We start from the raw sequence: 114,327 nt of genomic DNA on the forward strand, positions 1-114,327 counted from the left end.
CGAGCTCGCCTGGCTACTCGCTGCCCATCTGAGGCTCTTAACTCGCCGCTTGGCCAGACCTTGAAGACGTCTACGCTTTTTGAGTCAGGCTCTCAGGATGAGGAATGAGTGTGCGGCAGCACATTTCAACCCAGATGGATGCAGCTGAGCCTCATCCTGAGGAGGCCGCGAAGCGGTCGTCTCGAAGGACGAGGCGCTCGCTCAGGCGCCGCCGAGACGTCATGCGATAACGCGTCCGTCCTTACGTGGAGCGGGAGGAGCTCTCTCCGCGAAGACGCAGCCAGTTGCGGCTCCGCAGTCCCGCGACGCTTTGCCCTGTGCGCTTCCGGAACATTTGGTTCCCTCGCGCGTCATGCTGATGCGACGCGATGCGCGCTTGGCGCCGGAGGAGGGCCAAGGTGGACAGGTCAGTGGTCATGTCGAGATCACGCAAGGGGCCGCGACTGGGGCTGGCGTTGACCGGCGCAACCCTCGTGATTTTGGCGGTGCTGTTGCCAAGTCGCGCCGAGGCGCAGTTCGGCTTGCGCGGCGGCCCGCTCGGTGTCGCGCGCTTTGCCGTCGGACACGTGATCGGCATGTCGCGCTTGCGCCATGCCCGCATGGCGGTGCGGGGCGGCCGATACCGCTCCGCAGCGTTGCGGTCGCAAGATCCTCGCGGTGTTGAACGAGGCCAGCCGGCCAATCCTTACATGCTGCGTGCGGCGATGACGGCGCAAGGCGCGCTGTCGGGCTGGCGTGACGGCCGCCGTCCGCAGGGATGGTGGCGCCACCCCGACGGCAGCTATGGCTGGGTCGGCCCGGTGTTCTGGCCGTTCGCGCATGACGACCTCACCAGCGCTATCATCCTCGGCGATACGACCAGCCTCTCGCTCTATGGCTATGGCGATATCTATGCCGCGATCTTCGCGCCCTATGCGGCCACCGAGCTTGCCGCCTACACCGCGCCGCAAAGCAGGCGCGGACGCAGAGTCCCGACCGCGGAGACTGTCTGCGACGCCAGCGACACGGGCGGCCTGCCGGTCGATCGCATCGCCGCTATCGTGCAATCGAATGAATTGCAGCGCACAGCGCTCGACGAGCTCGCGACCGCCTGGCTCTCCGCGCGCGACACCATCCGCGCCGCCTGTCCAACGCAGGTCCCCGCGACGGCCACGGAGCGGCTCGGCCTGATGCGCGAGCGCATCGAAGCCATGATCAAGGCCACGGACGCCGTCGCACCTGCGCTGGCAAAATTCGTCGATCTCCTCGACGACGACCAGAAGGCCAAGCTCGATGGCCTGGCCAAGGACCGGCGTGCCGCGCTCGCGGCGATCCAGCAAAAGAATCCCCAGGCGGCATCGGCCTGCCAGGCGGACAGCGATCCCCGCTATGACGAGAAGCTGCAGCGCCAATACGAGCAGCTCATTCAGCAGCAATGGCCCGCGGCCGAGATCGCCTCCACCCTCAAGCTCGACGACACCGCCCGCGCCCGCCTCGACGTGCTTCAGGACACCACGCTGCGCACGATGGAGACGCTCAGCGCCTGTCCGTCACAGGCAGCACCGACACCACAGGCACGCCTCACCGCCGTGAAGGCGCGGCTGGAGACGATGCTGCAGGCGGTGAACGGCGTCACTGACGCGCTCGACGATTTCGAGGCGGACCTGAGCGACGAGCAGAAGGCGGGGTTCGAGGCGATCGGGCCGAAGCGCGGGGTGTGATCACCCGCAAGCCCAGTCGAACTTCATGTCCTTGAAGTCGAGCTGTGCGTTGCCGCCGCCGAAATTGTAGCCGCCGAAATATTCCTCGAACTCGATGTAGAACGGGCTCATCTCCGGCACCGCCTGGCATGGCCGCATGGTGCCGCCGAGATGATTGTGGGCGTGGTCCTTGCTCCAATCGTGCAGGCGGAAATTGTCGCGGCTCTGCACGCCGCCGACGTAATAGTAATAGGGCTGATAGCCGCTCGGCGGATTTTGGCGTGTGTGCTCGTCCTGCGGGCCCTTGCCGGCGTTGGGATCGCTCGCACGCGGCATCAAGCCGATCGCGAGGTTCTCCGCCAGATCGGCCCGCGGAGGGCTGGCGAACATCTTCTTCGCGTAAGGCGCGGCGCTCTCGAAGAAAGCGCTGGCGCCGCCGACATCGAGCCAGCGCGGCCGCTCAGCCGTCGCAAGCGGAAGCGGCGCGGGCGGCGTCGCGAACGCGCCCTCGTACTCGCGCTTGGTCAGCAGCAGCGCGGCATATTCATAGTCGAGAATGTCGGTCATGCGCGAAAGCCGCGGATGCGAGGGCCGCGCCTGCACCGCCTCGCGAATCTCGGGATCGTCAGGCGCCCCGCCGTCATTGTGATCGGGCGCGGTCGCGAAGAACGACACCGCGACGATGTCCTCGCCATGCACGCGATAATCCTCCGGCAGTTCTAGCGTGAAGCCGTGCATCAGCGGAAAACCGGTGACGGGATCGAGCGGCCATTGCTCGCTGCTGATGCCCGGCGGCAGGCCGTAAACCCAGCCATGATCGCGTTCACGATAGGCCGGACGATCCAGCATCTGCAAATCATACGCACGCGAAGGCAAGGCGAGCACCACAGGTCGACTCCATTCGAAAGCCTCGACGCGGAGGCGATCGTTAGTCGCGGGGAGGAGGGATGTGGTTCGTGGGGATGATGCCATCCTGCCGGTGTTTTGCCCGACGAGTCAAACCGCTTCGAGCCAATTCCGTGCCCGCGTAAGTCATTGATCTCGCACGCCCCGGCTACTGTGCATGGGGTTGTTTTCGCAGTTTTTTGTTTTGGCTAGCCGCGCCGCCTTGCCGCGGCGGCATCCACCACGTTCTCCACCTCCTCGCGCCACGACAGGATCTCCATCGCGAGCACGGGGTGGTTGAAGCCCTTGAGCACGAGATCGTCGAGGGCGCGGGCTTCGACCCAGGGCTCGACCATGCCGTAGACGCGGCGGCTGACGACGACCTGGCCGGCCTTGGCTTCGTCGCAGAGGCGGGAGGAGAGATTGGTGACGCTGCCGATCGCGGCATATTCGAGCCGCTGCTCGAAGCCGATCTGGCCGAGCGTGGCGTAGCCCATGGCGACGCCGACGCCGAAGCCGAGCGAGTGGCCGCGGTTCTTCCATTTCTCGGTCAATTGGCCAATCACATCGCGCATCTCGACCGCCATCTTCACCGCGCGCTTGGTATGGTCGGTGAACTGAATGGGCGCGTTGAACAGGATCATCACGCCGTCGCCGGCAAAGCGGTCGAGCGTGCCTTCATAGCGGTGGATCAGCTCGCCGAGCGCGGCGTGATATTCGCGCAGCACGTTCATCGCCTCTTCCGGCTCGGTCGCCTCCGTGAACGAGGTGAAGCCGCGCAAATCGCAGAACACGACGGTGACCTCGCGGCGGTGGCTGTCGAGCAGCGCGTCGTGGCCGTCGGACGAGGCGATCAGCTGCGCGACTTGCGGCGCGAGGAAACGTTCGAGCCGCTTGATGCGGCCGATCTCGCCGAGTTGTTTCTCGACACGCTCTTCCAGCGAGCGGTTCCAGTTGCGCAGCTGCTCGGTCTGCTCCTGGAGCTTGGCGGCCTGCTCCTGCACGGTTTCGTGCGCAGCCGCGAGCTCGCGACCCTTGTGATCGACCTCGGTGAACAGCCGCGCATTGCGCATCGCCAGCACGGCCTGGTTGGCGAAGGTCCGCATCAGGCCGATGATGCTGGGGGCGAACTCGCCGCTGGCGCGGCGCAAGACCACCAGCGAGCCGAGCGTACCCTGCTGGTCCACCAGCGGCACCACCAGCACCGAATGGAAGCCGGCCTCGATCGCGACGTCGCGCAGCGGCTGCTCGGAGGCCTGGTCGAGATCGGCAATCGCGATCGGCTCGCCGCTCCCGGCCGCATCGCTCAAAATATCCTGGCCTTCGTCGATGGTGACATGGGCGCCGTCGGCGGATTTGTCGATGCCGTTGGCCTCGACCAGATTGAAGCGGCGCGTCTGCGCGTCATAGCCGTAGATCAGCACCGCGTCGGCATGGGTGATCTCGATCGCGCGCGCGGCGATCGTCGGCAGCACAGCGTTGAGATCGAGCGAGGCAGCGACCGCGCGGCCGACTTCTTCCAGCACCTTGAGCTCGTTGATCGACTGCGCGAGATCGCGGGTGCGCTCCTCGACCTTGGTTTCCAGGTCCGAATAGGTTTCCTGAATCTGGCCGGCCATGCGATTGAACTGGCCGGCGAGATCTTCCAGCTCGTCCGAGGTGTGCACCTCGATGCGATGGCTGAAATCGCCCTCGCCGAGCTTGTGCGCGCCGTCGCGCAGCGCCGTGATCGGGATGATCATGCGGCGGGCGAGCAGCGTGCCGGCGAGGATCGCGACCAGCAGGCCCATGCCGATCAGCAGCGCGATGCGCACCAGTTGGTCGCGGATCGGCATCAGGGCCTGCGTGGTCGGCTGCTCGAACATCACGCTCCAGCCGAGCTTCGGCACGGTGCTCGCCGCGCTCATCACCGCATGGCCGTTGAAGTCGGTGCCCGAATTGTCGGGCGCGTGGCCCGGCGCGACCGCGGCCGCAACCTGCGGCAGCTTCGACAGGTCCTTGCCGACTTCGGGCCCCTTCGAGGACGTCGCCAGCACGCGGCCGCGCGGATCGACCACATAGGCGAAGGCCGCCTTGCCGACCTGGGCGTCGGAGAGGTACTCGGCGAGAAAGCTGAGGTCGAGCTCGGCCACGGTGACGCCGGCATTGAAACCGGAATGCGCCACCGAGATCGACATGAACGGCGTCCGGTCGGAGAACCAGGCCGGCGCGTAGCTGACGCCGCGGGCGACGGTGTCGGTGAAGCGCATGTCGCGGGAAAGGTCGGCATTGCTGCCGGTCGTGGTCGACTGGCGCGAGACGCGAAGCACCTCGCGGCCGTCGCCGTTGAGCTGGAACAGCTGGTTGACGACCGAGACCTGGTGCAGAAGCTGGGCGTAGTCGGCGCGGCGCTTCTCGAGCGTGTCCTGGCTCGCCCGCGTCACCCAGCTGATCTGGCGCTCGAGCTCGGAGATCGACTGCTCGATCCGTCGCGCGGCAGCCTGCGCCTTGTCCTCGAGACCGTCGGTCAGCTGTGTCTTGGTGGCGCGGTAGGAGATCCAGCTCTCCATCGCGCCGTTGACGGCGAGCACGAACACGACCAGGCCGACGAGAGAGACGACGTATTTGGCGAACAGACCCTCGCGCAGAAACCGTGTCTTGTCGTTCGCTCCTGCCATCCCGATCCTCCCGCGCCGCCATCGGCGCCGGCGCTACGGGCCGCACGGACCCTGCGAGCCTTCTAGCACAATTTGGTCCAATGGACTGTGAAGGGACTGGTCAAGAACCGGCCGGGCAGCCGGCGTGGTTACCCGTCTTGGTTACCTGACTTGGACGTTGGGGCAGGCGGAAGCATGGTGAATTGTCGCGGTCTCATCCGTTTGGGGGAAGCCGCCCCCGGGCAAGCCGATGTAAGGGGATGGCTTGGCAAGGGAGGGCTTGGAGTCCAGCGCTTTGGTCCTGCAATCATCGATTAAAGAGCTGCCGCAGCACGTCATTCATCGGCTGGCTGTCCTGCTGCGCCGCCGGCGGGTCCTCCAGGCCGGAGGGCGCCGGCGAGGCTTGCGGCATCAGGGTGGATGGCGCGGCAGGCAGGCTGCGGCTGCGGCCGGTGGCAGTGCCGGTGCCGGCGGCGGTCCCAGTGCTGTTTCCCGCACCACCGGAAAGTCCCTGCTGGATCAGATTGCCGAGCGCCTCGCCCAGAGGGCCGCCGAGCAAATTGTTCTGTCCCGGCTGCTGGGTTTGCGGATTGGCATTGCCGGCCGCATTGCCGCCAGCAGGCGCGGTAGCTCCCCCGAGGCCAAGGCTGCCCAATATATTGCCGAGCCCGGCCCCATCAGCGCCGAACAGTCCCTTGCCCATCTCGCGCAGCTTGGCATAGGCGGCGTCCGGATTGTCCAGCATGCCGGCCATGTCGGGATAGATCCGCGGCTGCGACCAGGTGCCCTGGATCATCACGGGGATGCCGAAGCCGACCGGCTCGGCGGCGCGGCCCTGGCCTTCGGTCGTCATCACCAGCTTCGGCTCGACGCGAAAGCCCATCATCTTGGTGTCGAGTGCGATCGTGCCGGCGCCGGTCACGCGGACCAGCGGTCCGGTCAGGTTGAGATCGGTCGTCACCGCCTGGCCCTTGTCGATACGGAACGACGCCGAGAGCTGCGACAAATCCGTGCTCTGCTCCCGGCTGTTGTCCTGGTTTGCCTGCCAGCCGGACAACGTGCCCGAGGTCAGCGAGCGGATCATCTGCGCGACGTTGATGCCGCGAATGGCGCCGTCCTGGAAATTGACGAAGGCCGTGCCCTGCATGTTCGCCATCAGCGCGCGCTGGCTGGTGCCGGCGCTGCGCAGCGCGAGCTTGGCCTGCAGCTTGCCGTCGATCCGGTCGAATTCGGCAAGGCCCTGCAGCAGCGGCAGCGCACGCACGCCGGCGAGGTCGGAATGCATGGCAAAGCTCGGCGCGCCGCTGGTCGCATCCAGGATCAATTCGCCCGAGACCTGGCCGCCATAGGCGCCGAGATTGGCGCTGCCCGCCTTCAGCACGCCGCCGGCGAGTTTTGCATCGACCGCCAGCGGCGCGAGGCGCGCATCGCCGATCACCGCCTCATGCGCGGAGATCCTGATTTGCGCATCGACATAGTTCAGCCCGGACACGTCGATCGGCGCATCGCTCCAGGGCTGCCCGGACGCGCCTTCCGGCGATTTCGCCAGCGGAATCGCGAGCCGCTGGAAGTCGAGATCGACCTTGACCAGAGGCTTGCTCGCGATATCGACCGAGGCCCAGCCGTTGAACGCGCCATCGCCGAGCGTGCCATTCAGGCCATTGATCATCACGACATCGCCGCTCAGCCGCATCTCGGCATGACCCGCGAGCCGGGACTTCAGCACGTCCGGCATGTCGATGGCGAAATCCACCGGAATGGTCGGCCGGTCGGCCGGCGGCGCCGGCGTGGTGGCCTTGATGTCGAACTTGGTCGGATGCTCGCCGACCCGTGCGGTGCCGGTGATGTTGATCTTGCGGTCGCGGCCGACGGTTGCATCGGCATTGATGGCGCTGATGCGACTCTCGACGCGATCCCGCGCGCGCGCGAATGCGACCTCGCCATCGCTGATCTTAACGCGGTCGATGGCGGCGCCGTCGGTATCGAGCGCGACCGGCTTCGAGGTGCCGCCGGCATTCGGCAGGCGCTCACGCAGCAGCGGCTGGTAGAGCACGGGATGGGTGACGACGAGCTCGCTGATCTTCGGACGGCCCGACCAGACGCTCGAGAGCGACATGTCGGCCTGCACGCTGTCGATGGTCAGGCGCGTGATGCCGCTGCGGTCCTTGGGGTCCTGCAGCGTGAGGTCGTTCAGCGTCACGTTCAGCGTCGGCCACAGGCTGATTCTGGTCGTGCCGTCGATCGACAGACGGTAGCCGCTCGCGCTCTCGACCCGCGAGGCAATCGTCGAGGTCAGGAAGCCCGAGGGGATCCCGACCACCAGCAGGAGTGCGATCACGATGACGACGGCGGCCACCGCCGCGCCGGCGAATTTCACGGCTCTCATGTCGACTTTCCTGCGACGGACGATCGGCGTCGAATCCGGCAGATGACCGTCATTTGCACTCGTCCTTTGCGCCTGAGTTTATCCCCGGACGGGAAGCGGCTCCAAGCGCGTAAAAATAGTCTGGGGGTGCTGCAAAGTTATGTGACTTATGGCACACTTCCCCGGCGCGGTTTTACGCGATCCTGATGTTGATGGTTCCAAGCGATTTGCCAACGAAATTCACAAGGACATTGAAATGAGCAAGCAGGCCGAATTTGCGGTCATCCTCAAGATGAATGCGATGTTCGCCGATCTCGGCGCAGACGAGCTCCAGCGGCTGGCAAATCTCTGCCACACCCAGCATCTGGGGAATGGCGAGGTGCTATTCCAGAAGGGCGACGCGGGCGATGCGCTGTTCGGCGTGCGCCGAGGCCAGGTCCGTATCGAGACCGGCGCCTCCGACGGCAGCCGCCTGACGCTGAACTTCATGGGGCCCGGCGACCTGTTCGGCGAGGTTGCGGTGCTGGACGGCCAGAGCCGCACTGCGGACGCGACCGCGGGCGAAGCCAGCGAGCTGTTCGTGCTGCGGCGCGAAGACTTTCTCGCCTTCCTCGAACGCGAGCCGAAGGTCGGGATCAAGATCATCGCGCTGCTGTGCCAGCGCATCCGCTGGCAGAGCGAGCGCATGGAAGAGTCCATGCTCCAGCCGCTGCCGGTTCGCCTCGCGCGGCGCCTCTGCGCGCTCGCCGCCGATTTCGGCTCGGAGGTGCACATCTCGCAGGAGCAACTCGGCGTCTTCGTCGGCGCCGCCCGCGAGAGCGTCAACCGCCAGCTTCAGGCCTGGCGCAAGGAAGCGATCCTCGATCTCCAGCGCGGCCGCATCCTGCTGCGGAACATGACCAAGCTGACGGCGATCGCGCGGAACGAGTAAATCGAGCAACTCACTTCGCTTGGAAGGTACGAGGCAGATCGGCGGCTGTGTCCTCTGCGAGGGAGGCGGCATATCGCAACGCCTCATCAATATCTTCGCGTTCCAGATACGGGTAGTCATCGAGGATGGATTCGCGCGTTTCGCCGACTGCCAGCAGGCCGAGCAATCGTGCGACTGGAAACCGCAGCCCGCGAATGCAGGCTTTGCCAGTGCAGAGGGCTGGATCCATCGTGATACGCGCAAAAACCATGTCGTAAGCTAACGCGCGCGACCGACTTGTGCCAGCCCGCTTCTGCCCAGCCTTTTCAGGAGCTACTCCGCCGCAGGGTGCACGATGCTCTTCGGCGCTGGTGCGGCTCCCGCCGGCGCCGCTCCGTGATGACCGGCGTCCTCCGCATCTTCGCTGTGCACGACCAGCCGCTTGCCGAAGCGCCAGATCAGGGCACCGAGATCGTCCATCACCATGAACATCGCGGGCACGAATACCAGCGAGAGGATGGTCGAGAAGATCAGGCCGCCGATCACCGCAAGCGCCATCGGCGAGCGGAACTCGCCGCCCGCGCCGACCGCGAGCGCGCTCGGCATCATGCCGGCGGCCATCGCGATCGTGGTCATCACGATCGGGCGTGCGCGTTTCATGCCCGCGTCGATCATGGCTTCTTCGCGCGGTGTGCCGGCGTGAATGGACTCGATGGCGAATTCCACCAGCATGATCGCATTCTTGGTGACGATGCCCATCAGCATCAGGATGCCGATCCACACCGGTGTCGTGAGCTGCTTGCCGGTGATCAGCAGGGCCGCGATCGCGCCGCCGATCGAGAGCGGCAACGAGAACAGAATGGTGATCGGCTGCAGGAACGTGCCGAACAGCAGCACCAGCACGGCGTAGACCATCATCAGGCCCGCCGTGATCGCGGTGGCAAAGCCTTCGGACAGTTCGTTCAGGCTTTCGGCATCGCCCGAGGGGGAGACCTTCACGCCCTTCGGCCGGCTCTTCATGACCGGCAGGTCGTAGATCTTCTTGGTGGCGTCGCCGAGCGCCGCGGAGCCGACGAGATCGGCCGCGACGGTCGCCTGTCGCTCGCGATCGTAACGGTTGATGCTGGTCGGGCCCTGGTCGAGCTTGACGTCGGCGATGACGGAGAGCGGCACGCCGCCCTTCTCGCCGTGCTCGCCGAGCGGCACGCGCAACTGTTCGAGCGTCTTCAGATTGCCGCGCGCGGCATCCTCGAGCTGCACGCGGATCGGCACCAGACGATCGCCGACGTCGAACTTGGCGAGCGCGGGGCCGACGTCGCCGATAGTGGCGACGCGGATGGTCTGCGACAGGCTTTCGGTCGACACGCCGAGCCGTGCGGCGAGATCGGCGCGCGGTTCGACGCGCAGCTCGGGCCGCTCCAGCGTGGTTTCCGAGATCACGTTGGAGATGGTCGGAATCCGCTTCATCTGCGTCGCGAGTTCGCTGGCGACGTTGTTGACGATGTTGGCGTCCGCGCCGGTCACGACCAGCGAGATGGCGCGCAGGCCGTTCTCGTCGAGGAACCAGAAGCGGATGTCCGGAATGTTCTCCAGCTCCTGGCTGATCGAGAATTCGAGCTCGCGCTGGGTGATGTCGCGGCTGTCCTTGGGCGTGTAGTTGATGATCAAGGCGGCGCGCCGGACTTCCTGGGTCCCCGGTGGAACGCGGCCTCCGTCGACGAAGATGCTCTTCACCTCGGGTCGCTTGCGCAGGCGCGCCACGATGTCCTCGGTGACTTTTTCGGTGTAGGCGAGCTGGGTGCCCGGCGGCAGCTCGAGGGCAACCAGCGAGCGCGAGCTGTCCTGCGCCGGCAGGAAACCCTGCGGCAGCAGCGTGATGCTCCAGATCGAGGCGGCGAAGACGCCGAAGCCGGCCAGCACCGTGATGAAATAGTGCTTCACCGACCAGGCCACGAGCCTGTGATAGGACCGCAGCACGCGGCCGGGCGGCGGCTCTTGGTGATTGCCATGTTTGAGGAAGTAGGCGGCGAGCACCGGCGTGACGAAGCGCGCCGCGAGCAGCGAGAAGAACACCTGTACCGAGACGGTGATGCCGAACTGCTTGAAGAACTGTCCGGCGATGCCTGACATGAAGCTCGCGGGTGCGAAGATCGCGATGATCGTCAGCGAGATCGCGATCACCGCGAGGCCGATCTCGTCGGCGGCTTCCAAGGCGGCACGATAGGGCGATTTGCCCATGTTCATGTGCCTGACGATGTTCTCGATCTCGACGATGGCGTCGTCGACCAGAATACCTGTCGACAGCGTGATGGCGAGGAAGCTGACGAGGTTGAGCGAGAAGCCGAGCAGGTCCATCGCCCAGAACGCCGGGAAGATCGACAACGGCAGCGAGATCGCGGCGATGATGGTGGCGCGCAGGTCGCGCAGGAACAACAGCACGATGACGACGGCGAGGATGGCGCCTTCGAACAAGGTCGAGATCGCCGCGTGGTAATTGCCGTTGGTATATTCGACCGAGGTATCGATCACCTTCAGGTCGACGTCGGGATAGGTGGCCTTGAGCGTGTCGATGCGCTTCTGCACGGCCTCGGCGACCTTCACGTCGCTGGCACCCTTGGAGCGCTTGATGCCGAGCGCGACGATCGGCTCGCCGTTGAAGCGGGCGAAGGTGCGGCGGTCTGCGATGGTGTCGGTCACGGTGCCGAGATCGTCGAGCCGGACCTCGCCGCCGCCGAACAGCGGAATCATGGTGCCGGCGAGGTCGCTCAGCGTCTTGGCGCCGGCGAGGGTGCGGATCGCCTGGTCGTTCTTGCCGATCTCGGCGCGGCCGCCGGCGACGTCGACATTGGTGCCGCGCAGGCTCTGGCTGACGTTGACGGCCGTCAGCCCCATCGACTGCAGGCGGTCGGGATCGAGCGAGACCAGGATCTCGCGCTCGACACCGCCGATGCGCTCGACCTGGGCGACGCCGCGCACGCCCTGCAGCGCGCGCTTGACCACGTCGTCGACGAAATAGGAGAGCTGCTCCGGCGTCTTGCCGGGCGAGATCGCGGCGTAGGTGACGATCGGCAGGCCGATGACGTCGACGCGCTGGATCAGCGGCTCGGTGACGTTCTGCGGCAGGTTGGAGCGCACGCGCGTCACGGCGTCCTTGACGTCGTTGAGCGCGCGGTCGGTGTTGGTTTCCAGGGCGAACTGGATGGTCGTCACCGACAGGCCGTCGGTGATCTGCGAGGTGATGTGCCTGACGCCTTCGACACCGGAGACGGCGTCTTCAACCGTCTTGGTGACCTGGGATTCGAGCTCGGCGGGTGCCGCGCCGAACTGCGATACCGCAACCGAGATCACGGGAATGTCGGCCGAGGGTAGCCGCGTCACCGCGAGCTTGGTGAAGGACACCCAGCCGAGGATCAGGAGGATGATGGAAAAAACGACCGACGGCAGCGGATTGCGGATCGACCATGCCGAGATATTGAGAGCCATCAGCGTACCCGCGTGCGATCGAGTTCATCGGCGAACATGGTCTTGATCTGGTCGCCGTCATGCAGCGAAGAGCCGGCGTCGGCCACGACGATTTCGCCGACGTTGAGGCCTTCCAGAATTTCCGTCGCGCTGTCCGACGACAGCCCGACCCGTACCTTGCGCGTCTCGACAATGTTGCCCTTGACGACCTGCACGGTGAGATGGTCGATCGCGGTCTTGGGAACCGCGACGCCGCAGCTTCGCTTGGCGTCGATCGAGGCGCGGGCGAACACGCCGACTTTCAGCGAGGGATTGTTGGTGACGCTGATGCGCACGCGGCCGAGTTGGGTGGCGCGATCGATTTCGGGCGCGACCAGCCTGACCCGCCCGATCAGATCGGGCGCGTCGTCGCGGCTGATGCGCACGGTCGCGCCGGAGCTGAGCTTGGCCATGTGCACCGCCGGGACCTGCGCGTCCAGCTCGATCTCGTTGTTGACGGCGATACGGAACATCGGGCCGGCCTGCGGCGAGGCCGGCGCGCCGACGATGGTGCGGACCTCGGTGACGAGACCCGGCGCAGAGGCCTTCAGTGAAACCGGTCCTTGCGGGCCGGGCCGCTGCGGCTGGCCCGGGATCTGGGGCGGGGCGGTCAGGCGCGCCAGCTCCTGATTGTCCGTGACGAGGGTGCCCTCGGTGACGAAGAGGTCGGTAACCCTGGATCCCTCCTGGTCGGCGACCACCACGGCTTCGCGGCGCGGCACGAAGAAGCCGGTCACCCGGACCAGGTCCGAGAAGCAGGCATTGGTCGACTTGGTCACGATGACCAGCGCCTCGCTCGGCGTTTCCTTGGGCTCGGCGCGATGCCGGTGCTCGAACAGATAATAGCCGACGCCGAGCGCGACGACGAAGACCACCGTTCCGGCCGGCTTGAGATATTGGGAGAGGTTCATCGCCGGATCGTCCTGGCCTGGCTCACGGCCATCCGCGCGCGGCCCATGGAGAGCGTTTCCCTGAAATAAAGCAACGTCCCGCAAGCCTGCGGGACGCGCGCTGGAAGCGAGACTTTACACCACATCACGACTTGTCACTTCAAAGGATTACGTCGTGCTCACTTCGATGCGGTGGTCTTGTTTTCCATGTTGACGACCTGCACGCGACGATTGACCTCCGCCATCGGCTGGGCCGGGTCCTTCAGCTTGCTCTTGCCGTAGCCCACGGTGACGAGGTCGGTCGCGGAGATGCTGTATTTGTCGACCAGGTAGCGCTTGATCGAATCCGCGCGGCGCTCCGACAGATCCTGGTTGTAGCTCTCGCCGCCGGCGGCGTCGGTGTGGCCGGCGACCACGAAGGTCGAGCCCTTCAGTTCGGGGCTGGTCAGCGCGCGGCCGAGCGCCTGGACCGAGGCAAGCGATTTGGCGCTGATATTGGCCGAGTTGTAGTCGAACGTGATTTCCAGATCGATGTTCGGCTTGTCCTTGGCCGCCGACGCGATTTCTTCACGCTCGGTCGACGACAGCGAGCGTGTCGAGCGGCCGCGCACGGACTGGATCAGCTTGGTCTCCGTCGCACTCGGTGCGGGTTCGGCTTGCGGAGCGATCGAGAGGCCGCGGGTCAGCGGCTTCTTCGGCGGCGGCGCCAGCGCGCGGACGATCTCGTCCTCGGTGACGTTCTTGCTGTTGCCGTCGTCGCCCGCGAATGCCAGCGGGATCGTCAGCGACAGTGCGGCGCCGACGGTGATGATGGACAGGATTGCGGTAAGTCCCTTTGCAGCCAATCTCATAGCCAGTCCCTCCTGCGCAGCCAGCTGGCGCGGTTCCAAAATCCCCGCAATTAGCCCCCCGAAAAGGCAGCCTGCGGCATCCGTTCAATTAGTCTTCGCCGGGCCGTCGTGGGTTCGAGGCACATCGGCCTCGATCCAAAAAAATATCAACGCACTCCGTAGCTTGCGAATTCCTGAACAATGTTCGGATCCATCGCCTTGGCATTGGCGATGTCGAGCGCACCTTCCTGGGCCGAGCCGTTGCGCTGCTTGGCGATCCCGCGTCCGAACAGCGAGGAGGTCAGGCGCGGATTGATCCTCAGGGCGGCCTCGAAATCGGCGATGGCGTTCTTGACCGCCCCCGATTTCAGATTGACGAGCCCCCGGCTGTCCAGCGCGTCGACGAAGTTCGGCCGCAGCCGCAGGGCCTCGTTGCAATCCTTCAGCGCGCCCTGGAGGTCGCCGACCACGGTGCGGGTCCAGCAGCGGTTGTTCAGCGCCTCGACGTCCTTCGGGTTGATCCGGAGCGTCTCGTCAAAATCCTTGATGGCCAAGCTGTATGCGCCCTTGCTGGCATAGACCTGGCCGCGCCGGTAAAGCGCGTTCACGTCGTCCGGATTGGCCGCGATCTTGGCGGTCAGCCCCTTGATGGTGGGGTCCTCGGCCAGGGCGGCCGCACTCGGCCCGCTCTCCATGCTCGGAGCGGTGACGGGATCGGCCGGCAACACAGGCGGTGGCGGCGGCGGTGCCGGCGGCAAGGCAGCCTCGACCTGCGGCTTCGGTGACGGTGCGGGCGCAGCCACTGTGTCGGCCGGTTTCGGCAGCACAGGTGGCGGTGGCGCGGGCGGAGCCGGCGGCGGGTTGTTGGCGACCACCGGCGGCGGAGCGGGAGGCGGGGGTGGCGGCGTCGTTGTCGGGCGCGACCCGCCGGCCCCCGGAATGAACGAGAAATCCTCGGCCAGCGACGAGGAGATCCACGGCACCTGCTCGCCCCGCGAGGCGCGGGTGACGCCCATCTTGGTGCGGTTCAGCGTCTCCTCGGCCATCAGGTCGGGGACGCGGATTTCCTTGAGGAGTTCCTGAACGAACAGGCTGTGCTCGCCGCCGACGTCCGAAACCACCGAGGCCAGCGCCGCCGAATACATCACCAGCGTGCCGTTCGGCGCGATGACGGGGGTGAGGCCGGCCGAGAAGCTGCGGAACCGGCGCTCGAACGGGTTGCGCCGGGAGGCATCGACCAGTGCGATCTTGACACCGGCGCCGCGGGTGTTGAGCTCGCCGAGCACGGTTTCGAGGCTGATGCCGTCGCGGCGAACGTCGGATTCGGTCCAGATCTGCGCGTCGATCGGCAGCAGGTAACTCTGCCTCGCGGACTGGATGCCGAAGCCGCTGAAGAACACCAGGGCCACCGACCCCGGCTTGATCTTGCCGTAGAGCTTGTCGAAGGCGCGGCGCATGCCGTCGCCGGTCAGGTTCTCACCGGTCTCGACGGAAAAGCCGTCGCGCTTGAGCTCGTCGGCGACGTCGCGCGCGTCGTTGAGCGGTTCCTTCAGGGGAGCGTCGGCATCCGGATATTTGGCATTGCCGATGACCAGCGCAAAGCGATCGCCGGCCGCAAGTGACGGAGCGGTCGGGATGAGCGACACGAGCAAGGACAGAACGAAAAACAAGCGAATTTTCATAATTAGCGCGATCCAGCCAAAAAGGCGCCGTTTCCAGCTTGCGCCGCGGCGACCTTAACTTACGCAATGTGCATTATCAAACCGGGGAAGGAGGGCGTCAACCGCTTGCAGATTCGGCGCTATCGCGACAATTGACCGCGACGCATGGGCATGTTGCGGGGGGAATAAACGGGCGGTCACGATTGCACGCGGTGCATTCTGGTTGTCATTGCGGCTGCATGTTAGGGCAGCCATGGCGGCTAGAATGTGATTGGTCTCACATTGCGGATGGGCCTCCTTCGCAACCTCCGGTGTTTGACCTTTGCGGCGGACGATGGCTTGGTGCGATTGATCGCCCTGAAGGTGCATCCACAAAAAGAGCAAGATCAAAACCATGGGAAACGCCTACGAAATCTACGCCCTGCGCTATGCGACGATGTCGCCGCGCACGCCCAATATGAACTTCCTCGCGCCCGACCCGCATGACAGCGCGGCGCAGGACCTCGACTATTTCGTCTGGCTGATCCGCGGCAACGGCCGCGACATCCTGGTCGATACCGGCTTCAATGCCGAGGAAGCGTCCGCGCGGGCCCGCAAGCTGACGCTCAATCCGGTCGACGCACTGGAGCGCTTTGGTGTCGCGGCAGCGAGCATTCGCGACATCATCGTGACGCATCTGCATTACGACCATGCCGGCAATCTCGACCGCTTCCCGAACGCGCGCTTCCATATCCAGGAGCGCGAGATGGCCTACGCGACGGGGCGCTGTATGTGCAACGGACTGCTGCGACATCCGTTCTCGGTCGAGCACGTCACCCAGATGGTCCGCCATGTCTATGGCGAGCGCGTCAATTTCTATTCCGGCGACGGCGAGGTCGCGCCCGGCGTCACCGTGCACCGCGTCGGCGGCCATTCGGACGGCTTGCAGGTGGTGAGGGTCGAGACCGCGCGCGGGCCCGTGGTGCTGGCGTCCGATGCCGCGCATTATTACGCCAATCTGCAGCGCCGGAGCCCATTCCCGATCGTCTACAATGTCGGCGACATGGCGGTTGGCTGGGAGACGATCGAGCGTCTCGCCGGCCATCCCGACCGGTTCATTCCCGGCCATGATCCGATCGTGACGGAGATCTATCCGCGCGCCGGCGGCGAGGGCGATGTCTGGGCGCTGCATTTGCCGCCGTCGCGATCGTTTGCGAAGTGATCCTCATGGTGAGGAGGCGCGAAGCGCCGTCTCGAACCATGCAGGCCCGGCTGCTACAACTCGGCCTTCATCCTTCGAGACGCGCGTTCCGCGCTCCTCGGGATGAGGGCCTGGCACCACGCGGGGAGCGGTCAATACGCCTGCTTGGCGTCCGCCTCTTCGCTGGTCTGGATCAAATTGAGGCTCTGCTCGATCTTGCCGAGCAGCGTCGATAGCTGTTTGCGCTCCTGCGAGGAGAGGCAGGCGAGGATCTCGTCTTCCCGCCGCAGCAATTGCGGAAACAGCTCCTCGTAGAGCGTGCGGCCTTTCCTTGTCAGTCGCAGGCGGAATTCGCGGCGATCGGCTTCGTTCTCGACGCGCTCGATCAAATCCTGGTGCAGCAACGTGGTCACCGCGCGGCTGATGGTGGATTTGTGCGTGCGGGTGCATTGCGCGACGTACTGCGCGCTGCAGGCATCGTTGCGGAAGCCGAGCGTCGCGATCACGCGCCAGGCCGGGATGTCGAGGCCGTGACGTTCCTGATATTCGACCGAGAGCGCGGCGCTGACCTCCGCCGCGAGACGGTTGAGGCGGAACGGCACGAACCTGAACAGGTCGAGCCGTGTTTTTGGCCGCGCTGAAGCCTCATCGGCCTCGCGGGTCTTCAGCGCGATGTCGCTGGATGTCCTCGCCAAGGAGAGCGCTCCGAATTCCAGTTGACGGCCGGCCGGCTCCGGTCCAAAATAGTTGCACGTGAGACTATCTACCAGATCAGTCCTCTTCTGACCAGAGCCGAGGTTAGCGCATGGCGCAGGCCAATACGCATCAGGCCAAAACCCAGTTCGGCTATCGCCGCCACCCCGATCAGGATCGCCCCGGCCAGAGCGCGGCCGAGCATCCCGTGGTGGTCGTCGGCGCGGGCCCGGTCGGGCTTTCGCTAGCGATCGACCTTGCCCAGCGCGGCCAGCGCGTCGTTCTTCTGGATGACGCCGACCGCATCGGAGAGGGCTCCCGCGCGATCTGCTTCTCGAAACGCTCGCTGGAATATTGGGACCGGCTCGGCGTCGGCGACCGCATGGTCGACAAAGGCGTGGTCTGGAGCGTCGGCCGCATCTTCCACGGCGAGCAGCAGCTCTACCAGTTCAATCTGCTGCCGGACGACGGTCACAAGCGGCCGGCCTTCATCAATCTCCAGCAATATTATGCCGAAGCCTATCTGGTCGACCGCATCAGCGATCTGCCCGAGATCAATTTGCGCTGGCGCAACAAGGTGACGGCGCTTGAGAGCCGCAACGATTCCGTTGCGTTGACGATCGAGACGCCGGAGGGCGCCTATCGCCTGCACGCGCAATATGTCGTCGCCTGCGACGGCGCGCGCTCTTCGCTGCGGCAGATGGTGGGCGCCGATTTCGCGGGACAGGTGTTCGAGGACCAGTTCCTGATCGCCGACGTCAAGATGACCGCGGAATTCCCGACCGAGCGCTGGTTCTGGTTCGACCCGCCGTTTCATGCGGGGCGTTCGGCGTTGTTGCACCGACAGCCTGACGATGTCTGGCGCATCGACCTCCAGCTCAATCGCTATGCCGATCCAATCGTCGAGAAGAAGCCCGAGAACGTGCGGCCGCGGATTGCGCGCATGCTCGGCCACGACAAGTTCGAGTTCGAGTGGATCTCGCTCTACAAGTTCCAGTGCCGGCGGATGGACCGCTTCGTCCATGGCCGCGTGATATTTGCAGGCGATTCCGCGCACCAGGTCTCGCCGTTCGGCGCGCGCGGTGCCAATTCGGGACTCGAGGACGCCGAAAACCTCTCCTGGAAGCTCGACCGCGTCCTGCGCGGCGCCTCACCCGCGAGCCTGCTCGAGAGCTATCATGTCGAGCGCAGCGGGGCGGCCGACGAGAACATCCGCGAATCCACCCGCTCGACCGATTTCATGGCACCGAACTCGCATCAGGAAGCGCGGCTGCGCAAGGCGGTGCTGTCGCTCGCCAAGGAAACGGAGTTCGGCAAGCGCATGGTCAATGGCGGGCGGCTCTCGGTGCCATGCAGCTATGACTCGCCGCTGTCATCGCCCGATGCGGATGCGTGGCGCGGTGGCCCGCTCCCGGGTTGCTCGATGCTCGATGCTCCCGTTACGACGCGCGCGGGCGAGCAAGCCTATTTGACCGATGCGTTCCGCAAGGGTGGAACAGACTTCACGTTGCTGTCGTTCAGCAATGGCGCGGCGATCGATGCGCCCGAAGGCGTGAAGGATATCCGAATCGGCAGTGAGGGCGGGCTCGCAGATCCGGCGGGGCTCACCGCAAAGCGCTATGATGCGGAGCCAGGCTCAGCCTACCTACTCAGGCCGGACGGCTACGTTGCGGCGCGCTTCCGCCACCCGACGCGCGCTGGCGTCGCGGCAGCGCTGTCGCAGGCGCAAGGCTTGAATTGAATTGAGGATTCGCATGTCGCTCTCGACCAGCTCCAATTTCGCGCGGCCCGACGACGCCTTTCGCGCCATCGTGGAGGCGCATCGTGGCTTCACCGACGAGCAGAGCGCGGACTTCGACGCGGCGCTGGTGCTGATCCTTGCCAACCATATCGGCGATATCGACGTGCTGCGGGAGGCGATCCTGCTCGCGAAGCGCCGCATGATCGACGGCCAGCAGCAGCAGCAGCAACAACAATAACCCAGTGACTTGAAGGACAAACTGATGGCGAAGAACTTCGCATCCACCGGCGATCTCGCCGAGAAGAAGATCACCTTCTCCGAGATCGGCCCCGATCTCTACGCCTTCACCGCGGAGGGCGATCCGAACACCGCGATCATCGTCGGCGACGACGGCTGCCTGGTGTTCGACGCGCAGTCGACGCCGGCGATGGCCAACAAGGTGATCGAGCGCGTCCGTACCGTCACCGACAAGCCGATCAAATATGTCGTGCTGTCGCATTATCACGCCGTGCGGGTGCTCGGTGCCTCCGCCTACAAGGCGCAGGGCATCGTCGCCTCGCAGGAGACCCATCGCCTGATCGAGGAGCGTGGCCAGCAGGATTGGGATTCCGAGTATGGCCGCTTCCCGCGCCTGTTTCAGGACGCATCGAGCATTCCCGGCCTGACCTGGCCGACGCTGACCTTCGAAGGCGAGATGTCGATCTATCTCGGCAAGCGCGAGGTGCGCCTGATGCAGCTTGGCGCCGGCCACACCTCCGGCGACATCGTCGCCTGGGTGCCCGATGCAGAGGTGATGTTCTCCGGCGACCTGATTGAATACCACTCGGCCTGCTATTGCGGCGACGCGCATTTGCGCGAATGGCCGCTGACGCTGAACGAGATCCGCAACTTCAATCCCAAGGCGATCGCGCCGGGCCGCGGCGATGCGTTGAAGGGCGTCGCCACGGTGCGCGAAGCCATCGCGATGACGCGCGACTTCGTCACCTCGCTCTACGGCGCCGCCGAAATCTCTGTCGCCAAGGGACGCACGCTGAAGGAATCGATGGCCGCGACGCGCGAGGTCATGGATCCGAAATTCCAAAGCTTCGCCATCTACGAGCACTGTCTGCCGTTCAACGTGTCGCGCGCCTATGACGAGGCGTCGGGGATCGACGACCCCGTCATCTGGACCGACAAGCGCGACCAGGAGATGTGGGCCGCCCTGCAAGGAGGAGGATCATCATGAACATCAATACCTCGCCCGATCAGATCATTCGCAGTACGGCCCAGGTCACGCCGGGCTACATGTCCGGCTTCGGCAACAGTTTTGAGACCGAGGCGCTGCCGGGCGCGCTGCCGATCGGGCGCAACTCGCCGCAGCGCTGTGCCTACGGCCTCTATGCCGAGCAGCTCTCCGGCTCTCCCTTCACCGCGCCGCGCGGCAGCAACGAGCGCTCCTGGCTCTATCGCATTCGACCGTCGGTGAAACATTCGGGCCGGTTCGAGAAGGCCGACGGCGGCCTGTGGCGTTCGGCACCGTGCCATGAAAACGATCTGCCGATCGCGCAACTGCGCTGGGATCCGGCGCCGATCCCGAAGGAGGACATGACTTTCCTTCAGGGCGTGCAGACCATGACCACCGCCGGCGACGTCAACACCCAGGCCGGCATGGCGGCCCACGTCTATCTCATCACCAGGTCAATGGTGGACCAGCACTTCTACAATGCCGACGGCGAGCTGATGTTCGTGCTGCAGCAGGGCAATCTTCGCATCGTCACCGAGTTCGGTCGCATCGACGCCGAGCCCGGCGAGATCGTGGTGATCCCACGCGGCGTCAAGTTCCGGGTGGAGATTCCGAGCGGACCGGCGCGCGGCTATCTCTGCGAAAATTACGGCGGCGCCTTCACGCTGCCGGAGCGGGGGCCGATCGGCGCCAATTGCCTTGCCAATGCCCGCGACTTCCTGACGCCGGTCGCCTACTACGAGGACAAGGACTCGCCGACCGAGTTGTTCGTGAAATGGGGTGGCGCTCTGTTCAAGACCACGCTGCCGCATTCGCCGATCGACGTCGTCGCCTGGCACGGCAATTATGCGCCGTACAAATATGATCTGCGCAGCTTCTCGCCGGTCGGCGCGATCGGCTTCGATCATCCCGATCCCTCGATCTTCACCGTGCTGACCTCGCCGTCGGAGACCGCGGGCACGGCGAATATCGACTTCGTGATCTTCCCCGAGCGCTGGATGGTCGCCGACAACACCTTTCGCCCGCCGTGGTATCACATGAACATCATGAGCGAGTTCATGGGCCTGATCTACGGCGTCTACGACGCCAAGCCGCAAGGTTTCGTGCCGGGCGGCATGAGCCTGCACAATTGCATGCTGCCGCACGGCCCCGATCGCGATGCCTTCGAGCACGCCAGCAACGGCGAGCTGAAGCCGGTCAAGCTGACCGGCACCATGGCCTTCATGTTCGAGACCCGCTACGCGCAGCGCGTCACCGCGCACGCCGCGAATTCCGCGACATTGCAGGACGACTACGCGGATTGCTGGAATGGCCTCGAGAAGCGGTTCGATCCGAGCAAGCCGTAGCGTTCTTGCCCTCTCCCCTTGCGGGAGAGGGTGGCTCGCCGCGTAGCGGCGAGACGGGTGAGGGGTCTGTCTCCGCGACTGAACCTCTCTCATTTCGACTCGCGGATAGAACCCCTCATCCGGCGCTTCGCGCCACCTTCTCCCGCAAGGGGAGAAGGAAGAAAGGACCGGGCCGACAGTGACGACACACCCCAACGACCCCAGCCTCCGCTCCTTCATCGACGTCGATCCGGCCTCCGACTTCCCGATCCAGAACCTGCCTTACGGCGTGTTCTCGACCGCGAACAATCCGACGCCGCGCGTCGGAGTTGCGATCGGCAACTATGTGCTCGATCTCTGGGAGCTCGAGCAGGATTCGCGGCTCGATGTCGGGCCGCTCGGCGTGTTCTCGACGCCGTCGCTCAATGCTTTCATGGCGCTGGGGCCAAAGGTCTGGGCGAAGACGCGGGCGCGGATCAGCGAGCTGTTGCGCGCCGATCATCCCGAGCTGCGCGACAATGAACAGCTGCGCAAGCAGGCTCTGGTGCCGATACGCGACCGAAAATTACATCTGCCGTTCGCGGTCTCCGGCTACACCGATTTCTATTCGTCGAAAGAACACGCCACCAATGTCGGCGTGATGTTCCGTGGCAAGGACAATGCGCTGCAGCCGAACTGGCTGCACATGCCGATCGGCTATAACGGCCGCGCCTCCACCGTCGTCGTGTCCGGCACCAAGGTGAAGCGTCCGCGCGGGCAGCTGAAGCCGCCGAATGTGGAGGCGCCGAGCTTCGCGCCGTGCAAGCGGCTCGATTTCGAGCTGGAGATGGGTGTCGTGATCGGGCAGCCTTCGCCGATGGGCGGCATGCTCACTGAGCAACAGGCCGAGGAGATGATCTTCGGCTTCGTGCTGCTCAACGATTGGAGCGCGCGCGATATCCAGCAATGGGAATATGTGCCGCTTGGCCCGTTCCTCGCCAAGGCGTTCGCGACCTCGATCAGCCCATGGATAGTGACGCGCGAGGCGCTGGAGCCGTTTCGCCTGAACGGGCCGGAGCAGGAGCCGGTGCCGCTCGATTATCTCAAGCAGGGCAAGCCGCAAAACTACGATCTCGAACTCGACGTCTCCTTGCGCGCCGCCGGCGCCAACGCGCCTGCCGGCATCAGCCGCACCAATTTCAAGTACATGTACTGGTCGTCGGTGCAGCAACTGATGCACCACGCCTCCTCCGGCTGCGCCATGAATGTCGGAGATCTCTTGGGGAGCGGTACGATCTCCGGCCCGGAGAAGAACCAGCGCGGCAGTCTGCTGGAGATCAGCTGGAACGGCACCGAGCCGGTCGAATTGCCCGGCGGCATCAAGCGGTCATTCCTGGAAGACGGCGACAGCCTCGTCATGCGCGGCTGGTGTCAGGGCGACGGTTATCGCGTCGGCTTCGGCGAGGTTGAAGGGACGATTCTGGCGGCGGAGTAATGGCAGGGGAGTGATGGGACACTCTATCCACATCCTCCGTCATTGCGAGCGAAGCGAAGCAATCCAGGGTCTTTCCGCAGCGGCAGTCTGGATTGCTTCGTCGCAAGGGCTCCTCGCAATGACGTGGTGAGAGCCTACCGCTTCTCCGGCGCGACGTCGCGTATCCGCGCGCAATGCGCCGCGACGTCCTCCAGGCTGTACTTCAGATGCACCCGCTTGTCCGACGGCGTCTGGTTGCTCGTGCACACGCCCGGTCGCCATTGCTGCGTTGGCCTGATCGGGCGCGGCGCAAAACCGCCGCCGCAGTTCGGGCAGACGTTGGAGAGTTTCGTCTCCACGCAGTCCGCACAGAAGGTGCATTCATAGGAGCAGATCCGCGCGTCCGTCGCGTTCGGCGGCAGGTCGCGGTCGCAATATTCGCAGTTCGGTCGAAGCTGGAGGGCCATGGCTCAGTCTCCGCAGATTGCCGGGATCATCGCAGATCGCGCGCGGAGCGCGAATGCCGGATTTCCCTCGATTTCAGCCGGGTTTGATTTCTTTCAGCGGCAGACGCGTGCTTTCCTTCAGCCTGTCGAGCACGATCGATGAGCGCACATGGGCGATACTCTGGTGCGGCATCAGCACGTCGTTGACGAGAGTGGAGAGACCCTTCAGGTCGCGCAGGACGGCTTTCAACACATAGTCGGCGTCGCCGGTCAGCGAATAGGCCTCCTGGATCTCGTCGATTCGATTGACCAGCGTTCGGAAGCGTTTCGAGTTGTCCGGTGAGTGGGTCGCCAGCGTCACCTGGATAAAGGCGATCACGCCGAAGCCAAGGGCCTCGCTGGAGAGATCGGCGTGGTAGCCCGCGATCACCTTCTCCTCCTCCAGCCGCATCCGCCGGCGCGAGCATTGCGAGGCCGAGAGCCCTGCGATGTCGGCCAGTTCCTGGTTGGTGAGGCGGCCGTCGTCCTGGAGCGCGCCCAGGATCTTGAGGTCGAAGGCATCCACCAAAGTCATGCGGAATTGTCCCATTCTATGCACAGATCGTGCGCAGAATAGCCAAATGACGTCCCATTTGCACGCTCATTGCATGCGCCATGAAGGATAGTTCATGGCAGTAATTTGGGAGAGCACCATGGGTCCGTTTCCGCACGATGCACCGCCGGCCACGATCAGCGCCGACAATCCGATGGGCACCGACGGGTTCGAGTTCGTCGAATATGCGCATCCCGATCCGGAACAGCTGCACGCCCTGTTCAAGCTAATGGGCTATGCGCCCGTCGCGCGCCACAGAACGAAGAAGATCACGGTCTATCGCCAGGGTGACATCAACTATCTCGTCAACGAGGAGCCCGGCACCCACGGTCACGATTTCGTCGCCGCGCACGGGCCCTGCGCGCCGTCGATGGCGTTTCGCGTCGTCGATGCGAAGGCGGCCTATGACCGCGCGATATCGCTCGGTGCCGAACCTGCCGATGTGTCATCCGCGCAGAAGACGCTCGACGTCCCCGCGATCAAGGGCATCGGCGGCAGCCTGCTCTATTTCGTCGATCGCTATGGCGCCAAAGGTTCGCCCTATGACAGCGAGTTCGAATGGCTGGGTGCGCGCGATCCCCGTCCCGCCGGCGCCGGCCTGTTCTATCTCGATCACCTCACCCATAACGTCCATCGCGGCCGCATGGACGTGTGGACCGGCTTCTACGAGAAGCTCTTCAACTTCCGCCAGATCCGCTTCTTCGACATCGAGGGCCGCGCCTCGGGCCTGTTCTCGCGGGCGCTGACGAGCCCCGACGGCAAGATCCGGATTCCGATCAACGAGGACGCCGGCGATTCCGGCCAGATCGAGGAATATCTCAATATCTATCGCGGCGAAGGCATCCAGCACATCGCCTGCGGCTGCCGTGACATCCACCGCACCATCGAAGGCCTGCGCGAAGCCGGCCTGCCTTTCATGCCGGCGCCGCCCAAGACCTATTTCGAGCGGATCGACGCGCGCCTGCCCAAGCATGGTGAGGACGTCGCGCGGCTTCAGGCCAACGGCATCCTGATCGACGGCGAAGGCGTGGTCGACGGCGGCCAGACCAAGGTGCTGCTGCAGATCTTCTCGGCCAACGCGATCGGCCCGATCTTCTTCGAGTTCATCCAGCGCAAGGGCGACGACGGTTTTGGCGAAGGCAATTTCAAGGCCCTATTCGAATCGATCGAGGAGGACCAGATCCGGCGCGGGGTGCTGAAGGTGGATGCGGCGTAAGCACGCGCTTTACGTACACTGCCCCATCAAAACAGGCGTCGTCCCGGCGAAGGCCGGGCCCCATACTGCGTGATTTATCGATCTGATCGGTGAGGGTACCGAACTCCGAGCCTTCGCCAAACCACTCCCTGTGGTTATGGGTCCCGGCCTTCGCCGGGACGACAGCGGAGGTTGTTGTAACGGTGAGGGTCTAACGCCCCGCCCACGCCTTCGTCACCGAGCCGATCTCCGCGCCCTCCGGCTCGCGCACCGCTGACGGCGTCCGCGAAAAGCGCGGCGCCGGCGCCGGCTGCTTCACGCCGTGGCGTTCGACGAAGACGTTGCGGGCGACCATGTGCGGATGCTCGGTCGCTTCCGACATGGTCAGCACCGGCGCAAAGCAGATGTCGGTGCCTTCCATGATCTTGCACCAGTCCTCGCGCGTCTTGCTCTTGAACACTGTCTTGAGTTTTTCCTTCAGCGCGGGCCAGGCCTTGCGGTCCATCTGCGCATCGAAATCGGCGTCGGTCAGGCCGGCGTGCTCGCGCAGCAGCGCGTAGAACTGCGGCTCGATCGAGCCGATCGAGACGAAATGGCCGCAGGCGCATTCGTAGACGCCGTAGAAATGCGCGCCGCCGTCGAGGAAGTTCTCATTGCGGCCTTCGGTCCAGCGGCCGAGCGTGGTCATGTCGAAGAAAAAAGACATCAGCGATGCCGCGCCGTCGCACATCGCGGCATCGACGACCTGCCCCTTGCCTGACCGCGAGGCTTCCAGCAGCGCCGCAAGCACGCCGACGACGAGGTAGAGCGCGCCGCCGCCGAAATCGCCGACCAAATTGAGCGGCGGCACCGGCGCTTCCTTGGTGCCGATTGCGGCGAGCGCGCCGGTGATGGAGATGTAGTTGATGTCATGGCCGGCGGCATTGGCGAGCGGGCCTTGCTGGCCCCAGCCGGTCATGCGGCCGTAGACCAGCTTCGGATTGCGTGCGAGCACCACGTCAGGCCCGAGACCGAGCCGCTCCATCACACCGGGACGGAAACCCTCGACCAGCGCATCGGCATTCGCGAGCAGGTCGAGCACTTCCGCGATCGCCGCCTTGTCCTTGAGGTCAAGCTCGATCACCTTGCGGCCGCGGCCCGCGACCGACTTCATGTTCTTCCTGGCGCCGATCCGATCGAGCGTGACGACATCGGCACCCATGTCAGCCAGCATCATGCAGGCAAAAGGGCCTGGTCCGATGCCGGCGAATTCGACGATGCGGAAGCCTGCGAGCGGGCCGGAGGTGCGAACGGAGGAGGTGGGGGCTGATTTGTCGAGCAATTGTTGTTTCCTCGGGTCGCGGGCGGATGCCGATTGTTCGGCAATCGCCTCGGACATTCCTCTGTGGGCGAGTTAATTGGCTGATTAACTTTTCTCGCCTTCACGCCAGCGAGGCAAGCGCTTTTCATCCGCACGGCCAAATAAAAACGGCGCGCACCGAAGTGCGCGCCGCGGAAGATTTGTGTTGAGGCGCTAAGGCGCGATGATCAGCGTGCGGCAGCCACCGCGCGCTGCGCCATCACCTTGATCAGGTTGGCGCGGTACTCCGCCGTGCCGTGGATGTCGGCCAGCAGATTGCTCGCCGAAATGCTCACGCTGTCGATCGCCGAAGGTGACCAATTCGCCTTCAGCGCCGTTTCGATGGCCGGGACCCGCATCACGCCGCTTTGCGAGGCGCCGGTGGCGGCAACCCGAACCTCGCCCGACTTCGTCTGTGCGACGAACACGCCGGTCAGCGCGAAGCGAGACGCCGGGTGGCGCATCTTTTCGTAGCCAGCCTTCGCCGGAACCGGGAACGACACGGCGGTGATGAGCTCGCCGTCTTCCAGCGCCGTCGTGAACAGGCCCTGGAAGAAGTCATCCGCCGTGATCGAGCGCTTGTTGGTCTTCACGGTGGCGCCGAGCGCGAGCAGCGCGGCGGGAAAATCCGCCGCGGGATCGTTGTTGGCGATCGAGCCGCCGATCGTGCCGCGATAGCGCACGGCGGGGTCGCCGAGCACCGAGGTGAGATAGGCGATTGCGGGGGTCGCCTTCTTCACATCGGCATTCTGCATGATGTCGAAATAGGTCGTGCCGGCCTTGATGGTCAGCACGTCGCCCGAGAGCTCGACGCCCTGCAGCTCCTTGATCTTGCCGAGGTCGATGACGTCGGTCGGGCTGGCGAGGCGCTGCTTCATCACCGGCAGCAGCGTCTGGCCGCCGGCGAGAAACTTTGCTTCGCTGCTCTTGGAGAACAGGGCGACGGCTTCGTCGACCGAGGACGCGCGATGATAAACGGTCTGGTACATCTTCGTTCCTCTCCTTAAGCCGCGTGGATCGTGCGCCACACCCGGTCAGGGGTTGCGGGCATTTCCAGATTGTTCTTGCCGATCGCGTCCGTGATCGCATTGATCACGGCCGCAGAGGCGCCGATGGCGCCGGCCTCACCGCAACCCTTGATGCCGAGCGGATTGCCCGGGCACAGCGTCGTAGTGTGGGAGAGGTTGAACGAGGGCAAATCGTCGGCGCGCGGCATGGCGTAGTCCATGAACGAGGCCGTGACCGGCTGGCCGCTGGCGTCGTAGATGGCGTGCTCGAGCAGCGCCTGCCCGATGCCCTGGGCGAGGCCGCCATGGACCTGGCCCTCGACGATCATCGGGTTGATCAGCCGGCCGAAATCGTCGGCCGCGACGAAGTTGACGAAGGAGGTCTTGCCCGTGCCGGCATCGACCTCGAGCTCGCAGATGTATGTGCCGGCCGGGAAGGTGAAGTTGGTCGGGTCGTAGAAGGCGCTCTCCTTCAGGCCCGGCTCCATCCCGTCAGGCAGATTGTGCGCGGTGTAGGCCGCGAGCGCGACCATCGGGAAGGCGATCGCCTTGTCGGTCCCGGCCACCTTGAACTCGCCGTTCTCGATGACGATGTCGCCTTCCGAGGCTTCCAGCGCATGCGCGGCGATCTTCTTGGCCTTGGATTCCATCTTCTCCATCGCCTTCAGAATCGCGGTGAGGCCGACGGCCGCGGAGCGCGAGCCGTAGGTGCCCATGCCGAACTGCACCTTGTCGGTGTCGCCATGGACGATCGAGACCTGGCTGATGGGAACGCCGAGGCGCTCCGCAACGAGCTGGCAGAACGTGGTCTCGTGACCCTGACCGTGGCTGTGCGATCCCGTCAGGACTTCGATGGTGCCGACCGGGTTGACGCGGACCTCGGCGGACTCCCACAGGCCGACGCCGGCGCCCAGGCTGCCGACGGCCTTCGACGGCGCGATGCCGCAGGCCTCGATGTAGCAGGACACGCCGATGCCACGCAGCTTGCCGTCGGCCTTCGCCTTGGCCTTGCGCCCGGCAAAGCCCGCATAGTCGATTGCCTTCATCGCGGCATCGAGCGAGGCGTTAAAGTCGCCGGTGTCATAAGCCATGATCACGGGCGTCTGGTGCGGGAACGTGGTGATGAAGTTGGTCCGGCGTAGCGCGGCCGGATCGACCTTCAACTGCCGCGCCGCCGTCTCCATCAGACGTTCGATCAGATAGCTCGCCTCGGGGCGGCCGGCGCCGCGATAGGCATCGACCGGCGTGGTGTTGGTGTAGACCCCGACCACCTCGGCGTGGATCGCCGGGATGTTGTACTGGCCCGACAGCAGCGTCGCATACAGATAGGTCGGCACCGACGACGAGAACAGCGACATGTAGGCGCCGAAATTGGCGTAGGTCTTCACCTTCAACCCGGTGATCTTGTTGTTGGCGTCGAACGCCATCTCGGCATGGGTGACGTGGTCGCGGCCATGCGCATCGGTGAGGAAGGCTTCGGTGCGGTCGCCGGTCCATTTCACGGGACGGCCGACTTTCTTCGAGGCCCACAGCGCCACCATCTCTTCGGGATAGATGAAGATCTTGGAGCCGAAGCCGCCGCCGACATCGGGCGCGATCACGCGCAGCTTGTGCTCGGGTGCGATGTTGTAGAACGCCGACAGCACGAGGCGGGCGACGTGCGGGTTCTGCGACGTCGTGTAGAGCGTGAAATGCTCTTCCGCCGAATCGTAATCGGCAATTGCCGCACGCGGCTCCATTGCGTTCGGCGCGAGGCGGTTGTTGGTAACGTCGAGCTTCACCACGTTGGCGGCCTTGGCGAAGGCGGCATCGGTGGCGCCCTCGTCGCCGATCACCCAGTCATAAACCTGGTTGCCGGGAGCTTCGGGATGCAGCTGCGGCGCGCCGGACTTGATTGCGGCGTGGACGTCGGCGACCGCGGGCAGCTCTTCGTAGTTCACGACCACGGCTTCGGCCGCGTCGCGTGCGAGATTTTTGGTCTCGGCGATCACGACTGCGACGGCCTGACCGACGAAGCGCACCGTCTCCGGCGCCATCGCCGGCCATGCGCCCATCTTCATCGGGCTGCCGTCCTTGGAGGTGATGGCCCAGCCGCAGATGAGATTGCCGACCTTGTCGTCGACGATCTCCTGTCCCGTCAGCACCGCGACCACGCCCGGCATCTTCAGCGCGGCGGAGGAATCGATTCCCTTCACCTTGGCATGCGCGTGCGGGCTGCGGATGAAATGGGCATGGGTCATGCCCTGCAATTTGATGTCGTCGACGTAGCGGCCCTTGCCGGTAATGAAACGCTTGTCTTCCTTGCGCACGACACTCGCGCCGATGCCTTCAACACCCATGTCTGGTCCTCCCGACCGGAATTTGTCTTGACCGCGCTTTCCCTCGAAAGCGGCGGCGATGGTTCTTATTTCGAGGCGCGCCGATTACTCGGCTGCCTGCGAGACCTTCATGCGGCCTGCCGCATCCAGCACGGCTTTGACGATGTTGTGGTAGCCGGTGCAGCGGCAGATGTTGCCTTCGAGCTCGTGGCGGACGGTGGCCTCGTCGAGCTGGCCACCATAGCGGTGCACGATGTCGATCGCCGACATGATCATGCCCGGCGTGCAATAGCCGCACTGGAGGCCGTGATTGTCGCGGAAGGCCGCCTGCATCGGGTGCAGTTCGTCGCCCTTGGCGATGCCTTCGATCGTGGTGATGCTGGCGCCGTCGGCCTGTCCCGCCAGCATGGTGCAGGATTTGACCGCCTTGCCATCCACATGGACGACGCAGGCGCCGCATTGGCTGGTGTCGCAGCCGACATGGGTTCCGGTGAGGTTGAGGTGGTCCCGCAGCAGCTGAACCAGCAGCGTGCGGTCCTCGACGTCGACAGCAACGGCCTTGCCGTTCACCGTCAGTTTGACTGTAGACACGGTTGAAGTCCTCCCGGGATCGATTTTGATTGTTTCTAATTAGAGACAGCGACCCGGAACTTTGCAACTAGCATTTTGGTCGCCCGCGTCATGGAAAAGTCATTGATCCAGAATGGCCAACATTGACTGGGGAGGCCGAGTCGACCGGATCGGGCGCGGCGCCCGGGGCGCAGGTGGGATGCCAGCCCCTATATCACGATGCGGTCCAACGGGGCCGATAGAGCCGGAAACTCTGCGGCTGCGCCGAATTTACCGCCCCTTATCGATTCTGCCTTAGTTTTGCCCAGCCAGGTCAGGGGGCGGGACGCCACCGGATCTCGGCTGAATGAACATGGGGGTGGGAATGTCCGGGCGTATCGCGGCGTCGTCGAAGCGCACAATAATGCCGACCCTCAGGTTCCGCGCCAAGATCATTCTGGGCTTTGCCGCGGTGCTGGTGATCTCCGCCGGCAGTATGGCTTTCTCCTATTTTGGCTTCGAGCGGGTCTCTTCCGGGGTGGGATCCTACCGCAGCAGCGTCACCGAGGCCGATCTCGCCCGCAACATCGACCGGGAGCTGCTCGCCTATCGCTCGGCCGTCAAATATTTCGTCGTCACCGGCAAGGAGGATGACGCCAAGGCGGCACTGGACGCGGAGACCGGCCTGAAGAGCGCCATCGACCAGGCGGTCAAGAGCGCCAAGAAGCCGGCGCGGCAGGAAAGTCTGGGCAAGCTCGCCAAGGAGTTTTCCAACTTCTCCGCGACCTTCGCAAAAGTCCTCCAGGCCAAGCGTGACAGCGCACTGCTGGTGCAGAACCAGCTCACGCGCAACGCCAACCTCCTGAAATACAAGCTCGACGACATCGGCAACAACGCCTCCGATTCCGAGGCGCAGGCGATCGAGTTCGGGACCAAGCAAGTCAATGCTCAATTCCAGACCGCGAACGCGGCGGCGACCAATTTCGTGCTGACATCCGATCAGGCGATTGCGACCAGCGCGCTGGCGCGGCTGAAATTCGTCGAGAACTCACTCAACGCGGTCTATTCCATGGACGACAAGATCGTCGCCGGCCTGAAGGATGCCAAGGGGTTGCTCGGTGCCTATCGGGAATCGCTGGAGAAGCTGATCGCCAACGTCAAGATGATCGACGATCTCGTCACCGAGATGAGCGGCTCGGCCGGCGCGATCCTTCAGGGCGCCACTGCCATGAAGGCGGACCTCGTTGCCGAACAGCAGCGGCTGGAGTCCGAATCGGAAGCGACCATCGGGAAGACCGAGCAACTGGTGCTGATGCTGGCCATCGGCGGCACGATGCTCGGCGCGGTCCTCGCCTTCCTGCTCGGCACCGGCATTTCGCGTCCGATGATCGCGATGTGCAAGGCGATGCGCGAGCTTGCCGCGGGCAATTTCGACGTCGTGCTCCCGGGCCTGGGGCGCAAGGACGAGATCGGCGAGATGGCCGGCGCGGTCGAGGAATTCAAGGTGCAGGCCGTGGCCAAGGCCGAGCGCGACGCCGCCGCCAACGAGGCCCAGAACAAGGAAGCGAGCGCTGCTCGCCGCTCCGAGCTGATCCGCTTCGCCGACGATTTCGAGAGCGCGGTCGGCGCCATCGTCTCCAACGTCTCGGCTTCCGCCGTGCAGCTGGAATCGGCGGCCTCGACGCTGACCCGTACCGCCGAAACCACGCAGAGCCTGTCGAGCCAGGTCGCCGACGTCTCCGAGCAGGCCTCCAGCAACATGCAGTCGGTGGCGACCGCGACCGAAGAGCTTTCAGCCTCGGTCGAGGAGATCGGGCGCCAGGTCCGCGATTCCAGCCGCATTGCCGAAGCTGCCGTGGTGCAGGCAAAGGAGACCGATAACCGCATCGGCAAGCTCTCGCATGCCGCCCAGCAGATCGGCGAAGTCGTCAAGCTCATCACGGCGATCGCCGAGCAGACCAATCTTCTCGCTCTGAATGCGACCATCGAGGCGGCGCGCGCCGGTGAAGCCGGTCGCGGCTTTGCAGTGGTCGCCAGCGAAGTGAAGTCGCTGGCAAGCCAGACCGCGAAGGCCACCGACGAAATTTCCTCGCACATCACGGGCATGCAAGGCGCGACGGCCGAATCGGTTGCGGCGATCAAGGAGATCGGCGCGACCATCGGCCAGATCTCGTCGATCTCGACGTCGATTGCGAGCGCGGTTGAGCAGCAAGGCGCTGCGACGCAGGAAATCGCGCGTAGCGTCCAGACCGTCGCACAGGGCACCCAGACCGCCGCCACCGATATCGGTCAGGTCAACCGCGGCGCCGCCGAAACCGGCTCGGCCTCGGAAGAGGTACTGCACTCGGCCAAGACGCTGTCGTCCGAAAGCACCCGCCTGCGCGCCGAGCTCGACCGCTTCATGGGGAATATCCGGGCGGCGTAGGGGCATTCCCGCCAATGTCGTCCTGGCGAAAGCCAGGACCCATTACCCCAAGCAGGGGTTATCGGGCGAACTGCTAACTTCGAGTCATCGCCAAATTGCTCCCCGGGGCAATAAGGTCCTGGATCGGCGCTGCGCTTGTCCAGGACGACGGACAACCCTGTGTCACCTAACCGCCGGTTGCGGCGTCGCAAATTTACCGCCGCTTATCCTTTGCGCTTTACCGTGCTCACGCGTCAGGAAGCGGGCTGCTTCCGGGCTGCGCCTGGTTTTCCGCGAATGGAATGGGGTGGGGGAATGCCCGTCAAGTCGAAGCCGACCACATCGAAGCTGCTCACCTTGCGTTTTCGCGCAAAAATCATCCTCGGCTTTGTGGCGGTGCTCGCCATCCTCGCCGTCAGCATGGCTTTTGCGTATTTCGGCTTCGAGCGCATCCAGGCCGCCGTTGCCTCCTACCGCTCCAGCGTCGCCGAAGCGGACCTTGCGCGGACGGTCGATCGCGAGCTGATCGCTTACCAGGGGCTGGCGCGGGCCTACACGCTGACCGGCGCGGCGGATGATGAGACCGCAGCCAAAGCAGCCGAAGAGAATCTGAGGGCCGCGATCGCCAAGTCGGCGGCGGCCACCACGGGCGCAGCGCGCCGCGAGCAGGTCGGCAGGCTCGAGGCCGACTTCAAGAGCTTTACCAAGGTGTTCGGCGAGATCATCACGTTGACGCGCGAGAACGGCAAGATCGCGACCGATGAGCTCAACAGCGTCGGCAACAAGATCCGCTTCAAGTTCGACGATCTTGCCGATACCGCGGCATTGGCGGGCCTGAACTCGGTTCAGAGCACGGCCAAGGACATCACATCGCAATACCTTGCGGTCTCCACTTCGGTCAGCGCCTTCGTCGCCAAACCGGAGCCGAAGACCGCGGACGGCGTGACCGCCCGCATCAAATTCCTGGAGACCTTGCTGGTCTCGATCTATGCCAACGACCAGAAGATCACCGATCGCGTCACCGAGATCAGCAATCTCCTCAAGCAGTATCGCAGCTCCTTTTCAAAGCTGACCGAGAACGTGAAGGTCATCGTCAAGCTGAACGGCGAGATGACCAAGACGGCCGCGTCCATTCTCAAGCTCTCGGGTGAGCTGCGATCGGAGCTGACGGCGGATCAGCAGCGCATCGAGGTCAACGCCAATGCCACCATCGGCGACACCGAGCGGCTGATGCTGATGATGGCGCTGGGTGGCCTTGCCGTCGGCGCTGCGCTCGCCCTGATGCTGGGCAACGGCATTTCGCGTCCGATGATCGCGATGTGCAAGGCGATGCGCGAGCTTGCCTCGGGCAATTTCGACGTCGTGCTGCCGGGCCTGGGCCGCAAGGACGAGATCGGCGAGATGGCCGGCGCGGTCGAGGAATTCAAGGTGCAGGCCGTGGCCAAGGCCGAGCGCGACGCCGCCGCCAACGAGGCCCAGAACAGGGAGCAGGCCGCAAGCCGTCGTTCCGAGCTGATTCGTTTCGCCGACGATTTCGAGAGCGCGGTCGGTGCCATCGTCTCCAACGTCTCGGCTTCCGCCGTGCAGCTGGAATCGGCGGCCTCGACGCTGACCCGTACCGCCGAGACCACGCAGAGCCTGTCGAGCCAGGTCGCCGACGTCTCCGAGCAGGCCTCCAGCAACATGCAGTCGGTCGCGACCGCCACGGAAGAGCTCTCGGCCTCGGTCGAGGAGATCGGCCGCCAGGTGCGCGATTCCAGCCGCATTGCCGAAGCTGCCGTGGTGCAGGCAAAGGAGACCGATAACCGCATCGGCAAGCTCTCGCATGCCGCCCAGCAGATCGGCGAAGTCGTCAAGCTCATCACGGCGATCGCCGAGCAGACCAATCTTCTCGCTCTGAATGCGACCATCGAGGCGGCGCGCGCCGGTGAAGCCGGTCGCGGCTTTGCAGTGGTCGCCAGCGAAGTGAAGTCGCTGGCAAGCCAGACCGCGAAGGCCACCGACGAAATTTCCTCGCACATCACGGGCATGCAAGGCGCGACGGCCGAATCGGTTGCGGCGATCAAGGAGATCGGCGCGACCATCGGCCAGATCTCGTCGATCTCGACGTCGATTGCGAGCGCGGTTGAGCAGCAAGGCGCTGCGACGCAGGAAATCGCGCGTAGCGTCCAGACCGTCGCACAGGGCACCCAGACCGCCGCCACCGATATCGGTCAGGTCAACCGCGGCGCCGCCGAAACCGGCTCGGCCTCGGAAGAGGTACTGCACTCGGCCAAGACGCTGTCGTCCGAAAGCACCCGCCTGCGCGCCGAGCTCGACCGCTTCATGGGGAATATCCGGGCGGCGTAGGGGCATTCCCGCCAATGTCGTCCTGGCGAAAGCCAGGACCCGTTACCCCAAGCAGGGGTTACTGCTAACTCCGAGCCATCGCCAATTTGCTCCCTGGGGTAATGGGTCCTGGATCGGCGCTCCGCTCGTCCAGGACGACCTGGCGCTCACTCCCTGCCGAATGCCCGCTTCAGCTCCACCTTTGCCCGCTCCAGCCGCGTGCGCTGCGTCTGCGGCAGCGTCTTGCCGGCGCGGTTGATGTAGAAGGTCAGCATCGACAGCGCCGAGCGGTAGGCGCCGGTCTTGCGGCGCGCGCTGCGCTCGGCCGAGTGCTTCAGCGACGTCGCGATCTTCTTCGCGCTGGTCAGCTTGAACACACCTTGTTTCAGATCGAGCGCGTCGCTCTCCTTCGTCACGCGCTGTGACCAGCGCTTCGGTGCGGCGCGTTTGGTGCTCTTGCGCGCCGCTGTTTTGCGAGAATGTGTCGTCTTTCTGGCATGAGCCATGCGTCAACTCCTTGCGGCTCCACCGAAAACCGGCGGCGCGAACGGTCGTTCCACGGGGAACCTGCCTTCGCCGCAGACGTTGTCGCAGGTGGCAGGCGGAATGCCGCACCCCTTGATCGGATCGCCCCCGTCCACGCCATGTGAACCGGGGCCATGTCCATTGGTCAGATACAACAACGCGATGGAATTGCAGCGAAGCCCAGCGCCGAACGATGGACCTGTGGTCTCCACGGCGACCGCGGCCGATCGCATCATCGAAACCAGCATTCCCGCGCGGCTTGACGCGCTGCCGTGGAGCGGTTTTCACACCCGCGTCGTGCTCGCGCTCGGCATCACCTGGATTCTGGATGGCCTCGAGGTGACGCTGGCCGGCGCGCTATCCGGCGCGCTGAAGCAGAGTCCCACCCTGCATTTCTCCAATCTCGATCTCGGCGTTGCCAATTCCGCCTATCTCGCGGGCGCGGTGCTCGGCGCGCTCGGCTTCGGCTGGCTTACCGACCGCATCGGCCGCAAGAAGCTGTTCTTCATCACGCTCGCGCTCTATCTCTCGGCGACGGCCGCGACCGCTCTGTCATGGAATGTCGCGAGCTACGCGCTGTTTCGCTTCCTCACCGGCGCCGGCATCGGCGGCGAATATACCGCGATCAATTCGACCATCCAGGAACTGGTGCCGGCGCGCTATCGCGGCTGGACCGATCTCGTCATCAACGGCAGCTTCTGGATCGGTGCCGCGATGGGCGCCGTGGCGGCCATCGTGCTGCTCGATCCCGCGGTGATCGGCCCCGATCTCGGTTGGCGCCTCGCTTATCTCATCGGTGCGGCCATCGGCCTCGTCGTGCTCTTGATGCGGATGTGGATTCCGGAGAGTCCGCGCTGGCTGATGATCCACGGTCGTCCCGATCAGGCCCACGCCATCGTCGACGAGATCGAGCGCTCGGTGCTCGGACACGACCAGGATACGAGCGACGGGCGCTTCGCCAAGATCCGTCTGAAAATGCGGAGTCACACGCCGATCCGCGAGGTCGTGCATACGCTGTTCTCGGTCTATCGCCAGCGGGCGATGGTCGGCCTCGTGCTGATGATCGCGCAGGCTTTCTTCTACAACGCCATCTTCTTCACCTTTGCGCTGGTGCTGACCGATTTTTACGGGATCAGCGCCGATCATGTCGGCTGGTATCTGCTCCCCTTCGCCGCCGGCAATTTCCTCGGGCCGCTGCTGCTCGGCCGCCTGTTCGATACGCTCGGCCGCCGTACCATGATCATGTTCACTTATGGCGCGTCGGGCCTGTTGCTGGCCCTGTCGGGCTATCTGTTCTCGATTGGCGCCTTGAGCGCGCAGGGGCAGACCATCGCCTGGATGGTGATCTTCTTCTTTGCCTCGCCCGCCGCGAGCGCCGCCTATCTCACCGTCAGCGAGACGTTTCCCTTGGAAGTCCGCGCGCTGGCGATCGCCGTGTTCTATGCGGTCGGCACCGGCATCGGCGGCGTGATCGGGCCCGCGTTGTTCGGGGCGCTGATCGACACGGGATCACGCACCAGCGTGTTCGCGGGCTATTTGCTGGGGGCATTCCTGATGATCGCGGCCGCGATCGTGGCGTGGCGCTATGCCGTCTCGGCGGAACGCAGATCGCTCGAAGAAATCGCGCGGCCGCTTGCTTCCATGGAGTAGACTATGAAATCGGAACTGGCTGAATTGGATCAAAAGCGCGCCATGGTCGACGATGAAGCGCCCGATGCGGTGCCGGTGCCTCACGCACTCGTGCCGCATCTCAATGAAACAGCGATCCTGCTCGACATCGACGGGACGCTGCTCGACCTGATGCCGACGCCGCGCGAGGTGTGGGTGCCGCCAGGCCTGTCGGAAACGTTGATCCGGCTGACGCAGCGCACCTCGGGCGCGCTGGCAATGGTCAGCGGCCGTTCGCTCAATGATATCGACCTGATCTTCGCGCCCGATGTCTTTCGCGCCGTCGCCGGCCACGGCGCGGAAATGCGGCTTTCCATTGACAATGAAGCCGATGCCGTCGGTGCGCCGCCGCTGGACAAGGAGTTGAAGCGGCGGCTCGCGGCGGTGGCCAAGCTCAGTCCCGGCATTCTGCTCGAAGACAAGGGCTATTCGCTGGCGCTGCACTACCGCCTTGCGCCGCATGCGGAGAAGGCGATTTATGAAGCCGTTTCGCTGATCCGCGCCGACCTGCCCAATGCGCCGATCGAAGTGCTGCCCGGCAAGTTCGTTTGCGAGATCAAGCATTCCGGTTTCACCAAGGCGACCGGCGTACGCGAATTGATGAAGCACGAGCCTTTCAAGGGACGCCGTCCGATCTTCATCGGCGACGACGTCACCGACGAGACCGTGTTCGCGATCATGCCCGACATGAACGGGCTCGCCTTCTCGGTCGGCCGCCGCGCCATGGGTGTCAACGGGCACTTCGATGCGCCGAACGATGTGCGCGCGTTCCTTGCGCGGCTGCTCGACGACTCAAGGTTGGAATAAGGCGCCGACATCCCGGAGCCACATATCGCGCGCGTAATTCCCCAGCGCGCTCGTTGCATGCTGGGGCGCGCCACGGCTTCGAAACTGTTTTGTGTAGCGAAATCGTCAGGTTCCCTGGAGGTAAACCGGTTCCAACGCGCACGCCCGATTTTGGTTTCAATTGGTGCAAAGGATGATCAGGAACCATATTGATGAACGGCAGTTAAATGGGGTGGAATGAAACAGGAGGGGACGACCTGTGAACTTAGTCGTCGTTTCGAATCGCGTCGCGCGCGGCAAGCCCAACGAGCCCATGACGGGAGGTCTCGCGGCGGCCTTGTTACCTGTCGTGGAACATTCGGGCGCGATCTGGGTGGGTTCCTCGGGCCGGGTGCGTGACGGTCAGCAAAAGGAGCCGTTCGCAGAGATCGAGGCGCTGGGTTCGGGCGCGATCGCGACCTTGGATCTGCCGGCGGCGCATTATGGCGGCTATTACGAAGGGTTTGCCAATTCGGCGCTGTGGCCGGCGCTGCACTCGCGCAGCGATCTGATCCGCGTCTCGCGTGACGACTATGTCAGCTATCGCGAGGTCAACGCCTTCATGGCGCGCGCCTTGATGCGCTTCCGGAAAGCTCAAACCGCGTTCTGGGTGCAGGATTATCATTTCCTCGCGCTTGGCGCGGAGCTGCGGGACCTCGGCGTCGACGATCCGATCGGCTTCTTCCTTCATACGCCGTGGCCGGTCGCCGCGGTGATGCAGGGCGTGCCCAATCATCGCGAGCTGATCACGGCGATGCTGGCCTACGATCTGCTCGGCTTCCAGACCAATGACGATTGCCAGAATTTTCTCGGCTATGTCGCGGGCGAACTCGGCCTCGCCGTCGAAGACGGCGTTGTGATCTCGCAGCATGGCCGAACGCGCTGCGAGGTCTTCCCGATCGGCATCGATGCCGAGAAGTTCGCGCAATACGCAGCGAAATCGGCGTCGCATCCGGACGTGTCGCGGCTGCGCCGCAGCCTCAACGGTGAGCGGCTCGCAATCGGCGTCGACCGGCTCGACTATTCCAAGGGTCTCGTCAACCGCATCAGCGCGTTCGATCGGCTCTGGACCGAGCAGCCGCAGTTTGCGCGCAGCATTTCGCTGTTGCAGATCGCAAATCCTTCGCGCGGCGCCATCGAAGCCTATGGCAACCTGCAGAACGAGGTCGCGCGGCTCGTGTCCGACGTCAACGGCCGCCACGGCGAGGCCGACTGGACACCGATCCGCTATCTCAACAAGGGCTTTAGCCAGGCCGTGCTCGCGGGCCTCTACCGCACCGCGCAGATCGGCGTGGTGACGCCGCTGCACGACGGCATGAATCTGGTCGCCAAGGAATACGTCGCCGCGCAAAACCCGGCCGATCCCGGCGTGCTGGTGCTGTCGAAATTCGCGGGCGCGGCCAACGAGCTCGACACCGCGCTGCTGGTCAATCCGCACGACATCGACGGTATGGCGCGCGCGATCGCGGTCGCGGCCGCGATGCCGCTCACCGAGCGCAAGATGCGCTGGGATGCGATGATGAAGAAGCTGCGCGGCCACACCATCCAGCAATGGTCGGCGGATTTCGTCGCTGAACTGGAGAAGTGCCGGACCGAGAAGGCCGCGGTGGCTCCGCTCGCTAACCAGCCACCGCAAGCGCTGCGCTGGCTGAAGTCGGCGATATCAGGCGTGCGGTTGATCTAGTCTCCTTCTCCCCGTTCTTTACGGGCAGGGAGGACCGAAGACGAGAGCCTCAATAGCAATACGACACGCCTTCCAGAATCGCGCACTGCCGCTTGTTCGGCGCGTTCGGATCGTCGAGCGGCACCATGCCCTTGCCCTGGCCGACGAACACGCCGGGCCCGACATGGATCGAGCTCTTGTTGCCGATGATGACGCTTTGATGCGGCGTCGCGCTCGAGCGGGTGCCGTCCGGCCAGAGGATGGCATCGCCCGAAAGCATCCCGCGCCGCCCGTCGTCACAGCTGACGTCGACCCCTTGCCGGGTGCAGACCTGTGCGGCGGCCGGTCCAGCGAAGGCGGCGGCAAGGGCCGAAATCAGGCTCAGCGCAGCGACGGTGTGGCGGATGGTCATGGGGCCCCTGGTCTTGTTTGGCGGTCTTGAGTGAATCGTCGCACCAAACCCGCCGCCGGTTCAGCCGGAGGGCGGTTCCGAGCGTTAGCGTGGCGCCTGATATTGTCTATAAAATACAATATCTTACGGAAAAATAACCCGATTTCCCCGCGATCCCTTGCAAAATCATCGGCGCCCCTTCAAGAGAGTGCGCTCCGGAGAGATGGCCGAGTGGCTTAAGGCGCACGCTTGGAAAGCGTGTGTGCGGGAAACCGTACCGTGGGTTCGAATCCCACTCTCTCCGCCAGTAGCCCCGCCCGGCCAACCCCCGTCTCTCGCGCCCGCCAGCACCAGGCGGTCGGACTGTTTTGCAATCGCTGCCGCGAGCGGCCGCTCGGCTTCCTCGATGTGGTCGCCGCGCTTGAATCACCAGCCGCAGTGACGGGGTCTAATAAAAAGCCGCGATGGCCGCAGCGATTCCCGCCGGCAAATTTGTCTCGCTCTTCAGCGTGTCCAGGAAGACGGGATCGCCCGCCACCGTGAGGCCATCCAGCTTGATCGGATGCAGCGGCTCGGCTGCTGCTGCGACCGCCGCCAGATCCGGACCGGTCCGGACACCGTCATATGCGAGCCGCGGACGCAATTGGACATTGTTGCCGAACTGCTCGTCGAGCGCGAGCCGCCATCCGGTCCGCGACACCCTTCCATCGGCGATCGCCGCGCTCATGGCGACGCTATGCTGCTGCAGGGTGCCGAGATTGCCGAGCGCAGCGCTGAGCCGGGTGGTCGCCTCCGCCAGCGTGACCGCCTCGATGCCCGGATCCTGGTCGGGCGAGGTGAAGTCGATCAGCCGCGCGCCGCTGCCGATCTTGAGGGCCTCGCCGCTTCCGCCCGCTTGCAGCATGGCCTTTTTCGTCCCATAGCGCGGTCGTCCACCGATCGTGACCAGGACGATATCCTGCTCGCGCGATTTGATCAGATGGCCGTAGGGATCGCCGGAGACGCCCTTCACCACCAGCAGGTCGGCGAACTTGCCCTTGGCGATCGTCCCCAACTTCGCATCCCACTTCAGGATCGTCGTCGGATTGCGCGTCGCCATCGAGACGATGTCGTAGTCGCTGAAGCCAAGGCTGAAATGCGCGGACACGACCTTCGCCGCCTTCAGCTCGCCCAGCAGGTTCTTGCTGCCGGACGGCGACCAATCCGAGCCCAGCGCGATCGTCAGTCCGGCCGTTCGCGCGGCGGCGACGTCGGTCGTCTTCCCATAGAGCAGCAGATTGCTCAGCGGTGACCAGACGATCTTGGCCTGATTTTCGGCCATCGTCCCAAAATCGGTCGCATCGAGGGCCGTGCAGTGAATGCCGGCCAGCGACGGCTCGATCGCCCAGTCTCCCGCGGCATTGCGCAAGGCGAGGAAGTGGCTATGCGCCTTGGTATCGATACCTTCGCTGAGGTGCAGCAGGAAGCACGACGAGGATTTCAGCTCGTTGTCGAACTTCGCCCAATCCTCGGCGTCGATGTCGGGAATCTTCGAGTGGGCCCGCGGAAGATCGGGAGGGCTGCCGATCTCGGCGGCGCGCAACGCGCCCTTGTAATATTTGTGGATCGTGCCGCTCCAGTTCGACAGCGTGATCCCCTGGCTCGTCGTCGTTCCCGCGACCAGGCACTTGGCTTCGACATAGCGAACCAGCGCCGGCAGCAGCGAGCCGTCGTCGGCGAGAGCAATGGCACTCATCGGGCCGGTCACCGACGTCTTGTACGATTTGGCGTTCTGCCATTGGTCGCGATTGTCGAAGTGCTTCGGCACGCGCCAGAGCGGCAGGATGTTGTAGCTGAGGTGATTATGCAGCTCGATCAGGCCGGGATAGATGGTGCCGCCGGTCGCGACAGGCTCGACCGCGTCGAAGCCCGCAGGAGCCGGCTGTCCCTTGGGGACGATCGCCGCGATGCGATTGTCCTCGATGAAGATCGTCCCGCTCTTGATGACGTCGCCCTCGGCGGCCATCGTCACGATCCGTCCGGTCAGTGCCCATCGCTTCGGGTTTGGGGCCGGGCTCACGGGATCACCCCATCCGGCACGGTGATCGCGATCGTGCGTCGCTTGGCTGCGGCGTCAGCGCCCTGGCGCGTGGCCCATGGCGTATCGCCGCGCATCCAGGCCGGCAGGCCCGCCGGAAAATCCTTTGCGATGATGTCGACGAGCTCGGAGGGCTTGAAGGCGTCGCCATAAGGCGCGAGCGTCGTCGCTGCGTCGGGATGCTTGACGTCAGGCGCGAGAGCCGCGAGCGCGGCATTCCACTTGGTCAGCATGATCTTGGTATTCGCAGCCTGCGTAGCGGAATCGTGGGCGGAGCTCTCGGGCCAGGTCGGGTGAGTGATGTGCTGGTAGGCGAGGGTCTTGGAGGCCGCCCCATCGGGCGTCTTGAGCCAGGCCTTCCAGGCCTCGTCGGCGAGGCCTCCGAGCGAGACGACGGCCTCGATGTTGCCGGGCCCGAGCACGGCCTTCAACCATCTGTTGCGATAGTCGACGATGCCGGGTTCGTTCTTGTGCTTGGAGCCGCCGCTCTGTCCGTAGACGCTGTACAGGAAGGTGTTCACCATCACGTAGCTCCGCGTGATGCCGAGCTTCGCCAGGAAACCTTGCGTCCGACGGCCTGCGGTGCCGACGAGAATCCTGCGCACGATCGTCTCGTGTTGGGCGGGGTCCTGGCCGATGACGAGCACGCGTGCCGAGCCGTCGAGACGGCCGCGGTGAAAGATCGGGCCCCATTCGACGCGGAAGTCGCGTGGATCGTAGGCCTCGGCGCCGGGATAGTCGGCACACAGATCGCGAAACGGTTGCTGGTCGTAGCCGCTGTCGAATTCCACGAGCATGGCAAATGCTCCAATTTGTCGCTGTCCAAATAGCTGCGTCGAAAATCCGGTCGCGATGCGGCAATCTTGACGGTAGTTTGTTCCGTCATTCAACCAGTACATGGGTCATGGGAGAAGACCTAAAGGTTCATGAGCGTCTCTCGCGCGCCTTCGACCGCGACAACGCGTCGCGACGGCGCGCCATGCAGAAACGCGCCTGTACACGGTCGCGTGACCTCCATAACTTCCGCGACGCAATTTGAGGAGATGCGACGTGGCGAAGAAGACGGCGACCAAGAAGAAAAGTAGTGCGAAGAAAGCAGCGAAATCCTCCAGCAAGAAAAGCGCCGTTCGCAAGGGCAAGGTTGCGAAGGCTGCAACGAAGCCGGTCAAGCAGGCCACCCCGCGCAAATCGTCCGCACCGCGTCGCCCCAAAGGCCCGGCCTGGCAATGGTCGGCGGTCGAAACCGCAGCCGCGATCCGCTCCGGCGCCATCTCCGCGGTCGAGACCGTCGAGGCGCATCTGGAGCGGATGCGTGCCGTCAATCCGAGGCTGAACGCCGTCGTCGTCGATCTCTCCGAGGAGGCGCTGGCTGCGGCGCATGCGGCCGACAAGCGGCGCGCCAAAGGTGGTGAACTCGGCCTTCTGCATGGCGTGCCGATCACGATCAAGGAGAATGTCGACTACGAAGGCCGTCCGAATTTCAATGGCGTTCCCGCCAACAAGGACCTCATCGCGCCGTCGGATTCGCCCGTGGTGCGCAACCTGAAGAAGGCCGGTGCGATCGTCATCGGCCTCACCAACACGCCGGAATTCTCCTTCCGCGGCTTCACCGACAATCCCTTGCACGGACTGACGCTCAATCCCTGGGATCCTGATATCACCTGCGGTGGCTCCTCGGGCGGTGCGGGTTCGGCGGTCGCCGCCGGCATCGGCACCATCGCGCACGGCAACGACATCGGCGGCTCGCTGCGCTGGCCGGCGCATTGCAACGGCGTTGCGACCATCAAGCCGACGCAGGGGCGTATTCCGGCGTTCAACGCAAGCGCAACCGCCGAACGGCCGATGCTGGCGCATCTGATGTCGGCGCAGGGGCCGCTCGCCCGCCACGTCGCCGACGTCAGGCTCGCGCTGGAGGTGATGAGCCAGCGCGATCCGCGCGATCCCTGGTGGGTGCCGGCGCCGCTGGTGGGTGCGAAGCCGAAGGGGCCGATCAAGGTCGCGCTCGCCAGGATTCCTGAAGACATGGACGTCGATCCGCACGTCGCGGCGGCGTTGCGCCAGGCCGCCGATCATCTGGAGCGTTCGGGCTATCGGGTCAGCGAGGTCGACGTGCCCGACATCGACGGCGTCTGGCAGACCTGGTGCGACATCATCACCAACGAGACCGTGGTGTTGCAGGAAGCCGGCATGCTGAAGGTGACGTCCGAAGACTTCCACAAGGCGTGGGGCGGCATGAAAGCCAAGGCCAACGTGCTCGACCTCAAGGCCTGGATGCAGGCGACCGCCGCGCGCAATGGCCACATCCGCGCCTGGCAGTTGTTCTTCGAAGAGTATCCGGTCGTGCTGGCGCCGACCACGGTAAAGCCGACGCCGGGCCCGCGCGAGGACACTGTCAGTCCGGAGCGCGTGCGCGAGATCTTCTGGGGCGAGATCCGCTTCATCTCCGCGATCAACGTGCTGGGCCTGCCCGGCGCCGTGGTGCCGGTGGCAGTGCACGACGGCAAGCCGATCGGCGTGCAGCTCATCGCCGGCCGCTATCGCGAGGACCTCGCGCTCGACGCGGCGGCCGCGATCGAGAAGCGGGCCGGCGTGCTCGCCCATCGGCTGTGGGAACAGATGGGCTGACAGGGAGCGACGGATGTTTCCCTCCAGACGAGCGCGGCCTGCATGGTTCGAGACGCCCGCTTGCGCGGGCTCCTCACCATGAGGGTCTGAAATCGCGCAGCAAGGCAGGACCTCATCCTGAGGGCCCGCCGCAGGCGGGCGTCTCGAAGGATGGCCGCAAGCTTTCGCCAAGTATTGTTTCATTAATCCAATTTGATTCGAATTTTAGCCAATTCCCCAACAACCGTTAGGGTTACTTCCTCGATCTCTAGACGAATTATTGTCCGCTTTACCACCCGCCTCTAACAGAGGGACGGCGGACAACGCACCAGCCTCATACAGGCCAATAAGTGCGGCCCGCTCCACGCGGAGGTGGCACGATGCGCAACGAGACGATCGCTATTCACGCCGGCTACGAGCCCGAAGCCACCACGCACGCGGTTGCCGTGCCGATCTACCAGACCGCGGCCTACGCCTTCGACAGCGCGGATCACGGCGCGGCGCTCTTCAATCTCGAGACCGAAGGCTATCGCTACAGCCGCATCGCCAATCCGACCAGCGCGGTGCTGGAGAAACGTATCGCCGAGCTCGAGGGCGGCGTCGGCGCGCTTGCGGTCGCCACCGGGCAGGCCGCGCTGCATTTCGCCTTCGTCAATGTCGCCGATCACGGCGGCAACATCGTTTCCGTGCCGCAGCTCTACGGCACCACGCATACGCTGCTCTCGCACATCCTGCCGCGGCAGGGCATCACCGGCCGCTTCGCCGAGAGCGACAAGCCCGAGGCGATCGAAAAGCTGATCGACGAGGACACCCGCGCCGTGTTCGCCGAAACCATCGGCAATCCCGCCGGCAATGTCTGCGACATCGAAGCGCTGGCGAAGATCGCCCACGCCCACGGCGTGCCGCTGATCGTCGACAATACCGTTGCAACGCCCATCCTGCTCAAGCCGTTCGATTACGGCGCCGACATCGCCGTGCATTCGCTCACCAAGTTCCTGGGCGGCCACGGCACCACGCTCGGCGGCGCCATCGTCGACTCCGGAAATTTCCCCTGGGCCAAGCACGCCGACCGCTTCCCGGGCTACAACAAGCCGGATGCGTCCTATCACGGCCTCGTTTATGCCGAGCGCTTCGGCAAGACAGCCTATATCGAGCGCGCGCGCAGCATCTATCAGCGCACCATGGGTTCGGTGCTGTCGCCGTTCAACGCCTTCCTGCTGCTCCAGGGCATCGAGACAGTGGCGCTGCGCATGGAGCGGCACTGTGAGAATGCCCGCAAGGTCGCCGAATTCCTGCGCAAGGATCCGCGAGTCGCCTGGGTCAACTACACCGGTTTCCCGGACAGCCCTTATTACCCGCTGGTGCAGAAATATCTCGACGGCAATGCCTCGTCGTTGTTCACCTTCGGCATCAAGGGCGGCATGGAAGCCGGCAAGTCCTTCTACGATGCGTTGAAGCTGATCACGCGCCTCGTCAATATCGGCGATGCCAAGTCGCTGGCCTGCCATCCTGCCTCGACCACGCACCGGCAGATGTCGGCGGAGCAGCAGCGGGTCGCCGGCGTTTTGCCGGAAACGATCCGCTTGTCGATCGGCATCGAACATTGCCAGGACATTATTGAGGACCTCGACCAGGCACTGGAAAAGGCCTGCCCGTCCGCGCGCCTCCAGGCCGCGGAGTAGGCGGCCGCGCCGATGACGATCCTGATCGACAGGGATCAAGGCATATCGAGCCCGGCGCTGGTACCGGGAGCGGGCGATCTGGCGCGCGAGCACAGCGGCACCGAGCTCACGATTGGCCTGATCAACAACATGCCGGATCCGGCGCTGAAGGCGACCGAGCGGCAGTTCATGAAGCTGCTGCAAGCCGCTGCAGGTCCGCGCCGCATCCGCTTTCATTGCTTCTCGCTGCCCTCGGTGAAGCGCTCGCCGGAAGCGAGGTGGCATGTCGAGAGCGAATATTCTGAACTCATCGAGCTCAGGCGGCACAAGTTCGACGGCTTGATCGTGACCGGCGCCGAGCCGGTTGCGCCCGAGCTCGACCAGGAACCGTATTGGCGCGACCTCACCGAGCTGATCGACTGGGCCAAGGTTAACACGCGCTCGACAATCTGGTCGTGCCTCGCTGCGCATGCCGCGGTGCTGCATCTCGACCGCATCGAACGGCGGCCGCTCGCGGCCAAATGTCACGGCATTTTCGACTGCGAGGCCGTGACCGGCGATCCATTGACGCGGGCCGCGCCTGCGCCCCTCAAGGTCTCGCATTCGCGTCTCAACGAGATCGCCGAGAGTGACCTTGCGCAGGCCGGCTACCAGGTGTTGACGCGTTCGGCAAAGGCCGGCGTCGACATCTTCGTCCGGCAGTATGCCAGCCGCTTCGTGTTCTTCCAGGGCCACCCGGAATACGACGCGCTGTCGCTTCAGCGTGAATATCTGCGCGACATCGGCCGGTATCTCGCGCGCGAGCGCGACAATTATCCGCACTTGCCCGTGAGCTATTTTGACGCTTCGACGGAAGAGAAGCTGGTCCGCTTCGAGAAACAGGCAAGGCACCAGCGCCACCCCGCGCTCGGCAACGAACTGCCCGCGCTGAATTTGCGTGCCGATATCGCCGCCGGCAGCGCCGCAGCGGCATTGTTCCGGAACTGGCTGCAGTATCTCGGCGCGGGGACCGACGCGTCGGTGCTTGCACGTTAGGTCGGGACGACGGGGTCGACGTTAGGACTAACGAAGTGTGAAGCTTGCCTCGAGCCGGGCACGAATGCTTCAGTGAGGGGCGGGGCAGACAGGGAATGCGAGTCGTGTGGTCGGCACTCCAGGGACGCGTGAGCAATCGGCTGGCCCGGCATTTCCGCGCCGCGCCGCACCGGCTGCCCGCGCATGCACCCATGGTGAGCTTCACCTTCGACGATGCCCCCGATAGCGCCGCAGGCGAGGGCGCCGGGCTTCTGGAGCAGCATGGCGGCCGCGGTACGTTCTATCTCGCCGGCAGCCTGGTCGATCGTCCCTCGGACCACTGGCACGGCCTGTCAAACGACGCCATCGTGCGGCTTCACCGGGCCGGACACGAGATTGCCTGCCATACTTTCTCGCATCTGAGTGCGGTCAATCTCGACGAGGCCGCCATGGCCCGCGAGATCGAGCGAAACCGCAGCCATTTTCGCGGCATCGATTCCTCGATCACACTGGAAAATTTCGCTTACCCCTATGGCATCGCGTCGATGTGGCGCAAGCCGCAGCTCGCCAAGACCTTCCGCTCGGCGCGCGGCATCCTTCCCGGCGTCAATCGCGACGTCATCGACCTCCAGTTCCTGCGCGCCTCGCCCCTGGTCGATTGCGAGATCAATACGACGGGTGTCGATCGCTATTTCGACGAGGCGGTCGAGAGCGGCGGATGGCTGATCTTCTATGGCCATGACGTCGCCAACGCACCGAGCCCGTATGGCTGTACGCCGTACCTGATGCGTCATGCGCTGCAGGCAGCCGGAAAGCGCGACATGCCGATCGTGACGGTCGCGGAAGCGCTGCGAAGGATTGGGGCGTAGCCTTCTTACCTCGCCCTGCTTGCGGGGAGAGGTCGAATTCGATCGGAGATCGAATTCGGGTGAGGGGGTACAGGTTCATCGGCAATCTCACGTGTGGAGAGAAGCCCCTCACCCCAACCCTCCCAGCGCGAGCGAAGCTCGTCGCGGCCCCCGTAAGAACGGGGAGAGGGAGCGGAAGCAGCGGTGCAAGCCCCCCAAACGGCCTTGCCACGCCTCCGCGGTCATGCGACTGGCCTTGTGACGAATCTCACGGCTTCACCCCGACATGCCCATGTCCTCTCCTTCCACCGCTCCGCTGCCTGCGCCCCAAGATGGCCGCGATGCGCTGTCGGTGCTGCGTTCGGTGTTCGGCCTGCCCGGGTTCCGCGGCGCGCAGGGCGACATCATTCGACACGTCACAGACGGCGGCAATTGCCTGGTGTTGATGCCGACCGGCGGCGGCAAGTCGCTGTGCTATCAATTGCCGGCACTGCTGCGCGAAGGCTGCGGTGTCGTGGTGTCGCCCTTGATTGCGCTGATGCGCGATCAGGTCGCCGCCATGCTCGAAGCCGGGGTCAACGCCGCCGCGCTGAACTCGTCGTTGACCTCGCAGGAAGCCTCCGACATCGAGCGGCGCCTGATCGCGGGTGATCTCGACCTGCTCTATGTCGCGCCCGAACGGCTGGTGACGCCGCGCTGCCTGGCGCTGCTGGCGCGGGCGAAGGTGGCGCTGTTCGCGATCGACGAGGCGCATTGCGTCTCGCAATGGGGCCATGATTTCCGCCCCGAGTATGTCGGCCTGTCGATCATCGCCGAGCGCTTTCCCGACGTGCCGCGCATCGCGCTGACCGCGACCGCCGACGAATTGACCCGCAAGGAAATCGTCGAGCGGCTTCAGCTCGCAGACAGCCCGCACTTCGTCTCCAGCTTCGATCGTCCCAACATCCGTTACGAGATCGTCGACAAGCGCAACGCGGTGTCGCAGCTCAAGGATTTCATCCGGGAGCGTCACGCGGGAGATGCGGGCGTCGTCTATTGCCTGTCCCGCAAACGGGTCGAGGAGGTCGCCGCCGCGCTCGACGACGCCGGCATTGCGGCATTGCCCTATCACGCCGGGCTCGACAGTAGCGTGCGCTCACGCAACCAGGACCGCTTCCTCAACGAGGACGGCATCGTCATCGTCGCTACCATTGCCTTCGGCATGGGCATCGACAAGCCGGACGTGCGCTTCGTCGCGCATCTCGATCTGCCCAAGAGCATCGAGGCCTATTACCAGGAGACGGGACGCGCCGGCCGTGACGGCAAGCCGTCGGCGGCCTGGATGGCCTACGGTCTCTCGGACATCGTGCAGCAACGCCGCATGATCGACGAGTCGAGCGGCTCCGACGAATTCAAGCGGGTCTCGATCGGCAAGCTCGATGCGCTCGTTGGCCTGGCCGAAACGCCGCACTGCCGGCGCCGGCGGCTGCTCGCCTATTTCGGCGAGATCGTGATGGGCGAGGGCTGCGGCAATTGCGACAATTGCCTGACGCCGCCGAAAATGCGTGACGGCAAGGTGCTGGCGCAAAAGCTTCTGTCCTGCGTCTATCGCACCGGGCAGCGTTTCGGCGCGATGCACCTCATCGACGTGCTGATCGGGCGCCTCACCGAGAAGGTGACGCAGTTCGGCCACGACAAGCTCACGGTGTTCGGCATCGGACGCGAGCTCAACGAGAAGCAGTGGCGCACGGTGCTGCGGCAGCTCGTGGCGATGGGGCACTTGATAAGTGACAGCGAAGCCTTCGGCGCGCTGAAGCTGACGGATTCGTCGCGCGGCGTGCTGCGGGGCGAAACCGAGGTGTGGCTGCGCGAGGAAGCGCCCGGCACCCGGATCCGTTCGAGCCGCACCAAGTCCCGCCGCGGCGATCTGGCGCCGGCGGCCGACGCGCCGCAGGGCGATGTCGATCCTGAATTGCGCACGCGGCTACGAGCGTGGCGCTCGGACATTGCCCGCGAACGTGGGGTGCCGGCCTACGTCGTGCTGCACGACGCCACCATCGACGGCATCGTTCGCGCATGGCCGACCACGCTGGACGAGCTGCGCAACGTGCCCGGCATCGGCGACAAGAAGCTTGAGCATTACGGCGACGAGCTGCTGCAGATTGTCAGGACACGTTAGCCGCGCCACACCTCCTCCGTCATCCCGGACAAGCGGAGCGCCGATCCGGGATCCGTAGCCACCGGGCGTAGGAAAAGGCACGCTGACTGCCTCAGCGTGCTTCAACAATTGGCAGTCGGGGTAATGGGTCCTGGCTTTCGCCAGGACGACACTCGTGGGGAGGTGCGCGCCGCCTCACATCACCGACGCGCTAGCCGTTCCTGAACGCATACCCATAGCCGTTCAGCGCCGGCGCGCCGCCGAGATGGGCGTAGAGGATCTTCGCGCCTTTCTCGAAATAGCCCTTCTGCGTGAGGTCGATCAGGCCCTGCATCGACTTCCCCTCGTAGACGGGATCGGTGATCATGGCTTCGAGACGCGCGGTGAGGCGGATCGCCTCCTTGGTTTCTTCCGACGGCACGCCATAGGCGGGATAAGCATAATCCTCGATCAGCACGACGTCGTCGGCGACGAGATCCTGGCCCAGCTCGACGAGCTTGGCCGTGTTCTGCGCGATCGAGAGCACCTGCGCCTTGGTCTGCGCCGGGGTGAAGGACGCGTCGATGCCAATCACCTTTCGCGCGCGGCCATCGGCGGCGAAGCCGACCAGCATGCCGGCATGGGTCGAGCCGGTGACGGTGCAGACCACGATGTAGTCGAACTTGAAGCCGAGCTCGGCTTCCTGCTTGCGCACTTCCTCGGCGAAGCCGACATAGCCGAGGCCGCCGAATTTATGCACGGAGGCGCCGGCGGGAATCGCGTAGGGCTTGCCGCCCGCCGCCTTGACCTCCTCGATCGCCTCCTCCCAGCTCTTGCGGATGCCGATGTCGAAGCCGTCGTCGACCAGGCGCACGTCGGCGCCCATGATGCGCGACAGCATGATGTTGCCGACGCGGTCATAGACGGCGTCCTCGTGCGGCACCCAGGCCTCCTGCACCAGGCGGCACTTCATGCCGATCTTGGCTGCGACCGCCGCGATCATGCGGGTGTGGTTGGACTGCACGCCGCCGATCGAGACCAGCGTGTCGGCGTTCGAGGCGATCGCGTCGGGGATGATATATTCGAGCTTGCGCAGCTTGTTGCCGCCATAGGCGAGCCCGGAATTGCAGTCCTCGCGCTTGGCGTAGACCTCGACATTGCCGCCGAGATGCTTTGACAGCCGCTCCAGCTTCTCGATGGGCGTCGGACCAAAGGTCAGCGGATAGCGCGCGAATTTTTCGAGCATCGTCAGGTCATCCCGATTGGCGTTAATGTCTACAAAAACGCTAGCATCGCCCCGCAAAAAGGTGCTTTCAAATATTGCACCTATGTTGCCTGTGATCTTGCGATAATGGCGCCAATACGTATCATTCCTTTCGGAATAGATGCCAGATACGGAAGCTTCTTCCATGTCCGCTCGTCTCGATCGTATCGACCTTAAGATGTTGAGATTGCTGCAAAATAACGGCCGCCTCAGCAACGCGGAGCTGGCCGAAACCGTCGCCATCAGTCCCGCCACCTGTCATCGCCGCACCCAGCGCCTGTTCGAGCACGGCTTCATCGCCGCCGTCCGCGCCATGGTCGCGCCGAAGAAGGTGGCCAAGGGCACGCTGGTGATGGTCGGCGTCGTGCTCGACCGCTCGACGCCGGAGAGCTTTGCGATCTTCGAGCAGGCGATCACCAGGCTGAAGTTCGTGCTCGATTGTCACCTCGTCGCCGGCGACTTCGACTATTTCCTCAAGATCCGCGTCGGCGACATGGAGGACTTCAACCGTATCCACGGCGAGCAGCTGATCGCGCTGCCCGGCGTGCGCCAGACCCGCACCTTCTTCGTGATGAAGGAAGTCGTCGACAACGCGCCGCTGGAGTTTTGAGCGGAAGCTATTGATGCGCGATCCGCACCATGAGAGATTCAGGTGATGCAGACATTCCCCTTCCGCCACCTCAATCCGGCCGGACCGGCCTATCGGCGCGGCTGGGGCGACGAAGCCGTGGCCGCGATCGAGGCCGACCAGTGCCGCACGGCCGACACGCATCTGATCCGGCTGATCGTGCCGGCGCTCGCGGGCATCGACATCTATCTGAAAGATGAGTCGACACATCCGACCGGCAGCCTGAAGCACCGGCTCGCGCGCTCGCTCTTCCTTTACGCGCTCTGCAACGGCCACATCCGCGAAGGCACTCCCGTCGTCGAAGCCTCGTCGGGATCGACCGCAGTGTCGGAAGCCTATTTCGCACAGATGATCGGCGTGCCCTTCTATGCCGTGATGCCGCGCACGACCTCGGGGGAGAAGATCGCCGCGATCGAACATTATGGCGGCAATTGCCATCTGATCGACGACGGCCGTGCGCTCTACGCGGAGGCGGCCGCGCTCGCCACTCTCCTGAACGGCCATTATATGGACCAGTTCACCTTCGCCGAGCGCGCCACCGACTGGCGCGGCAACAACAACATCGCCGAATCGATCTTCACGCAGTTGCAGGGCGAGCCCCGACCGTTGCCGGACTGGATCGTGATGGGCGCCGGCACCGGCGGCACCTCGGCCACCATCGGACGCTATTTGCGTTATCGCCAATATCCGACGCGGCTGTGCGTTGCCGATGTCGAGCATTCCGCTTTCTTCGACTGCTTCAGCTCGCAGGACCGCTCCCATGTTTGCGATCGCCCCTCGCTGATCGAAGGTGTCGGCCGGCCGCGCTGCGAACCCTCGTTCGTGCCGGGTGTGGTCGACCGCATGATGAAGATCCCGGATGCGGCGACGATTGCGGCGATGAACGTGCTGTCGCGCCGGCTGCGCCGTGCGGTCGGAGGCTCGACGGGCACCAATTTTCTGGCGCTGTGCCGGCTCGCCTCGGACATGCGACAGGCAAACCAGACGGGGTCATTGGTGACGCTGATTTGCGATTCCGGCGAACGCTATCGGCAGACCTATTATGAGCCCGAATGGCTGAGAGCGCGCGGTCTCGATCCAGCGCCGTTCGAGGCGGCCTTGTCGTCGTTCCTCGATACAGCGCAGCCACTGGCGCTTGAGTTCGAAGACGTGACCAATCCGCAGAACTTGCGAAATCCCGAGACCCTATAGCTGGCGTCTCCCTGCCACTTGCAAAATTGCACGGCCGTCACGGCAACTTCACTTGCCTTGCGCCGTTACGCGGGCGAGTTTCGCGGCTTCTCAACGAGGAGACCTGCCGTGCGCCTTCCCATTCTCGATCCGAAAGACCTGAGTGCCGAACAGAAGCCGCTCTATGACGACATGCAAGCCGGCATCAAGGATCACTTCAAGGGCTTTGTGAACATGCGCGACGATGGCGCGCTGCTCGGGCCGTGGAATCCATGGATCCGCGAGCCGCGTTTCGGCAAACCGGTGTGGGAGCTGGTCAAGGCGATCGCGTCGAACCCGCTGCTGCCGGCGCCGGTGCGTGAGGTCGCGATCCTCGTCACCGGCTCGCATTTCCGCTCCGGTTACGAGCTCTACGCACATGTGCTGGTCGCCGAGCAGCGCGGCCTCTCCGACGAGAAGCTCGCGACCATCGTCGCCGGACAGCGGCCGGTCGATCTCACCAAGCAGGAAGCCATCGCCTACGACGTGGCGTCCGCATTGGTCAGCGGCGGCGTGCTGCCGGAACTGACTTATCGGGCCGCCGTCAAGGAATTCGGCGAGCACGGTGCGGCCGAACTGTCCTATCTCGTCGGCGTCTACTGCATGGTGTCGGTCACGCTGAACACGTTCGACGTGCCGGTGCCGGAATAGTTATACGGAGCGATCACTCCGCCGCCTTGTTCATGGGCGGCGGGGGCGACCAGGCCACGCAGCGGTTGCGGCCTGCGGCCTTCGCCTGGTAGAGCGCGTGATCGGCCGCACTCATCAAGGCGTCGATGCCGGACATGCTGACGCTTGCTTCCGCAATGCCGATGCTCACGGTGACGCCGAACTGAACCTGATTGGCGACGATGCGCGAGCTCATGACGCGCTTGCGGATCCTCTCGGCGACGATCCTTGCGCGCGACAGGCTGGTCTCGGGCAGCAGAATGGCGAACTCCTCGCCACCGAAGCGGCCGACGACGTCCGATTTGCGCTTGCCATCGAGGCATGCGGCCGCCACGGCCTTGATCGCCTCGTCTCCGACCGCGTGACCATAGCGGTCGTTGACCGACTTGAAATGGTCGATGTCGAGCATCAGGACCGAGACGGAGCGGTAGTAGCGCTGGAAGCGGCTCCATTCCGCGTCGAGCGAGCCCAGCAAATGGCGGCGGTTGTAGAGCCCCGTGAGCGGGTCGGTGGTGGCCAGACGCTCCAGCATGTTGGCCTTGTTGGTGAGATCGGTAATGTCGACATAGGTCAGCATGCGGCCGCCGTTCGACATCGTGGTGCAGTGGGCCCTGATCCGCCGCCCGTCAGGTGTCTGGAGATCGCGCACATGATCGCCCGCCTTGACCTCGGCGACGCGCTTGACGGGAAATTTCGCCAGTTCGTTCGCCGGCAGATCGGGCGCGCTCGCGCGATGCACCCGGCTCACCAACGATGCATAGGTCGGGCGGGCGGCGGCTTCCTGTTCGCTCACCTCCCAGAACCGCCGCATGCGCCGGTTCATGAAGCTGGCGTTGAGATCGCGGTCGAGCAGCAGCACGCCGTCCTCGACATTCTCGAGGGCGTCGCGCAGCAACTTCAGTTCGTCGGAATAGCGCACGATGTCGGTGACCGGCGTATAGGTCAGCATCCGCCCGCCGTCGGGCAGCGGCGTGCATTGCATCCGAACGACGTCGCCGCCGGTACGGCGCAGGTCGCGCGGAGACGCATCACCTTCCTTTATTTGGCTGACGCGCTCGGCGACATAGGCCTCCAGCTCGGCCGGCGGAATCTCGTAGGCGAGCGTATCGCGGCCATGATGCATCAGCGTCGCAAATGACGGATTGCTGTTGGCGACTTCCTCCGGCAGGAGCCACATCTGCCGGAACGCCCGATTTATCAATTGCGCGCGGAGATTGGCATCCAGCAGCACGATGCCCAGCGGGACGAAATCGAGAGCCGCGCGAAGCGCCAGCATCTGTCCGCGTATCAGCGAATCGGTCCGCCGCTCCTGCTCGTCGGCGGCCTTCGGGTCGACATGATCTTCCGCTCCGAGCGCAACTCCTATCTGACGGTCCGACCGCCAGAGCACACGGCAGGAGAGGATCTCCTGGCCTGCGAGCCGGAGCCGGAACCGATCGGGCACGCCGATGCTGCTCTGCATCTCCAGCGTCGCGCCGTCTTCGGACATCCGCCGCACGACGCAATCGATCGTCGATTGACCGAAGTTGAAAAAGATCTGGCCGGCGAGGAACGTTCGTTCCGATACCAAGCGGGGCATTCCTAACCTCCCAAGCGACATCGCCCCAGTTTGCCCTAAGCTTACTTGCCGAATGGTAAGGTGGTGCGCGATTATGCGAGAGGGCTAATAATTGGTTCACGCATCCGGCCGTGGTCTACCTGATGGCGGAACTGCCTGCTGGATCGAATGTGATCGCCCGCGCGGTCATGCGGTATCCGCAATCGGTGGACGGTGCGAATGCACGCAGGTACCTTTGCCATGACCGCACCGACACAACCGACACAATCCCCCGCCAGAGTGCAGGCCGGACAATGGAGAACGACAGTCATGGACACGTCACGCCGCATCCTGCTCGCCGGACTGGCGGGACTCGCCGTTGCGCCGACCGCCGCTGGAGCCGCGCCCTTGGCCGCGGCCGATGACGTAACGGTCGCCGAAGAGCGCTTTGCGCGCATGATCGCGGCTGCGCATGCGCCCGACGTCACCTGTGCGCGACAGGCCGAGCGTTATGCGGACGCGCATTGGCCAAACTACGTCGCGGCAGCGCGTTCCGTCATCGAGGCGAGAGCGTGAGGCATTCTCTTTCCTCTCCCGTTGCGAGAGACAGCAAGACGGCGTGCTTCACGTCCCCACCGCCCGCCTGACCTGCTCACCGATCTGCGACAGCACGAGCTGCGCCTGCGGCAGGATTGCGCCCATGGCGTGGAAATTGTGAACCATGCCGTCGTGGCAGACGTGCTCGACGGCGACGCCCGCGGCGAGCAGCTTGCGCGCGTAGGCATTGCCCTCGTCTCGCATCGGGTCGAACTCGGCGGTGTGGATGATGGCGGTCGGCAGGCCCGCAAGCCGTGTCGCGCGCAAGGGCGAGATGCGGGGATCGGCGGGATCCAAGGCCTCGGGCAGATAGTCGGCGAGATCGGCTTCGATCGTGACCCGGTCGATCAGGTGGCCCTCGGCGAACGCCTCGCGCGAAGGTGAGGCCTCCTCGAAATCCAGCACCGGGCAGATCAGGCATTGCGCGAGGATGGAAAGGCCTGCGCTCTGCGCCGCCTCCTGGCACACGATCGCAGCGAGCGTTGCACCGGCCGAATCGCCCCCGAGCACCAGACGCCCGGCATCGATGCCGAGCGATGCGGCCTCGCGCGCCACCCATTCGGTGGCAGCAATCGCATCGTCCACGGCGGCGGGGAATTTGTGCTCGGGCGCCAGCCGGTAATCGACCGAGACGAGACGGCATCCGGTCGCATGTGCCAGCGCCGCCGCGATGCGGTCATGCGTGGCAATGCTGCCGGCAACGAGCCCGCCGCCGTGAAAGAACACGAAGCCGGGCGCGCGATCAGCGGCGCTTGCCGGTGAATAGAGGCGATAGGGCAGCGCGCCGCCGGGACCAGGCAGCATGCCGTCGGACGTCGTCACGTCAGGCGCATCGGCGCGCGCAAACTGCATCAGCTTTGCCAATGATTGCCGCCGTGCCTCCACGCTGGGCCGGCTCCGTGCCTGCGGCGCAGCCGCAGCCATCATGGTCAACAAACGCTTTGCGAGCGGATCGAGCGGCATGGTGCTTCCTCCCTTCCGGGAGGGTAACTCACCATTTTCCCGCAGGGAATCATTTAGAAATTGCGCCCAATAGTGGCGCTATAATGCGGCACCACGCCAAGGGAGAGGCCGGTCATGGCCGAGATCAAAAAGCCCATCGAATATTCGCCGAGCTGGACCTTCTTCGAGGGCAAATGGCATGACGGCAATGTGCCGATCATGGGCCCGCGCACGCATGCGGCCTGGCTCGGCTCGGTCGTGTTCGACGGCGCGCGGGCGTTCGAAGGCGTCGCGCCCGATCTCGACCGCCACGTCGCCCGCGCCAATCAATCCGCGATCAACTTCGGCCTGAAGCCGGCGGTGGATAACGGCACCTGGATGACACTCGCCAAGGAGGGCATCGCACGCTTTGCGCCGAAGGCCGAGCTCTACGTCCGTCCGATGTACTGGGCGCGGAACGGCTCTGGCGGCGGCGTGCTGTTCGATCCCGAGACCACCGATTGGTGCCTGTGCATCTACGAGGCGCCGATGCCAAAGCCGGTCGGCAACGCGATCACGCTGTCGCCGTTCCGCAGGCCCACCGCCGAATGCGCTCCGGTCGAGGCCAAGGCCGCCTGTCTCTATCCGAACAATTCGCGCGCGCTTGCCGAAGCCGCCTCGCGCGGCTTCCAGAACGCGCTGATGCTCGACATGCTCGGCAACGTCGCGGAGTTCGGCAATTCCAACGTGTTCATGGCCAAGGACGGCGTGGTCTACACACCGGTGCCGAACGGCACCTTCCTCAACGGCATCACCCGCCAACGCGTCATCAGCCTGCTTCGCAGCGACGGTGTCACGGTGATCGAGAAGACGCTGCGCTATGCCGACTTCCTCGCCGCCGACGAGATCTTTTCGACGGGCAATTTTGCGAAGGTCGCGCCTGTGATTCGTATTGACCAGCGCGAGCTCAAGCCCGGGCCGCTCTACACGCGCGCGCGCAAGCTCTATTGGGACTTTGCCCATGCGGTGAAGCTGGCGGCGTAGTTTCCCACCGTCGTCCCGGCCTAGTGCGCTATTGCGCACGGGGGCCGGGACCCATAACCACAGGGAGTAGTTTGGCGAAGACTAGTCGTTCAGTACTCCCACCGCCCGCTATCGATGCACCTCGCGGTATGGGTCCCGGCCTTCGCCGGGACGACTGCGGAGTTGTGGCAGCAAGGCGCGTTAGCGCCCGGCAGGGCCTACTCTTCCTTCTTCGACATCCGCTCGAGGCGTTCCTGCATGTCCTTCATCTGCTGGCGCAGATCGTCGATATTGCTGTCCTTCGGTGCTTCGGCGGTCGCCTCGGGCGCCGGCTCGGTGGAGCCCGCGGGGCGTGCCGCGCCGGGCGCGAAAGGCTTGAACATCGAGAAGGTCTGCTGGAACAGCTCCATGTTGCGGCGGACCTGTTCCTCCAGCGGCGCAAACGGGGTTCCGGACAGCGAGGTGGCGATCTGCTTGCGGAACTTCTCCTGCTCCTGAGTGAGCGACGCGATGGCCTGCTCCAGATATTTCGGCACCACCATCTGCATGCTGTCGCCGTAGAAGCGGATCAGCTGGCGCAGGAAGGTGGTCGGGAGCAGGTTCTGCCCGGCCTTGTTCTCCTGCTCGAAGATGATCTGGGCAAGCACGGAGCGAGTGATGTCGTCGCCGGTCTTGGCATCGTAGACCAGGAAATCTTCGCCGTCCTTGACCATGGCGGCGAGGTCTTCCAGCGTCACGTAAGTGCTCGTTCCGGTGTTATAGAGCCGGCGGTTCGCGTATTTCTTGATGGTGGTGGGTTGGTCTGATTTCGCCATGGGCTCTCACTTGCAAGACGCGGAGAACGGGAACCTGACGGGCTATGCCGCAGGGCGGGAAGAGTACGCAACGCAACAAAATAAGCATTTTCAAAGGGGTCACGCTACCGTTTTGTGCGCCACGGTTAATCGGGCAGCAAAAACGTGCTTGCGAAAGCGCCAAGAACGCTATTTTGAATGCGCTGCGGGATGAATTCGGCCGCCGGCCGATTGACATGCCTCAACGACGTTAACAGGATGCCGTCCGAGACTGGCGAGCCGTTTCCCCAGCCCCGTCTGCCCCCATACAACCCAGGAGATGCCCATGTCAGACGATGTCGTCATCGTCAGCGCCGCCCGCACCCCGGTCGGAAGCTTCAACGGAGCGTTCGCAACCCTTCCCGCCCATGATCTCGGGGCCATCGCCATCAAGGCCGCGCTGGAGCGCGGCGGCATCGAGCCCGGCCGGGTCTCCGAAGTCATCATGGGCCAGATTCTGACCGCCGCCCAAGGCCAGAACCCGGCCCGTCAGGCCTCGATCAATGCTGGCATTCCGGTCGAGAGCCCGGCTTGGGGCGTCAACCAGCTCTGCGGTTCGGGTCTGCGCACGGTTGCGCTCGGCTATCAGGCGCTGCTCAACGGCGATTCCGAGATCGTTGTCGCCGGCGGCCAGGAATCCATGAGTATGGCTCCGCACGCCCAGTATCTGCGCGGCGGCGTCAAGATGGGTGCAGTCGAATTCATCGACACCATGATCAAGGACGGATTGTGGGATGCCTTCAACGGCTATCACATGGGCAACACCGCCGAGAACGTCGCCCGGCAGTGGCAGATCACCCGCGCCCAGCAGGACGAGTTCGCGGTCGCCTCGCAGCAGAAGGCCGAAGCCGCGCAGAAGGCCGGTAGATTCAACGACGAAATCGTTCCCGTCACCATCAAGGGACGCAAGGGCGATGTCGTCGTCAGCGCCGACGAATATCCGCGCCATGGTGCAACGGTCGACGCGATGGCGAAGCTCCGTCCCGCCTTCGAGAAGGACGGCACGGTCACCGCCGGCTCTGCGTCCGGCATCAATGACGGCGCTGCCGTCGTGGTGCTGATGACCGCCAAGCAGGCCGCCAAGGAAGGCAAGAAGCCGCTCGCGCGCATCGTGTCCTGGGCGCAGGCGGGCGTCGATCCGAAGATCATGGGCTCGGGCCCGATCCCGGCCTCGCGCGCCGCGCTGAAGAAGGCCGGCTGGAACGTCGGCGATCTCGATCTGATCGAGGCCAACGAAGCCTTCGCGGCACAGGCTTGTGCCGTCAACAAGGATCTCGGCTGGGACACCTCCAAGGTCAACGTCAACGGCGGCGCGATCGCGATCGGCCATCCGGTCGGTGCCTCCGGCGCGCGCGTGCTGGTGACACTGTTGCACGAAATGCAGAAGCGCGATTCGAAGAAGGGCCTCGCCACGTTGTGCATCGGCGGCGGCATGGGCATCGCGATGTGTGTGGCGCGCGACTGAGAGAATTGACGCGTCATTTGCGCGTGCGCTGCACACGTGACTGAGTGCGTTGCACGCGATTAAAAAGGCGGCGGTTGCAAATCAAATATTCTTCGCAACCGTACTAGCCTCGACTAAAGAGAAACGCCCGGCTCGACGCCGGGCGTTTTGTTCTTGATGTCCGTCAAACGTGCCCCATAATCCGCGCTTAAAAACGATCACTCAGAAACGTCCGAAGAGTCCAAGGGAAGGAAATACGATATGGCACGTGTTGCATTGGTGACGGGTGGTACGCGGGGCATCGGAGCTGCGATCAGCAAGGCGCTGAAGGCGGCCGGCTACAAGGTTGCGGCGAGCTATGCCGGCAACGACACGGCGGCGGAGAAGTTCAAGGCCGAGACCGGCATCGCCGTCTACAAATGGGATGTCAGCAGTTTCGATGCCTGCGCCGAGGGCGTGAAGAAGGTCGAGGTCGAGGTCGGCCCGATCGACGTGCTCGTCAACAATGCCGGCATCACCAAGGACGGCGCCTTCCACAAGATGAGCCTCGAGCAATGGAACGCCGTCATCAATACCAATCTCGGCTCGCTGTTCAACATGTCGCGCCAGGTCATCGAGGGCATGCGTGGACGCAAGTTCGGCCGCATCATCAACATCTCCTCGATCAACGGGCAGAAGGGCCAGTTCGGTCAGGTGAACTATTCGGCGGCGAAGGCGGGCGAGATAGGCTTCACCAAGGCGCTGGCGCTGGAGAATGCCAAGGCCGGTGTGACCGTGAATGCGATCTGCCCCGGCTACATCAACACCGAGATGGTGCAGGCGGTGCCGAAGGACGTCCTGGAAAAGGCCATCCTGCCGCTGATCCCGATCGGCCGTCTCGGTGAGCCCGAGGAAATCGCGCGCGCGGTCGCGTTCCTTGCCGCCGATGAGGCCGGCGCCATCACTGGCTCGACGCTGACCGTCAACGGCGGCCAATACATGGTGTGATGCGCAGGCATCACGTTCGATCATATCGGTAACTTCGTCATGCCCGGGCTTGTCCCGGGCATCCACGGCCTTACAACATCCGTCGCCACGAAAGAACGTGGATGGCAGGGACAAGCCCGGCCATGACGAGAGTATGTGGCCGATGACTCCCCGCACCGCGACGCTGATTGGGTTGACCGCGATCCTGATGTGGTCGCTGCTGTCAGTGATGACGGTGGCGACCGGAAAGATCCCGGCGTTCCAATTGGCCGCGATGACGTTCGCAATCGGCGGTCTCGTCGGCCTGCTCACCTGGATCGGCCGCGGCGAGGCGGCCAAGAGCCTACGTCAGCCGCTGGTCGTTTGGGCCGTCGGTGTCGGCGGGCTGTTCGGCTATCACGCGCTGTATTTCCTCGCGCTGCGCTTTGCGCCGCCGGCTGAAGCCGGCTTGCTCAACTATCTCTGGCCGCTATTGATCGTGCTGTTCTCGTCGTTCCTGCCGGGCGAGCGGCTTGCCGTGCATCACATCGTCGGCGCCGTGCTTGGCCTCGTCGGCACCGTGCTGCTGTTTGCCGGCAACACCTCCGGTTTCGCGCAGGGGCAATTGCCGGGATTGGTCGCGGCCTTCATCGCCGCCTTCGTGTGGGCGACCTATTCGGTGTTGTCGCGGCGATTGAAGGCGGTGCCGACCGATGCCGTCGCGGGATTCTGCCTCGCCACCGCGGTGCTTGCCGCGCTGATGCATGGCCTGCTCGAAACCACGGTATGGCCGGACACGACGCTGCAATGGCTCTCCGTGATCGCGCTCGGCATCGGTCCGGTCGGTGCTGCATTTTACGCCTGGGACATCGGCATGAAGCGCGGCGACATCCGCGTGCTCGGCGCCGCGTCCTACGCGACGCCGCTGCTCTCGACCGGCTTCCTCATCGCCGCCGGGTTCGCCAATGCCAGCGCCAACATCGCGATCGCCGCGACCCTGATCGCGGGTGGCGGCCTGATCGCCGCAAAGGACATGGTGCTGCGGAAGCGGTAGCGTCATTGCCGGCGCAAGCCGAAGCGACGGTGCCCTACGGCTCCCACCCTTTCGGCGCCAGCTCGAACTTGGCGAACTCGAAGGCGGGCGCCACGGTGCAGCCGACCAGCGTCCACTCGCCGGTGGTCTCCGCCGTCTGCCACGCATCGGCCGGCACGATCGCCTGTGGCCGCTCGCCGTTCAACAGGTCCGTACCGAGCCGCACTTCGTGTTGGGAGCAGCCGTCATGGGCGATGCGCAGGGTCAGCGGGCTGCCGGCGTAATAGTGCCAGCTCTCGACAGCGTCGATGCGATGCCAGTGCGAGCGCTCGCCGCGCGCCAGCAGGAAATAGATCAGGGTCGAGCGCGCGCGGCCGTTGGCGTCCGCGGTCTGATCGCGAAACGTCTCGCGATAATGCCCGCCCTCGGGATGTGGGCGGAGTTCGAGGCGGGCGATGATCTCGGCTGCGGTCGGCATCGATTCCCGTCAGGATTTGTTCTTCAAGACTTGTTCTTCAAGATTTGTTCTTGCGCTCGCGCAGCTCGCCGAACACCACGGTGGCATCCGCGCCCTTCATGTGCAGCCTGGCTGCGATCGAAGGTTCATCAGCGCGCAGGAACACGTTTGTCCGCTTCTCGTCACCAAGCAGCGAGGGAATGGTCGGCTTGTTCTCGGCCCGCAGCCTCGCCACCTCCGCCGCGCGCGCCTGCAGCGCCGCATTGTCGGGATCGACGGTCAGCGCGAACTTGACGTTGGACGCCGTGTATTCATGGCCGCAATAGAGCTTGAAGTCGTCGGGCAGGGCACGCAGCTTCAAAAGCGAATCCCACATCATCGGATAGGTGCCCTCGAACACGCGGCCGCAGCCGATCGAGAACAGCGTGTCGGCGGCGAACAGCGCTTTCTCGGTATCGAACACGTAGGAGATGTGGTCGAGCGTGTGGCCGGGCGTCTCCAATACGCGCCCCAGCAAGCTGCCGACCTTGACGATTTCGGCATTGGCGACGCGCAGGTCGACGTTTGCGATGTTCGTCGTCTTGTCATGCGGCGCGACGACGCGGCAATTGTATTTCTGCTTGAGCTCGGCGACCCCGCCGACATGATCGCCATGATGATGGGTGATCAGGATGTCGGTGAGCTGCCAGCCCTCGCGATCGAGGGCCTTCAGGATGGGGCCGGCCTCCGGCGCATCAATCGACGCCGTCGCCTTGGTTTCCACATCGTGGATCAGATACCCGAAATTGTCGTTTAAACAGGTGAAAGTACGAATTTCGGCGGCCATGTCATCTCCATCGCGCTCAGCTCCGTCAGACAAATATGGCGTTAACGTTGCGCAGGCAATGCAATATTCCGCGCGCGGGCGCCACCTCGTGCATGTTACATTGCGGTCATGACCATCGATGTCGTCGACCTCCGCGAGTTCTATTCTCGTCGCCTCGGGATTGTGGCGCGGCAAATGATCAATCGTGGCATTCGGGAGCGCTGGCCGCGCGTCGACGGCCAGCGCGTGCTCGGCCTCGGCTATCCCACGCCCTATCTGGGGTTGTTCCGCGAGGACGCGGAGCGCTGCATCGCCTTCATGCCGTCGGCCCAGGGCGTCCTGAAATGGCCGACGGGACGGCCGGCGCTCGCCTCGCTGGTGGATGAATTCTCGCTGCCGCTTCCCGACGCCGCGGTGGATCGTATCCTGCTGGTCCACGCACTGGAAATGTCGGACGATCCGGCCGCGCTGCTGCGCGAGGCGTGGCGCGTGCTGTCGCCGTCCGGTCGCGTGATTGCGGTCATCCCGAACCGGCGCGGGGTCTGGACCCGCACCGACAGCACGCCGTTCGGTCACGGCCGGCCCTATTCGCGCTCGCAGATCACCGACCTGTTGCGCCAGACCTGGTTTACCCCGACCGCCTGGGGCGAAGCGCTGTTCATGCCGCCCTATGCCGGCGGCTGGGTGCTGAAATCCGCGCAGATGTGGGAGCGCGCCGGCGCGGCGCTGTCGCTGCCCTTCGCCGGCGTGCACATCGTCGAGGCGACCAAGCAGGTCTACCGCGCGATCCCCGCCAAGCGCGAGCGGGCGCGGCTGATTCCCTCATTGGCGAAGCCGGTGCTGGTGCCGTCCTCGACGACGGCGACGCGCGGCTAAAAACAAATCGTCCCGGACATGCCGGGACGATTCAGGTCAGGGTATCTGGCGCAAGATAACGTGTGAATGCGGCTTACTCGCCGGGGGCCACTTCGTCGCTCGAGGCGGCCGGAGCGGCTTCGCGCTCGGGGCGCGGGCCATTCGGCCGGCGGCGTCGCCGCGGAAAGCGCTCGCCACCACCACCACCCTCGAAGCCGGCTTGGCCGGGCGCGCCACCGTTCACCTGCGGCTGCGGACCGGTGATGAAGGAGGGCAGACGATCGACGCTGACGGCGTCGGCGACGACGGGCTGGGGCTGGTTCAGCGGGAGAGGTTGCGGCTGCGGCTGATATTGCGGCTGCGGACGATGATCGCGTTCGCGATGCTCGCGCGGCTGCTGGTTGTCGCGCTGATAAGCCTGGTTGTCGCGCGGCTGATGATCACGCGGCTGATGATCGCGCGGGCCGTCGCGGTCGCGCGTGAAGGGCGGCGGTGGCGGCTGTGGGACAAACCCCGGCTCCTGGCCGAAATTCGAGAAATTCTCGCCGTCGTCCTCGCCGTCGTCGCCGCTGCTGTTGCTGTTGGGCTCGTCGCCGCGTGGCTGCTGGTTCTGCCGGAACTGTTCCTGAGCCGTCGCGATCAGGCGAAAATAATGCTCGGCATGCTGGTAGTAGTTCTCGGCCGCAACGGGGTCTCCGGACGAGCGAGCGTCGCGTGCGAGCTGGAGATATTTTTCAGCAATATGCGAAGCCGTGCCGCGGATCTTGATGTCGGGTCCGTTGGACTCGTAGACCCGGGTCATCGGGTTCTGGCCGCGCCGGTTATTATTGTTGTTATTGTTATTATTATTATTGTTGCGGTTGCGCATCCGCTGCTTGTTCTGACCGTTTCTCATGTCCTGCCTTTAATTCCAGCCCTAAAGGTTGCACGCATTACTGATTGCCGAGAGTGACCTGATGACAGCGGTTCACATCGCTTGCGCGCAACCGCACGCAAGAGCGGATTGATCCCTGCCGATGTTCGTCGACCGTCGCGTTCAACAAAGACGCGTTCCCCACGCCAGCATCTATCGCCAGCGAACCCATTCATATCGCCTGCCGAAACAAGCCCTGCTTTGTTGCGTAAGTCTTCAAGCGCAATATCAGGCTTTCGTTCACGTTGCGGTCGGTAAGCAGCGCAGCTCAAATGGCCATCGCGCTCAACAGGACCTGCGGCTTGGAACCATTATCAGTAAGCTCTCGCCCGAGAGCCCGGCTTTCGCCCGTAGGTCTACGGGGCCGGCACCGATGTGTTGATCGGAAGGTAGTCGTTCCCAAGGGATATTCCAAGAGGTTTTTTGCAGCCCAATCCGGCTTTTATGGGGGCATTTTCCGGGCCGAAACCGCCCGCGGGATACCCGCCAGATCGGCCTTGGGCGGCCTGTCCACCATCAACGCGGCAGCCGCCATCAAGGTTTCAATATTCCGGGCCTGGCCCTGTCCGGCCTCGACGATCAGTGCCCCGCCGGGGGCGAGACGTTCAGCCGCCTGCGGGATCAGGGCACGATAGGCGTCGTAACCGTCATTGCCGCCGTCGAGCGCGAGATGCGGATCGTGCTCGCGCACCTCGATGCTCAGTTTCGGAATTTCGGCCGACGGGATGTAGGGCGGGTTCGACACGACGAGGTCGAACGGGCCGCGGAGCGCCGCTGCGTAGGAACAGGCGACGAAGCTGGCGCGGTCGGCGAGGCCGAGAGCCGCGGCGTTGTCTCTAGCGGTCTTGAGCGCGGTCAGACTGAGATCGGTGCCGACGCCGAAGGCGCCGGGAATGTCGTGCAGCAGCGCGAGCAGGATGGCGCCGGATCCTGTGCCGATATCGGCGATGCGGAGCTGATGGGAGGCTTGCCGTTCGCGAAAGATTTCGAGCGCGAGTTCGACCACCGTCTCGGTATCGGGACGCGGCACCAGCGTTGCTTCCGACAGACGAAACGGCAGGCCCCAGAATTCACGTGAGCCGAGAATGCGGGCGACCGGCTCGCCGGCGATGCGGCGCCCGGCATATTGCGCGAGCCGCGACGTCTCGGCTTCCGCGAGCAGACGGGCGGCCTGCGCGACGAGGCCTGTGAGATCAAGACCGAGTGCCGCGCCGAGCAGGATACGCGCGTCGAGCTCCGCTTCTTCGAGCTGCGCCGATCTCAGTTGCGCGGCCAGCGCGCGCCGCGCGCTCTCAACGGATAGTCCGGTGAAGGGATTGCTCACGCGCCGGTCACGCCGCCGCGCCCTGAGCGGCGAGCTGCGCGGCCTGGTGCTCGGTCGTCAGTGCGTCGGTCAGTTCGCCCAGCGCTTCGCCCGCGATCACCTGCGGCAGCTTGTAGAGCGTCAAATTGATGCGGTGATCGGTGACGCGTCCCTGCGGAAAATTATAGGTGCGGATGCGCTCGCTGCGGTCGCCGGAGCCGACCTTCTCCTTGCGCTCGGCCGAGCGCGCCGCGTCGAGGCGTTGCTGCTCGGCGTCGTAGATGCGCGAGCGCAGGATGTTCATGGCGGAAGCGCGATTCTTGTGCTGCGAGCGGCTGTCCTGCATCATCACCACGATGCCGGTCGGGATGTGGGTGATGCGGATCGCCGATTCGGTCTTGTTGACGTGCTGGCCGCCGGCGCCTCCGGCGCGCATGGTCTCGATGCGCAAATCGTCGTTCCTGATCTCGACGTCGACCTCCTCGACCTCGGGCATCACGGCGACGGTGGCGGCGGATGTGTGGATGCGCCCCTGCGTCTCGGTGTCCGGCACGCGCTGCACCCGGTGCACGCCGGACTCGAATTTCAGCTTCGAGAACGCGCCGCGGCCCTGCACCTCCGCGATGATTTCCTTGTAGCCGCCGACGCTGCCTTCGCTCGCCGAGATCACCTCGACCTTCCAGCCCTGCAGGGCCGCGAAGCGTTCGTACATCCGGAACAAATCGCCGGCGAACAGCGAAGCCTCGTCGCCGCCGGTGCCGGCGCGGATTTCCAGCACCACGTTGCGGTCGTCCATGGCGTCCTTCGGCAGCAGCGCGACGCGGATTTTCTGGACCAGCTCTTCGATCTTCGGCGTCAGCTCGCTGCGCTCGGCTTCCGCCATGCTGCGCATCTCGGCATCGGTCGCGGGGTCGGCGATCAGCGCCTCGGTGTCGGCGAGCTCCTTGACGGCCGCACGATAGGTCTTGACCGCTTCGATCAACGGCGTGAGCTCGGCGAGCTCACGCGTGATCTGCACATAGCGTTCGGAGGCGAGTTGCCCCAGCGATTCCGCCTCGAGAGAGGCATGATGTGCAAGGAGCACGTCCAGTTTGGCTTCGGGGAGTGACGACATCGGTTCAGTCTCAAAATGCGGGAAAGGGCGGGGCGGCGGGAAGGGGCGACAGGCCCGCTACAACGCCAGGCCTTCGGCCTCGGCAAATTCCGTCAGCTTCTGCCGGATCGAGACGCTGCCAGCGGGCGCGTCCAGCAACGGGCCAAGCATCGCTTCGGCCTTCTTGGCGTCGAGATCGATCACCATCGCCTTGACCGGGCCGAGCGCGGTGGCCGAAAGCGACAGCGAGCGATAGCCCATCGCAATCAGGGCCAGCGCGCCGATCGGTTTCGACGCCATCTCGCCGCAGAGCGACAGCGATTTGTTCGCGGCCTGCGTCTTGCGCGCGATGTCGCGCAGCGCGCGCAGGATCGGCGCCGACATGGTGTCGAAGCGCTCGGAGACTTTTGCGTTGCCGCGGTCGACCGCGAACAGGAACTGGAACAGATCGTTGGAGCCGACCGAGATGAAATCGACCTTCTTCAGGAGCTCGTCGAGCTGATAAAGTAGCGCCGGCACCTCGACCATGGTGCCGATGTCGATTCTTTCAGGCAGCGTGTGGCCGTGCTGGCGCAGATAGGTCAGCTCGCGTTCGACCAGCGCCTTCGCCGAATCGAATTCGGCGACCTCCGAGATCATCGGGAACATGATGCGCAGCGCGCGGCCGCCGCCGGCGCGCAGCAATGCACGGATCTGGCCGCGCAGCAGGCCGGGACGGTCGAGCCCGAGCCGGATCGCGCGCCATCCGAGCGCGGGATTCTCCTCGATCACCGCTTCCATATAAGGCAGCGCCTTATCGCCGCCGATGTCGAGGGTGCGGAAGGTGACGGGCTTCGTGCCGGCGGCATCCAGTACGGTGCGATACAGCGCGAGCTGGTCGCTGGTGCGCGGCAGGCTCTGGCCGACCATGAATTGCAGCTCGGTGCGGAATAGGCCGATGCCGGCGCTGCCGGTGTCTTCGATGTGCGGCAGGTCGATCGCCAACCCTGCATTGATCATCAGCTCGACCTTCTGCCCGTCTTTGGTGACGCAGGGCCGGTCGCGCAGCGCCAGATACTGTGCCTGGCGGCGGGCGCGGAAGCGCACGCGCTCGGCGAAGGCCGCTTCGACCTCTTGCGACGGGCGCACATAGATCATGCCGGAGGTGCCGTCGACGATGACGGCGTCGCCGGGGTCGGCGATGCCAGGTGCGTTCGGCACTTCGCCGACCGCGGGAATGCCGAGCGCGCGCGCCACGATCGAGACGTGGGAATTGGCGGTGCCTTCCTCCAATATGATGCCGCGCAGGCGCTTGCGGTCGTAGTCGAGCAGCGCCGCCGGGCCCATCGCGCGCGCGATGACGATGGCATTGTCGGGCAATTGTTCGCGTGAAGGTGCGTGATCCTGGCCGACCAGCTGCCGCATCAGGCGATAGCCGAGATCCTCGAGATCATGCAGCCGGTCGCGCAAATAGGGATCGGTCGAGCGCAGCATGCGCGCGCGGGTGTCGGATTGCACGCGCTCGACGGCGGCTTCCGCCGTGAGACCGGTGGCGACCGCCTCGTGCAGCTTGTGCGACCAGCCCTGGTCGTTGGCGAACATGCGGTAGGCTTCCAGCACCTCGCGGTGTTCGCCGCCTTCGGCGACGTCGCCGCGCTCCAGCATGCGGTCGAGATCGGCGCGCAGCTTGGCGAGCGCGGTGTCGAGCCGCTTGATCTCCTTCGGCAGGTCCTCGGCAATGTAGTCCTTGATGACGACGCGCGGCTCGTGCAGCACGACATGGCCGAGCGCGATGCCTTCCGACAGGATGGCGCCGACCTTCTGCGCCGAATGACGTGCCGCGGGCTCATGGCCCGGCTGGGCCAGCGCGGACAGCTCGCCGGAGGCGATCAGCTCCGCCAGCACCATCGCGGTGGTCTGAAGCGCCTCGAGCTCCTCCTCGACATAGTTGCGCTTGGCGCGGTTCTGCACCACCAGCACGCCGAGCGTGTTGCCGGCGCGCAGGACCGGCACGCCAAGGAAGGAGTGGTAGATTTCTTCGCCGGTCTCGGGGCGGAACGAGAACGCCGGGTGGCTCTGTGCGTCGTTCAAATTGAGTGGGGTCGCCTCGCTGGCGACAAGGCCAACCAAGCCCTCATGGGCGGTCAGCACGGTGTGGTGCACCGCCTCGCGGTTGAGGCCTTCGGTGGCATAGAGCTCGAGCGTGTTGTCGACGCGCAGCACATAGACCGAGCACACCTCGGCCACCATGTTGGCGGCGATCAGCACCACGATCTTGTCCAGCCGCTCCTGGGCCGAGACCTGCTCCGCCATGGTTTCGCGGAGCCGTCTCAATAAGACGCGGGGACCTCCCGACGCGCTCCGCATGAACCGTCAATCTCCTACGTCTGCCGGGGCCGAAAGGACCCGCGGCGGCTCGCCCAGAAATCCAGAAAAACAACAAATTTGCTCGTCCGGCGCCGGCCCCGGCGGTTGCCTGGGCCGAATCAGCACCGCCTCAACTGGGGCACAGTTTCCGGCAGCCCACCCTGTTCGCCGTATAGCGAATTGGGGCTTGTTTTGCCAAGCAAAACGCCTGCCAAACGCGAAAGTGTGGGCACCTTCGCGTTTGCTGCGACCGCTAAGAGAAAATTAGCCTAAGCCTGATCGAGACCGTAGAGCGTATGCAGCGTGCGCACCGCAAGCTCGGTATAGGCGGTGTCGATCAGAACCGAGAATTTGATCTCGGAGGTTGTAATGGCCCGGATGTTGATGTTCCGTCCTGCCAGGGCCGAGAACGCCTGGGCGGCAACGCCGGCATGGCTGCGCATGCCGCTGCCGATCACCGAGATCTTGGCGACGTCGGTCGCGGTGTCGAGCCGGGCATAATTGATCTGGCTCTTGGCCGCTGTGATCGTCTCCTTGGCCCTCGTGTAGTCGGCGGCCGGGACCGTGAAGGTGAGGTCGGTGGTCTTGCCGTCCTCGGAGACGTTCTGCACGATCATGTCGACGTTGATGTTGGCATCCGCGAGCGGGCCGAAGATCGACGCCGCAACGCCCGGCTTGTCCTCGATCTGGCGTACCGAGATCTGGGCCTCGTCCTTCGAAAAGGCGATGCCGGTGACGACGTGGCTTTCCATGATCTCCTCCTCGCTGCAGATCAGCGTGCCGGGCGGCTGGTTGGCATGCGGGTCGATATCCTCGGGCTTGTCGAAGCTCGAGCGGACGAAAATCGGCATGTTGTGGACCATGCCGAGTTCCACGGAGCGGACCTGGAGCACCTTGGCGCCCTGGGAGGCCAGCTCCAGCATGTCTTCGAACGCGATCTTGTCGAGCCGGCGCGCCTTCGGCACGATTCGCGGATCGGTGGTGTAGACACCGTCGACGTCGGTGTAGATGTCGCAGCGGTCCGCCTTGACGGCAGCGGCGATCGCCACGGCTGAAGTGTCGGAGCCGCCGCGGCCGAGCGTGGTGATGCGATTGGTCTCGGGGTTGATGCCCTGGAAGCCGGCGATCACGGCGACTTCCTTGCGCTCCCTGAAGCGCTTGATGATCTCGCTGCCGTCGATGTCCTCGATCCGGGCCGAGGCATGGGCGTCGCTGGTCGTGATCGGGATCTGCCAGCCCTGCCAGGAGCGGGCCTGGATGCCCATGCCCTGAAGCACGATGGCAAGCAGGCCGGACGTGACTTGTTCGCCCGAGGCGACCACGGCGTCGTATTCGCGCGCGTCGTGCATCGGCGAGGCCTCGGTGCACCAGGCCACCAGCTCGTTGGTTTTACCGGACATCGCCGAGACGACCACGGCCACTTCATGGCCGGCGTCGACCTCACGCTTCACATGGCGTGCGACGTTGCGGATACGTTCGATGTTGGCGACGGATGTGCCGCCGAATTTCATCACGAGGCGGCTCATGACGACGCGTGCATTCCCTTATAAGGATAAGTATGGTGACCCGCGCTGGACGGGTGCCTGCGATACCGACCGCGCGTATACAGAGCGGCGGGGCCGGGGGCAAGCGGGTTCCTGCGCGGGCCAATCCGAGCAATGGGTTATCGAGGTCATGGCGCGTTACATCGACGAGATCCTGCAACCGGGCGAGCGGGTGCTGTATTCGACCAATGCCCACTGGATATTCTATGTTCCGGCGATCCTGGCCTGGATCGTGGCGCTGGCCCTGTTTGTTCTGTCCCGGCAAACCATCGTCGAGGGGCTCGTCCTGCTCTGTCTCGTCGCCTCTGGCCTGGTGGCTCTGGCGGCGCTGTACTGGACCGTGAAGGGCTGGTTCCATCGCTTTACCACCGAGACCGACGTCACCAATTTGCGGATCGTGCACAAGACCGGCTTCATCAAGCGCCGCACCTTCGAGATGGCGCTGGACAAGGTCGAGAGCGTCGATGTGAATCAGACCATTCTTGGACGTATTCTCAACTATGGCGACGTGACCATCAATGGCGTGGGGGAAGGTCGCGAAACCATCCGGACCATCGCCTCGCCGCTCGCCTTCCGCAGTTCGATCACCACGCGGTAGGACCGCGCGTAACCATGAGCATGCAGCAAAATACTTCCGCTACCGCAAGCCCGCAGCCGGGCTCGACCGTCGACGCCGCCGAGATCGCAAAGTTCTCGAAACTCTCGGCCGAATGGTGGGACCCCAACGGCAAGATGGCGCCGCTGCACCGGATCAACCCGCTGCGGCTCGGCTACATCCGCGATGCCGCCTGCCGCAAGTTCGAGCGCAACGTGCGCAGCCTCAACTGCCTCGGAGGTATGCGCGTGCTCGACATCGGCTGCGGCGCCGGCTTGCTCTGCGAGCCGCTGTCGCGCCTGGGTGCGCAGGTCATCGGCGTCGATCCGTCGGTCAGTAATATCGCGGCCGCGAAGCTGCATGCCGACAAGGCGCATCTCGCGATCGACTATCGCTGCACCACGGTTGAGGAGATCGACCCGCGCGAGCGCTTCGACATCGTGCTGGCGATGGAGGTGGTCGAGCACGTCGTCGACGTCGGCGTTTTCCTGAAGCGCTGCGCTGCGATGCTGAAGCCGAATGGCCTGATGGTGGTCTCGACGCTGAACAGGAACTGGAAGAGCTTCGCGCTCGCCATCGTCGGCGCCGAATACGTCCTGCGCTGGCTGCCGCGCGGCACCCACGAGTGGAACAAGTTCGTCACCCCTGACGAGCTGACGAAATACCTGCTCGACAACCGCCTGGTCATCACCGAGCAGACCGGCGTCGTCTACAGCCCCTTCGCCGACAAATGGACCCTCTCGTCAGACATGGACGTGAACTACATGGTGGTGGCGGAAGGCATGGTGTGAGGCCGCGCGAGAGTGAAGTGCGAGCTCGCGCCCCTCGGACGGTGTCGTCCCTGCGAACGCAGGGACCCATAACCACAGGCCGTAGTCCTTAGCCAAGACAGGCGTTCCGAGCATGTATTACGTCTACATCCTCGCCAGCGGCCATCACGGAACACTCTATATCGGGATCACCAACTCGCTCCAGAGGCGATTGGAAGAGCACCGGAGCGGCAAGGGCTCGAAATTCGTCAAGCGCTATGGGGTGCACCGGCTCGTCTACACCGAGGCCTTTGAGCGAGCAGAAGACGCGATCGCCCGTGAAAAGCAGCTGAAGCGCTGGAAGCGCGACTGGAAGATCGAGTTGATCGAGCGCGAAAACCTGGAATGGCGAGATCTGAGCGATCTCCTGATTTGAAGGGAAAAACGGGGCAGGCCCCACTGTCGTCCCCGCGAACGCGGCGACCCATACAGCGGAATCTATCGGAGGCGGGTGGGGTTAGATGCGCGGGTTGTTACCTTTCGCAAAACTGCTTCCTGGGGTTATGGGTCCCTGCGTTCGCAGGGACGACAGTGTGTGTGTTGCGAGAGCATCGCACCCATGACGTCCATGTGGTTGACCAACAAGCCTGTTCCCGTCACCCTCGCAAGCTTCCCCTTCCCAACTCACACATCCCCCATGTTCACCATCGCCAGTCTCTGGATTCCCTTCACCGTCATTGCCGCGCTCGGCCAGGTCGCGCGCAATGCGATGCAGCGGTCGCTGACGAAGCCGCTGGGGACCTGGGGCGCAACCAATATCCGCTTCCTGTTCGGCTTCCCATTCTCACTGCTGTTTCTCGCGGTGGTGCTGGTCGCCACCGGCGATCATCTCGGCATGCCTCCGACTGTATTCTGGCCGTGGCTGCTGCTGGGCGCGCTCAGCCAGATCGTCGCGACCGGCCTGATGCTGCTCGCCATGAACGACCGCTCCTTCGTGGTGACCACGGCCTATCTGAAAACCGAGGCAATCCAGACCGCCATCTTCGGCTTCGTCTTTCTTGGCGATCATCTGACATGGCTCAAGGTGCTGGCGATCGTGATCGCGACAATCGGCGTCGTCATTACCGCGCTGCGGCCCGGCGGCGAGAAGAGCTTTGCCGAATTGAAACCGACGATCACCGGTCTCGTCGCGGCGGCAGCGTTCGCGTTGTCAGCGGTCGGCTTCCGCGGCGCCATCATCAACGTGCCTGATGTCTCGTTCGTGACGGCGGCATCGTTCACGCTGGTGCTCGGCCTGTTCGTGCAGACGCTGATCCTGACGATCTATCTGCTCTGGCGCGCGCCGAAGGTGCTTCAGGCTATCCTGGGGCTTTGGAAGCCATCGCTGCTCGCCGGCTTCATGGGCGCCTTCGCCTCGCAGTTCTGGTTCCTGGCGTTCGCGCTGACGGCCGCCGCCAATGTCCGCACGCTCGCTCTGATCGAGGTGCTGTTCGCGCAAGGCGTGGCCTACTACTCGTTCAAGCAGCCGATCGCGCCGCGCGAGATTATTGGCATCGCGCTGATCGTGATCGGCGTGGCGGTGCTGGTGGGAGTCTAATTCCGATCTTCCGGCAGCGTCGGCAGCGGAGACACCTCGATGCCTTCGTCGATCAGCGACTTGGCCTCGTCGGGCGAGGCCTCGCCGTAGATCGGACGGTGCTCCTTGTCGCCGTAATGCATCGCGCGGGCTTCGGTGGCGAATCGCTCACCGACATTGTCGGCGTTCTTCACGATGTGATCGCGCAGCTCTTTGAGCTTGGCACGCAGCTCGCGCTCCTGCGCCATTAACAGCGAGGTCGGTGCGGATTGCGCAGCCTCGGGCGAGGTCGTCGTGGCGGTGGGCTCAGGCGGCGTCGCACGTCCGCGGCCCTTCTTGCCGACAATGCGCGGCGCCATGATCGCCTTCTCGACCTTGGCCGAGCCGCAGATCGGACAGGTCACGAGCTTGCGCTTTACCTGTGAATCGTACGCCGCCGAGCTCTGGAACCAACTCTCGAAGTCGTGGCTCCGGTCGCAGCGGAGCGCGTAGCGGATCATGCCGATCCCCGCACCAGGTGCAGATGGTCCGGCCCCGCCTTGGGGTCGGCGACGCCGAAGCGGCGGCCGTGCTGGAGCGAGGGGATCGCGCGGCGCGCGGTCTCGACCTTGGCCGGATCGATTTTTGCCATGATGATGCCGGGCTCGACATCGCCCTCGGCGAGGATCTCGCCCCAGGGATCGATGATCAGCGAATGACCATAGGTCTCGCGCTTGTTCTCGTGCAGGCCTGCCTGCGCCGCGGCGAAGATGAAGCACCCGGTCTCGATCGCGCGCGCACGCAACAGCACGTGCCAATGCGCTTCGCCGGTCTTGCGGGTGAAGGCCGAGGGTACCGTGATGAAGTACGCGCCGCTTTCGGCCAGCGCGCGGTAGAGCGCGGGGAAGCGCACGTCGTAGCAGATCGTCAGGCCGACGCGGCCCCAGGGCAGGTCGGAGATCACGGCCGTCTCGCCCGGCTGGTAATTGGCGGATTCGCGATAGCTCTCGCCGTCAGGCAGCTCGATGTCGAACATGTGGATCTTGTCGTAGCTCGCGAGCACATTGCCTTCGGGCCCGATCAGGAAGGAGCGGTTGACCGCCTTCTCGTCCGAGAAGCGCAGCGCCAGCGAGCCTACATGGATGTGGATCTTCAGTTCCGCCGCGAGCGCTCGGTACGCCCTCAGCGAGTTGTCGTCGTCCTGGCTCTGGAGGTGCTCGAACAGCGCCTTGCGGTTGAGCTGCATCATGTTGCTGACTTCGGGCGTCTGCACGTAGTCGGCGCCATTGGCCGCGGCCTGGCGGATCAGCCTGGTGGCCTGCTCGAGGCTCGGCTCGGGCATCAGGCCGGTGCGCATCTGCACCATCGCCGCCGTGAAGGTCCTGTTGTCGCTCATGACTCCGCCTTGACGCTCTCGAGCATGCCGTCGAGCTTGCCTTCGCGATCGAGCGCGTAGAGTTCGTCGCAGCCCCCGACATGGGATCCGCCGATCCAGATCTGCGGGAAGGTCGAGCCCTCGCCGGCGCGATCGTACATCTCCTGGCGCCAGGACGGGTTCTTGGCGATGTCGAACTCCGTGAACGTCGCCTTCTTGCGGGTCAGCAGCGACCTGGCGGCGGAACAATAGCCGCAGCCCGGCCTCGTGTAGATCTCGACAGCAGCGGTCATCTTGTCTGGCGCTCTCATGTCATGAATTCATTGAATTATATGGGACTTCACCGGCTCTCGACAACCCGGGCAAACACCAGCACGTCCACTTGCGCCGCCTTGGCCCGGAGCAGGGCCCGCGCACAGGCATCCAGCGTCGCCCCCGACGTCAGGACGTCGTCGATGAGGACAATGCGCCGACCTTGGACGTCCGCCTGACGGTCGGGGGATACCTGGAATGCGCCCTGCACATTGGTGGCGCGCTGGGCCCGCGACAGGCCGATCTGCTGCTCGGTCGCGCGTACCCGGCGCAGCACCTCAGCCTTCACTTTCACCCCGCTCTGCCGCTCGATGATCCGCGCCAGCGCCCCGGACTGGTTGTAGCGGCGGCGCCAAGCCCTACGCCAATGCAGGGGAACGGGCACCAGCATGTCGGCCTCGGTGAGCAGTTCGCCCCCCGCGCGCGCCATCCAGCGGCCCATGGCGGGTGCCAAATCCGTGCGGTCCTGGTATTTCAGCGCATGCACCAGGGTGCGCGCGACGTCGTCATAACGCACCGCGGCGCGCGCCCGCTGGTAGGCCGGCGGGCTCGCGATCGCCTCCATCGACAGCATGTCGGGACCGGGATCGTACACAAAGGGAATGCCGAGCCGCGGGCAGTAGGGTCGTTCGATGAACGACAGCCGCGCCCAGCACGCCGCGCACACGCCCTCGCCGTCGACCGGCTCGCGGCAGGACACGCACAGCGTCGGCAGCGCGACATCGAGCGCAAGCCGCGCCGCACGTGACAGCACGTGGCGGCCAGCCGTCCATGCGGCACGCAGGGGGGCGGCGATGGAGCTGGAGGAGGCGGCGTCGGATGCCATCGGACGAGGCTAGCGTTCCGCGCTTGTCGGCTCAAGCAGGACTCTCGTGCCCCGGCTCTGCGGAGCGTCACGGCGTGCCGCACCGCGTCCGGGACACGAGAGAGGAGATTGCAATAACCAGCGCGATCGGCGTAACCAGCGGCATGGCTCAAGACCCGCAAACCCCGCCCGCTTTGTTCGACCGTGCTTTGCTGCACGCGCGACAGCGCCGCGCGCAGGCGCAAGGTGCCGTGAGCTTTCTGCTCGATCGAGTCGCCGAGGACATGTCCGACCGGCTGGCTGCGGTGATGCGGGAGTTTCACACAGCGGCCGATCTCTGGACGCCCGGTGAGGGTCTCGCGGTGCTGCGCGCGCGACTGCCCTCGATCGCGCGCATTGAGCTCGATGCGTCGGGCGCGGAGAAGCTGCCCTTTGCACCCGAAAGCCTCGATCTTGTGGTCTCGGCGCTGGCGCTGCAATTCGTCAACGATCTGCCGGGGGTGCTTGCGCAAATCCGTCGCGCGCTGAAGCCGGACGGCCTGCTGCTGGCGGCGATGATCGGCGGCGACAGCCTGACCGAGCTGCGTCAGGCTTTTGCCGCCGCCGAGGCCGAATGCGAGGGCGGCGTGTCGCCGCGCGTCGCACCGTTTGCCGATCTGCGCGACGTTGGTGCGCTGTTGCAGCGAGCAGGATTTGCGCTGCCGGTCACCGATGTCGACCGCGTCGTAGTGCGCTACGCCAACGCGTTCGCGCTGATGCAGGATATCAGGCGCATGGGCGCTGCCAATGTGCTGATCGAGCGGCGACGCACGCCGAGCCGGCGATCGACGCTGCTGCGGATGGCTGAAGTCTACGCGGAACGCTTTGCCGATGCCGACGGCCGCATCCGTGCGACATTCGACATCATCTGGCTCTCAGGCTGGGCCCCGCATGCGAGCCAGCAGCAACCGCTCAAGCCGGGCTCGGCGAAAGCGAGCCTGGCGGAGGCGGTGAAGAAGGCGGGGAAAGAGTGACGTCCCGGACGCGCTGCAGCGCCCTTGCGCTGCTGCACAGAGCCGGGACCCAGCTCTGTAGCCTTGGGCCCCGGCTCTGCCGCGCACCGCAAGAGCGCTGCGCTGCGTCCGGGGCACGCCTAACTCACATCAGCAGATCGATCAGATGCGGGATCAGCGGAATGTCCGCGGGCGGCATGGGATAGTCGCGCAGCTTGTTGGCGCGCACCCAGGCCAGGGTCTGGCCTTCGCGCGGCGTGACCTGTCCCTCCCAGCGCCGGCAGATGTAGAGCGGCATCAGGAGGTGAAAGGTTTCGTAGCCGTAGCTCGCGAATGTCAGCGGCGCCAGGCAGGGCTCGGCGACGGTGATGCCGAGCTCCTCGTGGAGCTCGCGGATCAGGCTCTGTTCAGGCCGCTCGTCGGGCTCACACTTGCCGCCGGGAAATTCCCAGAGGCCGGCCAGCGTCTTGCCCTCGGGGCGCTGCGCGATCAGGACGCGGTTGTCGGCGTCGACCAGCGCGCAGGCCACCACGAGCGTCAATTTGAGATCAGTCATGCCTGGAATGTCGCTCGCTGAAGGTCATTCGCAACGGTTCGTTAACCCTGTTAAGGCCCGTGTTTCCGAGGTCTCCATAAGTCATATTTAATCGGCGGTTCCTAGAGTGGAAGCGCTGAAACCATTCCGGGCCAGATCCATGCGCGCTGAGTGTCGTCCCATCTTCCGCCGGTTCCTCCACGACCGGCGCGGCAATGTCGCGGTGATCTTCGCAATCTGCTGCGTCCCCCTGATCACGTTCATCGGCAGCGCGATCGACTACTCCCGCGCGACGCAGGTCCGGGCGAAGCTTCAGGGCGCGGCTGACGCGGCCAGCGTTGGTGCGCTCGCCAAGGCATCGCCGGGGTTTGTCGCTGCGGGCTCGATGACCACGGACGGCACGATCACGGTCGGCGTCAACGACGCTCAGAAAATCTTCGATGCCAATCGCGCCAACCTGACCGGTTATACGCTCAACAGCGTTACCCCGACCGTCGTCAAGACCGGCTCGACCATCAACTCGACCGTCTCGTTCACCGCCACCATCAACACCATGTTTCTCGGCCTGATCGGCAAGACCACACTGACCATGAGCGGCACGTCGGCGTCGACGGCCAACATGCCGCTCTATGTCGACTTCTATCTCCTGCTCGACAATTCGCCGTCGATGGGTGTCGCCGCGACACCGGCTGACATCACGAATTTGCAGGGAAAGACGGGCGGATGTGCATTCGCCTGTCACGACACCACCAAGGCCGCCGGCACAAGTAACTACGACATCGCCAAGGCAAACGGCATCACGACCCGAATTGACGTGGTGCGCCAGGCGAGCGCGAACTTGATGGACACAGCCCAGAGCACGCAGACCTATTCGAACCAGTTCAGGATGGCGATCTACGATTTCGGCGCTTCGTCAGCGACGATCGGATTGAGAAATCTGTTCGCGCTCTCGTCGAGCCTGAGCTCCGCCAAGACTGCGGCGGGAAACATCGACCTGATGGCGGTTGCCGGTCAGAATGACGTGTATACTATCGACAAAGATACTCCCTTCACCACTATTTTTCCCGCGATCAATAGCGCAATCGCCTCGCCGGGAGCCGGCACATCCGCGTCACCGCTGAAATATCTATTTTTCGTATCCGATGGGGTCGCTGACGAAGCCAACTCGGGCTTGACGATGTGCAGCGTCTCGTCTTCTTCGTATCCTCTCGCGTCATCGAACCGCTGTCAGTCGCCGATCAATCCGGCGCTCTGCACGACCCTCAAGAACCGTGGGATCAAGATCGCGGTGCTGTACACGACATACCAACCGCCTATTGACGGCTGGTACAACACATGGATATCGCCCTTTAACCCCGGGCCGTGGGGGCCGTCACCGAACAGCAAGATTGCGCAGAACATGGAGAGCTGCGCTTCGCCGGGATTCTATTTCGAGGTTAGCCCCACCCAGGGCATTTCGGAAGCGATGAACGCGCTGTTCAAGAAGGCACTCGCGGATGCGCGGATCTCGGGGTGAGTTGGATCAAAGCTCTCTCACCGTCACCCTGAGGCGGCCGCTTCTTCAGCGGCCCTCGAAGGGCGACGGTCCGGCAGGATGACGGTAGGCAGCCGTAGACTCTACGACCTGTAATCCCCGTTGATCGCGACATACTCCTTGGTGAGGTCGCAGGTCAGCACGCGGTCGCGGCCCTTGCCGAGGCCGAGCGAGACCTTGATCGCGATCTCCGGCGCCTTCATCGCTTCCGACACCTGCGCCTCGTCATAGGACGGATCGCGCGCGCCGTTCTTGGCGACGCGGATGCCGTTGAAGGAGATCGAGAGCTTGTCGCGGTCGGCCGGCTCTCCAGCCTTGCCGACCGCCATCACCACGCGGCCCCAATTGGCGTCTTCGCCGGCGATTGCGGTCTTCACCAGCGGCGAGTTCGCGATCGACATCGCGATCTTGCGCGCCGAAGCCTTGGTCTTGGCGCCCTCGACGGTGATCTCGACCAGCTTGCGCGCGCCTTCGCCGTCGCGGGCCACCTGCTCGGAAAGATTGGCGAGCACCTGATTGAAGGCCTTGACGAAGGCTTTCAGGCGCGGGTCGCTGGCGCGGCTGATCTTCGGCGCGCCGTGTTCTGCAGCAGCGCCGGTGGCGAAGGCCAGCAGCGTATCCGAGGTCGAGGTGTCGCCGTCGATCGTGACCGCGTTGAACGTGTCCTCGACGCCGCTCTTGAGCAGCGCCTGCAGCGCGGCAGGCGCGATCGGTGCGTCCGTGAAGATGAAGGACAGCATCGTCGCCATGTCTGGGGCGATCATGCCGGCACCCTTGGCCATGCCGTTGATCGTGACCTTGGCCTTGCCGAGCTTCACGGTCGCGGTCGCGACCTTCGGGAAGGTGTCGGTGGTCATGATCGCCTTGGCGGCCGCCAGATAATCGCCGGCCTCGGCGGTTTCCGCGAGCCGACCGAGCACGCCGTCGAACTTGGTCGCGTCCAGCGGCTCGCCGATCACGCCGGTCGAGGCCAGGAAGATTTCGCCCGCGGTGCAGCCGACGGCTTTGGCCGCAATCCTGGCGGTCAGCGCGGTGGAGCTGCGACCGGTCTTGCCGGTAAAGGCATTGGCGTTGCCGGAATTGACCACCAGCGCGCGCGCCTTGCCGCCCTTCAGCTTGGCGCGGCACCATTCCACCGGCGCGGAGGGGCATTTCGACTTGGTGAAGACGCCTGCGACCGCGGTGCCCTTGTCCATCACCGCCAGCAGCACGTCGGTGCGGTTCTTGTAGCGGATGCCGGCCTCGGCCGTCGCGAGACGGATTCCCGCAATGGTGGGCATGTCGGGAACGTTCTTCGGGGCGAGGGGAGAGACGGAGGAGGACATCGCGGGCGCCTTGATGGGGTCTGGATATGCAGATGGCCGGGCGATGCCCGGCCATTGCGACGTTAGATAGCCTCGGCGTCACCGAAGTGACAGCGAATTCTTACTTCTTCGCGGGCGGCGCCATCTTGCTGTCGGAAGGCTTGGCCGCATCAGCCGGCTTGGCGTCCTTAGCCGCATCCGCCGGCTGGTCCAGCCGCTCGACCTTGGCTTCGGCGCGCAGCTTGGCGACGTAGTCGGCCTGGGCCTTGCGGGTGACATATTGCTCGATCTGCGCCTTGACCTGCTCGAAATCAGGCGCCTTGCGGCTGCGCTTTTCCTCGACCTTGATGACGTGCCAGCCGAACTGCGACTTCACGGGATCGGAGATCTTGCCCGGCTCGAGCGCGAAGGCGACCGCCGAGAATTCCGGCACCATCTGCTCCTTGGTGAAGAAGCCCAGGTCGCCGCCGTCGGCCGAGCCCGGATCCTTGGACTTCTTCTTGGCGAGCTCGGCGAAATCGGCGCCCTTGTCGAGCTCGGCCTTCACCGCCTTGGCCTCGTCCTCGGTCTCGACCAGGATGTGGCGGGCGTGCACTTCCTGCTCGCCGGTAATCTGCTTGGAGGCCTCCTCGTAGACCTTTTTCATGGCATCCGGGGTGGTGGCGGCCTTGCCCTCGCCGGCGAGCAGGCTGTCCATCAGCAGGCGGTTGCGGGCGAACGCGAGGCGCTTCTTGAACTCCTCGCCGTCGGCTAGCTTCTTGTCCTCGGCGGCCTTGCCGACGATCTTCATGTCGATCAGGAAGGACAGGACGTTCTCGTCCTTGGTCGCCGGGTCCATCTGGGCGAGGCTCGGCCCGAGTTCCTCTTCGGCCATGGCGACGTCGCTCTTCTTGATTTCCGCGCCATTGACCTTCGCCAGCACCGGATCGTCGGCAGCCCGGCCGGGACCCGCGATCAGCGCCAGCGCAAGGCAGCCCACGAGGGCGGTGGCGAGGCCGAAGCGCAGGCCGGTTTTGGTTACCGGGAACGAGGTGGTCATGGAAAATCCTTTTGTTGAAGCAGGGGGCTGCTCGAGCGGGGCGGACACTCGCCCAATTCAGGGGGCCTTGGCAACGCGAAAAGTCTGTCAAAATGATGAATTAGCCGCAATGCACCCGCCGTTGACAAGGCCCTGACCGGGCCATATCTCTGCCCGGTCGCGTCCATGCGATGGCGTTTATTTTGCTGCGTTTTTGGCCGTTGAACCCAGACTTGCCCAACTCCCACCCATATGGCGGATGGACCCTCCGCAGTCCGGGCTCCGGCGCCCAGCAGGCGTCACGGTGAGTTGATAGGCAGGCGGGTCACAACCTCTTGGCTGCAACGCGAACGCGGTTGAATCGCGAACACAGGAACTAAGCATGATCGGCGCGCTCGCCCGCAAGTTTTTCGGCTCCGCCAACGACCGGCGGGTGAAGGGATATCAGTCCCGCGTCAACGCGATCAACGCGCTGGAGCCCGAGGTCTCGAAACTCTCCGACGAGGCCCTCAAGGCCCGCACCGCCGAGTTCAGGCAGCAGCTCGCCGAGGGCAAGACCCTGGACGAGCTGCTGGTCCCCGCTTTCGCCACGGTCCGTGAAGCCGCCAAGCGCACGCTCGGCCAGCGCCATTTCGATGTCCAGCTGATCGGCGGCATGGTGCTGCACGAGGGCGACATCGCCGAGATGAAGACCGGCGAAGGCAAGACCCTGGTCGCAACGCTCGCGGTCTACCTCAACGCGCTCGCCGGCAAGGGCGTCCACGTCGTCACCGTCAACGACTACCTCGCCCGCCGCGACTCCGGCTGGATGGGCCAGATTTACGGCTTCCTCGGCCTGACCACCGGCGTGATCGTGCACGGCCTCGACGATTCCGAGCGCAAGACGGCCTATGCCTGCGACATCACCTACGGCACCAACAACGAATACGGCTTCGACTATCTGCGCGACAACATGAAGTACCGGCTCGAGGACATGGTCCAGCGGCCGCACTTCTACGCGATCGTCGACGAAGTCGACTCCATCCTGATCGACGAAGCGCGCACGCCGCTGATCATCTCCGGCCCGCTCGACGATCGCTCCGACTTCTACAACACCATCGACGGCTTCCTGCCCAAGCTCGACAAGTCCGACTACGACGTCGACGAGAAGCAGCGCACGGTGACGCTGACCGAAGCCGGCATGGAGAAGATCGAGACGCTGCTGCGCGATGCCGGCCAGCTCAAGGGCGAGTCGCTCTACGACGTCGAGAACGTCTCTGTCGTGCACCACATCAACCAGGCGCTGCGCGCCCACACGCTGTTCACGCGCGACAAGGACTACATCGTCCGCGACGACGAGGTCATCATCATCGATGAGTTCACCGGTCGCATGATGCAGGGCCGCCGCTATTCCGAAGGCCTGCATCAGGCGCTGGAAGCCAAGGAGCACGTGCAGGTCCAGCCCGAGAACCAGACGCTGGCCTCGATCACCTTCCAGAACTATTTCCGGATGTACGAAAAGCTCGCCGGCATGACCGGCACGGCGCTGACCGAAGCCGACGAATTGTTCGACATCTACAAGCTCGAGGTCGTGGAAATCCCGACCAATCTGCCGGTCGCCCGTCTCGACGAGGACGACGAGGTCTATCGCACCCAGAACGAGAAATACGCCGCGATCCTGGCCGAGATCGAGCGCGCCAATGCGCGGCTGCAGCCCGTGCTGGTCGGCACCGCCTCGATCGAAAAATCGGAAGTGATCGCCGAATATCTCAAGAAGCACGGCTATCGGCAGATCGATTTCGGCAACGAAAATTCGATGCAGAAGCTGTACGCCGCGGCTCGCGCCGGCAAGCCGGCAAAGCTGTTCGCTGTGCTGAACGCACGCTTCCACGAGCAGGAAGCCTACATCGTCGCGGAAGCCGGCGTCCCCGGCGCGATCACGATCGCGACCAACATGGCCGGCCGCGGCACCGACATCAAGCTCGGCGGCTCGCTGGAAATGCGCATCCAGCAGGAGGCGGCTTCGATCGAGGACGAGGCCGAGAAGGCCTTGAAGATCGAGCAGATCAAGGCCGACATCGAGCACTTCCGCGACATCGTGCTGAAAGCCGAGGAAGAGGTCGAGATCGAGCCGGCGAAGGGTTCGAAGCCCGCCAAGACCGTGAAGAAGCCCGGCGGCCTCTACATCATGGGCTCCGAACGCCACGAATCCCGCCGCATCGACAACCAGCTCCGCGGCCGATCCGGCCGTCAGGGCGACCCCGGCCGCTCGAAATTCTTCCTGTCGCTGGAAGACGATTTGATGCGCATCTTCGGCTCGGATCGCCTCGACAGCATGCTGCAGCGTCTCGGCCTGCAGGAGGGCGAGGCCATCATCCATCCCTGGATCAACAAGGCCCTCGAAAAGGCACAGCAGAAGGTCGAGGCGCGCAACTTCGACATCCGCAAGAACCTGCTCAAGTTCGATAACGTCCAGAACGACCAGCGCAAGGTGATCTTCGACCAGCGCATCGACCTGATGAAGGACGACAGCGTCGCCGAGACCGTCGCCGACATGCGCCACGCCTTCATCGACGACCTCGTCGCCAAGCACGTGCCCGAGCATGCCTATGCCGAGCAGTGGGACGTCACGGGCCTGAAGGAAGAGCTGAAGCGCGTGCTCGATCTCGACTTGCCGATCGAGGATTGGGCCAAGGAAGAGGGCATCGCCGACGAGGAGTTGCTCACGCGCATCGAGAGCCGAGCCGACGAGCACATGGCGGCCAAGGTCGGGCAATGGGGTCCCGACGTGATGCGTTACGTCGAGAAGACCATTTTGCTGCAGACGCTCGACCATCTCTGGCGCGAGCACCTGATCATGCTCGACCATCTGCGCCAGGTCATCGGCCTGCGCGGCTACGGCCAGCGCGATCCGTTGCAGGAGTACAAGACCGAAGCGTTCAACCTCTTCCAGGAGATGAGCGCGCATCTGCGCGAGGCCGTCACGGCGCAGCTGATGCGGGTCGAGATCGTGCCGCCGGAGCAGGAAGCCCCGGTGCTGCCGCCGATGGAAGCGCACAAGTTCGACCCGAATACCGGCGAGGACGAAATGGCGCTCGCCAACGTCACGCTCGGCGCGCAGGCCACCGACGCGGCGTTGCGCGATCCCAAGAACCCGGCAAGCTGGGGCAAGATCGGCCGCAACGAGGATTGTCCGTGCGGCTCGGGCAAGAAGTACAAGCACTGCCACGGGCGGTATGCCTAGCGATGAGGTGTGAGGTGCGACGTCGGTGCCTCACCCTCAGCTGTCGTCGCCCGGTTTAGCCGGGCGACCCAGCACGCCGCGGCTTCTCGGTTCAATCACATCGGTCTCTGGAATACTGGATCGCCCGATTAAATCGGGCGATGACGGCTGAGTATGGGGTGCGCGTATCCCACCACATCGTCGTCCCGGCGAAGGCCGGGACCCATAACCACAGGATTGAGTTTGGCGACGACTGATCGTTGCGCGTCTTCGCACGGTACGACGTCCGCGCGCCTTCGATAGAGTCCGCGGTATGGGTCCCGGCCTTCGCCGGGACGACCGTGTTGAGACAGCTTAGCTAAACGCACCACTCAATTCGAGCTGTCGATCAAGCTTTCCAGCAGCCGCTTCAATTCGCTCGTCGACTTGTCGCCGTAGCTCTCCAGGATGTGCTCTTCCTGGTCGACCGCGAGCGAGTTGAGCTTCTTGCTCAGCACCTTGCCGCGATCGGAGATGAACATCAGGACCTTGCGGCGATCGTTCGGGTCCTGCACGCGGTAGACCAGCGTGTCCGAGACCATGCGGTCGATCATCTTGGTCAGCGTCGGATGGTTGAGCAGCACGGCATCCGCCAGCTCGCCCATCGAATGGCCGTTGCCATCCGACAGCACTTTCAGGATCCGCCACTGCTCGACGGGCACGCCTTCCTTGCTCAGGCGAAGTTCCAGCTGCCGGTTGATCTCCCGGTTGGCTTGCGCGAGCAGATAGGCGAGGTGTTCGGTGATCGGGGTGTTCGGTTTTGCCACGGCTAAGACTTCGTCTTGACCCAAATGAGTGAATGTCTTGCAATCGATGCTGCATCTATATGCACTTCAATTCTTGAATATTCAATATTTTCAAAATAGGATATTGCTCAACAAAAGGGCGGGTGCCGCGGCCGCCCGCTGAATGAGCTTTCAAGTCTGGTATCAGACAGGAGTTGGCGTGCGCGCGACGGTAAACTTCCCGGCTCACGGCGGTCCGGCGTTACCGCCGTCCTTGCTGTTCAGGAATCTGTCGCCCGCGGCAGCGGATTTCGACCTGTCGCCGGTTGACGCGCATTTCATGAAGCGCCGCGGTGCACACAACAAGCTCCGCGTCGGCGGCTTTATCTGTTGCAGCGGCTCGCCCGGCGTTTGGGGCCCGTGCGCCACAAGCAGTGCGCAGCTCGCCGTCGCCGAGATCAACAAGCGCGGCGGCATCCTCGGGCGCGAGATCGAACTTTCGATTTACGACGCCGGCGGCCCGCTCGACGAGATTCTGAGCCGCGCCGAGCAGGCGATCGCTTCGGATGAGATCGATCTCATCGTCGGACTGCATACCAGCGCGGTGCGTGTGGCGCTGCGGGAGGTCACCACCCGCCACCGCATCCCCTACATCTACACGCCCGTCTACGAGGGCGGCGAGCAGACGCCGGGTGTCATGGCGATCGGCGAGACACCGCGCTGGCAGAGCCGCCCCTCCATCCACTGGCTCGCCGACGTCAAGAAGGCGGCGCGCTGGTACCTGATCGGCAGCGACTATGTCTGGCCCTGGCAGTCGCACCGCGCGGTGAAGCGCTACATCAAGGAGGCCGGCGGCCATGTCGTCGGCGAAGAGTTCGTTCCCCTCGGCGAAGACAACCACGAGCCGCATCTGGAGCGCATCCGTGCCGCGAGGCCGGACGTCGTCCTGACTTCGTTGATCGGCACCGACAGCATCACGTTCAATCGCGCGTTCGGCGAATGCGGCCTCGGCGCCACGACGCTGCGGCTGGCCGGAGCGATGGACGAGACCGTGCTGCTCGGAATCGGCGCCGACAACAGCGAGAATCTGTTCTGCGCCTCCGGCTATTTCCCCGGCATCGGATCGCGGGCCAACGACGACTTCCAGAGCCGCTATCGCGCGATGTTCGGACCGAACGGGCCCCCGATCGGCTCGCTCGGTCAATCCAGCTATGAGGGGCTGCGCTTCCTCGAGGCCGTGGCGAACAAGGCGGGCACGTTGGCGATGGGGCCCATGCTCGCGGCCGGCCGCAACATCGTCTATGGCGGCGCGCGCGGCCCCGTCACCGTCAGGAACGGTCACACGCGGATGCAAATGTATCTCGCCGCGGCGGATGGCCTCGATTTCAAGCTGATCAAACCGATCTGATGCCGGCGCGGCGATCCGCACCCGCCCGAAATTCAAAATAATACTTGAAAAGGAAAATATTTCCGTCTGTAATATCGACGCGAAGCCGGCCGACCGGCGCCATGCAGGCGCAACCGGACGGCTTCCGTCCAATGCCAGGGATCAAGAAACTTCAGGAGAGCGCCGTGACAGTTGTCCTTCCCACGCCCGCCCAACTTCGCAGCGTCGCCGAGCAGTGCGGCCTCGCCCTGTCCGATGACGATGTCGCCTCGTTCCGCGGCCTGATGCAGGGCTCGATCGAAGCCTATAATCTCGTCGGAGCCATGCCGGACGAGGTGCCGGAGGTCAAATATCCGCGCACGCCCGGCTATCGGCCCTCGCCGGAAGAGAACCCGCGCAACGCCTGGTATCGCAAGTCGACCGTGAAGGGTGCGGCGAGCGGCAAGCTCAAGGGCAAGACGGTCGCCCTGAAAGACAACATCATGCTCGCCGGCGTTCCCATGATGAACGGCTCGGCGACGCTCGAAGGCTACGTCCCCGATTTCGACGCCACCATCGTCACGCGCATGCTCGATGCCGGCGCCGAGATCGCCGGCAAAGTCCATTGCGAATCCTTCTGCATGTCCGGCGGCAGCCACACCAATGCGGTCGGCGCCGTCCACAATCCGCACAAGATGGGCTATTCGGCCGGCGGCTCGTCGTCAGGCTCAGGCGTCGTGGTCGCGCTCGGCGAGGTCGACATGGCGATCGGCGGCGACCAGGGTGGCTCGATCCGCATGCCGTCCTCGTTCTGCGGCACCTATGGCATGAAGCCGACCTGGGGACTCGTGCCCTACACCGGCATCATGCCGATCGAGATCTTCGTCGACCACACCGGTCCGATGACGGCGACCGTCGCCGACAACGCACTGCTGCTCGAAGTGCTCGCCGGTGACGACGGCTACGATCCGCGCATCAAGGCGCCGAAGGTCGAGGAATACACCAAGGCGCTCGGCCAGGGCGTCAAGGGCATGAAGATCGGCATCCTCAAGGAAGGGTTTGAGCAGGCGAACGCCGAGTCTGCGGTGAACGAAAGCGTCCGGGGGGCTGCCAAGCGCTTCAAGGATCTCGGCGCCACCGTGGAGACTGTCTCGATCCCGATGCACCTGATGGGCCCCGCGATCTGGACGCCGATCGGCACCGAGGGCATGACCCAGACCATGATGTATGGCGACGGCTATGGCCTCAGCCGGTCTGACCTCTACTCGACCACGCTGATGGATTTTCACCGCGGCTGGCGCCGGCAGGCGGATTCGCTGTCCGAGACCACAAAGCTCTTCCTGCTGCTCGGCACCTACATCAACAACAATTTCGGTCCCCGCTACTACGGCAAGGCGCTGAACATCTCCCGCCGCCTGACCGCAGCCTACGACAAGGCCTTCAAGGACTACGATCTCCTGCTCTTGCCGACCACGCCCATGAAAGCGACGAAACTGCCGGAGCCGACCGCCAGCCGCGAGGACTATGTCGCCCGCGCGCTGGAGATGATCTCCAACACCGCGCCGTTCGACATCACCCATCATCCCGCGATGTCGCTGCCCTGCGGCATGGTCGACGGTCTGCCCGTCGGCCTGATGCTGGTCGGCCGCATGTTCGAGGAATCCACCATCTACCGCGCCGCCCACGCCTTCGAGCAGATCGGCGACTGGAAGAAGATGTGAGTCAGGGGCTCATGCAGACGGACGGAACAGCATCGCATGGCTAACGCGTTCGTCGCGGCGTTCGAGATCCTGAGCTTTGGCGCGATCATCGTCCTGATCGTGCTGGGGCTCGGGATCATCGCCAGCATGATGGGCATCTTCAACTTCGCGCAGGGCGAGTTCGTCCTGCTCGGGGCCTACATCACTTATCTCGCCTATGCCAAGGGCCTGCCGATCTGGGCCGGCATGGTCGCCGCGCCCTTCGCCGTCGGCGCACTTGGCTTCGTGCTGGAGGCGCTGATCATCCGACGCTTCTACGCCGCCCCCATCGTCGCCATGCTCGGCACCTATGCGCTCGGCTTGATCATCCGCGAATCCGTGCGCGGCCTGATCGGCGGCTTCTATCTCACCGTGCCGGAGCCGATCGGCGGCTCGATCGACATCGGCGCCATGCACATCTCGGCCTGGCGCTTCACCATCATCGTCATCACGGCGCTGGTGATGGGCGGCTGCTATCTGCTGCTGGCGCGCACCAGCTTCGGCCTGCGCGTGCGCGCCACGCTGGAAAATCCGTCGCTGGCACGCGCCTCCGGAATCTCCACACCGCTGATCTACGGCGCCACCTTTGCGTTCGGCGCGGCACTTGCCGGCCTTGCCGGCGCGCTGATCGTGCCGGTGTTCAGCCTGTTCGCCGATCTCGGCCTGCGCTTCCTGATCCAGGGCTTTGTCGCGGTCATGGTTGGCGGCGTCGGCTCCTTCATCGGGCCGGTCGCGGGCGCCGGCCTCATCGGCACGCTCAGTGCCGCGCTGCCCTGGGTGATGGCGCCCGTCGTGGCCGATGTTCTCGTCTTCGTTCTCGCCATCGTCTTCATCAAATTCCGGCCGCAGGGCCTCATCGCTGGAAAAGGGGTTTAGTCACATGTCCGATCGTACTCAGCTCTCCCGCCGCCGCTTCCTCTCGAATTTCGCCTTTGCCTCCGGGGCGGTCGCAACCGGCGTCGGCAGCTGGGTGATCCCGGCGCCCTGGGCCAATGCGGCCGAAGCTCCGATCAAGGTCGGCATCGCCACCGACCTCACCGGGCCGATCGCCTACGCCGGCAATGCCGACGCCAACGTCGCGAAGATGGTGATCAAGGAGATCAACGCCGGCGGCGGTCTGCTCGGCCGCCCGCTCGAGCTCTATATCGAGGACACCGCCTCGAACGAATCCGTCGCTGTCGGCAACGTCCGCAAGCTGATCCAGCGCGACAAGGTCGACATGGTGCTGGGCGGCATCACCTCGTCGATGCGTAACGCAATCAAGGACCCGATCGTCGCGCGCGGCAAGACGCTCTACATCTATCCGCAGCTCTACGAAGGCAAGGAGTGCACGCCCTATCTGTTCTGCACCGGGCCGACGCCGGCGCAGCAGTGCGACGACTTCATTCCCTGGCTGATCAAGAACGGCGGCAAGAAGTTCGCGCTGCCGAGCGCCAACTATGTCTGGCCGCACACGCTCAACGTCTATGCCCGCAAGGTGATCGAGGCCAACGGCGGCGAGGTCGTGTTCGAGGAATACTATCCGCTCGACCAGGTCGACTTCTCCTCGACCGTCAACCGCATCATCTCCAACAAGGTCGATGTCGTCTTCAACACCGTCATTCCGCCGGGCGTCGGCCCGTTCTTCAAGCAGCTCTACGAAGCCGGCTTCCTCAAGAACGGCGGGCGGCTGGCCTGCGTCTACTATGACGAGAACACGCTCAACATCAATCAGGCGGCCGAGATCGAGGGTCTCGCCAGCTGTCTCGATTATTTCAAGGTGCTGACCAAGGAGAACCCGTTCGACGCAAAAATCCAGGCGGCCTACGAGAAGGATTTTCCGGGCAACTTCCTGTTCGCCGCCGGCAGCGCCGCCACCGGCACCTATCGCGGCCTGAAGCTGTGGGAAGCCGCCGTCAAGGAAGCCGGCAAGATCGACCGCGAATCGGTCGCTGCCACACTCGATCACGCCAAGATCGCCGAAGGTCCCGGGGGACCTGCCGAGATGGTGCCGGGCAAGCGGCACTGCAAGATGAAGATGTACACCGCGGTCGCCAAGGGCGGGAATTACGAGATCGTCGGACGCAGCGACGGGCTCGTCGATCCCAAGGAATGCTGAGGCGGAATGCGGAAGTCGATGAGCGCAGCGAAACAGGCGATCCCCGCCGACATCGGCGGGGAGGCGGTCGTCGCAATGGCTGAGCACGGGTCAGCGAAGCAAGCCGCTCCGGGACGGAAGATCCTACCGATCGTAGAGGGCGTCGTGCTCGTCGCGGCGCTGGTCGCGCCGCTGCTGCTGCAGGACTACCTCACGGTGTTCGCGACGCGGGTGATCATCCTCGCGCTGTTCGCGCTGTCGTTCGACCTCGTGTGGGGTTATGCCGGCATCATGAGCTTCGGCCAGGCGCTGTTTTTCGGCTCGGCCGGCTATGGCGTGGCGCTGCTCGCGCGCGACCTCGACATCACCAACATCTTCCTGGTGCTGCCCGCGGGCACCATCATCGGGCTGACCTTCGCGCTGCTGCTCGGCGGCTTCCTGCTGCTGGGGCGGCATCCCTCCAGCGTGATCTTCGTCTCGCTGGGCACGCTGACCGGCTCCTACGCGGCCGACCGGCTCGCGCGCGGCTGGTACTATCTCGGTGGCCAGAACGGCATCCCCTCGATCGCGCCGATGACGGTAGGTAGCTACGAGTTCTCGGAAGGGCCGCCCTTCTATTATCTCGTGCTCGGCATTCTGGTCGTGGTCTATCTCCTCTGCCGTTTTCTGGTGCGCTCGCAGTTCGGGTTGGCGCTCGCGGGATTGCGCGAGAACGAGCAGCGCATCGCCTTCTTCGGCTACAAGGCGCAGCACCTCAAGGCGATCATCTTCGCGATCGGCGGCGCGGTGGCGGGTCTCGCCGGCAGCCTTTACGCCTTCCACGAGGGTTTCGTCTGGCCCAACATGGTCGGCGTCGTCGTGTCGACGCAAGTCGTGCTCTACGTCCTGTTCGGCGGCTCCGGCACGCTGATCGGCGCCGTCATCGGCGCTGTCATCGTCGAGGGCGTCAGCTTCTGGCTCTCGGACAATTATCGCGAGGTCTGGCCGATCATCCTTGGCGTGCTGCTGCTGCTCGTGATCCTGTTCCGGCCGCTCGGCCTGATCAGTTTCGTGCTCGGCGAACGCGAGCGGGTCGGCAGTTTTGGTGGCAAGTCCAAGGCGACCGAAAAGGAGAAGCGCGATGCCGCTCCTTGAAGCCACCGGCGTCAAGAAGATCTTCGGCAAGCTCACCGCGCTCGATGGCGCCGCGCTGACCGTCGGCGAGAACGAGTTTCATGGCCTGATCGGCCCGAACGGCTCCGGCAAGAGCACGCTGATGAAGTGCATTGCCGGCGCCGAGGTGCCCACCCAAGGCAGGGTCTCCTTCGTCAACACCGACATCACCGCATTCACGCCGACCGAGCGTGCCCGCGCCGGCATGAGCCTGAAATTCCAGATCACGTCGGTGCTGCCGACCCTGACGCTGTACGACAACATCCTGCTCGCGTTGCAGGCGCAGTCCTCGCTGTTCGATCTCGTGTTCTCGCGCACCCGCGTCGCGCTGCATGACCAGGTCATGACCATGCTGACGCAATTCCGGCTTGCCGACCGCGCTTTCGACGCGGCCGCAGCGCTGTCGCACGGCCAGCAGCAATGGCTGGAAATCGCGATGGCGCTTGCCTGCAAGCCGAAGCTTCTGCTGCTGGACGAACCGACCGGCGGCATGAGCCTGGAGGAGCGCCGCGTCACCGGCGAATTGCTTCAGCCGATCAAGAAGCATTGCTCGCTGGTCATCGTCGAGCACGACCTCGATTTCATCCGCGACATCTGCGATCGCCTCACCGTGCTCGACCAGGGCAAGGTGCTGGCGTCCGGCACGGTGTCCGAGATCCAGGCCAACAAGGCCGTCCAGGAGATCTATTTGCGCCGTGCCTGAATTTTTGGACATCAAGCACCTCGACGCCGGCTATGGCCGCAGCCAGGTCCTGTTCGACGTCAACCTCGGCATTCCCTGGCGCGGCGGTGTCGCCGTGCTGGGCCGCAACGGTGCCGGCAAGACCACGCTGATGAAGACCATCGTTGGCGAGCTGCCGGCGTGGAAGGGCGAGGTCGCCTTCGACGGCCGCGACATCAGTCGCCGCGCGACCCAGGAGCGGGTACGCGCCGGGATCGGCTACGTCCCGCAGGAGCATTCCGTATTCGCGCGCCTGTCGGTGCGCGACAATCTCGCGGTCGGCTCGCTCGCGAGCAGGAAGGCCGACGCCGTCGACCACGTGCTGACCATCTTCCCGAAGCTCGGCCAGCGCCTCGACCAGCCCGCCGGCACGCTTTCCGGCGGCGAGCGCAAGATGCTCGCCATCGGCCGCGCCATGTTGGGCGATCCAAAGCTACTTCTGCTCGACGAGCCGACCGAAGGCGTCTGGATCGGCGTGATCGAGGAAATCACCGAGCGCCTGATCGAACTCGCGAAAACCATCGCCGTCATCATCGTCGAGCAGCACCTCGACCTCGCACTCCGCGTCGCCGATTACGCCTACGTGCTGGACCGCGGCCGCGTCGCGCTGCAAGGCCAGGCAGGCGAGGTGAGGGGCAATCCGGAGCTGCTGCGGTATCTGGCGCCGTAGGGATGCGGCGTGAGGCGCGCCGCTCTAACCCCGACCTCAAATGTCATGCCCCGCGAAGGCGGGGCATCCAGTACGCCGGGGCTTCTCGATTAAAACGACTGTGTCTGGGATACTGGATTCCCCGCCTTCGCGGGGAATGACAGCGTCAAGCCAGGATGGAGCGGAGTGAACGAGCGGCAGTCGTCGTCTTACTTCACCGCCCCGAACCGGCTGTCGAACGAGTTCGACGACACCACCGGCGCGGCGCCCATGATCTGCGTCGCTTCGCCCGCGCCATCCGACACCGACGGCTTCAGCGCCGGGCGCGTTGCGGCGAGGCGCGTATCCGGTTTCGGCGGCTCGACGGGCTTGGCGGCGGCGACAGCCGGCTTCGGCGCGTCCTTCGCTGCATCCTTGGACGTGTCGCGACCCGGCACGAACCGGGTCACTGCGGCCTTCAGCCTCGACGCTGCGGTCGGCGGCGTCGTGGGCGTCGCGGCCGGGGCGACGGATGCTGTGGCCTGCGGCGGAGGCGTGGTCGCCGTGGCGTCGGCGTTGCCCATGCCCATTTTGCGGCCGAGATTCGAGAAGAAGCCGGATTTCTCGGGCGGAGCTGCGGTGGCGACGCGGGTGTTGGCGGCGGGCGCGCTGACGGCGACGACGGGCTCTTCCTGCGGCGAGGGCGCGGCTGCATCGAGATTCGGCTTCGGCGGATTGACGTGTCCCGGGATCGTGCCCGGCGCCTTCGCCATAGCCAGCATCTGCAGCGTGGTGCCTTCGGCGCCCTCCGACAGCCCGGTCGAGCCTTCCGGAATCTTCGCGGCGAAGATCTTGTTCATGCCGCCGTCGATGCCGGTGTTCATGCGCGCGACGGGCGTGCCGCGCGAAACCAGCTTGTTGTACTCCGCCTGGTCGCGCTGGTCCTTCTCGCGCACGGCGCTGACGATGTCCTCGGGGATCACATAGACCGGACATTTCGCGGACGCGTCGAACACCGGATCGCGCTTGGCGTCGGGCGGCTTCGCTGCGTCGAAGACGTACTTCTTCTCGCAGAAATCGACCTTCGGCTCCTGCCGCGTCACCTCGAAATGATCATAGCCTTCCTTGATCATCTTCCAGAACGGCATGTTCGGGTTGTTCCGGTGCTTGGCCATGTTCACCGGCGTCATCTTGAACGGATAGGCCTGCAGCTGGAACGCCTTCTGGCCGCCGAAGAAGGACTCGCGCCCGAGCGAATAGATCTCGGCGATCTGCTCGTCCGTCATCGCGTAGCAGCCGCGCGACGAACAATCGCCATGCACCATCAGCTGCGAGCCGCTGCGGCCCAAGGCCTTGTCGAACGCGTTCGGATAACCCGTGTTGAACGACAAATAGTAGGCCGACTGCGGATTCATCTGGCCCGGATTGATCGAGTAGAAACCTTCCGGCGCCTGGCGGTCGCCTTCGCGCACCTTCGGGCCGAGGTCGCCCGACCAGCGACAGATCGGATAGGTCTTGAGCAGCGCGAACTGGCCGTTGCGGGTCTGCTTCCAGACCTCGAGTTCGGCCTCCTGCTTGAACAGGCGCACCAGAATCGGTGATTGCAGATCCATGTTCTTCTCGACCATCGCGGCGAGAAGTTTCGGCGGCACCGGCTGGTTGGCCTTGGCATTGGTCGCAAGCGAAACCTGGTCGGTGTCGCACCCGGCCAGCACAAAGCTGGCGGCAAGCGCCACCGAAACCAAAAACGCGCGAGCAAGCGAACGAGAAATCAAGATGGACCCCACACCGGCCAGAGCATCGCGCGCAAACCCCAATCTTGAAGCATGATCCGACCGGAGACCCGGACCCGTCGCGACGGGCTTTTTCGCAATCACGCTCCAGCGCTTGTGCCCTGAAGCCATTGATTAAAATTCTAACCTCTGGGTCATGTGGTCGCAACCCGAACGGGGATCACGAGCCCGTTGGCCCAAAGGCGTGGTCAACGAAGACTTAAACTGGGCCCTAACTGGGGCCTTGCGGCCAAACCAGTACTGAGATCGCTGATTTGGGCAAAAAAAGGGTTAACGCGGGGTTACCGGGGGCCTACGGGGCGGTTTGGCCGGCAAACTCAGTGTCGTCCTGGCTTTCGCCAGGACGTCGGCGGAGGGTGACGCGTCCGACGGGCCCCAAACCGCCCGAATCAGCCCAGTTTCCGGCCGATATCGAGGAATTTCTGCCGCCGATGCTTGCGGATGGCGTCTCCGTCCAGGCCCCGGAGCTCGTCAAAGGCCTTGGCGATGGCATCGCCCGTGGTGGCGATCATGGCGGCGGGGTCGCGATGGGCGCCGCCGACCGGCTCTTTCAGGATGCTGTCGATCACGCCGAAGCGGAGCATGTCCTGGGCGGTGATCTTCATGTTGTTGGCGGCTTCCTGCGCCTTGGAGCCGTCGCGCCAGAGGATCGAGGAGGCCGCTTCGGGCGAGATCACGCTGTAGATCGCGTGCTCCAGCATCAGGACCTTGTTGGCGGTGGTGATGGCGATGGCGCCGCCGGACATGCCCTCGCCGGTGATGATGGCGACGTTCGGCACGGTCAGCGCCATGCAGGCATCGGTGGAGCGCGCGATCGCCTCGGCCTGGCCGCGCTCTTCCGCGCCGATGCCGGGATAGGCGCCGGCGGAATCGGCGAGCGACAGCACCGGCAGGCCGAACCGCTCGGCCATCTCCATCAGCCGTACGCATTTGCGATAGCCCTCGGGCCGCGCCATGCCGAAATTATGCTTGATGCGGCTCTCGGTGGAATCGCCCTTTTCCTGGCCCATCACGCAGATGGCCTCGCCGCGGAAGCGGCCGAAGCCGGCCACCAGCGCCTCGTCCTCACCGAACTTGCGGTCGCCGGCGAGCGGGGTGAACTCGGTGATCAGGCCCTTGATGAAGTCGTTGAAATGCGGCCGCTGCGGATGCCGCGCGACCAGCGTCTTCTGCCACGGCGTCAGGTTCAGATAGAGGTCGGCCATCGCCTGCGCCGCCTTGTCCTCGATCCGCCCGATCTCCTCGGCGATGTCGCTGCCGGAGGCCGCAAGCGTCCGCAATTCATCGAGCTTGGAATCGAGCTCGGCGACGGGCTTTTCGAAATCGAGATAGCTGCGCATCTGGTCTGGCATCAACTCAATATAGGGAGGACGGGGCGAGGCGGCGAAGCGGATTCGATGTCGCGGAAAGAAGTGTAGGTTCATCAATGAGTTGGCCTGTGTGCTCGCAAGAGGCGCAGGCCAAATCATCGTGAGGTCCCGGCTCTTTCTGCGGAGATGTGGCCGAAGTCAAGGCGGTTTCAGCTGTGGTCCGTAGCCCGGATGGAGCGCAGCGTAATCCGGGAAGGTCTTCCGCGAGGTGAGAACCCCGGATTACGCTGCGCTCCATCCGGGCTACGGCGACAACTACTTCTCCGCCAGCGGGTGCAGGTCGCGGACCAGGCTCTTCAGCCGCTCCTCGACCACGTGGGTGTAGATCTGGGTCGTCGAGATGTCGGTGTGGCCGAGCAGCGTCTGCACGATGCGCAAATCGGCCCCGTTGTGAAGCAGGTGGCTGGCGAAGGCGTGGCGCAGCACGTGGGGGGAGACCAGCCGGGCCTGGAGACCTGAAGCGACCGCGAGATCCTTCAGGTCGCGGGCAAAATGCTGCCGCGTCAGATGTCCGCTCTCGCCGAACGAGGGGAATAACCATTTCGAGGCCGCCGCGCTGCTCTTCTTGTCCGTCTTGTTGTCCTTTGCGGCCTCCGTCGCCGCGAGATAATCGGCCATCGCCTGGCGCGAGGCCTCGTTGAGCGGCACCAGCCGTTCCTTGTTGCCCTTGCCGCGCACCACGATCATGCGGGCGTCGCGCTTCGCAGCCGTGCGCGGCAGCGCCACCAGTTCGGAGACGCGCAAGCCGGTGGCGTAGAGCACCTCGAGCAGGCAATAGAGTCTCAGGGCGCGCAGCCGTTTCGAGGGCGAGGCATCCTCCGCCTCGCTCAATTCCTTGGCGCGGCGGAGCATGCGATCGACATCCGCGATCGACAGCACTTTCGGCAGGCCGCGGCCGCGCTTGGGGCCGGACAGGATCGCCGCGGGATCGTCGGTTCTGATGCGTTCGTTCAGGAGGAAGCGATAGAGATGCCGCATCGCCGACAGCCGTCGCGCGACGCTGGTGGACTTGAAGCCGCGCGTGTCGAGATCGGCAAGATAGTCGCGCAGCGTCTGTGTTTCCGCGTCCGCAAATGCATGGCCGACGCGGCCGAGAAACTCGGAGAAGTCGGTGAGATCGCGGCGATAGGCATCGAGCGTATTGGCACCGGCGCCCTGTTCCGCCGCGAGCATGTCGAGGAACAGGCCGGTGAGTTTTGTGTCTGAGGGCTTGCTGGCGAAAGATCTGGCACGCATGCCCGGCAGCCTAGCTCCTATTTCTTGAGAAACTTATCCGGCGGGATCGTCACCGTCATTTCCCGCGGCTTGGGATTGACGAAGTTCGCCAGCGCGAAGACCACGCCATAGACGATGCCGGCGATCACGGCGACGACCGTCAGGAAGCGGAACAGGCTGGGCATCGGCAGGATCTCGGAGAGGGTCTCGGTCAGGGGCTTGGCGGGCAAATTAACCAATGAAATCATCCAACACGTTCGCCGTTTCGTGGCAAGAGTCCTCTGGCGAGGCCCCCTTTGGGGTCGTATAGGTGGCCAAAGGATGCCGCCTTTGGCGGCAGATCGAGCGAGACCCAATCGAGCGAGACCAATGCCCGACGCCGCGTTGCCGATCCAAGCTTCGCCCGAGGCCGACATCCTGTCGGCGCTGGGGGCGCGCTCGATTGTGCTCGTCGGCATGATGGGGGTGGGCAAATCCACCATCGGCCGCCGCCTGGCTCTCCGGCTCAAGCTGCCCTTCGTCGATGCCGACACCGAGATCGAGGCGGCGGCCGGCATGACCATACCAGAAATCTTCGAGCGCCACGGTGAGCCGCATTTCCGCGACGGCGAGGCCCGCGTGATCGCGCGTCTGCTCGACGGCGGTCCCATCGTGCTGGCGACCGGCGGCGGCGCCTTCATGCGCGAGGAGACGCGGGGCCGTATCGCGGCGAAAGCGATCTCGATCTGGCTCAAGGCCGATCACGATGTCATCATGCGCCGCGTGCGCCGGCGCGCCGACCGTCCGCTGCTCCAGACCGCCGATCCCGAAGGAACCGTGACGCGGCTGCTCACCGAGCGGGAGCCGGTCTACGGCCATGCCGACCTCACCATCGCCTCGCGCGACGTGCCGCACGACAAGATCGTCGATGAGACCATCGAGACGCTGCGCGCGCATCTTTGCGGCGAACAGGCGTCCCCGCCACCAGCCGACGTCGCGAGTGCCGCACGATGACCGCGCCTTTGAAACATTCCGATCCCGTCAACGTCGAGGTCGCGCTGGAGAATCGCGCCTACGACATCGTCATTGGCCGCGGTGTGCTGGCCTCGCTCGGCGAACGGGTCGCGCGTTTACGTCCCGGCGTGCGCACCGCGATCGTGACGGATCGCACCGTCGCGAAATACTGGCTCGAACCCGCCGAGGCCTCGCTCGCAGCCAGCGGCATTCCGTCATCGCGCATCGTCGTCGCGGAAGGCGAGATCTCCAAGACCTATGCCGGTCTCGAAAAGGTCAGCGAAGCCCTGATTGCCGCGAAAATCGAGCGCAACGATCTCGTCATCGCGCTCGGCGGCGGCGTGGTCGGCGATCTCGCTGGCTTTGCGGCGGCGATCCTGCGCCGCGGCGTCGACTTCGTGCAGGTGCCGACCTCGCTGCTGGCGCAGGTCGATTCCTCCGTCGGCGGCAAGACCGGCATCAACTCGCCGCAGGGCAAGAATCTGCTCGGCGCCTTCCATCAGCCGGTGCTTGTGATCGCCGACACCGCCGTGCTCGACACGCTGTCGCCGCGGCAATTCCGCGCCGGCTATGCCGAAATCGCCAAATACGGCGTGCTCGGTGACGAGGCCTTCTTCGCCTGGCTCGAGAAGAACCATTCCGACATCTCCAAAGGCGGTTCGGCGCGCGAGCATGCGATCGCGACCTCCTGCCGCGCCAAGGCCGGCGTCGTCTCGCGCGACGAGCGCGAGACCGGGGAGCGCGCGCTGCTCAATCTCGGCCATACGTTCGGCCATGCGCTGGAAGCCGCGACCGGCTTCTCCGACCGCCTCTTCCACGGCGAGGGCGTTTCGATCGGCATGACGCTAGCGGCGCAGTTTTCCGCGAAGCTTGGCATGATTGGCGACGCGGACGCTGCGCGCGTCGAGCGCCACCTGATCGAAGCCGGCCTGCCGACGCGCCTGCAGGATATCGCGGGCTTCGCGCAGGAGGGGCTTGCCGATGCCGACGCGCTGATGGCGCTGATGGCGCAGGACAAGAAGGTCGTGCGCGGCAGGCTCACCTTCATCCTGCTGGAGGCCGTCGGGCGCGCCGTCGTTGTGAAGGACGTCGAGCCGGCTCCGGTGCGCGACTTCCTGAAGGACAAGCTCGCCCACAAGGCGTGACACGCGGTTGAACTTCTATTGAGTGGTTCATGGACTGGCTGGGATTCACCATCGTCATTCTCTGCCTGCTCGTCTCCGGCTTCTTCGCCGCGAGCGAGACCGCGCTGACCGGCGCCTCGCGCGCCAGCATGCTGCGGCTCTCCAAGCAGGGTAATCGCGACGCCGACGTGGTCTCGCAGCTGCTCGACATGCGCGAGCGCCTGATCGGCGCGCTGCTGCTCGGCAACAACATCGCCAATATCAGTGCATCCGCACTGGCCACCAGCATCTTCACCGCATGGTTCGGCGACGTCGGCGTGCTCTATGCCACCGGCTTGATGACCGCACTGGTCGTGATCTTCGCCGAGGTGCTGCCCAAGACCATCGCGATCAACGCGCCCGACCGCATGGCGCTCGCGGTGGCGCGCCCGATGCGGCTGACGATGTACGTGCTGGGGCCGCTGCTGCGGATCGTGGAAGTCATCGTGCGGCTGTTGATGCGCCTGTTTGGCCTTGCCGGCGAGCACCAGGCGATCCTGTCGCCGACCGAGCGTCTGCGCGGTGCGGTCGATCTGCTGCATCATGAAGGCAAATTCGAGAAGCAGGACCGCGACATGCTCGGCGGGCTGCTCGATCTGCGCGAGCTCCAGGTCTCCGACGTCATGATCCATCGCACCGAGATGACGATGATCAACGCCGACCTGCCGCCGGAGGATCTGGTGCGCGAGGTGCTGGCGGCCGAATACACCCGCATCCCGCTGTGGCGCGAGAAGCCGGAAAACATCATCGGCGTGCTCCACGCCAAGGATTTGCTGCGCGCGATCCGCGCGGCCGACGGCGACACCTCGCGCATCGACGTCTCCACCATCGCGCTGCCGCCGTGGTTCGTGCCGGAGATGCGGCCCGTCTCCGAGCAGCTCAAGGCGTTCCGCCGCCGCAAGACCCATTTCGCCCTGGTCGTCGACGAGTACGGCGAAGTTGAAGGTCTCGTGACGCTGGAAGACATTCTGGAAGAGATCGTCGGCGACATCTCCGACGAGCATGACGTCGTGGTCGCGGGCGTGCGCGCCCAGCCGGACGGCTCGGTCGTCGTCGACGGCTCGGTGCCGATCCGCGACCTCAACCGCGCCATGGACTGGCACCTGCCCGACGAAGAGGCAACGACGGTCGCCGGCCTCGTCATTCATGAGGCGCGCTCGATCCCCGACCGCGGCCAGAGTTTCACCTTTCACGGCTTCCGCTTCCGCGTCCTCCGCCGCGAACGCAACCGCATCACCGCGCTCCGTATTTCACCGGTGCCGCGCGAGACGGAAATGGAGGAAGCCAAGCGGCGGCGGGCCGGGACGTCGTTTTGATTCCTCGGTCATTCCGGGTTCGGCTCTTCGAGCCGCCCCGGAATGACCAAGCTAATTTTCTCCCGGCGCTTGCGCGTGGATCGCCAGCGCGTGCACGCTGCCGGAGAGTTCCGCGGCCAGCGCTGAATTTATCATGCGGTGGCGATCGACCCGGCTCTTCCCTTTGAAGGCGGAAGACACAATATAAACGCGGAAGTGCGTCTCGCCGCTCGGCCGATGGCCGGCGTGGCCCTCATGCAAATGTGACTCGTCGACGACTTGCAGGCTTTCCGGCGTGAAAGCTTCCTGCAACTTGTTGCTGATAGTGTCTCTGATGGCCATCTGGGTCATTACGGTGCGAGATCGCTCTCCGTATTGCATAGGCCGCCTCCGGCGGCCGTTCAAGGACGCCTCAGCATAGCTTCGGCTGTGCTTTTCAGCTAATTGCAATGTCAAGACTTGAAGGTTTTTGCATTGCGTAGTCAAAGTCAGCCATGCCGATCGATTCATCAAAGTTCTTCGACTCCATCCGGATCAAGCCGAAAGGCAAGCAGCCGGAGGTGAAGCCGCGCGACGCCGTGGTCAATTGCGAATGGACCGGGTGTCAGAACAAGGGCGCGCATCGTGCGCCCAAGGGTCGCGACAATCAGCGTGAGTACTGGCACTTCTGCCTGAATCACGTGCGCGAGTACAACCAGAACTACAATTTCTTCTCCGGCATGAATGCCGACGCTGTCGCGCGCTATCAGAAAGATGCGCTGACCGGTCATCGTCCGACTTGGAAGATGGGCGCCAATGGCGGCGTCAAGAAGGGCGCCGAGGCCGAGATCGACAGCGCCTTCGATCCGTTCAGCATGTTCCAGGAGCTCAACGGCCGCACCGGCTGGCGCGCCGGCCCGCAGGCCGCGCCCAAGGCCGAGACGCGCAAGATCATGAACGCCGAGCGCAAGGCGCTTCAGGTGATGGGCCTCGGCCCCGACTCCACGCTCGCCGACGTCAAGTCCAAGTACAAGGCGCTGGTGAAGCAGCACCACCCCGACGCCAACGGCGGCGACCGCTCCACCGAGGATCGCCTGATCGAGATCATCAAGGCGTATAATTATCTGAAGACCGTGGTGCGCGAGGCATAGGCCTTCGAGCCAAATTCTCCGCTGTCGTCCCGGCGAAGGCCGGGACCCATAACCCCAGGGAGAAGTTTGGCGAAGACTCGCAGTGAACAGGTCTTCACGCGGTACTGACATCTCCATTTACCGATAAATCACGCGGTATGGGTCTCGGCCTTCGCCGGGACGACGGCGGAGCGATTGGCCCCGCCGTCATGCTCCCGCTATACGCCACTAGCCCTACGCCTTCGGCATCGCCCCCACATATGACGAACTCGGCCGGATCAGCCGCCCCGTCCGCTGCTGCTCGCGCGCGTGCGCCGTCCACCCGGCTGCGCGCGCCACCGCGAAGATCGGCGTGAACGCCTGCCTCGGAATTGCCAGCGCATCGAGCAGGATCGCGGTGAAGAACTCCACATTGGTCTCCAGCGGCCGGTCCGGATTCTTCTTGCGCAAGGCGCTGCGGATATAGGCTTCGACCTCGCCGGCAAAGGGCAGGTCGGCGCCGTCCGAGGCCAGCGCCTCGATCGCGGTCTTGAGCACGTCGGCGCGCGGATCGCGCACGCGATAGACGCGGTGGCCAAAACCCATCATCCGCTCGCCGCGGGCGAGTGCCGCGTCCACCCAGGGCTGGATGCGCTCGCGCGAGCCGATCGCGTCGAGCATTTCCAGCACCGGCTCCGGCGCGCCGCCATGCAGCGGACCCGTCAGCGCGCAATAGCCGGCAGTGACGGCGGCAAACAGATCAGCCTGCGTCGAGGCCACCACGCGCGCGGTGAAGGTCGAGGCATTCATGCCGTGGTCGCTGGCCGTGACGAGGTAGGCGTCCAGCGCGGTAACCTCGCGTGGTTCAGGCGCGCGCCCGTGCAGCATGCGAAGCGTATCGGCGGCATGGCTCACATTCGGATCGGGCGCCACGTGATCGAGACCCTTGGCGCGGCGGACGAGCGCGCCCGCAATCACCGGGAATGCGCCGACGATGGTCGCCTCATGGGCGAGGCCATGCTCGGCGCGAAGTCCCGCGACCGCCGCGCGAAACCCGTCGATGATGCCCATGCCGCGCGTTGCCGGCAGCAACTCGTCCAGCCGCCCGAAGGCGCGCTCGCGTGCGGCGCCCAGGCTCGCGCGCACATTGGCTTCGCTTAAGCCGGTCATGCTGGCGCCGTTCCAGAGCCGGGCGGTGACGCCCTCAAAGCTCGACTGGCTCGCCAGTCGGCCGACATGCTCGCCGGCGATGATCAGCTCGCCGCGCTCGCCGTCGACATGGCTCAGCACGGTTTCGGCCGCGGGAACGCCGTCCAGCCCGATCTGGCTCTTGGTGAGGTGGATGTTCATGGCCCAAATCTCCTTTGCACCAGGCAAAGGTCAGGCTTCTCGACAGATTGATCAATCTTGATTACATAAATCAATATGAAAAATTCGGAAGGTCTCTACCTCTCCGCCCGGGAAGCCGCCGCCGAGCTCGCGATCTCGCCGGCCACCCTCTACGCCTATGTCAGCCGCGGCCTGATCCGGTCCGAGCCGACGCCGGACTCGCGCAAGAACCGGTACCGCGCCGAGGACGTCCGGGCCCTGAAGGAGCGCCGGGTGCCGTCGCCCGAGCCGCGCGGCCTGCGCAGCTTCGATGCCGATCTGCCGGTCATGGACACGGAGATCTCCACCATCACGGAGGACGGCGCGATCTACCGCGGCGTCAATTGCGTCGATCTCGCCGAGCACGACACGCTGGAGCACACCGCGACGCTCCTGTGGGACGTCTCCGGCGTCGATCCGTTCGCGCCGGACAATCAGCCCGCGATATCCGAGGAGATGCGCGCGATCGCACAGGCCGCGCGTCGCGCCGCGCCGATCGACCGTGCCATCGCCGTGCTCGCGCTGGCCGCGAGCGCCGATCCCCGTGCCTTCACCCGTGCGCCGGATGGCCGCGCCATGGTCGGCGCGCGCATCGTCCGCCTGCTGGTGGCGACCATGCTCAATGCCGAGCCGTCAGCCGAGCCGCTGCATCAGGAGATCGCAAAAGCCTGGGCGCCCGACAACAAGCACGCTCCCGATCTGATCCGCCGCGCGCTCGTGCTGCTCGCCGATCATGAACTGAACGCCTCGACCTTTACCGCGCGCTGCGCGGCGTCGACCGGCCTCAATCTCTACGATTCCGTCATTGCCGGCCTCGCCGCGCTGAAGGGGCCGAAGCATGGCGGCGCCGGCGTGCTGGCCTCGCAGCTCGTCAAGACGCTGGTCGATCGCGACGTCGCCCCGATGGTGCGCGAGCGGGTCGCGCTCGGCGAACGCTTTGCCGGCTTCGGCCATGGTGTCTACAAGCGCGGCGATCCCCGCGCGCAATCGCTGCTCAACGCGCTCTCTCGCGCCGGCGCGCCGCGAAAATTCACACGCGAAGTGCCGGAGCGGATCGCGGAGTCGACCGGCGAGTTCGTCAACATCGACTACGCGCTCGCAGTGCTGGTGCATGCGTTGCGCCTGCCTGCAGGCAGCGAGCTCGCCCTGTTCGCCATGGCCCGCAGCGTCGGCTGGATCGCGCATGCCAGCGAGCAGCTACAGCACGGCAAGCTGATCAGGCCGCGGGCGCGGTATGTCGGGCCGGCGCCGGGGCGAAGGGCGGGGGCTGGTAGCTAGGGGCGCTGCTGCGGTCATCTTGGCGGAAGCCCGTGGACGGGTACCCGATCAATCCGCAAGCCCCAACACGAACGCCAAAGCAATCCCGAGCCGAGTCATGTCCTGGCTGCCGAGACGCCCGATCTTCTGTCCGATCCGTTCGCGTCTCACGGTGATCGGCTTGTCGGCCATCGCCTGCGATCTCAGTCGTAATCCATTCTCGTGGGTTGGCTCGATGGTCACACGAAAATCTGGGGCGTCCGCCAGTTCGGAAGTCAACTGGCAGATCACCACGGAGGCATGAGTTTCAGGGAAAGCGTCGCTCTGCACGACGACCGCCGGGCGGGGCTTGCCATAGTCGCCCGTTGCAGCGACGGTCACCACGTCACCGCGTTTCATCTGCATCAAATTCGGAGACCGACTCGATCCACTGCAGCGCGCTGCGCTCGCGATCGGGGTCGAGGCTGGCAACCTGCTTCGCCACCCGTCGTCGAACTGACCGCGAGCGAGCATCAGCGATGACGAGGCGCAGTTCGCGCAATCCCCGGACGCGCCTTCGCTGGCGCATCATCTTCATTCTTTCAGCGGGTGCAGTCATTGGAAACCGTCCCATCGTAACGCGTTACAGTGTAACGCGTTACGGGTGGGATGCAAGGGCTGCCTCCGTTGCGAGGTCCGCAACCGCACGCGGTGCGCCGCCATGACGCTATCATCCCCGCGGCTTCGCTACCGCGACGCCGGCGCCATTCCGGCGGCGATAGATCCAGACCGCCAGGCCCAGAACGATCGCGACGCCGACCACAGTCAGGATCCAGATGTGCTTGCCGACATGTCCATGGTGGTGCAGCCCGGCATATTCGTGCAGGGCCGACACCGCCAGGACACCCGGCAGCACATGGGCCGGGGCCCAGACCAGGATCGCCGGGATGTTGATGGCGTAGAAGCGGGCCGGGGACATGCCCAGCGCGCCCGCGGTGACCGGGACGAAAGCACGGATCGGCGGCACGAAGCGGGCGAAGAACACCGCCCATGTGCCGAAGCGGTGGAAGAAATTCTCGCTCTGTTCGACCACGCGCGGATAATTGGTCAGCGGCCAGGTGTTGAGGATTTCCCGCTGCTGGCGGTGCCCGATCCAGTAGGCCGAACCATCGCCGAGCACTGCGCCGAGCGCTGCCGCCAGCAACACCCATTGGAGCTTGAGCTCGCCGCCTGGGACCAGGGCGCTCAGCGCCAGGATGATGGTCGAGCCGGGGATGACCGACCCCACCACTGGAACCGCCTCCAGCAGGGCCGCCAGGAACAGGGTCAGATAGGCCAGCCACGCATGGGCGGAGACGAATGAAATGAGGGGATCGAGAAAGGACGTCACATCGTCTCTGTGGTGGGATTGGGCTTTGGGGTTCGGACCCTACATAAGTAACGGGGCGCGGTAAAAGTGCCACCCGCTTGGGCAGGACCGTGCCTTCGGCACGAAATTCAAGCGTGATTCGCAGGGCAGCCTTCCAAAAATCGCGTTCCTTGCCTATCTAAATGAAAAGACAACGGAACTTTGATTGGGGGGCGGGCTTCTGCCCGCCCGTTGTCTCTGATAGGTTCGCGATCGCACCCAGCCGCAGCCAACGTGCAATAACTGGTCACGGGATTGCCCGGGACCTCGGAGGATTGATGACGACCGCCGCGATGTCGAAAGTTGAGGGAGTTTCCGGTTTGCCCGACATGAAGGTGTCGGTGCGCCAGGTGTTCGGGATCGACAGCGATCTCGAAGTACCCGCCTATTCCGAGGTCGATCCTCACGTGCCCGAAGTCGATTCCGATTACCGCTTCGATCGCGCCACCACGCTCGCCATTCTCGCCGGCTTCGCCCACAACCGCCGCGTCATGGTCACGGGCTATCACGGCACCGGCAAATCCACCCATATCGAGCAGGTCGCCGCGCGTCTGAACTGGCCCTGCGTGCGCGTCAACCTCGACAGCCACATCAGCCGTATCGACCTCGTCGGCAAGGACTCGATCGTGGTCCGCGACGGCAAGCAGGTCACCGAATTCCGCGACGGCATCCTGCCCTGGGCGCTCCAGCATAACATCGCGCTGGTGTTCGACGAATACGACGCCGGCCGTCCGGACGTGATGTTCGTGATCCAGCGCGTGCTGGAAGTCTCCGGCCGCCTGACGCTGCTCGACCAGAACAAGGTGATCAAGCCGCACCCCGCGTTCCGCATGTTCTCGACCGCCAACACAGTCGGCCTCGGCGACACCTCGGGCCTCTATCACGGCACGCAGCAGATCAACCAGGGCCAGATGGACCGCTGGTCGATCGTCACCACGCTGAACTATCTCAGCCATGACGAGGAGGTGGAGATCGTGCTGGCCAAGGCCAAGCACTATCGCACCACGGAGGGCCGCGACATCGTCAACAAGATGGTTCGCCTCGCCGATCTCACCCGCAACGCCTTCGCCAATGGCGATCTGTCGACGGTGATGAGCCCGCGTACGGTGATCACCTGGGCGGAGAACGCCGACATCTTCAGCGACATCGGATTTGCGTTCCGGGTCACGTTCCTCAACAAGTGCGACGAGCTCGAACGGCCCCTCGTCGCCGAGTTCTACCAGCGCTGCTTCAACGCGGAGCTGCCGGAATCGTCGGTGAACGTGGCGCTCAGCTGATCTTGTGTGATGTCGTCCCGGCGAAAGCCGGGACCCATACCGCGAGATGTATCAAGTGAAGCGACGCTGCTAATTTCTCCTGACGCAATGATCGCCGGTGGTTTATGGGTCCCGGCCCCCGTGCGCAATTGCGCACTAGGCCGGGACGACGGGTAAGGGCGAGATGAGCACCACCTCCAACTCCAAATTCCGCAACACCAAGGAAGCTCCGACCGAGCCGTTCAAGCGCTCGGTGGCGTCCTGCCTGAAGGCGATCGCCAAGGCGCCCGAGCTCGACGTCAGCTTCGCCGCCGAGCGCCCCGGGCTCGCGCCGGGCAAGGCGCGGCTGCCCGAGCCCGCGCGAAAAATGACCAAGCGCGATGCCGCGATCGTGCGCGGCCATGCCGATTCGATCGCGCTCAAGCTCGCCTGTCACGATCCGAAACTGCATCGCAAGCTGATGCCGGGCAATCCGCAGGCGCGCGGCGTGTTCGAGGCGGTCGAGCAGGCCCGCGTCGAGGCGATCGGCGCGCGGCGCATGGCGGGCGTTGCGAAAAACCTCACCGCGATGCTCGACGACCATTTCCATCGCGGCAAGTTCGACGAGATCACCGATCGCGCCGACGCGCCGCTCGCCGACGCACTGGCGATGCTGGTGCGCGAACGCCTGACCGGCATGGCGCCGCCGACGGCCGCGAAGAAGATGGTCGATCTCTGGCGTCCCATCCTCGAAGACAAGATCGGCAGGCGGCTCGACCGGCTCGACACCCTGGTCGAGGACCAGACCAGGTTCGGCGATGCCGTGCATGATCTGTTGACGGCGCTCGAGATCGGCGATGAGCGCAGCGCCGACAGCGAAGACAATGACGAGAACGACGAGAACCAGGACGGCGACAACGATCAGTCCGGTGCCGAGGGCTCGCCCGATTCCGACGCCGCGCAGGAGATGAGCGCCGATCAGGCCCAGGCATCGAGCGAGGAGATGAGCGAGAGCGCGATGGAAAGCGCGCAAGCCTCGACCTCCGACACCTTCGACGACGGCGAGCTCGGCGACGACGAGACGCCGGGCGAGGCGACGCGGCCGAATTCGCATGGCAAGAACGAGCCGCGCGGGCCGGAATATCACGCCTTCGCGCCGAAGTTCGACGAGGTCATCGCCGCCGAAGACCTCTGCGACCATGACGAGCTGGAGCGCCTGCGCGCCTATCTCGACAAGCAGCTCGCGCATCTGCAGGGCATCGTCGCCCGTCTCGCCAACCGCCTGCAGCGCCGGCTGATGGCGCAGCAGAACCGCGCCTGGGAGTTCGATCTCGAAGAGGGCATTCTGGACCCCGCGCGGCTGTCGCGCGTGGTGACCGATCCCTATCACCCGCTGTCCTTCATGCACGAGAAGGAGGCGACGTTCCGCGACACCGTGGTGACGCTGCTCTTAGACAATTCCGGCTCGATGCGCGGGAGGCCCATCACGGTCGCTGCGACCTGCGCCGACATCCTCGCCCGCACGCTGGAGCGTTGCGGCGTCAAGGTCGAGATCCTCGGCTTCACCACGCGCGCCTGGAAGGGCGGGCAATCGCGCGAGGCGTGGCTTGCCGCCGGCAAGCCGGCCAGTCCCGGCCGTCTCAACGACCTCCGCCACATCATCTACAAATCGGCGGATGCTCCGTGGCGTCGCGCGCGGAAAAACCTCGGCCTGATGATGCGCGAGGGGCTGTTGAAGGAGAACATCGACGGCGAGGCGCTCGACTGGGCGCACAAGCGCCTGCTCGGCCGGCCCGAGCAGCGCAAGATCCTGATGATGATCTCGGACGGCGCGCCGGTCGACGATTCCACGCTGTCGGTCAATCCCGGCAACTACCTCGAGCGGCACCTGCGCCACATCATCGAGGAGATCGAGACCCGCTCGCCGGTCGAGCTGATCGCGATCGGCATCGGCCATGACGTGACGCGCTATTATCGCCGCGCGGTGACGATCGTGGACGCCGAAGAGCTCGGCGGCGCCATCACCGAAAAACTCGCCGAACTGTTCAGCGAGACCAACACCGCGCCCACGCAACCGGCCGGTCGCCCGCGACGCAAACTGCATTCGTGAGCAACCATCGATCCCGCCGCAGCTTTCTCGGCCACGCGGCGGCGGGATTTTCCACTCTCGCATTGTCTCGCCTGGCGCAGGCACAGCCCGCGCCGAAGCCGGCGCTGATCGAGCACGCCGTCGCAGCCCCCGTCGGCATCGAGGTCAATGCGCGGCCGATCCCCAGTTTCGAGCCGCGCGACCGCGCGCGCACGCGGTTCGGCTCGCTGGACTATCGCAGCGGCCTGGTGCTGACCTCGCCGCTTCGCGGCTTCGGCGGCCTGTCCGGCTTCCGCTTCCTCGACACCAAAGGCGAGCGCTTCCTCGCGATGTCCGACCAGGGCACCTGGTTCACCGGTCGCATCCGCTATTCCGGGCGGAGCATGACGGGGCTCGACGACGTCGAGGCCGCGCCGGTGCTCAATGCGGAGGGGCGGCCCATCACGGAGAAGCGGCTGTGGTACGACACCGAGTCGCTCGCGCGCGACGGCGACCTCGTCTATGTCGGGCTCGAGCGCGTCAACCAGATCATGCGGTTCGATTTTGCGAAGGGCGGCACGCGCGCCCGCGGCGAAGTGCTGCCGACGCCGCCGGGGGTGCGGAAACTGCCCTACAACAAGGGGCTCGAGGCGCTGGTGTTCGTCCCCAAAGGGCAGCCGCTCGCGGGCACCTTGATCGCGCTGTCGGAGGGCGGCTTCGATGCCGACGGCAATCTGATCGCCTTCCTGATCGGCGGCCCGACGCCCGGCCAGTTCAGCATTCGCCGCACCGACCAGCAGCTCATCAGCGACGCCGTGCTGCTGCCCTCGGGCGATCTCCTGATCCTCGAACGCAAATTCTCCTGGTTCACCGGCGTCGATATCCGCATCCGCGCGATCCCCCTGAAATCGATAGCGCCCGGCGCATTGGTCGACGGCCCCGTGCTGTTCAAGGCCGATCTCGGCCACGAGATCGACAACATGGAAGGCATCGACGCCCACGTCACGCCCGAGGGCGAGACCGTGCTGACCCTGGTGTCGGACGACAATTTTTCGATGCTCCAGCGCACGCTGCTGTTGCAGTTCGCGCTGGTGGAGTAGCAGGCCGCACGGAACGGTTCTTGCACTGCTCCGGATGATTGAAACGGAGTTCTCGATGAACAGGTTTCTTCGGGTGTTTTGCGTCCTTGTCGGCTTCTGGATAGCCGCTGCAGCACAGGCACAAGGCTGGCCGACGCGGCTGATCAAGGCGACCATACCGTTCGGTGCGGGCAGCGCGGCCGATGTGGTGCCAAGGCTAGTGTTCGAGCGTCTCGCTGCTGAGCTCGGTCAATCGATCGTGATCGAAAACCGCGCCGGCGGCGGCGGCCTGGTCGGTTCGGCGCTGGTCGCCAAATCCGATCCCGATGGTTACAGCCTTCTCGCCCAGTCATCGGCGCTGACCATCGCGCCCGCGATTTTTCCGAGCGCGACCTTCGACCCTTCCCGTGACCTCGCTTCGGTGCTGATGATCGGATCCGGCGCCAATGTAATGATCGTGCCGAAGGAACGGCCCTGGAAAACCATCCAGGACTTCATCGCCGACGCCAGGGCAAAACCCGGCTCGATTTCGTTCGGCTCGGTCGGCATCGGCAGCGCCGTGCATATATCGAGCGAGAAATTCCGCTATGCCGCCGGGATCGAGGCCACGCATGTGCCGTATCGCGCCGGCCCGGAAGTGATCGCCGACATTCTCGGCGGACGGATCGATCTTTATTTCTGTCCGCTGGCGACAGCGCTGCCGCTGATCCGCGAGGGCCAGGTCCGCGCGCTGGTGGTCTCGACGGCCAAGCGCGTCGCCGATCTGCCCGACGTGCCGACGCCGGTCGAGATCGGATTGAAGGACGCCGACAGCGAGATCTGGTTCGGCGTGTTCGTGCCCGCGAAGACGTCGCGCGAGATCGTCGAAAAGCTGCACGCGACGGGCGAGAGGGTATTGGCCAATCCGGCGATGCAGGCGAGCCTGAAAAAGCTCGGCATCGAACCGATGCCGATGAAGCCGGCCGAGATGGACGACTTCGTCAAGCGCGAGATGGCGGCCAATCTGGAGCTGATCAAGGCCGCTGGCATCAAGCCGTAGGGGAGGGTTGCGCGCCCGGCGGCTTGAGGAGAGGGAAGAGGCTCGCTAGCATCGCGGCCAGCTTTCCCTCCATTCCTTCCGGAACTCCCCCGCATGAGCGCCCTGTTTTCCCCGATCAAGCTGCGCGGCCTGACTTTGAAGAACCGCATCGTGGTGTCGCCGATGTGCCAATATTCGGCCGAGGACGGCGTTCCCACCGACTGGCACTTCACCCACATCAACAATCTCAGCCTGTCGGGCGCGGCGATGTTCTGCATCGAGGCGACCCATGTCGAGGCGATCGGCCGCATCACGCCGGGCTGCCTCGGGCTCTACAGCGATGCCGCCGAGGCGGCGCTGAAGCAGATCCTCACCGCGGTGCGGAAACATTCCTCGACCGCGGTCGCGATGCAGCTCGCGCATGCCGGCCGCAAAGCCAGCAGCGCACGGCCCTGGGACGGCGGCCAGCTGATTCCGCAGGACCAGGGCGGCTGGCAGACCGTGGCGCCGTCCGCGCTGCCGCACAAGGAGGGCGAAGCCGCGCCGCTGGCGCTCGACACCGACGGCCTCAAGCGCATCCGCGATGCCTTCGTCGAGTCGGCGAAACGCGCCGATCGCATCGGCATCGACGCCATCGAGCTGCACGGCGCGCACGGCTATCTGCTGCATCAGTTCCTGTCGCCGATCTCGAACAGGCGCACCGACGCGTATGGCGGCTCGCTCGAGAACCGCATGCGCTTCCCGCTGGAGGTCTACGACGCGGTCCGCGCGGTGTTCCCGCACGACAAGCCGGTCGGCATGCGGGTGTCGTCGACCGACTGGGTCGAGGGCGGCTGGGACCTGGCGCAGACGATCGCGTTCGCCAAGGCGCTGAAAGCGCGCGGCGTCGACTGGATCGACGCCTCCTCCGGCGGCGTCTCGCCGTTGCAGAAGATCGCGCTCGGGCCCGGCTACCAGGTGCAGTTTGCGGAAGCCATCAAGCGCGAGACGGGTTTGCCCACCATCGCCGTCGGGCTGATCACCGAGCCGAAGCAGGCGGAAGACATCGTCGCATCCGGCAAGGCCGACATGATCGCGCTCGCCCGCGGCATGCTCTACGACCCCCGCTGGGCCTGGCACGCCGCAGCCGAGCTCGGCGGCGAGGTCGAAGCCCCGCCGCAATTCTGGCGCTCGCAGCCCTCGACCCAGAAGGCGCTGTTCGGCAAGACGACGTTCGGGGCGCGGTGAGTGGTGCAAGTGTGGCGCGAGGACCGCGCCACCTGTGTCGTCCCGGCCTAGTGCGCAATTGCGCAAGGGGGGCCGGGACCCATACGCCGAGGCCGCGGTGACAGCGCAAGAAGGTCATTGCCTGTCTTCGCCAAACCGAATTCGGTGGTTATGGGTCCCGGCCTTCGCCGGGACGACGGGGAGAGGGAGGCAACACCTCGCCTCACGCATCCGTAACTCCCCTCAGCTTCCACCCTCGCCAAATCTGGCCTAACCTCGCGCGCGTCCAACGCCTCACGGAGGCTCGCCATGCGGTTTCGTGTTCGAAAAGCTGCCCATGTCATCGAGCGCGTGGGTCTTGCGATGGCGGGCGCGGCGTGCGGGCTGTTCGTCGGCGCTTATGTGGGAT

General features: G+C 64.7%; 100 protein-coding genes and 1 tRNA gene (1 of these 101 only partly in view). 54 read left to right on the plus strand and 47 right to left on the minus strand.

The annotated features are described in order from the left end of the window. Positions 1–416 precede the first annotated feature (416 nt). A complete protein-coding gene (locus tag C7G41_RS04700) occupies positions 417–1,700 on the plus strand; it encodes a Spy/CpxP family protein refolding chaperone (RefSeq protein WP_199198172.1) in 1,284 nt (427 codons plus the stop codon). On the opposite strand, the gene C7G41_RS04705 is transcribed toward C7G41_RS04700, so the two are convergent. The 3 genes from C7G41_RS04705 to C7G41_RS04715 all read right to left on the minus strand — a co-directional run bounded on the left by C7G41_RS04705 (position 1,701) and on the right by C7G41_RS04715 (position 7,586). Then, entirely contained in the window at positions 1,701–2,528 is an 828-nt protein-coding gene (locus C7G41_RS04705) for a hypothetical protein (protein WP_245446450.1), read from the minus strand. A 245-nt stretch (positions 2,529–2,773) separates the two neighbouring features. After that, the gene (locus C7G41_RS04710; RefSeq protein ID WP_106941501.1) at positions 2,774–5,221 is read right to left on the minus strand and encodes an adenylate/guanylate cyclase domain-containing protein; all 2,448 of its coding nucleotides are present in this window, start codon (positions 5,219–5,221) and stop codon (positions 2,774–2,776) included. A 286-nt stretch (positions 5,222–5,507) separates the two neighbouring features. Next, entirely contained in the window at positions 5,508–7,586 is a 2,079-nt protein-coding gene (locus C7G41_RS04715; protein WP_106941502.1) for an AsmA family protein, read from the minus strand. A gap of 235 nt (positions 7,587–7,821) precedes the next feature. Here C7G41_RS04715 and C7G41_RS04720 point away from each other — a divergent pair, with 235 nt between their 5' ends. Then, positions 7,822–8,496, plus strand: a complete 675-nt coding sequence (locus tag C7G41_RS04720; protein ID WP_007599026.1) for a Crp/Fnr family transcriptional regulator — start codon at positions 7,822–7,824, stop codon at positions 8,494–8,496. 10 nt (positions 8,497–8,506) lie between these two features. On the opposite strand, the gene C7G41_RS04725 is transcribed toward C7G41_RS04720, so the two are convergent. From C7G41_RS04725 to C7G41_RS04745, 5 genes are all read right to left on the minus strand, one after another. Next, positions 8,507–8,725, minus strand: coding sequence for a DUF433 domain-containing protein (locus tag C7G41_RS04725; RefSeq protein ID WP_245446451.1), 219 nt, complete (start codon positions 8,723–8,725; stop codon positions 8,507–8,509). A gap of 83 nt (positions 8,726–8,808) precedes the next feature. Then, positions 8,809–11,958: an efflux RND transporter permease subunit gene (locus C7G41_RS04730; protein ID WP_106941504.1), complete on the minus strand. Its 3,150-nt coding sequence runs from the start codon at positions 11,956–11,958 to the stop codon at positions 8,809–8,811. Beyond that, positions 11,958–12,887, minus strand: coding sequence for an efflux RND transporter periplasmic adaptor subunit (locus tag C7G41_RS04735; protein WP_027515083.1), 930 nt, complete (start codon positions 12,885–12,887; stop codon positions 11,958–11,960). Before C7G41_RS04735 ends, C7G41_RS04730 begins: the two co-directional genes overlap by 1 nt. Before the next feature lie 158 nt (positions 12,888–13,045). Continuing rightward, positions 13,046–13,717 carry an OmpA family protein gene (locus C7G41_RS04740; protein WP_106942153.1) on the minus strand — a complete coding sequence of 224 codons (672 nt, stop codon included), beginning with the start codon at positions 13,715–13,717 and terminating at the stop codon, positions 13,046–13,048. Between the two features lie 146 nt (positions 13,718–13,863). Then, positions 13,864–15,378: a caspase family protein gene (locus C7G41_RS04745; protein WP_106941505.1), complete on the minus strand. Its 1,515-nt coding sequence runs from the start codon at positions 15,376–15,378 to the stop codon at positions 13,864–13,866. Between the two features lie 373 nt (positions 15,379–15,751). Here C7G41_RS04745 and C7G41_RS04750 point away from each other — a divergent pair, with 373 nt between their 5' ends. After that, the gene (locus C7G41_RS04750) at positions 15,752–16,558 is read left to right on the plus strand and encodes an N-acyl homoserine lactonase family protein (RefSeq protein ID WP_199198174.1); all 807 of its coding nucleotides are present in this window, start codon (positions 15,752–15,754) and stop codon (positions 16,556–16,558) included. A gap of 131 nt (positions 16,559–16,689) precedes the next feature. Here the strand turns inward: C7G41_RS04750 and C7G41_RS04755 are convergent, their stop codons facing one another. After that, entirely contained in the window at positions 16,690–17,232 is a 543-nt protein-coding gene (locus C7G41_RS04755) for a MarR family winged helix-turn-helix transcriptional regulator (RefSeq protein ID WP_106941507.1), read from the minus strand. A gap of 110 nt (positions 17,233–17,342) precedes the next feature. Between C7G41_RS04755 and C7G41_RS04760 the strand changes: the two genes are divergently transcribed. The 5 genes from C7G41_RS04760 (at position 17,343) to fahA (ending at position 22,992) form a co-directional block, all read left to right on the plus strand. Further along, entirely contained in the window at positions 17,343–18,971 is a 1,629-nt protein-coding gene (locus tag C7G41_RS04760; RefSeq protein WP_106941508.1) for an FAD-dependent oxidoreductase, read from the plus strand. 13 nt (positions 18,972–18,984) lie between these two features. Then, the gene (locus C7G41_RS04765; protein ID WP_106941509.1) at positions 18,985–19,209 is read left to right on the plus strand and encodes a DUF2783 domain-containing protein; all 225 of its coding nucleotides are present in this window, start codon (positions 18,985–18,987) and stop codon (positions 19,207–19,209) included. A 24-nt stretch (positions 19,210–19,233) separates the two neighbouring features. After that, positions 19,234–20,196 (plus strand): MBL fold metallo-hydrolase, encoded by a 963-nt coding sequence (locus tag C7G41_RS04770; protein ID WP_106942154.1) that lies wholly within the window; start codon positions 19,234–19,236, stop codon positions 20,194–20,196. Further along, positions 20,193–21,539 carry a homogentisate 1,2-dioxygenase gene (hmgA, locus tag C7G41_RS04775; protein ID WP_106941510.1) on the plus strand — a complete coding sequence of 449 codons (1,347 nt, stop codon included), beginning with the start codon at positions 20,193–20,195 and terminating at the stop codon, positions 21,537–21,539. The genes C7G41_RS04770 and hmgA overlap by 4 nt, the downstream gene beginning before the upstream one ends. Before the next feature lie 178 nt (positions 21,540–21,717). Then, positions 21,718–22,992 carry a fumarylacetoacetase gene (gene fahA, locus C7G41_RS04780; RefSeq protein ID WP_106941511.1) on the plus strand — a complete coding sequence of 425 codons (1,275 nt, stop codon included), beginning with the start codon at positions 21,718–21,720 and terminating at the stop codon, positions 22,990–22,992. A 134-nt stretch (positions 22,993–23,126) separates the two neighbouring features. On the opposite strand, the gene C7G41_RS04790 is transcribed toward fahA, so the two are convergent. Together C7G41_RS04790 and C7G41_RS04795 are read right to left on the minus strand one after the other, a co-directional pair. Continuing rightward, positions 23,127–23,438, minus strand: a complete 312-nt coding sequence (locus tag C7G41_RS04790; protein WP_106941513.1) for a DUF1272 domain-containing protein — start codon at positions 23,436–23,438, stop codon at positions 23,127–23,129. A 73-nt stretch (positions 23,439–23,511) separates the two neighbouring features. Next, a complete protein-coding gene (locus tag C7G41_RS04795) occupies positions 23,512–23,991 on the minus strand; it encodes an Lrp/AsnC family transcriptional regulator (protein ID WP_199198176.1) in 480 nt (159 codons plus the stop codon). A gap of 118 nt (positions 23,992–24,109) precedes the next feature. On the opposite strand from C7G41_RS04795, the gene hppD reads away from it, so the two are divergent. Beyond that, entirely contained in the window at positions 24,110–25,225 is a 1,116-nt protein-coding gene (hppD, locus tag C7G41_RS04800) for a 4-hydroxyphenylpyruvate dioxygenase (protein ID WP_106941515.1), read from the plus strand. 190 nt (positions 25,226–25,415) lie between these two features. Here hppD and C7G41_RS04805 read toward each other — a convergent pair whose 3' ends face one another. From C7G41_RS04805 to C7G41_RS04820, 4 genes are all read right to left on the minus strand, one after another. After that, positions 25,416–26,525, minus strand: coding sequence for a CaiB/BaiF CoA-transferase family protein (locus C7G41_RS04805; RefSeq protein WP_106942155.1), 1,110 nt, complete (start codon positions 26,523–26,525; stop codon positions 25,416–25,418). A 206-nt stretch (positions 26,526–26,731) separates the two neighbouring features. Next, positions 26,732–27,532, minus strand: coding sequence for a xanthine dehydrogenase family protein subunit M (locus C7G41_RS04810; RefSeq protein ID WP_106941516.1), 801 nt, complete (start codon positions 27,530–27,532; stop codon positions 26,732–26,734). Positions 27,533–27,546: 14 nt separating this feature from the next. Next, on the minus strand, positions 27,547–29,889 hold the full coding sequence (locus C7G41_RS04815) for a xanthine dehydrogenase family protein molybdopterin-binding subunit (protein WP_106941517.1): 2,343 nt from the start codon (positions 29,887–29,889) through the stop codon (positions 27,547–27,549). A gap of 84 nt (positions 29,890–29,973) precedes the next feature. Beyond that, complete coding sequence (locus C7G41_RS04820; protein ID WP_106941518.1) at positions 29,974–30,459, minus strand: (2Fe-2S)-binding protein; 486 nt, start codon at positions 30,457–30,459, stop codon at positions 29,974–29,976. A gap of 343 nt (positions 30,460–30,802) precedes the next feature. Between C7G41_RS04820 and C7G41_RS04825 the strand changes: the two genes are divergently transcribed. Both C7G41_RS04825 and C7G41_RS04830 read left to right on the plus strand, forming a co-directional pair. Beyond that, complete coding sequence (locus C7G41_RS04825; protein WP_106941519.1) at positions 30,803–32,842, plus strand: methyl-accepting chemotaxis protein; 2,040 nt, start codon at positions 30,803–30,805, stop codon at positions 32,840–32,842. A 294-nt stretch (positions 32,843–33,136) separates the two neighbouring features. Continuing rightward, entirely contained in the window at positions 33,137–35,170 is a 2,034-nt protein-coding gene (locus C7G41_RS04830) for a methyl-accepting chemotaxis protein (protein ID WP_199198178.1), read from the plus strand. 146 nt (positions 35,171–35,316) lie between these two features. Here the strand turns inward: C7G41_RS04830 and C7G41_RS04835 are convergent, their stop codons facing one another. Then, a complete protein-coding gene (locus C7G41_RS04835) occupies positions 35,317–35,655 on the minus strand; it encodes a DUF3175 domain-containing protein (protein WP_106941520.1) in 339 nt (112 codons plus the stop codon). Between the two features lie 181 nt (positions 35,656–35,836). Here C7G41_RS04835 and C7G41_RS04840 point away from each other — a divergent pair, with 181 nt between their 5' ends. From C7G41_RS04840 to C7G41_RS04850, 3 genes are all read left to right on the plus strand, one after another. Next, positions 35,837–37,324 carry an MFS transporter gene (locus tag C7G41_RS04840; protein ID WP_199198181.1) on the plus strand — a complete coding sequence of 496 codons (1,488 nt, stop codon included), beginning with the start codon at positions 35,837–35,839 and terminating at the stop codon, positions 37,322–37,324. A gap of 3 nt (positions 37,325–37,327) precedes the next feature. Beyond that, entirely contained in the window at positions 37,328–38,149 is an 822-nt protein-coding gene (otsB, locus tag C7G41_RS04845; RefSeq protein ID WP_106941522.1) for a trehalose-phosphatase, read from the plus strand. Positions 38,150–38,387: 238 nt separating this feature from the next. Beyond that, positions 38,388–39,851, plus strand: coding sequence for a trehalose-6-phosphate synthase (locus tag C7G41_RS04850; RefSeq protein ID WP_106941523.1), 1,464 nt, complete (start codon positions 38,388–38,390; stop codon positions 39,849–39,851). A 49-nt stretch (positions 39,852–39,900) separates the two neighbouring features. Here the strand turns inward: C7G41_RS04850 and C7G41_RS04855 are convergent, their stop codons facing one another. Then, positions 39,901–40,242, minus strand: a complete 342-nt coding sequence (locus tag C7G41_RS04855) for a hypothetical protein (protein WP_106941524.1) — start codon at positions 40,240–40,242, stop codon at positions 39,901–39,903. A gap of 196 nt (positions 40,243–40,438) precedes the next feature. Between C7G41_RS04855 and C7G41_RS04860 the strand changes: the two genes are divergently transcribed. Then, positions 40,439–40,528, plus strand: a tRNA-Ser gene (locus C7G41_RS04860). 141 nt (positions 40,529–40,669) lie between these two features. Here the strand turns inward: C7G41_RS04860 and C7G41_RS04865 are convergent. Both C7G41_RS04865 and C7G41_RS04870 read right to left on the minus strand, forming a co-directional pair. Then, positions 40,670–42,280: an amidohydrolase family protein gene (locus C7G41_RS04865; RefSeq protein ID WP_106941525.1), complete on the minus strand. Its 1,611-nt coding sequence runs from the start codon at positions 42,278–42,280 to the stop codon at positions 40,670–40,672. Next, on the minus strand, positions 42,277–43,095 hold the full coding sequence (locus C7G41_RS04870) for a uracil-DNA glycosylase (protein WP_106941526.1): 819 nt from the start codon (positions 43,093–43,095) through the stop codon (positions 42,277–42,279). The genes C7G41_RS04865 and C7G41_RS04870 overlap by 4 nt, the downstream gene beginning before the upstream one ends. A gap of 253 nt (positions 43,096–43,348) precedes the next feature. Here C7G41_RS04870 and C7G41_RS04875 point away from each other — a divergent pair, with 253 nt between their 5' ends. The 5 genes from C7G41_RS04875 (at position 43,349) to recQ (ending at position 50,583) form a co-directional block, all read left to right on the plus strand. Next, complete coding sequence (locus tag C7G41_RS04875) at positions 43,349–44,923, plus strand: amidase family protein (protein WP_106941527.1); 1,575 nt, start codon at positions 43,349–43,351, stop codon at positions 44,921–44,923. A 359-nt stretch (positions 44,924–45,282) separates the two neighbouring features. Further along, on the plus strand, positions 45,283–46,584 hold the full coding sequence (locus C7G41_RS04880; protein WP_106941528.1) for an O-acetylhomoserine aminocarboxypropyltransferase/cysteine synthase family protein: 1,302 nt from the start codon (positions 45,283–45,285) through the stop codon (positions 46,582–46,584). 12 nt (positions 46,585–46,596) lie between these two features. Then, entirely contained in the window at positions 46,597–47,598 is a 1,002-nt protein-coding gene (locus tag C7G41_RS04885) for a homoserine O-succinyltransferase (protein ID WP_106941529.1), read from the plus strand. Between the two features lie 104 nt (positions 47,599–47,702). Further along, entirely contained in the window at positions 47,703–48,446 is a 744-nt protein-coding gene (locus C7G41_RS04890; protein ID WP_199198258.1) for a polysaccharide deacetylase family protein, read from the plus strand. A gap of 271 nt (positions 48,447–48,717) precedes the next feature. Next, positions 48,718–50,583 carry a DNA helicase RecQ gene (gene recQ, locus C7G41_RS04895; protein WP_106941531.1) on the plus strand — a complete coding sequence of 622 codons (1,866 nt, stop codon included), beginning with the start codon at positions 48,718–48,720 and terminating at the stop codon, positions 50,581–50,583. Positions 50,584–50,773: 190 nt separating this feature from the next. On the opposite strand, the gene C7G41_RS04900 is transcribed toward recQ, so the two are convergent. Continuing rightward, positions 50,774–51,787: a 1-aminocyclopropane-1-carboxylate deaminase gene (locus C7G41_RS04900; RefSeq protein ID WP_007599136.1), complete on the minus strand. Its 1,014-nt coding sequence runs from the start codon at positions 51,785–51,787 to the stop codon at positions 50,774–50,776. Positions 51,788–51,950: 163 nt separating this feature from the next. Here C7G41_RS04900 and C7G41_RS04905 point away from each other — a divergent pair, with 163 nt between their 5' ends. From C7G41_RS04905 to C7G41_RS04915, 3 genes are all read left to right on the plus strand, one after another. Then, positions 51,951–52,415, plus strand: coding sequence for an Lrp/AsnC family transcriptional regulator (locus C7G41_RS04905; protein ID WP_007599137.1), 465 nt, complete (start codon positions 51,951–51,953; stop codon positions 52,413–52,415). A gap of 45 nt (positions 52,416–52,460) precedes the next feature. Continuing rightward, positions 52,461–53,624, plus strand: a complete 1,164-nt coding sequence (locus tag C7G41_RS04910; RefSeq protein WP_106941532.1) for a PLP-dependent cysteine synthase family protein — start codon at positions 52,461–52,463, stop codon at positions 53,622–53,624. 108 nt (positions 53,625–53,732) lie between these two features. Beyond that, positions 53,733–54,293 (plus strand): carboxymuconolactone decarboxylase family protein, encoded by a 561-nt coding sequence (locus tag C7G41_RS04915; protein WP_106941533.1) that lies wholly within the window; start codon positions 53,733–53,735, stop codon positions 54,291–54,293. A 13-nt stretch (positions 54,294–54,306) separates the two neighbouring features. On the opposite strand, the gene C7G41_RS04920 is transcribed toward C7G41_RS04915, so the two are convergent. Then, positions 54,307–55,890, minus strand: a complete 1,584-nt coding sequence (locus tag C7G41_RS04920; protein ID WP_106941534.1) for a sensor domain-containing diguanylate cyclase — start codon at positions 55,888–55,890, stop codon at positions 54,307–54,309. 288 nt (positions 55,891–56,178) lie between these two features. Between C7G41_RS04920 and C7G41_RS04925 the strand changes: the two genes are divergently transcribed. Beyond that, positions 56,179–56,424 carry a hypothetical protein gene (locus C7G41_RS04925; RefSeq protein WP_106941535.1) on the plus strand — a complete coding sequence of 82 codons (246 nt, stop codon included), beginning with the start codon at positions 56,179–56,181 and terminating at the stop codon, positions 56,422–56,424. 48 nt (positions 56,425–56,472) lie between these two features. Here the strand turns inward: C7G41_RS04925 and C7G41_RS04930 are convergent, their stop codons facing one another. Continuing rightward, positions 56,473–57,408 (minus strand): alpha/beta hydrolase, encoded by a 936-nt coding sequence (locus tag C7G41_RS04930; RefSeq protein WP_106941536.1) that lies wholly within the window; start codon positions 57,406–57,408, stop codon positions 56,473–56,475. A 114-nt stretch (positions 57,409–57,522) separates the two neighbouring features. On the opposite strand from C7G41_RS04930, the gene C7G41_RS04935 reads away from it, so the two are divergent. Further along, on the plus strand, positions 57,523–58,410 hold the full coding sequence (locus C7G41_RS04935; protein ID WP_106941537.1) for a branched-chain amino acid aminotransferase: 888 nt from the start codon (positions 57,523–57,525) through the stop codon (positions 58,408–58,410). A 197-nt stretch (positions 58,411–58,607) separates the two neighbouring features. Here C7G41_RS04935 and phaR read toward each other — a convergent pair whose 3' ends face one another. Further along, positions 58,608–59,204: a polyhydroxyalkanoate synthesis repressor PhaR gene (phaR, locus tag C7G41_RS04940; protein WP_106941538.1), complete on the minus strand. Its 597-nt coding sequence runs from the start codon at positions 59,202–59,204 to the stop codon at positions 58,608–58,610. A 304-nt stretch (positions 59,205–59,508) separates the two neighbouring features. On the opposite strand from phaR, the gene C7G41_RS04945 reads away from it, so the two are divergent. From C7G41_RS04945 to C7G41_RS04955, 3 genes are all read left to right on the plus strand, one after another. After that, positions 59,509–60,687, plus strand: a complete 1,179-nt coding sequence (locus C7G41_RS04945) for an acetyl-CoA C-acetyltransferase (protein ID WP_027515119.1) — start codon at positions 59,509–59,511, stop codon at positions 60,685–60,687. A 240-nt stretch (positions 60,688–60,927) separates the two neighbouring features. Further along, the gene (gene phbB, locus C7G41_RS04950; protein WP_106941539.1) at positions 60,928–61,653 is read left to right on the plus strand and encodes an acetoacetyl-CoA reductase; all 726 of its coding nucleotides are present in this window, start codon (positions 60,928–60,930) and stop codon (positions 61,651–61,653) included. A gap of 142 nt (positions 61,654–61,795) precedes the next feature. Continuing rightward, a complete protein-coding gene (locus C7G41_RS04955; protein ID WP_106942157.1) occupies positions 61,796–62,665 on the plus strand; it encodes a DMT family transporter in 870 nt (289 codons plus the stop codon). 34 nt (positions 62,666–62,699) lie between these two features. On the opposite strand, the gene C7G41_RS04960 is transcribed toward C7G41_RS04955, so the two are convergent. Further along, positions 62,700–63,122 carry a cupin domain-containing protein gene (locus C7G41_RS04960; protein WP_106941540.1) on the minus strand — a complete coding sequence of 141 codons (423 nt, stop codon included), beginning with the start codon at positions 63,120–63,122 and terminating at the stop codon, positions 62,700–62,702. A 37-nt stretch (positions 63,123–63,159) separates the two neighbouring features. Beyond that, positions 63,160–63,927, minus strand: coding sequence for a hydroxyacylglutathione hydrolase (gene gloB, locus C7G41_RS04965; protein WP_106941541.1), 768 nt, complete (start codon positions 63,925–63,927; stop codon positions 63,160–63,162). A 108-nt stretch (positions 63,928–64,035) separates the two neighbouring features. Between gloB and C7G41_RS04970 the strand changes: the two genes are divergently transcribed. Next, on the plus strand, positions 64,036–64,782 hold the full coding sequence (locus tag C7G41_RS04970) for a class I SAM-dependent methyltransferase (protein WP_106941542.1): 747 nt from the start codon (positions 64,036–64,038) through the stop codon (positions 64,780–64,782). 73 nt (positions 64,783–64,855) lie between these two features. Here C7G41_RS04970 and C7G41_RS04975 read toward each other — a convergent pair whose 3' ends face one another. From C7G41_RS04975 to C7G41_RS04995, 5 genes are all read right to left on the minus strand, one after another. Then, positions 64,856–65,656, minus strand: a complete 801-nt coding sequence (locus C7G41_RS04975) for a DUF4167 domain-containing protein (protein ID WP_106941543.1) — start codon at positions 65,654–65,656, stop codon at positions 64,856–64,858. A gap of 460 nt (positions 65,657–66,116) precedes the next feature. Further along, positions 66,117–66,998, minus strand: a complete 882-nt coding sequence (gene prmC, locus C7G41_RS04980) for a peptide chain release factor N(5)-glutamine methyltransferase (RefSeq protein WP_106941544.1) — start codon at positions 66,996–66,998, stop codon at positions 66,117–66,119. Between the two features lie 7 nt (positions 66,999–67,005). After that, a complete protein-coding gene (gene prfA, locus C7G41_RS04985; protein WP_106941545.1) occupies positions 67,006–68,091 on the minus strand; it encodes a peptide chain release factor 1 in 1,086 nt (361 codons plus the stop codon). Between the two features lie 57 nt (positions 68,092–68,148). Beyond that, positions 68,149–70,416, minus strand: a complete 2,268-nt coding sequence (ptsP, locus tag C7G41_RS04990; protein ID WP_106941546.1) for a phosphoenolpyruvate--protein phosphotransferase — start codon at positions 70,414–70,416, stop codon at positions 68,149–68,151. 269 nt (positions 70,417–70,685) lie between these two features. Further along, positions 70,686–71,942 (minus strand): aspartate kinase, encoded by a 1,257-nt coding sequence (locus C7G41_RS04995; RefSeq protein WP_106941547.1) that lies wholly within the window; start codon positions 71,940–71,942, stop codon positions 70,686–70,688. Between the two features lie 148 nt (positions 71,943–72,090). On the opposite strand from C7G41_RS04995, the gene C7G41_RS05000 reads away from it, so the two are divergent. From C7G41_RS05000 to C7G41_RS05015, 4 genes are all read left to right on the plus strand, one after another. After that, positions 72,091–72,558: a PH domain-containing protein gene (locus C7G41_RS05000; protein WP_106941548.1), complete on the plus strand. Its 468-nt coding sequence runs from the start codon at positions 72,091–72,093 to the stop codon at positions 72,556–72,558. A gap of 14 nt (positions 72,559–72,572) precedes the next feature. Next, positions 72,573–73,346, plus strand: coding sequence for a bifunctional 2-polyprenyl-6-hydroxyphenol methylase/3-demethylubiquinol 3-O-methyltransferase UbiG (gene ubiG, locus C7G41_RS05005; protein WP_199198183.1), 774 nt, complete (start codon positions 72,573–72,575; stop codon positions 73,344–73,346). Between the two features lie 112 nt (positions 73,347–73,458). After that, positions 73,459–73,740, plus strand: a complete 282-nt coding sequence (locus C7G41_RS05010; protein ID WP_106941549.1) for a GIY-YIG nuclease family protein — start codon at positions 73,459–73,461, stop codon at positions 73,738–73,740. 261 nt (positions 73,741–74,001) lie between these two features. Further along, positions 74,002–74,901 (plus strand): EamA family transporter, encoded by a 900-nt coding sequence (locus tag C7G41_RS05015; protein WP_106941550.1) that lies wholly within the window; start codon positions 74,002–74,004, stop codon positions 74,899–74,901. Here the strand turns inward: C7G41_RS05015 and C7G41_RS05020 are convergent. From C7G41_RS05020 to C7G41_RS05035, 4 genes are read right to left on the minus strand one after another with little or no spacing between them, the layout of a single operon-like run. After that, a complete protein-coding gene (locus tag C7G41_RS05020; protein WP_106941551.1) occupies positions 74,898–75,380 on the minus strand; it encodes a DUF1178 family protein in 483 nt (160 codons plus the stop codon). The genes C7G41_RS05015 and C7G41_RS05020 overlap by 4 nt on opposite strands. Continuing rightward, entirely contained in the window at positions 75,377–76,255 is an 879-nt protein-coding gene (locus C7G41_RS05025; RefSeq protein WP_106941552.1) for a carbon-nitrogen hydrolase family protein, read from the minus strand. Before C7G41_RS05025 ends, C7G41_RS05020 begins: the two co-directional genes overlap by 4 nt. Then, the gene (gene grxC / locus C7G41_RS05030) at positions 76,252–76,527 is read right to left on the minus strand and encodes a glutaredoxin 3 (RefSeq protein WP_106941553.1); all 276 of its coding nucleotides are present in this window, start codon (positions 76,525–76,527) and stop codon (positions 76,252–76,254) included. The genes C7G41_RS05025 and grxC overlap by 4 nt, the downstream gene beginning before the upstream one ends. A 47-nt stretch (positions 76,528–76,574) precedes the next feature. Next, the gene (locus C7G41_RS05035; RefSeq protein WP_106941554.1) at positions 76,575–77,372 is read right to left on the minus strand and encodes a ComF family protein; all 798 of its coding nucleotides are present in this window, start codon (positions 77,370–77,372) and stop codon (positions 76,575–76,577) included. Positions 77,373–77,515: 143 nt separating this feature from the next. Here C7G41_RS05035 and C7G41_RS05040 point away from each other — a divergent pair, with 143 nt between their 5' ends. Beyond that, positions 77,516–78,364, plus strand: coding sequence for a methyltransferase domain-containing protein (locus C7G41_RS05040; protein ID WP_199198185.1), 849 nt, complete (start codon positions 77,516–77,518; stop codon positions 78,362–78,364). Between the two features lie 124 nt (positions 78,365–78,488). Here C7G41_RS05040 and C7G41_RS05045 read toward each other — a convergent pair whose 3' ends face one another. Next, entirely contained in the window at positions 78,489–78,899 is a 411-nt protein-coding gene (locus C7G41_RS05045) for a (deoxy)nucleoside triphosphate pyrophosphohydrolase (RefSeq protein WP_106941555.1), read from the minus strand. Positions 78,900–79,038: 139 nt separating this feature from the next. Here C7G41_RS05045 and C7G41_RS05050 point away from each other — a divergent pair, with 139 nt between their 5' ends. Further along, complete coding sequence (locus C7G41_RS05050; RefSeq protein WP_106941556.1) at positions 79,039–80,394, plus strand: TadE/TadG family type IV pilus assembly protein; 1,356 nt, start codon at positions 79,039–79,041, stop codon at positions 80,392–80,394. A gap of 101 nt (positions 80,395–80,495) precedes the next feature. Here the strand turns inward: C7G41_RS05050 and argJ are convergent, their stop codons facing one another. Further along, positions 80,496–81,737, minus strand: a complete 1,242-nt coding sequence (argJ, locus tag C7G41_RS05055; protein WP_106941557.1) for a bifunctional glutamate N-acetyltransferase/amino-acid acetyltransferase ArgJ — start codon at positions 81,735–81,737, stop codon at positions 80,496–80,498. 100 nt (positions 81,738–81,837) lie between these two features. Further along, the gene (locus C7G41_RS05060; RefSeq protein WP_199198187.1) at positions 81,838–82,755 is read right to left on the minus strand and encodes a peptidylprolyl isomerase; all 918 of its coding nucleotides are present in this window, start codon (positions 82,753–82,755) and stop codon (positions 81,838–81,840) included. A gap of 361 nt (positions 82,756–83,116) precedes the next feature. On the opposite strand from C7G41_RS05060, the gene secA reads away from it, so the two are divergent. Next, positions 83,117–85,957: a preprotein translocase subunit SecA gene (gene secA / locus C7G41_RS05065; protein ID WP_106941559.1), complete on the plus strand. Its 2,841-nt coding sequence runs from the start codon at positions 83,117–83,119 to the stop codon at positions 85,955–85,957. A gap of 350 nt (positions 85,958–86,307) precedes the next feature. Here secA and C7G41_RS05070 read toward each other — a convergent pair whose 3' ends face one another. Then, positions 86,308–86,742, minus strand: a complete 435-nt coding sequence (locus C7G41_RS05070; protein WP_007599198.1) for a MarR family winged helix-turn-helix transcriptional regulator — start codon at positions 86,740–86,742, stop codon at positions 86,308–86,310. A 178-nt stretch (positions 86,743–86,920) separates the two neighbouring features. Here C7G41_RS05070 and C7G41_RS05075 point away from each other — a divergent pair, with 178 nt between their 5' ends. From C7G41_RS05075 to C7G41_RS05105, 7 genes are all read left to right on the plus strand, one after another. Continuing rightward, positions 86,921–88,108, plus strand: coding sequence for a substrate-binding domain-containing protein (locus C7G41_RS05075; protein WP_199198189.1), 1,188 nt, complete (start codon positions 86,921–86,923; stop codon positions 88,106–88,108). A gap of 164 nt (positions 88,109–88,272) precedes the next feature. Further along, complete coding sequence (locus C7G41_RS05080; protein ID WP_106942160.1) at positions 88,273–89,787, plus strand: amidase; 1,515 nt, start codon at positions 88,273–88,275, stop codon at positions 89,785–89,787. Between the two features lie 36 nt (positions 89,788–89,823). Continuing rightward, a complete protein-coding gene (locus C7G41_RS05085) occupies positions 89,824–90,681 on the plus strand; it encodes a branched-chain amino acid ABC transporter permease (protein WP_106941561.1) in 858 nt (285 codons plus the stop codon). Positions 90,682–90,685: 4 nt separating this feature from the next. Continuing rightward, a complete protein-coding gene (locus C7G41_RS05090; protein ID WP_106941562.1) occupies positions 90,686–91,903 on the plus strand; it encodes a substrate-binding protein in 1,218 nt (405 codons plus the stop codon). A 6-nt stretch (positions 91,904–91,909) separates the two neighbouring features. After that, a complete protein-coding gene (locus C7G41_RS05095) occupies positions 91,910–93,016 on the plus strand; it encodes a branched-chain amino acid ABC transporter permease (protein WP_106941563.1) in 1,107 nt (368 codons plus the stop codon). Then, a complete protein-coding gene (locus C7G41_RS05100; protein WP_199198191.1) occupies positions 93,003–93,737 on the plus strand; it encodes an ABC transporter ATP-binding protein in 735 nt (244 codons plus the stop codon). The genes C7G41_RS05095 and C7G41_RS05100 overlap by 14 nt, the downstream gene beginning before the upstream one ends. Next, complete coding sequence (locus tag C7G41_RS05105) at positions 93,730–94,425, plus strand: ABC transporter ATP-binding protein (RefSeq protein WP_106941565.1); 696 nt, start codon at positions 93,730–93,732, stop codon at positions 94,423–94,425. Before C7G41_RS05100 ends, C7G41_RS05105 begins: the two co-directional genes overlap by 8 nt. 188 nt (positions 94,426–94,613) lie before the next feature. Here the strand turns inward: C7G41_RS05105 and C7G41_RS05110 are convergent, their stop codons facing one another. The 4 genes from C7G41_RS05110 to C7G41_RS05125 all read right to left on the minus strand — a co-directional run bounded on the left by C7G41_RS05110 (position 94,614) and on the right by C7G41_RS05125 (position 98,946). Continuing rightward, entirely contained in the window at positions 94,614–96,158 is a 1,545-nt protein-coding gene (locus C7G41_RS05110) for a murein L,D-transpeptidase family protein (protein ID WP_245446453.1), read from the minus strand. A 407-nt stretch (positions 96,159–96,565) separates the two neighbouring features. Next, positions 96,566–97,528, minus strand: coding sequence for an acetyl-CoA carboxylase carboxyltransferase subunit alpha (locus C7G41_RS05115; RefSeq protein ID WP_007599220.1), 963 nt, complete (start codon positions 97,526–97,528; stop codon positions 96,566–96,568). A gap of 273 nt (positions 97,529–97,801) precedes the next feature. Beyond that, entirely contained in the window at positions 97,802–98,782 is a 981-nt protein-coding gene (gene xerD, locus C7G41_RS05120; protein WP_106941567.1) for a site-specific tyrosine recombinase XerD, read from the minus strand. 17 nt (positions 98,783–98,799) lie between these two features. Then, entirely contained in the window at positions 98,800–98,946 is a 147-nt protein-coding gene (locus C7G41_RS05125) for a hypothetical protein (RefSeq protein ID WP_035669499.1), read from the minus strand. 184 nt (positions 98,947–99,130) lie between these two features. On the opposite strand from C7G41_RS05125, the gene C7G41_RS05130 reads away from it, so the two are divergent. Genes C7G41_RS05130 through C7G41_RS05140 form a run of 3 tightly spaced genes read left to right on the plus strand, consistent with a single transcriptional unit; the run spans position 99,131 to position 102,233 of the window. Next, on the plus strand, positions 99,131–99,754 hold the full coding sequence (locus C7G41_RS05130; protein WP_199198192.1) for a shikimate kinase: 624 nt from the start codon (positions 99,131–99,133) through the stop codon (positions 99,752–99,754). Beyond that, positions 99,751–100,899 (plus strand): 3-dehydroquinate synthase, encoded by a 1,149-nt coding sequence (gene aroB, locus C7G41_RS05135; RefSeq protein ID WP_106941568.1) that lies wholly within the window; start codon positions 99,751–99,753, stop codon positions 100,897–100,899. The genes C7G41_RS05130 and aroB overlap by 4 nt, the downstream gene beginning before the upstream one ends. A 29-nt stretch (positions 100,900–100,928) precedes the next feature. Then, positions 100,929–102,233, plus strand: a complete 1,305-nt coding sequence (locus tag C7G41_RS05140; protein ID WP_106941569.1) for an HlyC/CorC family transporter — start codon at positions 100,929–100,931, stop codon at positions 102,231–102,233. A gap of 51 nt (positions 102,234–102,284) precedes the next feature. On the opposite strand, the gene C7G41_RS05145 is transcribed toward C7G41_RS05140, so the two are convergent. Beyond that, the gene (locus C7G41_RS05145; RefSeq protein ID WP_106942162.1) at positions 102,285–102,554 is read right to left on the minus strand and encodes a BolA family transcriptional regulator; all 270 of its coding nucleotides are present in this window, start codon (positions 102,552–102,554) and stop codon (positions 102,285–102,287) included. Between the two features lie 152 nt (positions 102,555–102,706). Here C7G41_RS05145 and C7G41_RS05150 point away from each other — a divergent pair, with 152 nt between their 5' ends. After that, positions 102,707–103,342: a J domain-containing protein gene (locus tag C7G41_RS05150; RefSeq protein ID WP_007604582.1), complete on the plus strand. Its 636-nt coding sequence runs from the start codon at positions 102,707–102,709 to the stop codon at positions 103,340–103,342. Between the two features lie 213 nt (positions 103,343–103,555). On the opposite strand, the gene C7G41_RS05155 is transcribed toward C7G41_RS05150, so the two are convergent. Further along, positions 103,556–104,650 carry a citrate synthase/methylcitrate synthase gene (locus tag C7G41_RS05155; RefSeq protein ID WP_106941570.1) on the minus strand — a complete coding sequence of 365 codons (1,095 nt, stop codon included), beginning with the start codon at positions 104,648–104,650 and terminating at the stop codon, positions 103,556–103,558. 75 nt (positions 104,651–104,725) lie between these two features. Between C7G41_RS05155 and C7G41_RS05160 the strand changes: the two genes are divergently transcribed. Continuing rightward, positions 104,726–105,946, plus strand: coding sequence for a citrate synthase family protein (locus C7G41_RS05160; protein WP_106941571.1), 1,221 nt, complete (start codon positions 104,726–104,728; stop codon positions 105,944–105,946). Between the two features lie 48 nt (positions 105,947–105,994). Here the strand turns inward: C7G41_RS05160 and C7G41_RS05165 are convergent, their stop codons facing one another. The 3 genes from C7G41_RS05165 to C7G41_RS05175 all read right to left on the minus strand — a co-directional run bounded on the left by C7G41_RS05165 (position 105,995) and on the right by C7G41_RS05175 (position 107,294). Then, the gene (locus C7G41_RS05165) at positions 105,995–106,324 is read right to left on the minus strand and encodes a type II toxin-antitoxin system PemK/MazF family toxin (protein ID WP_106942163.1); all 330 of its coding nucleotides are present in this window, start codon (positions 106,322–106,324) and stop codon (positions 105,995–105,997) included. Continuing rightward, positions 106,311–106,523, minus strand: coding sequence for an antitoxin MazE-like protein (locus C7G41_RS05170; RefSeq protein ID WP_245446454.1), 213 nt, complete (start codon positions 106,521–106,523; stop codon positions 106,311–106,313). Before C7G41_RS05170 ends, C7G41_RS05165 begins: the two co-directional genes overlap by 14 nt. A 111-nt stretch (positions 106,524–106,634) precedes the next feature. Beyond that, on the minus strand, positions 106,635–107,294 hold the full coding sequence (locus tag C7G41_RS05175; protein WP_106941573.1) for a DedA family protein: 660 nt from the start codon (positions 107,292–107,294) through the stop codon (positions 106,635–106,637). Positions 107,295–107,590: 296 nt separating this feature from the next. Between C7G41_RS05175 and cobS the strand changes: the two genes are divergently transcribed. The 6 genes from cobS to C7G41_RS05205 form a co-directional block, all read left to right on the plus strand. After that, the gene (gene cobS, locus C7G41_RS05180) at positions 107,591–108,589 is read left to right on the plus strand and encodes a cobaltochelatase subunit CobS (RefSeq protein ID WP_106941574.1); all 999 of its coding nucleotides are present in this window, start codon (positions 107,591–107,593) and stop codon (positions 108,587–108,589) included. Positions 108,590–108,752: 163 nt separating this feature from the next. Next, positions 108,753–110,657, plus strand: coding sequence for a cobaltochelatase subunit CobT (cobT, locus tag C7G41_RS05185; protein ID WP_106941575.1), 1,905 nt, complete (start codon positions 108,753–108,755; stop codon positions 110,655–110,657). Beyond that, positions 110,654–111,715 carry an esterase-like activity of phytase family protein gene (locus tag C7G41_RS05190; protein ID WP_106941576.1) on the plus strand — a complete coding sequence of 354 codons (1,062 nt, stop codon included), beginning with the start codon at positions 110,654–110,656 and terminating at the stop codon, positions 111,713–111,715. The genes cobT and C7G41_RS05190 overlap by 4 nt, the downstream gene beginning before the upstream one ends. 55 nt (positions 111,716–111,770) lie before the next feature. Beyond that, complete coding sequence (locus tag C7G41_RS05195; protein ID WP_106942164.1) at positions 111,771–112,733, plus strand: tripartite tricarboxylate transporter substrate binding protein; 963 nt, start codon at positions 111,771–111,773, stop codon at positions 112,731–112,733. Between the two features lie 93 nt (positions 112,734–112,826). Next, positions 112,827–113,939: an NADH:flavin oxidoreductase/NADH oxidase gene (locus tag C7G41_RS05200; protein ID WP_106941577.1), complete on the plus strand. Its 1,113-nt coding sequence runs from the start codon at positions 112,827–112,829 to the stop codon at positions 113,937–113,939. Between the two features lie 288 nt (positions 113,940–114,227). Further along, a protein-coding gene (locus C7G41_RS05205) for a hypothetical protein (protein ID WP_106941578.1) crosses the window boundary here: on the plus strand, positions 114,228–114,327 show its 5' end (the start). 308 nt of this gene lie beyond the right edge of the window; 100 of the gene's 408 nt are visible here — the first part of the coding sequence; the start codon lies at positions 114,228–114,230; the stop codon falls past the right edge of the window.

Origin of the sequence: Bradyrhizobium sp. MOS002 (assembly GCF_003020115.1) — a bacterium.
Taxonomy (GTDB): Bacteria; Pseudomonadota; Alphaproteobacteria; order Rhizobiales; family Xanthobacteraceae; genus Bradyrhizobium.

What these genes read in the sequence shown, in the direction of transcription:
- C7G41_RS04700 (WP_199198172.1), top strand. Translation starts at nt 417, where the DNA reads ATGTCGAGATCACGCAAGGGGCCGCGACTGGGGCTGGCGTTGACCGGC.
- C7G41_RS04705 (WP_245446450.1), bottom strand. Translation starts at nt 2,528, where the DNA reads ATGCTGGATCGTCCGGCCTATCGTGAACGCGATCATGGCTGGGTTTAC.
- C7G41_RS04710 (WP_106941501.1), bottom strand. Translation starts at nt 5,221, where the DNA reads ATGGCAGGAGCGAACGACAAGACACGGTTTCTGCGCGAGGGTCTGTTC.
- C7G41_RS04715 (WP_106941502.1), bottom strand. Translation starts at nt 7,586, where the DNA reads ATGAGAGCCGTGAAATTCGCCGGCGCGGCGGTGGCCGCCGTCGTCATC.
- C7G41_RS04720 (WP_007599026.1), top strand. Translation starts at nt 7,822, where the DNA reads ATGAGCAAGCAGGCCGAATTTGCGGTCATCCTCAAGATGAATGCGATG.
- C7G41_RS04725 (WP_245446451.1), bottom strand. Translation starts at nt 8,725, where the DNA reads ATGGATCCAGCCCTCTGCACTGGCAAAGCCTGCATTCGCGGGCTGCGG.
- C7G41_RS04730 (WP_106941504.1), bottom strand. Translation starts at nt 11,958, where the DNA reads ATGGCTCTCAATATCTCGGCATGGTCGATCCGCAATCCGCTGCCGTCG.
- C7G41_RS04735 (WP_027515083.1), bottom strand. Translation starts at nt 12,887, where the DNA reads ATGAACCTCTCCCAATATCTCAAGCCGGCCGGAACGGTGGTCTTCGTC.
- C7G41_RS04740 (WP_106942153.1), bottom strand. Translation starts at nt 13,717, where the DNA reads ATGAGATTGGCTGCAAAGGGACTTACCGCAATCCTGTCCATCATCACC.
- C7G41_RS04745 (WP_106941505.1), bottom strand. Translation starts at nt 15,378, where the DNA reads ATGAAAATTCGCTTGTTTTTCGTTCTGTCCTTGCTCGTGTCGCTCATC.
- C7G41_RS04750 (WP_199198174.1), top strand. Translation starts at nt 15,752, where the DNA reads ATGGGAAACGCCTACGAAATCTACGCCCTGCGCTATGCGACGATGTCG.
- C7G41_RS04760 (WP_106941508.1), top strand. Translation starts at nt 17,343, where the DNA reads ATGGCGCAGGCCAATACGCATCAGGCCAAAACCCAGTTCGGCTATCGC.
- C7G41_RS04765 (WP_106941509.1), top strand. Translation starts at nt 18,985, where the DNA reads ATGTCGCTCTCGACCAGCTCCAATTTCGCGCGGCCCGACGACGCCTTT.
- C7G41_RS04770 (WP_106942154.1), top strand. Translation starts at nt 19,234, where the DNA reads ATGGCGAAGAACTTCGCATCCACCGGCGATCTCGCCGAGAAGAAGATC.
- hmgA (WP_106941510.1), top strand. Translation starts at nt 20,193, where the DNA reads ATGAACATCAATACCTCGCCCGATCAGATCATTCGCAGTACGGCCCAG.
- C7G41_RS04790 (WP_106941513.1), bottom strand. Translation starts at nt 23,438, where the DNA reads ATGGCCCTCCAGCTTCGACCGAACTGCGAATATTGCGACCGCGACCTG.
- C7G41_RS04795 (WP_199198176.1), bottom strand. Translation starts at nt 23,991, where the DNA reads ATGACTTTGGTGGATGCCTTCGACCTCAAGATCCTGGGCGCGCTCCAG.
- hppD (WP_106941515.1), top strand. Translation starts at nt 24,110, where the DNA reads ATGGGTCCGTTTCCGCACGATGCACCGCCGGCCACGATCAGCGCCGAC.
- C7G41_RS04810 (WP_106941516.1), bottom strand. Translation starts at nt 27,532, where the DNA reads ATGTACCAGACCGTTTATCATCGCGCGTCCTCGGTCGACGAAGCCGTC.
- C7G41_RS04815 (WP_106941517.1), bottom strand. Translation starts at nt 29,889, where the DNA reads ATGGGTGTTGAAGGCATCGGCGCGAGTGTCGTGCGCAAGGAAGACAAG.
- C7G41_RS04825 (WP_106941519.1), top strand. Translation starts at nt 30,803, where the DNA reads ATGTCCGGGCGTATCGCGGCGTCGTCGAAGCGCACAATAATGCCGACC.
- C7G41_RS04830 (WP_199198178.1), top strand. Translation starts at nt 33,137, where the DNA reads ATGCCCGTCAAGTCGAAGCCGACCACATCGAAGCTGCTCACCTTGCGT.
- C7G41_RS04835 (WP_106941520.1), bottom strand. Translation starts at nt 35,655, where the DNA reads ATGGCTCATGCCAGAAAGACGACACATTCTCGCAAAACAGCGGCGCGC.
- C7G41_RS04840 (WP_199198181.1), top strand. Translation starts at nt 35,837, where the DNA reads ATGGAATTGCAGCGAAGCCCAGCGCCGAACGATGGACCTGTGGTCTCC.
- otsB (WP_106941522.1), top strand. Translation starts at nt 37,328, where the DNA reads ATGAAATCGGAACTGGCTGAATTGGATCAAAAGCGCGCCATGGTCGAC.
- C7G41_RS04855 (WP_106941524.1), bottom strand. Translation starts at nt 40,242, where the DNA reads ATGACCATCCGCCACACCGTCGCTGCGCTGAGCCTGATTTCGGCCCTT.
- C7G41_RS04870 (WP_106941526.1), bottom strand. Translation starts at nt 43,095, where the DNA reads ATGCTCGTGGAATTCGACAGCGGCTACGACCAGCAACCGTTTCGCGAT.
- C7G41_RS04880 (WP_106941528.1), top strand. Translation starts at nt 45,283, where the DNA reads ATGCGCAACGAGACGATCGCTATTCACGCCGGCTACGAGCCCGAAGCC.
- C7G41_RS04885 (WP_106941529.1), top strand. Translation starts at nt 46,597, where the DNA reads ATGACGATCCTGATCGACAGGGATCAAGGCATATCGAGCCCGGCGCTG.
- recQ (WP_106941531.1), top strand. Translation starts at nt 48,718, where the DNA reads ATGTCCTCTCCTTCCACCGCTCCGCTGCCTGCGCCCCAAGATGGCCGC.
- C7G41_RS04900 (WP_007599136.1), bottom strand. Translation starts at nt 51,787, where the DNA reads ATGCTCGAAAAATTCGCGCGCTATCCGCTGACCTTTGGTCCGACGCCC.
- C7G41_RS04905 (WP_007599137.1), top strand. Translation starts at nt 51,951, where the DNA reads ATGTCCGCTCGTCTCGATCGTATCGACCTTAAGATGTTGAGATTGCTG.
- C7G41_RS04910 (WP_106941532.1), top strand. Translation starts at nt 52,461, where the DNA reads ATGCAGACATTCCCCTTCCGCCACCTCAATCCGGCCGGACCGGCCTAT.
- C7G41_RS04920 (WP_106941534.1), bottom strand. Translation starts at nt 55,890, where the DNA reads ATGCCCCGCTTGGTATCGGAACGAACGTTCCTCGCCGGCCAGATCTTT.
- C7G41_RS04925 (WP_106941535.1), top strand. Translation starts at nt 56,179, where the DNA reads ATGGACACGTCACGCCGCATCCTGCTCGCCGGACTGGCGGGACTCGCC.
- C7G41_RS04930 (WP_106941536.1), bottom strand. Translation starts at nt 57,408, where the DNA reads ATGCCGCTCGATCCGCTCGCAAAGCGTTTGTTGACCATGATGGCTGCG.
- C7G41_RS04935 (WP_106941537.1), top strand. Translation starts at nt 57,523, where the DNA reads ATGGCCGAGATCAAAAAGCCCATCGAATATTCGCCGAGCTGGACCTTC.
- phaR (WP_106941538.1), bottom strand. Translation starts at nt 59,204, where the DNA reads ATGGCGAAATCAGACCAACCCACCACCATCAAGAAATACGCGAACCGC.
- C7G41_RS04945 (WP_027515119.1), top strand. Translation starts at nt 59,509, where the DNA reads ATGTCAGACGATGTCGTCATCGTCAGCGCCGCCCGCACCCCGGTCGGA.
- phbB (WP_106941539.1), top strand. Translation starts at nt 60,928, where the DNA reads ATGGCACGTGTTGCATTGGTGACGGGTGGTACGCGGGGCATCGGAGCT.
- C7G41_RS04955 (WP_106942157.1), top strand. Translation starts at nt 61,796, where the DNA reads ATGACTCCCCGCACCGCGACGCTGATTGGGTTGACCGCGATCCTGATG.
- C7G41_RS04960 (WP_106941540.1), bottom strand. Translation starts at nt 63,122, where the DNA reads ATGCCGACCGCAGCCGAGATCATCGCCCGCCTCGAACTCCGCCCACAT.
- gloB (WP_106941541.1), bottom strand. Translation starts at nt 63,927, where the DNA reads ATGGCCGCCGAAATTCGTACTTTCACCTGTTTAAACGACAATTTCGGG.
- C7G41_RS04970 (WP_106941542.1), top strand. Translation starts at nt 64,036, where the DNA reads ATGACCATCGATGTCGTCGACCTCCGCGAGTTCTATTCTCGTCGCCTC.
- C7G41_RS04975 (WP_106941543.1), bottom strand. Translation starts at nt 65,656, where the DNA reads ATGAGAAACGGTCAGAACAAGCAGCGGATGCGCAACCGCAACAATAAT.
- prfA (WP_106941545.1), bottom strand. Translation starts at nt 68,091, where the DNA reads ATGTCGTCACTCCCCGAAGCCAAACTGGACGTGCTCCTTGCACATCAT.
- ptsP (WP_106941546.1), bottom strand. Translation starts at nt 70,416, where the DNA reads ATGCGGAGCGCGTCGGGAGGTCCCCGCGTCTTATTGAGACGGCTCCGC.
- C7G41_RS04995 (WP_106941547.1), bottom strand. Translation starts at nt 71,942, where the DNA reads ATGAGCCGCCTCGTGATGAAATTCGGCGGCACATCCGTCGCCAACATC.
- C7G41_RS05000 (WP_106941548.1), top strand. Translation starts at nt 72,091, where the DNA reads ATGGCGCGTTACATCGACGAGATCCTGCAACCGGGCGAGCGGGTGCTG.
- ubiG (WP_199198183.1), top strand. Translation starts at nt 72,573, where the DNA reads ATGAGCATGCAGCAAAATACTTCCGCTACCGCAAGCCCGCAGCCGGGC.
- C7G41_RS05010 (WP_106941549.1), top strand. Translation starts at nt 73,459, where the DNA reads ATGTATTACGTCTACATCCTCGCCAGCGGCCATCACGGAACACTCTAT.
- C7G41_RS05015 (WP_106941550.1), top strand. Translation starts at nt 74,002, where the DNA reads ATGTTCACCATCGCCAGTCTCTGGATTCCCTTCACCGTCATTGCCGCG.
- C7G41_RS05020 (WP_106941551.1), bottom strand. Translation starts at nt 75,380, where the DNA reads ATGATCCGCTACGCGCTCCGCTGCGACCGGAGCCACGACTTCGAGAGT.
- C7G41_RS05025 (WP_106941552.1), bottom strand. Translation starts at nt 76,255, where the DNA reads ATGAGCGACAACAGGACCTTCACGGCGGCGATGGTGCAGATGCGCACC.
- grxC (WP_106941553.1), bottom strand. Translation starts at nt 76,527, where the DNA reads ATGACCGCTGCTGTCGAGATCTACACGAGGCCGGGCTGCGGCTATTGT.
- C7G41_RS05035 (WP_106941554.1), bottom strand. Translation starts at nt 77,372, where the DNA reads ATGGCATCCGACGCCGCCTCCTCCAGCTCCATCGCCGCCCCCCTGCGT.
- C7G41_RS05040 (WP_199198185.1), top strand. Translation starts at nt 77,516, where the DNA reads ATGGCTCAAGACCCGCAAACCCCGCCCGCTTTGTTCGACCGTGCTTTG.
- C7G41_RS05045 (WP_106941555.1), bottom strand. Translation starts at nt 78,899, where the DNA reads ATGACTGATCTCAAATTGACGCTCGTGGTGGCCTGCGCGCTGGTCGAC.
- C7G41_RS05050 (WP_106941556.1), top strand. Translation starts at nt 79,039, where the DNA reads ATGCGCGCTGAGTGTCGTCCCATCTTCCGCCGGTTCCTCCACGACCGG.
- argJ (WP_106941557.1), bottom strand. Translation starts at nt 81,737, where the DNA reads ATGTCCTCCTCCGTCTCTCCCCTCGCCCCGAAGAACGTTCCCGACATG.
- C7G41_RS05060 (WP_199198187.1), bottom strand. Translation starts at nt 82,755, where the DNA reads ATGACCACCTCGTTCCCGGTAACCAAAACCGGCCTGCGCTTCGGCCTC.
- secA (WP_106941559.1), top strand. Translation starts at nt 83,117, where the DNA reads ATGATCGGCGCGCTCGCCCGCAAGTTTTTCGGCTCCGCCAACGACCGG.
- C7G41_RS05085 (WP_106941561.1), top strand. Translation starts at nt 89,824, where the DNA reads ATGGCTAACGCGTTCGTCGCGGCGTTCGAGATCCTGAGCTTTGGCGCG.
- C7G41_RS05090 (WP_106941562.1), top strand. Translation starts at nt 90,686, where the DNA reads ATGTCCGATCGTACTCAGCTCTCCCGCCGCCGCTTCCTCTCGAATTTC.
- C7G41_RS05095 (WP_106941563.1), top strand. Translation starts at nt 91,910, where the DNA reads ATGCGGAAGTCGATGAGCGCAGCGAAACAGGCGATCCCCGCCGACATC.
- C7G41_RS05100 (WP_199198191.1), top strand. Translation starts at nt 93,003, where the DNA reads ATGCCGCTCCTTGAAGCCACCGGCGTCAAGAAGATCTTCGGCAAGCTC.
- C7G41_RS05115 (WP_007599220.1), bottom strand. Translation starts at nt 97,528, where the DNA reads ATGCCAGACCAGATGCGCAGCTATCTCGATTTCGAAAAGCCCGTCGCC.
- xerD (WP_106941567.1), bottom strand. Translation starts at nt 98,782, where the DNA reads ATGCGTGCCAGATCTTTCGCCAGCAAGCCCTCAGACACAAAACTCACC.
- C7G41_RS05125 (WP_035669499.1), bottom strand. Translation starts at nt 98,946, where the DNA reads ATGCCCAGCCTGTTCCGCTTCCTGACGGTCGTCGCCGTGATCGCCGGC.
- C7G41_RS05130 (WP_199198192.1), top strand. Translation starts at nt 99,131, where the DNA reads ATGCCCGACGCCGCGTTGCCGATCCAAGCTTCGCCCGAGGCCGACATC.
- aroB (WP_106941568.1), top strand. Translation starts at nt 99,751, where the DNA reads ATGACCGCGCCTTTGAAACATTCCGATCCCGTCAACGTCGAGGTCGCG.
- C7G41_RS05140 (WP_106941569.1), top strand. Translation starts at nt 100,929, where the DNA reads ATGGACTGGCTGGGATTCACCATCGTCATTCTCTGCCTGCTCGTCTCC.
- C7G41_RS05145 (WP_106942162.1), bottom strand. Translation starts at nt 102,554, where the DNA reads ATGGCCATCAGAGACACTATCAGCAACAAGTTGCAGGAAGCTTTCACG.
- C7G41_RS05150 (WP_007604582.1), top strand. Translation starts at nt 102,707, where the DNA reads ATGCCGATCGATTCATCAAAGTTCTTCGACTCCATCCGGATCAAGCCG.
- C7G41_RS05155 (WP_106941570.1), bottom strand. Translation starts at nt 104,650, where the DNA reads ATGAACATCCACCTCACCAAGAGCCAGATCGGGCTGGACGGCGTTCCC.
- C7G41_RS05160 (WP_106941571.1), top strand. Translation starts at nt 104,726, where the DNA reads ATGAAAAATTCGGAAGGTCTCTACCTCTCCGCCCGGGAAGCCGCCGCC.
- C7G41_RS05165 (WP_106942163.1), bottom strand. Translation starts at nt 106,324, where the DNA reads ATGAAACGCGGTGACGTGGTGACCGTCGCTGCAACGGGCGACTATGGC.
- C7G41_RS05170 (WP_245446454.1), bottom strand. Translation starts at nt 106,523, where the DNA reads ATGACTGCACCCGCTGAAAGAATGAAGATGATGCGCCAGCGAAGGCGC.
- cobS (WP_106941574.1), top strand. Translation starts at nt 107,591, where the DNA reads ATGACGACCGCCGCGATGTCGAAAGTTGAGGGAGTTTCCGGTTTGCCC.
- cobT (WP_106941575.1), top strand. Translation starts at nt 108,753, where the DNA reads ATGAGCACCACCTCCAACTCCAAATTCCGCAACACCAAGGAAGCTCCG.
- C7G41_RS05195 (WP_106942164.1), top strand. Translation starts at nt 111,771, where the DNA reads ATGAACAGGTTTCTTCGGGTGTTTTGCGTCCTTGTCGGCTTCTGGATA.
- C7G41_RS05200 (WP_106941577.1), top strand. Translation starts at nt 112,827, where the DNA reads ATGAGCGCCCTGTTTTCCCCGATCAAGCTGCGCGGCCTGACTTTGAAG.